At 64.1% G+C, this 113,485-nt stretch carries 105 protein-coding genes (2 of these 105 running past the window's edge); 47 read left to right on the plus strand and 58 right to left on the minus strand.

Annotated elements, in window-relative coordinates; genetic code table 11:
- Positions 1–493, plus strand: partial view of a hypothetical protein gene (locus C4K40_RS27125; RefSeq protein ID WP_053134661.1) — the 3' end only. Its footprint begins 1,340 nt before the window's first position; 493 of the gene's 1,833 nt are visible here — the last part of the coding sequence; its start codon lies beyond the left edge, outside the window; the stop codon is at positions 491–493.
- A gap of 21 nt (positions 494–514) precedes the next feature.
- On the opposite strand, the gene C4K40_RS27130 is transcribed toward C4K40_RS27125, so the two are convergent.
- Together C4K40_RS27130 and C4K40_RS27135 are read right to left on the minus strand one after the other, a co-directional pair.
- Entirely contained in the window at positions 515–856 is a 342-nt protein-coding gene (locus C4K40_RS27130; RefSeq protein WP_031320562.1) for a hypothetical protein, read from the minus strand.
- A gap of 214 nt (positions 857–1,070) precedes the next feature.
- A complete protein-coding gene (locus tag C4K40_RS27135; protein ID WP_053134664.1) occupies positions 1,071–3,509 on the minus strand; it encodes a Lon protease family protein in 2,439 nt (812 codons plus the stop codon).
- 278 nt (positions 3,510–3,787) lie between these two features.
- Between C4K40_RS27135 and C4K40_RS27140 the strand changes: the two genes are divergently transcribed.
- From C4K40_RS27140 to C4K40_RS27155, 4 genes are all read left to right on the plus strand, one after another.
- A complete protein-coding gene (locus tag C4K40_RS27140) occupies positions 3,788–4,276 on the plus strand; it encodes a DUF3015 domain-containing protein (RefSeq protein WP_022641102.1) in 489 nt (162 codons plus the stop codon).
- A gap of 92 nt (positions 4,277–4,368) precedes the next feature.
- A complete protein-coding gene (locus tag C4K40_RS27145; RefSeq protein WP_022641103.1) occupies positions 4,369–6,222 on the plus strand; it encodes a DUF4105 domain-containing protein in 1,854 nt (617 codons plus the stop codon).
- A gap of 132 nt (positions 6,223–6,354) precedes the next feature.
- Positions 6,355–6,711, plus strand: a complete 357-nt coding sequence (locus C4K40_RS27150; RefSeq protein WP_053134666.1) for a hypothetical protein — start codon at positions 6,355–6,357, stop codon at positions 6,709–6,711.
- 69 nt (positions 6,712–6,780) lie between these two features.
- A complete protein-coding gene (locus C4K40_RS27155; RefSeq protein ID WP_022641105.1) occupies positions 6,781–7,263 on the plus strand; it encodes a GreA/GreB family elongation factor in 483 nt (160 codons plus the stop codon).
- Positions 7,264–7,269: 6 nt separating this feature from the next.
- On the opposite strand, the gene gdhA is transcribed toward C4K40_RS27155, so the two are convergent.
- Both gdhA and ettA read right to left on the minus strand, forming a co-directional pair.
- Entirely contained in the window at positions 7,270–8,607 is a 1,338-nt protein-coding gene (gene gdhA / locus C4K40_RS27160) for an NADP-specific glutamate dehydrogenase (RefSeq protein WP_022641106.1), read from the minus strand.
- Between the two features lie 291 nt (positions 8,608–8,898).
- A complete protein-coding gene (ettA, locus tag C4K40_RS27165; protein ID WP_031320563.1) occupies positions 8,899–10,563 on the minus strand; it encodes an energy-dependent translational throttle protein EttA in 1,665 nt (554 codons plus the stop codon).
- A 350-nt stretch (positions 10,564–10,913) separates the two neighbouring features.
- On the opposite strand from ettA, the gene C4K40_RS27170 reads away from it, so the two are divergent.
- The 7 genes from C4K40_RS27170 (at position 10,914) to C4K40_RS27200 (ending at position 20,859) form a co-directional block, all read left to right on the plus strand.
- Positions 10,914–11,552 (plus strand): alanyl-tRNA editing protein, encoded by a 639-nt coding sequence (locus tag C4K40_RS27170; RefSeq protein ID WP_053134669.1) that lies wholly within the window; start codon positions 10,914–10,916, stop codon positions 11,550–11,552.
- 48 nt (positions 11,553–11,600) lie between these two features.
- A complete protein-coding gene (locus C4K40_RS27175) occupies positions 11,601–12,212 on the plus strand; it encodes a LysE family translocator (protein WP_053134672.1) in 612 nt (203 codons plus the stop codon).
- A gap of 112 nt (positions 12,213–12,324) precedes the next feature.
- A complete protein-coding gene (locus tag C4K40_RS27180) occupies positions 12,325–16,173 on the plus strand; it encodes a bifunctional diguanylate cyclase/phosphodiesterase (RefSeq protein WP_053134675.1) in 3,849 nt (1,282 codons plus the stop codon).
- A gap of 165 nt (positions 16,174–16,338) precedes the next feature.
- Positions 16,339–17,592: a serine hydroxymethyltransferase gene (glyA, locus tag C4K40_RS27185; protein ID WP_022641112.1), complete on the plus strand. Its 1,254-nt coding sequence runs from the start codon at positions 16,339–16,341 to the stop codon at positions 17,590–17,592.
- A gap of 354 nt (positions 17,593–17,946) precedes the next feature.
- Positions 17,947–19,257, plus strand: coding sequence for a C4-dicarboxylate transporter DctA (locus C4K40_RS27190; RefSeq protein ID WP_022641113.1), 1,311 nt, complete (start codon positions 17,947–17,949; stop codon positions 19,255–19,257).
- Between the two features lie 75 nt (positions 19,258–19,332).
- Positions 19,333–20,046, plus strand: coding sequence for a FadR/GntR family transcriptional regulator (locus tag C4K40_RS27195; RefSeq protein WP_031320565.1), 714 nt, complete (start codon positions 19,333–19,335; stop codon positions 20,044–20,046).
- 36 nt (positions 20,047–20,082) lie between these two features.
- Positions 20,083–20,859, plus strand: a complete 777-nt coding sequence (locus tag C4K40_RS27200) for a GntR family transcriptional regulator (RefSeq protein ID WP_053134678.1) — start codon at positions 20,083–20,085, stop codon at positions 20,857–20,859.
- Here the strand turns inward: C4K40_RS27200 and yjiA are convergent.
- The 3 genes from yjiA to C4K40_RS27215 form a co-directional block, all read right to left on the minus strand.
- The gene (gene yjiA / locus C4K40_RS27205; protein WP_162165131.1) at positions 20,795–21,781 is read right to left on the minus strand and encodes a GTPase; all 987 of its coding nucleotides are present in this window, start codon (positions 21,779–21,781) and stop codon (positions 20,795–20,797) included. The genes C4K40_RS27200 and yjiA overlap by 65 nt on opposite strands.
- Positions 21,782–21,882: 101 nt before the next feature.
- Positions 21,883–22,080, minus strand: coding sequence for a YbdD/YjiX family protein (locus C4K40_RS27210; protein WP_007937254.1), 198 nt, complete (start codon positions 22,078–22,080; stop codon positions 21,883–21,885).
- A gap of 16 nt (positions 22,081–22,096) precedes the next feature.
- Complete coding sequence (locus C4K40_RS27215) at positions 22,097–24,163, minus strand: carbon starvation CstA family protein (RefSeq protein WP_053134681.1); 2,067 nt, start codon at positions 24,161–24,163, stop codon at positions 22,097–22,099.
- A 252-nt stretch (positions 24,164–24,415) separates the two neighbouring features.
- Here C4K40_RS27215 and C4K40_RS27220 point away from each other — a divergent pair, with 252 nt between their 5' ends.
- Positions 24,416–24,784, plus strand: coding sequence for a PilZ domain-containing protein (locus tag C4K40_RS27220; RefSeq protein WP_022641118.1), 369 nt, complete (start codon positions 24,416–24,418; stop codon positions 24,782–24,784).
- A 14-nt stretch (positions 24,785–24,798) separates the two neighbouring features.
- Here the strand turns inward: C4K40_RS27220 and C4K40_RS27225 are convergent, their stop codons facing one another.
- The 4 genes from C4K40_RS27225 to katB all read right to left on the minus strand — a co-directional run bounded on the left by C4K40_RS27225 (position 24,799) and on the right by katB (position 29,243).
- Positions 24,799–25,527: a hypothetical protein gene (locus tag C4K40_RS27225; RefSeq protein ID WP_053134684.1), complete on the minus strand. Its 729-nt coding sequence runs from the start codon at positions 25,525–25,527 to the stop codon at positions 24,799–24,801.
- Between the two features lie 31 nt (positions 25,528–25,558).
- Entirely contained in the window at positions 25,559–26,926 is a 1,368-nt protein-coding gene (gene radA, locus C4K40_RS27230) for a DNA repair protein RadA (protein WP_022641120.1), read from the minus strand.
- Positions 26,927–26,971: 45 nt separating this feature from the next.
- Complete coding sequence (locus tag C4K40_RS27235; RefSeq protein WP_022641121.1) at positions 26,972–27,520, minus strand: ankyrin repeat domain-containing protein; 549 nt, start codon at positions 27,518–27,520, stop codon at positions 26,972–26,974.
- Positions 27,521–27,701: 181 nt separating this feature from the next.
- The gene (katB, locus tag C4K40_RS27240; RefSeq protein ID WP_053134687.1) at positions 27,702–29,243 is read right to left on the minus strand and encodes a catalase KatB; all 1,542 of its coding nucleotides are present in this window, start codon (positions 29,241–29,243) and stop codon (positions 27,702–27,704) included.
- Between the two features lie 288 nt (positions 29,244–29,531).
- Between katB and mscL the strand changes: the two genes are divergently transcribed.
- Positions 29,532–29,945, plus strand: a complete 414-nt coding sequence (mscL, locus tag C4K40_RS27245) for a large-conductance mechanosensitive channel protein MscL (protein WP_022641123.1) — start codon at positions 29,532–29,534, stop codon at positions 29,943–29,945.
- A gap of 54 nt (positions 29,946–29,999) precedes the next feature.
- Here the strand turns inward: mscL and C4K40_RS27250 are convergent, their stop codons facing one another.
- Positions 30,000–30,776, minus strand: a complete 777-nt coding sequence (locus C4K40_RS27250) for a ferredoxin--NADP reductase (RefSeq protein WP_053134690.1) — start codon at positions 30,774–30,776, stop codon at positions 30,000–30,002.
- Positions 30,777–30,995: 219 nt separating this feature from the next.
- Here C4K40_RS27250 and C4K40_RS27255 point away from each other — a divergent pair, with 219 nt between their 5' ends.
- Positions 30,996–32,120, plus strand: a complete 1,125-nt coding sequence (locus C4K40_RS27255; RefSeq protein ID WP_053134693.1) for a methyltransferase — start codon at positions 30,996–30,998, stop codon at positions 32,118–32,120.
- A 199-nt stretch (positions 32,121–32,319) separates the two neighbouring features.
- On the opposite strand, the gene C4K40_RS27260 is transcribed toward C4K40_RS27255, so the two are convergent.
- The 3 genes from C4K40_RS27260 to C4K40_RS27270 form a co-directional block, all read right to left on the minus strand.
- Entirely contained in the window at positions 32,320–32,487 is a 168-nt protein-coding gene (locus C4K40_RS27260; RefSeq protein WP_083456947.1) for a DUF2474 domain-containing protein, read from the minus strand.
- A gap of 91 nt (positions 32,488–32,578) precedes the next feature.
- Positions 32,579–33,586 (minus strand): cytochrome d ubiquinol oxidase subunit II, encoded by a 1,008-nt coding sequence (gene cydB / locus C4K40_RS27265; protein WP_022641127.1) that lies wholly within the window; start codon positions 33,584–33,586, stop codon positions 32,579–32,581.
- A 3-nt stretch (positions 33,587–33,589) separates the two neighbouring features.
- On the minus strand, positions 33,590–35,020 hold the full coding sequence (locus C4K40_RS27270) for a cytochrome ubiquinol oxidase subunit I (RefSeq protein WP_022641128.1): 1,431 nt from the start codon (positions 35,018–35,020) through the stop codon (positions 33,590–33,592).
- A 513-nt stretch (positions 35,021–35,533) separates the two neighbouring features.
- Here C4K40_RS27270 and C4K40_RS27275 point away from each other — a divergent pair.
- Positions 35,534–36,778 carry an MFS transporter gene (locus C4K40_RS27275; RefSeq protein WP_031320570.1) on the plus strand — a complete coding sequence of 415 codons (1,245 nt, stop codon included), beginning with the start codon at positions 35,534–35,536 and terminating at the stop codon, positions 36,776–36,778.
- 26 nt (positions 36,779–36,804) lie between these two features.
- Here C4K40_RS27275 and C4K40_RS27280 read toward each other — a convergent pair whose 3' ends face one another.
- Positions 36,805–37,254: a DUF4879 domain-containing protein gene (locus C4K40_RS27280; RefSeq protein ID WP_031320571.1), complete on the minus strand. Its 450-nt coding sequence runs from the start codon at positions 37,252–37,254 to the stop codon at positions 36,805–36,807.
- A 207-nt stretch (positions 37,255–37,461) separates the two neighbouring features.
- Here C4K40_RS27280 and C4K40_RS27285 point away from each other — a divergent pair, with 207 nt between their 5' ends.
- Positions 37,462–38,757, plus strand: coding sequence for an NCS2 family permease (locus tag C4K40_RS27285; protein ID WP_022641131.1), 1,296 nt, complete (start codon positions 37,462–37,464; stop codon positions 38,755–38,757).
- Positions 38,754–39,833 carry a tRNA (uridine(54)-C5)-methyltransferase TrmA gene (gene trmA / locus C4K40_RS27290; protein WP_053134696.1) on the plus strand — a complete coding sequence of 360 codons (1,080 nt, stop codon included), beginning with the start codon at positions 38,754–38,756 and terminating at the stop codon, positions 39,831–39,833. The genes C4K40_RS27285 and trmA overlap by 4 nt, the downstream gene beginning before the upstream one ends.
- 189 nt (positions 39,834–40,022) lie before the next feature.
- On the opposite strand, the gene C4K40_RS27295 is transcribed toward trmA, so the two are convergent.
- The 12 genes from C4K40_RS27295 to pcaQ all read right to left on the minus strand — a co-directional run bounded on the left by C4K40_RS27295 (position 40,023) and on the right by pcaQ (position 53,452).
- Entirely contained in the window at positions 40,023–41,357 is a 1,335-nt protein-coding gene (locus tag C4K40_RS27295) for a TolC family outer membrane protein (protein WP_053134699.1), read from the minus strand.
- Positions 41,354–42,694 carry an HlyD family type I secretion periplasmic adaptor subunit gene (locus C4K40_RS27300; protein WP_053134702.1) on the minus strand — a complete coding sequence of 447 codons (1,341 nt, stop codon included), beginning with the start codon at positions 42,692–42,694 and terminating at the stop codon, positions 41,354–41,356. The genes C4K40_RS27295 and C4K40_RS27300 overlap by 4 nt, the downstream gene beginning before the upstream one ends.
- Complete coding sequence (locus tag C4K40_RS27305) at positions 42,691–44,475, minus strand: type I secretion system permease/ATPase (RefSeq protein ID WP_053134707.1); 1,785 nt, start codon at positions 44,473–44,475, stop codon at positions 42,691–42,693. The genes C4K40_RS27300 and C4K40_RS27305 overlap by 4 nt, the downstream gene beginning before the upstream one ends.
- Positions 44,476–44,693: 218 nt before the next feature.
- Positions 44,694–45,308 (minus strand): heme acquisition protein HasA, encoded by a 615-nt coding sequence (locus C4K40_RS27310; RefSeq protein ID WP_053134710.1) that lies wholly within the window; start codon positions 45,306–45,308, stop codon positions 44,694–44,696.
- 82 nt (positions 45,309–45,390) lie between these two features.
- Positions 45,391–48,090, minus strand: a complete 2,700-nt coding sequence (locus C4K40_RS27315) for a TonB-dependent receptor (RefSeq protein ID WP_053134713.1) — start codon at positions 48,088–48,090, stop codon at positions 45,391–45,393.
- A 130-nt stretch (positions 48,091–48,220) separates the two neighbouring features.
- Positions 48,221–49,234: a FecR family protein gene (locus C4K40_RS27320; RefSeq protein ID WP_022641141.1), complete on the minus strand. Its 1,014-nt coding sequence runs from the start codon at positions 49,232–49,234 to the stop codon at positions 48,221–48,223.
- A gap of 63 nt (positions 49,235–49,297) precedes the next feature.
- The gene (locus C4K40_RS27325; protein WP_031320574.1) at positions 49,298–49,819 is read right to left on the minus strand and encodes an RNA polymerase sigma factor; all 522 of its coding nucleotides are present in this window, start codon (positions 49,817–49,819) and stop codon (positions 49,298–49,300) included.
- Between the two features lie 108 nt (positions 49,820–49,927).
- Positions 49,928–50,152: a hypothetical protein gene (locus C4K40_RS27330; RefSeq protein WP_053134717.1), complete on the minus strand. Its 225-nt coding sequence runs from the start codon at positions 50,150–50,152 to the stop codon at positions 49,928–49,930.
- A 96-nt stretch (positions 50,153–50,248) separates the two neighbouring features.
- A complete protein-coding gene (locus tag C4K40_RS27335) occupies positions 50,249–50,926 on the minus strand; it encodes a TetR/AcrR family transcriptional regulator (RefSeq protein WP_053134720.1) in 678 nt (225 codons plus the stop codon).
- Between the two features lie 157 nt (positions 50,927–51,083).
- On the minus strand, positions 51,084–51,689 hold the full coding sequence (gene pcaG, locus C4K40_RS27340; RefSeq protein ID WP_053134723.1) for a protocatechuate 3,4-dioxygenase subunit alpha: 606 nt from the start codon (positions 51,687–51,689) through the stop codon (positions 51,084–51,086).
- Between the two features lie 10 nt (positions 51,690–51,699).
- Positions 51,700–52,419 carry a protocatechuate 3,4-dioxygenase subunit beta gene (gene pcaH / locus C4K40_RS27345; protein ID WP_053134726.1) on the minus strand — a complete coding sequence of 240 codons (720 nt, stop codon included), beginning with the start codon at positions 52,417–52,419 and terminating at the stop codon, positions 51,700–51,702.
- Positions 52,420–52,522: 103 nt separating this feature from the next.
- Complete coding sequence (pcaQ, locus tag C4K40_RS27350; protein WP_022641147.1) at positions 52,523–53,452, minus strand: pca operon transcription factor PcaQ; 930 nt, start codon at positions 53,450–53,452, stop codon at positions 52,523–52,525.
- Positions 53,453–53,592: 140 nt separating this feature from the next.
- Between pcaQ and C4K40_RS27355 the strand changes: the two genes are divergently transcribed.
- Together C4K40_RS27355 and C4K40_RS27360 are read left to right on the plus strand one after the other, a co-directional pair.
- Positions 53,593–54,489, plus strand: coding sequence for a neutral zinc metallopeptidase (locus C4K40_RS27355; RefSeq protein WP_053134729.1), 897 nt, complete (start codon positions 53,593–53,595; stop codon positions 54,487–54,489).
- Positions 54,490–55,461 (plus strand): hypothetical protein, encoded by a 972-nt coding sequence (locus C4K40_RS27360; RefSeq protein WP_053134732.1) that lies wholly within the window; start codon positions 54,490–54,492, stop codon positions 55,459–55,461.
- A gap of 14 nt (positions 55,462–55,475) precedes the next feature.
- Here C4K40_RS27360 and C4K40_RS27365 read toward each other — a convergent pair whose 3' ends face one another.
- From C4K40_RS27365 to C4K40_RS27375, 3 genes are all read right to left on the minus strand, one after another.
- Complete coding sequence (locus tag C4K40_RS27365) at positions 55,476–56,069, minus strand: HAD family hydrolase (RefSeq protein ID WP_053134735.1); 594 nt, start codon at positions 56,067–56,069, stop codon at positions 55,476–55,478.
- The gene (gene tesB, locus C4K40_RS27370; RefSeq protein WP_022641150.1) at positions 56,066–56,935 is read right to left on the minus strand and encodes an acyl-CoA thioesterase II; all 870 of its coding nucleotides are present in this window, start codon (positions 56,933–56,935) and stop codon (positions 56,066–56,068) included. The genes C4K40_RS27365 and tesB overlap by 4 nt, the downstream gene beginning before the upstream one ends.
- 104 nt (positions 56,936–57,039) lie before the next feature.
- The gene (locus tag C4K40_RS27375; RefSeq protein WP_053134737.1) at positions 57,040–57,609 is read right to left on the minus strand and encodes a GNAT family N-acetyltransferase; all 570 of its coding nucleotides are present in this window, start codon (positions 57,607–57,609) and stop codon (positions 57,040–57,042) included.
- 75 nt (positions 57,610–57,684) lie between these two features.
- Between C4K40_RS27375 and C4K40_RS27380 the strand changes: the two genes are divergently transcribed.
- The gene (locus C4K40_RS27380) at positions 57,685–58,605 is read left to right on the plus strand and encodes a histone deacetylase (protein ID WP_053134740.1); all 921 of its coding nucleotides are present in this window, start codon (positions 57,685–57,687) and stop codon (positions 58,603–58,605) included.
- Between the two features lie 583 nt (positions 58,606–59,188).
- Complete coding sequence (locus tag C4K40_RS27385; RefSeq protein ID WP_053134947.1) at positions 59,189–60,445, plus strand: TIGR03862 family flavoprotein; 1,257 nt, start codon at positions 59,189–59,191, stop codon at positions 60,443–60,445.
- Between the two features lie 33 nt (positions 60,446–60,478).
- On the opposite strand, the gene C4K40_RS27390 is transcribed toward C4K40_RS27385, so the two are convergent.
- Positions 60,479–61,813, minus strand: coding sequence for a DEAD/DEAH box helicase (locus C4K40_RS27390; protein ID WP_053134741.1), 1,335 nt, complete (start codon positions 61,811–61,813; stop codon positions 60,479–60,481).
- Between the two features lie 195 nt (positions 61,814–62,008).
- On the opposite strand from C4K40_RS27390, the gene C4K40_RS27395 reads away from it, so the two are divergent.
- Together C4K40_RS27395 and C4K40_RS27400 are read left to right on the plus strand one after the other, a co-directional pair.
- The gene (locus tag C4K40_RS27395; protein ID WP_022641154.1) at positions 62,009–62,467 is read left to right on the plus strand and encodes a hypothetical protein; all 459 of its coding nucleotides are present in this window, start codon (positions 62,009–62,011) and stop codon (positions 62,465–62,467) included.
- Between the two features lie 59 nt (positions 62,468–62,526).
- Positions 62,527–63,588, plus strand: coding sequence for an alpha/beta fold hydrolase (locus C4K40_RS27400; RefSeq protein WP_053134745.1), 1,062 nt, complete (start codon positions 62,527–62,529; stop codon positions 63,586–63,588).
- Here C4K40_RS27400 and yedA read toward each other — a convergent pair whose 3' ends face one another.
- Positions 63,589–64,497, minus strand: coding sequence for a drug/metabolite exporter YedA (gene yedA / locus C4K40_RS27405; RefSeq protein WP_053134748.1), 909 nt, complete (start codon positions 64,495–64,497; stop codon positions 63,589–63,591). It lies immediately after the preceding gene.
- Positions 64,498–64,659: 162 nt separating this feature from the next.
- Here yedA and C4K40_RS27410 point away from each other — a divergent pair, with 162 nt between their 5' ends.
- Positions 64,660–65,121, plus strand: coding sequence for an Lrp/AsnC family transcriptional regulator (locus C4K40_RS27410; RefSeq protein ID WP_053134750.1), 462 nt, complete (start codon positions 64,660–64,662; stop codon positions 65,119–65,121).
- Positions 65,122–65,197: 76 nt separating this feature from the next.
- On the opposite strand, the gene C4K40_RS27415 is transcribed toward C4K40_RS27410, so the two are convergent.
- The 3 genes from C4K40_RS27415 to C4K40_RS27425 form a co-directional block, all read right to left on the minus strand.
- Positions 65,198–65,803 carry a PolC-type DNA polymerase III gene (locus tag C4K40_RS27415; RefSeq protein ID WP_053134753.1) on the minus strand — a complete coding sequence of 202 codons (606 nt, stop codon included), beginning with the start codon at positions 65,801–65,803 and terminating at the stop codon, positions 65,198–65,200.
- A gap of 28 nt (positions 65,804–65,831) precedes the next feature.
- Positions 65,832–66,311, minus strand: coding sequence for an NYN domain-containing protein (locus tag C4K40_RS27420; RefSeq protein ID WP_022641159.1), 480 nt, complete (start codon positions 66,309–66,311; stop codon positions 65,832–65,834).
- 137 nt (positions 66,312–66,448) lie between these two features.
- The gene (locus tag C4K40_RS27425; protein ID WP_053134756.1) at positions 66,449–67,225 is read right to left on the minus strand and encodes a DUF2076 domain-containing protein; all 777 of its coding nucleotides are present in this window, start codon (positions 67,223–67,225) and stop codon (positions 66,449–66,451) included.
- Positions 67,226–67,403: 178 nt separating this feature from the next.
- Here C4K40_RS27425 and C4K40_RS27430 point away from each other — a divergent pair, with 178 nt between their 5' ends.
- The gene (locus C4K40_RS27430) at positions 67,404–68,063 is read left to right on the plus strand and encodes a YciC family protein (RefSeq protein ID WP_022641161.1); all 660 of its coding nucleotides are present in this window, start codon (positions 67,404–67,406) and stop codon (positions 68,061–68,063) included.
- Positions 68,064–68,152: 89 nt separating this feature from the next.
- Positions 68,153–69,229, plus strand: a complete 1,077-nt coding sequence (locus C4K40_RS27435) for an endonuclease/exonuclease/phosphatase family protein (RefSeq protein WP_053134758.1) — start codon at positions 68,153–68,155, stop codon at positions 69,227–69,229.
- 123 nt (positions 69,230–69,352) lie between these two features.
- Here the strand turns inward: C4K40_RS27435 and hrpB are convergent, their stop codons facing one another.
- Positions 69,353–71,872, minus strand: a complete 2,520-nt coding sequence (gene hrpB / locus C4K40_RS27440; protein WP_053134761.1) for an ATP-dependent helicase HrpB — start codon at positions 71,870–71,872, stop codon at positions 69,353–69,355.
- 128 nt (positions 71,873–72,000) lie between these two features.
- Here hrpB and C4K40_RS27445 point away from each other — a divergent pair, with 128 nt between their 5' ends.
- Positions 72,001–72,420, plus strand: a complete 420-nt coding sequence (locus tag C4K40_RS27445; protein WP_053134764.1) for a hypothetical protein — start codon at positions 72,001–72,003, stop codon at positions 72,418–72,420.
- A 22-nt stretch (positions 72,421–72,442) separates the two neighbouring features.
- The gene (locus C4K40_RS27450) at positions 72,443–73,339 is read left to right on the plus strand and encodes a cation diffusion facilitator family transporter (RefSeq protein WP_022641173.1); all 897 of its coding nucleotides are present in this window, start codon (positions 72,443–72,445) and stop codon (positions 73,337–73,339) included.
- Here the strand turns inward: C4K40_RS27450 and C4K40_RS27455 are convergent.
- On the minus strand, positions 73,333–74,400 hold the full coding sequence (locus C4K40_RS27455; protein WP_053134767.1) for a DUF6515 family protein: 1,068 nt from the start codon (positions 74,398–74,400) through the stop codon (positions 73,333–73,335). The two genes, C4K40_RS27450 and C4K40_RS27455, sit on opposite strands and share 7 nt — an antisense overlap.
- A gap of 416 nt (positions 74,401–74,816) precedes the next feature.
- Between C4K40_RS27455 and C4K40_RS27460 the strand changes: the two genes are divergently transcribed.
- Both C4K40_RS27460 and C4K40_RS27465 read left to right on the plus strand, forming a co-directional pair.
- Positions 74,817–75,296: an Lrp/AsnC family transcriptional regulator gene (locus C4K40_RS27460; RefSeq protein ID WP_022641175.1), complete on the plus strand. Its 480-nt coding sequence runs from the start codon at positions 74,817–74,819 to the stop codon at positions 75,294–75,296.
- Between the two features lie 124 nt (positions 75,297–75,420).
- Entirely contained in the window at positions 75,421–75,630 is a 210-nt protein-coding gene (locus C4K40_RS27465) for a DUF2788 domain-containing protein (RefSeq protein WP_022641176.1), read from the plus strand.
- On the opposite strand, the gene C4K40_RS27470 is transcribed toward C4K40_RS27465, so the two are convergent.
- The 4 genes from C4K40_RS27470 to C4K40_RS27485 all read right to left on the minus strand — a co-directional run bounded on the left by C4K40_RS27470 (position 75,625) and on the right by C4K40_RS27485 (position 82,003).
- The gene (locus tag C4K40_RS27470) at positions 75,625–76,191 is read right to left on the minus strand and encodes a pseudouridine synthase (protein WP_164485066.1); all 567 of its coding nucleotides are present in this window, start codon (positions 76,189–76,191) and stop codon (positions 75,625–75,627) included. The two genes, C4K40_RS27465 and C4K40_RS27470, sit on opposite strands and share 6 nt — an antisense overlap.
- Positions 76,192–76,337: 146 nt before the next feature.
- Positions 76,338–77,801, minus strand: coding sequence for an AMP nucleosidase (amn, locus tag C4K40_RS27475; protein ID WP_031320582.1), 1,464 nt, complete (start codon positions 77,799–77,801; stop codon positions 76,338–76,340).
- 108 nt (positions 77,802–77,909) lie between these two features.
- On the minus strand, positions 77,910–79,562 hold the full coding sequence (locus tag C4K40_RS27480) for an acyl-CoA dehydrogenase family protein (RefSeq protein ID WP_053134773.1): 1,653 nt from the start codon (positions 79,560–79,562) through the stop codon (positions 77,910–77,912).
- Positions 79,563–79,636: 74 nt separating this feature from the next.
- The gene (locus C4K40_RS27485; RefSeq protein ID WP_053134776.1) at positions 79,637–82,003 is read right to left on the minus strand and encodes a 7TM diverse intracellular signaling domain-containing protein; all 2,367 of its coding nucleotides are present in this window, start codon (positions 82,001–82,003) and stop codon (positions 79,637–79,639) included.
- Between the two features lie 292 nt (positions 82,004–82,295).
- On the opposite strand from C4K40_RS27485, the gene C4K40_RS27490 reads away from it, so the two are divergent.
- The 4 genes from C4K40_RS27490 to C4K40_RS27505 all read left to right on the plus strand — a co-directional run bounded on the left by C4K40_RS27490 (position 82,296) and on the right by C4K40_RS27505 (position 85,816).
- Entirely contained in the window at positions 82,296–83,093 is a 798-nt protein-coding gene (locus C4K40_RS27490; protein ID WP_031320583.1) for a hydroxymethylpyrimidine/phosphomethylpyrimidine kinase, read from the plus strand.
- An 18-nt stretch (positions 83,094–83,111) separates the two neighbouring features.
- Positions 83,112–83,735, plus strand: coding sequence for a thiamine phosphate synthase (gene thiE, locus C4K40_RS27495; RefSeq protein WP_022641182.1), 624 nt, complete (start codon positions 83,112–83,114; stop codon positions 83,733–83,735).
- 21 nt (positions 83,736–83,756) lie between these two features.
- Entirely contained in the window at positions 83,757–85,040 is a 1,284-nt protein-coding gene (hemL, locus tag C4K40_RS27500; protein WP_022641183.1) for a glutamate-1-semialdehyde 2,1-aminomutase, read from the plus strand.
- 221 nt (positions 85,041–85,261) lie between these two features.
- Positions 85,262–85,816 carry a tetratricopeptide repeat protein gene (locus C4K40_RS27505; RefSeq protein WP_022641184.1) on the plus strand — a complete coding sequence of 185 codons (555 nt, stop codon included), beginning with the start codon at positions 85,262–85,264 and terminating at the stop codon, positions 85,814–85,816.
- Positions 85,817–85,888: 72 nt separating this feature from the next.
- On the opposite strand, the gene C4K40_RS27510 is transcribed toward C4K40_RS27505, so the two are convergent.
- Positions 85,889–86,215: a DUF1820 family protein gene (locus tag C4K40_RS27510; protein ID WP_022641185.1), complete on the minus strand. Its 327-nt coding sequence runs from the start codon at positions 86,213–86,215 to the stop codon at positions 85,889–85,891.
- Positions 86,216–86,349: 134 nt separating this feature from the next.
- On the opposite strand from C4K40_RS27510, the gene miaB reads away from it, so the two are divergent.
- The 5 genes from miaB (at position 86,350) to lnt (ending at position 91,898) form a co-directional block, all read left to right on the plus strand.
- Positions 86,350–87,678, plus strand: a complete 1,329-nt coding sequence (gene miaB, locus C4K40_RS27515) for a tRNA (N6-isopentenyl adenosine(37)-C2)-methylthiotransferase MiaB (protein ID WP_022641186.1) — start codon at positions 86,350–86,352, stop codon at positions 87,676–87,678.
- Between the two features lie 159 nt (positions 87,679–87,837).
- A complete protein-coding gene (locus C4K40_RS27520; protein WP_022641187.1) occupies positions 87,838–88,857 on the plus strand; it encodes a PhoH family protein in 1,020 nt (339 codons plus the stop codon).
- Positions 88,850–89,308, plus strand: coding sequence for an rRNA maturation RNase YbeY (ybeY, locus tag C4K40_RS27525; protein ID WP_022641188.1), 459 nt, complete (start codon positions 88,850–88,852; stop codon positions 89,306–89,308). The genes C4K40_RS27520 and ybeY overlap by 8 nt, the downstream gene beginning before the upstream one ends.
- A 41-nt stretch (positions 89,309–89,349) precedes the next feature.
- On the plus strand, positions 89,350–90,189 hold the full coding sequence (locus C4K40_RS27530; RefSeq protein ID WP_022641189.1) for an HlyC/CorC family transporter: 840 nt from the start codon (positions 89,350–89,352) through the stop codon (positions 90,187–90,189).
- 173 nt (positions 90,190–90,362) lie between these two features.
- Positions 90,363–91,898 carry an apolipoprotein N-acyltransferase gene (gene lnt / locus C4K40_RS27535; RefSeq protein WP_022641190.1) on the plus strand — a complete coding sequence of 512 codons (1,536 nt, stop codon included), beginning with the start codon at positions 90,363–90,365 and terminating at the stop codon, positions 91,896–91,898.
- 31 nt (positions 91,899–91,929) lie between these two features.
- Here the strand turns inward: lnt and C4K40_RS27540 are convergent, their stop codons facing one another.
- A complete protein-coding gene (locus C4K40_RS27540; RefSeq protein WP_053134778.1) occupies positions 91,930–92,691 on the minus strand; it encodes a YdcF family protein in 762 nt (253 codons plus the stop codon).
- Positions 92,692–92,817: 126 nt separating this feature from the next.
- Complete coding sequence (locus C4K40_RS27545) at positions 92,818–93,138, minus strand: hypothetical protein (RefSeq protein ID WP_053134781.1); 321 nt, start codon at positions 93,136–93,138, stop codon at positions 92,818–92,820.
- A gap of 260 nt (positions 93,139–93,398) precedes the next feature.
- On the opposite strand from C4K40_RS27545, the gene leuS reads away from it, so the two are divergent.
- The 5 genes from leuS (at position 93,399) to C4K40_RS27570 (ending at position 99,423) form a co-directional block, all read left to right on the plus strand.
- On the plus strand, positions 93,399–96,005 hold the full coding sequence (gene leuS, locus C4K40_RS27550; protein WP_053134784.1) for a leucine--tRNA ligase: 2,607 nt from the start codon (positions 93,399–93,401) through the stop codon (positions 96,003–96,005).
- Between the two features lie 88 nt (positions 96,006–96,093).
- Positions 96,094–96,699, plus strand: a complete 606-nt coding sequence (lptE, locus tag C4K40_RS27555; protein WP_022641194.1) for an LPS assembly lipoprotein LptE — start codon at positions 96,094–96,096, stop codon at positions 96,697–96,699.
- A 39-nt stretch (positions 96,700–96,738) separates the two neighbouring features.
- The gene (gene holA, locus C4K40_RS27560) at positions 96,739–97,776 is read left to right on the plus strand and encodes a DNA polymerase III subunit delta (RefSeq protein ID WP_053134787.1); all 1,038 of its coding nucleotides are present in this window, start codon (positions 96,739–96,741) and stop codon (positions 97,774–97,776) included.
- 99 nt (positions 97,777–97,875) lie between these two features.
- Positions 97,876–98,037 (plus strand): alternative ribosome rescue factor ArfA, encoded by a 162-nt coding sequence (gene arfA / locus C4K40_RS27565; protein ID WP_022641196.1) that lies wholly within the window; start codon positions 97,876–97,878, stop codon positions 98,035–98,037.
- A gap of 63 nt (positions 98,038–98,100) precedes the next feature.
- Complete coding sequence (locus C4K40_RS27570) at positions 98,101–99,423, plus strand: lytic murein transglycosylase (RefSeq protein WP_053134790.1); 1,323 nt, start codon at positions 98,101–98,103, stop codon at positions 99,421–99,423.
- 42 nt (positions 99,424–99,465) lie between these two features.
- On the opposite strand, the gene C4K40_RS27575 is transcribed toward C4K40_RS27570, so the two are convergent.
- The 13 genes from C4K40_RS27575 to C4K40_RS27635 all read right to left on the minus strand — a co-directional run bounded on the left by C4K40_RS27575 (position 99,466) and on the right by C4K40_RS27635 (position 111,885).
- A complete protein-coding gene (locus tag C4K40_RS27575; RefSeq protein WP_022641198.1) occupies positions 99,466–100,413 on the minus strand; it encodes an LD-carboxypeptidase in 948 nt (315 codons plus the stop codon).
- Between the two features lie 164 nt (positions 100,414–100,577).
- The gene (gene lipA / locus C4K40_RS27580) at positions 100,578–101,603 is read right to left on the minus strand and encodes a lipoyl synthase (protein WP_022641199.1); all 1,026 of its coding nucleotides are present in this window, start codon (positions 101,601–101,603) and stop codon (positions 100,578–100,580) included.
- 1 nt (position 101,604) lies between these two features.
- Complete coding sequence (gene lipB / locus C4K40_RS27585) at positions 101,605–102,252, minus strand: lipoyl(octanoyl) transferase LipB (protein ID WP_053134793.1); 648 nt, start codon at positions 102,250–102,252, stop codon at positions 101,605–101,607.
- Positions 102,252–102,527: a DUF493 domain-containing protein gene (locus C4K40_RS27590; RefSeq protein WP_025129297.1), complete on the minus strand. Its 276-nt coding sequence runs from the start codon at positions 102,525–102,527 to the stop codon at positions 102,252–102,254. The genes lipB and C4K40_RS27590 overlap by 1 nt, the downstream gene beginning before the upstream one ends.
- An 81-nt stretch (positions 102,528–102,608) precedes the next feature.
- On the minus strand, positions 102,609–103,766 hold the full coding sequence (locus C4K40_RS27595) for a D-alanyl-D-alanine carboxypeptidase family protein (RefSeq protein WP_022641202.1): 1,158 nt from the start codon (positions 103,764–103,766) through the stop codon (positions 102,609–102,611).
- A gap of 183 nt (positions 103,767–103,949) precedes the next feature.
- On the minus strand, positions 103,950–104,945 hold the full coding sequence (locus C4K40_RS27600) for a septal ring lytic transglycosylase RlpA family protein (RefSeq protein ID WP_022641203.1): 996 nt from the start codon (positions 104,943–104,945) through the stop codon (positions 103,950–103,952).
- On the minus strand, positions 104,945–105,955 hold the full coding sequence (gene mltB, locus C4K40_RS27605) for a lytic murein transglycosylase B (RefSeq protein ID WP_022641204.1): 1,011 nt from the start codon (positions 105,953–105,955) through the stop codon (positions 104,945–104,947). Before mltB ends, C4K40_RS27600 begins: the two co-directional genes overlap by 1 nt.
- 17 nt (positions 105,956–105,972) lie before the next feature.
- Positions 105,973–107,076: a rod shape-determining protein RodA gene (rodA, locus tag C4K40_RS27610; RefSeq protein WP_053134952.1), complete on the minus strand. Its 1,104-nt coding sequence runs from the start codon at positions 107,074–107,076 to the stop codon at positions 105,973–105,975.
- A 31-nt stretch (positions 107,077–107,107) separates the two neighbouring features.
- A complete protein-coding gene (mrdA, locus tag C4K40_RS27615) occupies positions 107,108–109,003 on the minus strand; it encodes a penicillin-binding protein 2 (protein ID WP_053134796.1) in 1,896 nt (631 codons plus the stop codon).
- 12 nt (positions 109,004–109,015) lie between these two features.
- The gene (gene rlmH / locus C4K40_RS27620; protein ID WP_053134799.1) at positions 109,016–109,483 is read right to left on the minus strand and encodes a 23S rRNA (pseudouridine(1915)-N(3))-methyltransferase RlmH; all 468 of its coding nucleotides are present in this window, start codon (positions 109,481–109,483) and stop codon (positions 109,016–109,018) included.
- A 9-nt stretch (positions 109,484–109,492) separates the two neighbouring features.
- Positions 109,493–109,915, minus strand: a complete 423-nt coding sequence (gene rsfS, locus C4K40_RS27625) for a ribosome silencing factor (RefSeq protein ID WP_031320587.1) — start codon at positions 109,913–109,915, stop codon at positions 109,493–109,495.
- 60 nt (positions 109,916–109,975) lie between these two features.
- Positions 109,976–110,620: a nicotinate-nucleotide adenylyltransferase gene (gene nadD, locus C4K40_RS27630; RefSeq protein WP_022641207.1), complete on the minus strand. Its 645-nt coding sequence runs from the start codon at positions 110,618–110,620 to the stop codon at positions 109,976–109,978.
- A complete protein-coding gene (locus C4K40_RS27635) occupies positions 110,620–111,885 on the minus strand; it encodes a glutamate-5-semialdehyde dehydrogenase (RefSeq protein WP_053134806.1) in 1,266 nt (421 codons plus the stop codon). Before C4K40_RS27635 ends, nadD begins: the two co-directional genes overlap by 1 nt.
- A gap of 165 nt (positions 111,886–112,050) precedes the next feature.
- Here C4K40_RS27635 and C4K40_RS27640 point away from each other — a divergent pair, with 165 nt between their 5' ends.
- Entirely contained in the window at positions 112,051–112,737 is a 687-nt protein-coding gene (locus tag C4K40_RS27640) for a DNA-3-methyladenine glycosylase (RefSeq protein WP_053134809.1), read from the plus strand.
- 39 nt (positions 112,738–112,776) lie between these two features.
- Positions 112,777–113,485, plus strand: partial view of a bifunctional DedA family/phosphatase PAP2 family protein gene (locus C4K40_RS27645; RefSeq protein WP_053134812.1) — the 5' portion only. It continues 608 nt past the right edge of the window; 709 of the gene's 1,317 nt are visible here — the first part of the coding sequence; its start codon is at positions 112,777–112,779; the stop codon falls past the right edge of the window.

Raw genomic sequence — 113,485 nt, forward strand, 5'->3', positions numbered from 1 at the left:
CACACCACTGACTTTCTTTACCCAGAACGACCAGGGTCAGCGTGGCGAGCCCATCGAGTTGCCGGACGAAGCATTCGAGATCGACGCCTTGCGCGGCTTGATTACCTATGACCTGAACCTGTTCCCGGAAACCCCCGCCTATGCGGTCGGCTCGATCCCATTGTTCCTGGCCAATATCGAGAAGCAGACCCTCGCTGCGCAACAGTTGCCCAAGGGCCTGGAGCTCAAGGGCAATGCATTGATCGTCGACCAGCAGCTCTTTGCCTCGGATGCCTGGCGCTTCTATGCCAAGGATGCGAGCGGCCAGTACCTCAAGGAGATCCTCGCCGTCTCCCACAGCGCGCCGCATGGCGGCCCGGCGTTGTATGACGTGCATTACTTCTACGGCCAACCGAGCCAGCTGGAAAGCTACAACCGCACGGAGCTGAACACCGTGGAATACGGCTTCGAGGTCAAGCTCGACAAGGTCGAATCCGCGCCTGCCGCGCCATAGCCGGGCATCGAGGCCCGGCTTTCAGTGCTCGGGGTGGAACTGGAAGTCGCCACTGTTGCGCCCCCGCTCCCCGTTGATCTGACGCAACTGGGCCTGCAGGTGCAGGCACCAGATCTGCGGATCGTCCGCCAACTGGTAGCCATGGGTGGTCAGGCTTTCAACGATGGAATCGAGGATGGACTCGGCCACCACCGGACCGCAGAACGGTCCCTGGGACTTGATTGCCGAAGGTTGTTCGCCGGCCATTCCGGCGGCGAAGAGCAGGGTCCACATACCGTTGTCTCCCGCCAGGGGGCGGACGCAGCATTCGATACGGGTGACGAGGCCAAGGCATTGGCGAGTGAGGCAAAGGTTGCGCGACATGGCGGCGACCCTCGGGTAGATCCACTATTCAGCCTTCGGTCGAAGGCTGTTTCGATCCAGCGACGGTTGTCGTTCTCCTTGCCCTGAGAATAGAAGAAAAGCCCGATAAACAAAGTTGACCGATCCAACAGGCGCCGAATGGTCTACTTTGAAAAATTGGCGTCAGCGCATCGACGCCGATGGCGAGAGCCAATGCCCTCGCCATCGTCCGTCATCAGGCCGGCTTGGCTTCTGCCAACGCCTCCTGCGCCGACTCCTTCTCCGCCTCCTTCAGGTCTTCCTCGCTGATCATTTCGGCGATCACCCGCAAGCGCTCAACCACCCGGGCATTCACGCTGCCCTCGGGAAACTGGCCATCGGCATCCGGTTCGCCGGCAGGTTCGCCCACCAGCAGGCTCAGGGCCTCGTCGGCCTGGCGCACTGCATACACATGGAACATCCCATCACGCACTGCCTGCAGGACCTTCTCGTCGAGCATCAGGGTGGCGACGTTGGCCTGGGGAATGATCGCGCCCTGCTCACCGGTCAGCCCACGGGCTTCGCACAGGCGGAAGAAGCCTTCGATCTTCTCGTTGACCCCGCCGACCGCCTGCACTTCCCCGAACTGGTTGATCGAACCGGTGATGGCGAAGCACTGCTTGAGCGGCGTCCTCGACAACGCCGAGATCAGCGTGCAGGCCTCGCCCAGCGAAGCACTATCGCCATCCACATAACCGTAGGACTGCTCCAGGGCGATGCTTGCCGAAATCGCCAGGGGGAATTCCTGGGCATAACGGCTGCCCAGGTAGCCGGTCAGGATCATCACCCCCTTGGAGTGGATCGGCTGCCCCAGGTTGACCTCGCGCTCGATATCGACGATGCCGCTGCCGCCGGGGTAGACCGTGGCGGAAATCCGCGCCGGCACGCCGAAAGCCGAATCACCCACCTCCAGTACGGTCAGGCCGTTGCACTTGCCCACGGCCGCGCCATCGGTGTCGATGAGGATGATGCCGGCCAGCATGTCGTCGAGAATCCGCGCCGAGACCCGGCCGGTACGGGTGGCCTTGGCCTTGAGCGCCCGTTCGATATGCCCCGCATCGGTCATTTCGTCCGAGGCCAGGTGGCGGATGAAATCGGCCTCGCTGACCAGCTGGAACAGGTCGCCGATCCGCGCCGACAAGCGCCCTTGGTGCTCAGCCAGGCGCGCGCTGTAGGTAGCCAGGCGCGCCACCGCATCCGCGGTCAGAGGCGCCATGCCCTCCTCCGAGGTACGGGTCTTGAGCAACTGGGCGAACTGCTCGAGGCTCTCGTCCACCATCGGGATGTCTTCGTCGAAGTCCACCAGCACGCGGAACATTTCCTGGAAGTCCGGATCCAGGTCCTGCAGTGTGTAGTACAGCTGGCGAGCACCGATGATGATCACCTTGACCTGCAGCGGGATCATCTGCGGCGTCAGGGTCACGGTGGCCAGGCGGCCCATTTCCCCCAGCGGCGACTCCATCTTCAGCTTGCGCGACTGCAAGGCGCGCTTGAGCGCGTCCCAGACGAAGGGCTCGCTGAGCATCTTCTCGGCTTCCAGGATCAGGAAGCCGCCATTGGCCCGGTGCAGGGCACCGGGGCGCAATTGCCGGTAGGTGGTGTAGAGCGCGCCCTGGTCGGTGCTGTACTCGATCCGCCCGAACAGGTTGTCGTAGGTCGGATGGGGCTCGAACACCACCGGGGCACCGCCGCTGGCGGGATGGCCGACCACCAGGCTCGGGCAGTACTGCTCCTCCAGCAGCTTGCGCGCCACGGCGTCGGTCTTGCTGTCATCCACCAGTTGCTCGACCACGGTTTTCAGCAGGTAGACCTGCATGGCCTGCAGGTAGCCACAGACCCCGGCGTTCTCCGCGTACTTCTCAGACAATGGCGCCAGCAACGGCTGCAGGGCCAGGGTGATGGTTTCCTCGTTGAGCTGGCGCAGCTGGTTGCTCGACTCGCGCTTCCACTGCGGCAGGCTCGCCAACTCTTCGTTGAGGCGCTCTTCAAGGGCAGAAATGTCCTCGTGGAAACGTTCGCGATCGGCCTCCGGCAACTGGGCGAACTCGGCCTCGTCCAACGCCTTGCCTTCGTACATCGGAGTGAAGGCGATATTGCTGCTATCGCGATACAGCGCCACGTCCTTCTCCAGGGCCAGGCGCTCGATCACATCCAGGGCACGGTCATAGCGCTGGTTGAAGGCGCGGTCGATGGCGCTCTTCCTCTGCTGGTAGGACGGGTGCTCGAAAACCGCTGGAAAGGTTGCCAGCAGGTTGTCGATCAAACCGTTGATATCGGCGATGAAGCTGCCCGCGGCCCCTGCTGCCAGTTCCAGCGCCCGCGGCTCGCGCGGCTCGTCGAAATTATTGACGTAGACCCAGTCCGATGGCGTCTGCAGGCGCTTGCCCTCGGCCTTCAGGTAACGTTTGACGAAGGAGAAGCGCCCGGTGCCCGGCTCGCCCATGACGAATACGTTGTAACCGGGGCGGGGCATGGCCACGCCGAATTGCAGGGCCTCGACCGCGCGCTCCTGGCCAAGCACACCGCGAAAGGGCTCCAGATCATTGGTGGTCGAGAAGCTGAACTGCTCAGCGGAGAACGGACGGGTCAAGGCCTCAGGCGCGAGACGCAGGCTGGCGGCAACAGGATCAGGCATCGGACTTCCTTACATCAGGCGGGGCGGATGGCGGCATTCTGGCGCTGGCCAGGCCCGGCTGGCAAGGCGCGCCTGATGGCCGAACAAGGACGAGCCGTAGCCTGTCCCCCCATGCCAGGGGCCACCCGGCATTTCCAGTATCGCGTTGCAAATACTTACGGAACCGATGGAATCTGCCTAAACTCCAAACTGCGCGACCGGATAAATAACCGGTCCCCTGGTGCCGGCACGGACCAACCTCCCTGTCCATTATTGGTATGCACAAAGAGAACAACGCTATGAAACGGATTCTTCTCGGTACTCTCTTCACCGCCGTCTCCCTGAACGCCATGGCCCAAGCGCCAGGTGGCCCGGACTGCGGTTGGGGCAACATGCTGTTCAAAGGCCAGCGCGGCACTCCTGCCCACTTCCTGGCTTCCACCACTAACGGTACCTCCGGCAACGCCACTTTCGGCATGACCTCCGGCACCAACGGCTGCTCCACCAACGCCGCCCTGACCTACGGCGGCAAATCCTGGTTCGCCATGAACGGCATGATGAACGAGCTGTCCGAAGACATGGCCAAGGGCCAGGGCGAAGCCCTGACCACCTACGCCGTGGTCCTGGGTGTAGCTCCAGAAGACCGTGCGCACTTCGCCGCGGTTACCCATGAACACTTCCAGCAGATCTTCAGCAAGGCCGACGTGACCGCCGAAGACGTGCATACCAATACCCTGGCCGTACTCAAAGGCGATGCTCGCCTGGCCAAGTACGCCACTCCAGCCTAAGCCGGCCCCCGCCCGCTCCTTTCGGGGAGCGGGTTTTTCTTTCTGATCCTGCCCCTTCGGGGCTTTTGTATTTCCGACTCAAGTTGCCCACCATGCTCAAACGCCTTGCCTACCTGGCGCTCTGTGCCTGCGCCCCGCTGTACGCCGCGCCCCACATTGACTCACAACGTTTGCAGCAACTGGCCAACGACCCCTTCTGGATCTCCATCGGCCACTACGAGACCGCCAAGCTCGGCGGCTGGCGCAGCTATGTCAGCGATCCACGCTTCTTCCTCGCCGCCGACGGCGCCCATCATCCCGATGCCGAGCTGAGTGCGACCCTCGATGCTCTCTATGCTCCAGCCAGCACCGGCGAACGCCATGCCCAGTGCGTCTACCCGGCCCGCACCCGCTGGCTCAAGGCGCAGCTGGGGCTCAACGACCTGCCTGCGGTCCAGTGCAACGAGTTCAGCCAATGGTTCAAGGACGTCGCCCCCCACAGCACGGTGATGATCTTCCCGGCGGCCTACCTCAACAGCCCTTCGTCGATGTTCGGCCACACCCTGCTGCGTATCGATCAGGCAGACGTGCAGAGCAACCACACGGCCCTGCTCAGCTATGCGATCAACTTCGGCGCCTATATCGAAGGTTCGGACAACAGCATCCTCTATGCCTGGAAAGGCCTGATGGGCGGCTATCCCGGGCTGTTCGCCCTGGTCCCCTACCAGGAGAAGCTGGCGGAATACCGCAGCCTGGAGAACCGCGACCTGTGGGAGTACCGGCTGAACCTGACCCAGGAAGAAACCGAGCGCATGGTGGAGCATGTCTGGGAACTGAAGCAGATCAAGTTCGACTACTTCTTCTTCGACGAGAACTGCTCCTACCGCTTGCTGGAACTGCTCCAGGTCGCCCGCCCGAGCCTGCGCCTGACCGGCCAGTTCCCGCTCACCGCGATCCCCACCGACACGGTCAAGGCTGTCAAGGACGCCGGGTTGGTGGAGCGCATCGACTACCGTCCGTCCCGCGAGCGCGAGCTGCTCAGCCGCGCCCAGCCCTTGAGCCATGAAGAACAGCAGTGGGTACTCAAGGTCAGCGCCGACCAGAAACAACTGCAAGACCCCGGGTTCAAGGCCATGCCCAGGGATCGCCAGGCCCTGATCGTCGACGCGGCCTACCGCCTGGAACGCTATCGGGCCAACGGCCAGGAGCGCGACGCCGAACGTTCGCAGCGCAGCTTCGAGTTGCTCAAGGCCATCAACCAGAACCCGGCGCCGGAGCTGCAGATCCAGCGTCCGGGCCTGCCTGAGGACGGCCACCAGTCCCGGACCTGGCAGCTCGGCGTCGGCACGCGGGACGACAAGGCCTTCGCCGAATACGGCCTGCGCATGGCTTATCACGATCTCAACGACAACGCCGAAGGTTTCCCCCTCGGAGCGCAGATCGAGATCCTGCAGATGAAACTGCGCCAGTACGAAGGCAATCACTGGCAGCTGCAACAGCTGGACCTGGCGACCATCCGCTCCCTGACCCCACGCAACGAGTTGCTGCAGCCATGGTCCTGGCAAGTCACCGGCGGCCTGGAACGGGTACCTGGCAAGCACGACGATGAAACCCTGGTCAGCCACGTCAACGGTGGTGCCGGTGGTACCTGGCAATTGGGTGAAGACACCCTGGGCTTTGTCCTGGGCACGGTACGGGTGGAACACAATGCCGACTTCGCCGGCTTCATCGCTCCGGCAGCCGGCTTCGATTCCGGCATCCTCTGGAAAAACCCCCTGGGTAACTTCAGCCTCGAAGCCAAGGGCGACTACTTCACCAACGGCGAAGTCCGCCGCAGCTTGAGCCTCAACCAGCAATGGGAATTGTCACGCAACCTGGGCCTGCGCCTGAGCGCCCAGCGCGAGTTCAGCCAGCTGGCCAGCCCGGTCAATGAAGTCATGCTCGAACTCAAGTGGTACCACTACTAGTCCTGTGATGAGCTGCAGCTTGCGCCCCGCAGGCTGCTGCAGCCACGGATAAACGAGATGCTCACCCGCCTTTCACCGCTCGGCGACAAATGCCCATCTAGACTTCTCCCATGAATATGCGAGGGGTTGGCGATGTGGCGTTATGCGTGGGTCGTGCTGTTGCCGGTGCTGCTCGGTGGTTGTGAGACGAATCACCAGTACTTGCTCAAGCAGGGTTATCCACCGGCCTTTGCCGATGGTTTCGACGACGGCTGTGTCAGCGGCCGACAGTCAGCCGGCTCCATCAGTGGAGAGTTTCGCAAGGACGTCCCCCGCTATCTCAAGGATGCGCAATACGCCGAGGGCTGGAGCGACGGCTTTCGCCAATGCCAGGCCATGCTGGAGAACCAGGACCGCGAACAGTATCGCCAGCGCCACTGGGATGAGCGTGAGCGGGCCTGGCAGCAGGAGAAGGATCGCGATGCCGCCCGGGCCTATCGTTCGCAATAGGTCGCTTTCAGGCAATGCTCCAGGCCTGGGACCTGCCACCATGGCCAACCCCAACCAGGGAAAACCGCCATGAGTCGTGCTTTCGTCAACGAAGACCAGGCCGCCGCCCAAGCCGCACAGCCGGTGGAGCGCCAGGTCAGCAGCCAGCCCAACTACGTTACGCCACAGGGGCTGGTGGAGCTCCAGGACAAGGTTGCGCAGCTACAGCACCAGCAGCGCGGGTTGCAAGATGCCGGCGATCCCCAGCGCCTGGCGGAGCTGGAGCGGGACCTGCGCTACTTCACCCAGCGCCTGCACAGCGCCCAGGTGGTACAGGCGAGCGCCACCGACCGGGTACAGATTGGCAGCCGGGTGACTTATGTGGATGAAACAGGCGACCAAAAGAGTGTGCAACTGGTCGGCGAGGACCAGGCCGATGTCGCCAGGGGCCTGGTGAACTGGGCCTCGCCCCTGGGTCGCGCCTTGCTGGGCGCGCGTCTCGGGGACGAGGTCTTGTGGCAGCGGCCGGCGGGCGACCGCTTGATCGAGGTCATCGGCATCGAACCGGCCTGAACCGATTCAGACCACGCCCTGGGCCAGCATGGCATCGGCCACCTTGACGAACCCGGCGATGTTGGCGCCCTTGACGTAGTTGATCCGGCCGTTTTCTTCACCGTAATGCACGCAGGCATGGTGGATCGACTGCATGATGGCGTGCAGCTTGCTGTCCACTTCGCCGGCGGTCCACAGCAGGCGCATGGCGTTCTGCGACATTTCCAGCCCGCTCACCGCCACCCCACCGGCGTTGGAGGCCTTGCCCGGGGCGAACAGGATGCCAGCGTCGATGAAGATATCCACAGCCTCCAGGGTAGTGGGCATGTTGGCGCCCTCGGCGACACAGATGCAGCCATTGCGCAGCAGCGTGCGGGCCGCCTCGGCGTCCAGCTCGTTCTGGGTGGCGCAAGGCAATGCGATATCGCAAGGCAGGTCCCATGGCGTCTTGCCGGCACGGAACTCCAGGCCGAAGCGGCTGGCCAGTTCGCTGATGCGCCCACGCTGGACGTTCTTGAGCTCCAGCACCGCTTGCCATTGTTCTTCGCTCAAGCCGGACTCGCAGTACAGGGTGCCTTCGGAGTCCGACAACGAGATCACCTTGCCGCCCAGGTCCATGACCTTGCGGGCAGCGTATTGCGCCACGTTGCCGGAGCCGGAGATCGCCACGCGCTTGCCTTCGACCCGGTCGTCACGCCGCTTGAGCATTTCCTCGGCGAAGTACACGCAGCCAAAGCCCGTGGCTTCCGGACGAATCAGGCTGCCGCCGTAACTCATGCCCTTGCCGGTGAGCACCGAGGTGAACTGGTTGCTCAGGCGCTTGTACTGGCCGAACAGGAAGCCGATTTCCCGGGCACCGACACCGATATCCCCGGCCGGCACGTCCACGTCCGCACCGATGTGCCGGTACAGCTCGCTCATGAAGGCCTGGCAGAAGCGCATGACTTCGGCATCGCTCTTGCCCTTGGGGTTGAAGTCCGAGCCGCCCTTGCCGCCGCCCATGGGCAGGGAAGTGAGGGAGTTCTTGAAGGTCTGCTCGAAAGCCAGGAACTTCAGCACGCCCATGTTCACCGACGGATGGAAGCGCAGGCCGCCCTTGTAGGGACCTATGGCGCTGTTCATCTGGATGCGGAAACCACGGTTGACCCGAACCTTGCCCTGGTCGTCGACCCAGGACACACGAAACACCACGGCACGTTCCGGCTCGCAAATCCGCTCCAGAATCCCGGACTCCAGGTAATGCGGGTTGGCTTCGAGAAACGGCCATAGGCTACGCAGTACCTCCTCCACCGCCTGGTGGAATTCTGGCTGGTCCGGATCGCGCTTTTTCAGGCGGGCGAGGAAGTCTTCGACGGATTCGATCATGGAAAGTCTCGGCGGATTTATTGTCGTTAAGGGGGAGATTTGCCAGGGACTTTAGCAATTCAATCTGCACTGGGACAGAGCAAAATGTCGCAGTTATGAATTTAAATGGTGCAAAAAATATAAATCGACCCGATCTGCGGGCTTTGTACGCACTGGATTGGTGACAAAACGCCGCAGCTTTGCACTCACTTTGAACGTGCTCCACAGCCGGGAAATTACCCCGCCGATACATTCTCCAGGCATAAAAAAACGGAGCCCAGTGGGCTCCGTTTTTCTCCAGCAGCGAGCCGATCAGGCCAGCTTCTTGTGCCGTACACGGTGCGGTTGCGCCGCGGCTTCGCCCAGGCGCTTCTTGCGGTCGGCTTCGTACTCGGTGTAGTTGCCTTCGAAGAATACTGCCTGGGAATCGTCCTCGTAGGCCAGGATGTGGGTGGCCACGCGGTCCAGGAACCAGCGATCGTGGGAAATCACGATGGCGGCGCCAGGGAAGTCCAGCAGGGCTTCCTCCAGGGAACGCAGGGTCTCGACGTCGAGGTCGTTGGACGGTTCGTCGAGCAGCAGGACGTTGCCGCCCTCCTTCAGGGTCAGGGCCAGGTGCAGGCGGCCACGTTCACCACCGGAAAGGTCCTTGACGAACTTCTGCTGGTCGCCGCCCTTGAAGTTGAAACGGCCGACATAGGTGCGCGACGGGATCTCGTAGTTGCCGATGCGGATCTGGTCGGAACCGTCGGAGATCTGCTGGAACACGGTCTTGCTGCCATCCAGGTCCTCGCGGCTCTGGTCCACGCAGGCCAGCTGCACGGTTTCGCCGATCTCGATGCTACCCGAGTCCGGAGTCTCCTTGCCCATCAGCATGCGGAACAGGGTCGACTTACCGGCGCCGTTGCCGCCGATCACGCCGACGATGGCGCCCTTGGGCATGGAGAACGACAGGTTGTCGATCAGCACGCGATCGCCATAACCCTTGGTGACATTCTTGAACTCGATGACCTTGTCGCCCAGGCGCGGACCGGCCGGGATGTAGATCTCGTTGGTCTCGCTGCGCTTCTGGAATTCCTGGGACTGCATTTCCTCGAAACGCTGCAGACGGGCCTTGGACTTGGACTGGCGGGCCTTGGCGCCTTTGCGCACCCACTCCAGCTCTTCCTTCATGGCCTTCTCATGGGCCGACTGCTGCTTGGATTCCTGGGCCAGGCGCGCCGACTTGGCCTCCAGCCAGCCGGAGTAGTTGCCTTCGTACGGGATGCCCGCGCCACGGTCCAGTTCCAGGATCCAGCCGGCGACGTTGTCGAGGAAGTAACGGTCGTGGGTAATGGCTACCACGGTGCCCGGGAAGTCGTGCAGGAAGTGCTCCAGCCAGGCCACCGAGTCGGCATCCAGGTGGTTGGTCGGTTCGTCGAGCAGCAGCATGTCGGGGGCCGACAGCAGCAGGCGGCACAGGGCCACACGGCGTTTTTCACCACCGGACAGGTGCTCGACGCGGGCGTCCCAGGCTGGCAGGCGCAGGGCATCGGCGGCGACTTCCAGCTGGCGCTCCAGGTTGTGGCCGTCGCTGGCCTGCAGGATGGCTTCCAGCTTGGCCTGTTCGGCGGCCAGCTTGTCGAAGTCGGCATCAGGGTCGGCGTAGGCAGCGTAGACCTCATCCAGGCGGGCCTGGGCGTCCTTGATCACGCTGACCGCTTCCTCGACCACTTCACGCACGGTCTTAGACGGGTCCAGCTGTGGCTCCTGGGGCAGGTAGCCGATGTTCAGCTCCGGCATCGGCCGTGCTTCACCTTCGAATTCGGTATCGACGCCAGCCATGATCTTCAGCAGCGTGGACTTACCCGAACCGTTGAGGCCCAGTACGCCGATCTTGGCTCCGGGGAAGAAGGACAGGGAGATGTTTTTCAGGATTTCCCGCTTCGGCGGAACGACCTTGCCCAGCCGATGCATGGTGAAAACGTATTGAGCCAAAATATGGACCTCGTGAAAAAGGTGAAAACAGGCCTGCTAAGCCTCGTGGTGCGATACACAGCACTCCCAACCTTCAAGGTTAACCTAACTGAGCGACGGCGGGCAGACCGCCGGGAGCTTCAGCCGCGCTTTTTCTTGCTGCAGCCCCTGTGACACAAGGCCCCCGCCAATAGCCCCAGAGCCTGTAGAAGCAAGGCCTTGGCCACTCACAAACAAGGCCACGGGCAAGCTCGGGCATGAGCCTGCCATCGGGCCACTACCCTGCAGGTGGTCAGTTTTCCTCGAAAGCGCTCTCCAATGCCTCTACGCTACCTTTCGCCCCTCTCCATGGAACAAGACAGACAAGCCATATGGAACGTGCCTTCTGGAGTACTCCCTACCTCACCTCCCTGGATGCTCGCGTGCTGAGTGTCGAAGGATCCGACGTCATGATCAGCCCGACGATCTTCTTCGCCGAGTCCGGCGGCCAGGAGTCGGACCAGGGCACCATCGATCGCATCCAGGTCACCCAGGCCACGGTCGTCGGCGAACACATCGTCTATCGGCTGGCCTCGGCGCCGGACTTCGCCGTGGGCGACCTGGTCAATGTGCAAATCGACTGGCCACGGCGCTACGCCCTAATGCGGCTGCACTTCGCCGCCGAAATCGTCCTGGAGCTGTTCTACAAGAAATTCCCCGGGCTGGATAAGATCGGCGCCCATATAGGCCAGACCAAGGCACGTATCGACTTCACCATGGACGGCAGCATCAGCCAGTACTTTCCCGAGATCCTCGCCGAGGTCGAACGGCTGGTGGCGGCCGACCTGCCGATCGAAAGTCGCTTTACCGATACCGAGCATCTGCGCCGTTGCTGGCTCATCGAGGGCTTTTCCCAGGTGCCCTGCGGTGGTACGCACCTGCGCAGGACTGGCGAAGTCGGGCGGATTCGCCTCAAGCGCAACAACATCGGGGCACACAAGGAGCGCGTCGAGATCTACCTGGTGGATTAGCCGCCGCCAGTCGTTCGTGGCCCGGTGGACTCAGAGGAAACCGTTTGCATGCTGAACATCATGTCCGCACTCGGACTGTTGCTGCTGATGCCGGGCCCGACCAACACCCTGTTGTTGCGCTCGGGGGCACTCAACGGCTTCAGGCGCGCCTGGCCCTTGAGCCTGCTGGAATGCCTGGCCTACCTGTTGCAGATCTCCTTCTGGGGTTACCTGCTGGGTCATATCGGCGATGGCGCCCCCTGGTGCCTGAAGTTGATGCAGCTGGTTTCGATCGGCTACCTGGCCAGGACCTCGTACCTGCTCTGGCGCAGGCCCGACGGCGGCCTGCCGGGTTCACCGGAGAGCCTGGTGTCCCGAAGGCATTTTTTCCTGCTGACCCTGATCAATCCCAAGGGCTTGCTGGTGGTGTCGTTCATTGTCCCGCTGCAGACCTTCGCCGATTTCGAGCTGTACCTGCATTTCGTCGCACAGTTCACCGCAGTGGTGATCCCGGTGGGTTGCGCCTGGGTGCTGTTCGGCGCCCGGATCAAGCGCAGCGGCCACGCCTGGTTGACGCCCCACGCCATCAACCGCACGGCCTCGGTGGTGATCTGCTGCTTCGCGCTAGCCATTCTCTGGCGGCTGGCGGATTTGCAGCTCGATAGCAGGCTGGCTCTCTAGTCGGCCAGGCGGGTCTGGCACTTTGCCACAACTCAAGGCATGCTAGCCGCCCTTCGGGCGTCCGGCTTATAGTGCACGTCGCGCCAGCCCAGCCAAACCGCAGGATCACAGCTTGTCCAACGTTACTTCGCCACAGCCAGCGCGCGCTAAAGCCCCTGTGTCGGCCCCTCCTTTGCGCGGCACCCTCAAAGGCGCACTGGCGACCCTGGTGCTGCTGCTCCTGGCCCTGCTGTTCTGGCAGTTGCTCGACCAACTGCAACAGGCTCGCCACGACCAACGCCAGCATGCCATCGACTACAGCGCCGACCTCGCCGACCACCTGAGCCTGAACCTGGCGCTCAATGCGCAGATCGCCCTCAACCTGCTGCCGATCGTCGAAGCCCCCCAGAACAACCAGCAACAACAGCAACTGCTGGAGAAGCTCCAGCGTTCCCTGCCGGATGTGCGCAGCTTCGCGCTGCTCGATGCCCAGGGCGAAATCATCAGCGACACCGCCGAGGGCAGCCAGGATGCCGTGTGGCTCGCCGAACTGGTGCAGCGCAGCCGCTCGCAGCGCTTCTATTACAGCAACCCCGCCGACGGCTCGGTGGTGCACGTACTACTGCACCAGGCCAGTGGCTCGACCCGTGGCTACTGGATCCTGCGCATGGCGCCAAGCTTCCTGCAGAGCCTGGTGCGCCAGAGCGAAGACGGCTTCAAGCCGAGCTGGGTGATCGAGAACCGCCTGAGCCGCCAGGTGATCAAGCGTGACGAGCGCAGCACCCCGACCCCGGGCATGCTCGACCCCGACGAAATGGCCAGTAGCGTGCTGCTGTTGCCCCTGGGCAACAGCGACTGGCAATTGCGCGGTTTGTTCGACCAGCGTGCGGTACTCGAGGAACTGCTGCCGGCCTTCATCGGCAAGTGCCTGCTGGGGCTGGCATTCTCCTTGCTGCCGGTGATCGCCCTGCTCAACATCCGTCGGCGCCAGCGCCAACTGCACGAGGGCCGGCGCCGCTACCAGGACATTTTCGAGGGCACCGGAGTGGCCCTCTGCGTGCTGGACATCTCCGGCCTGCCAGGCCTGCTGGAGAAACACCACCTGCATTCGCTCAACCAGCTCAAGCGCTGGCAGGACGGTCATGCGGAGCAATACCGCCAATTGCTCCAGGAACTGCGCATCACCGAAGTCAACCAGGTCGCCCTGAGCCTGCTCAACGTCCACTCCGGCGACGAAGCCTGGCAATTGCTGATCGAAGGCAGCCCGAATCCCGGCAGCGCCATCGGCGGCCAGTTGCTCGAGGCCCTGGTCAACCAGCACAAGCAGCTGGAACTGGAGATCAAGCTCAGCGACGCCCAAGGCAACGATCAGCACCTGTGGCTGGTGATGCGCCTGCCGGAACAGCCCGACGACTTCAGGGCGGTGATCCTCAGCATCAGCGACATCACCAGCCGCAAGCTGATCGAACTGTCGTTGCTGGAGCGCGAGGGCTTCTGGTCGGACGTGGTGCGGACCGTGCCCGATCACCTGTACGTGCAGGACGTGATCAGCCAGCGGATGATCTTCAGCAACCACCATCTGGGACAGACCCTGGGCTACAACAGGACCGAACTGCAACAGATGGGCGAGTACTTCTGGGAGATCCTGCTCAACCCCGAGGATGCCGACCTCTATCACCAACTGCGCCAGGACCAGCGACATTCCGGTTATGCCCAGCTCCTGCAGTGCCAGTTGCGTTTCCGCCATCGCAGCGGCCAATGGCGGCGCTTCGAGATCCGCGAACAGGCCCTGGCCCGGGACCGTTATGACCAGGTGACACGCATCATCGGCGTGGCCAAGGACATCACCGACCAGATCGAGGCCAGCGAATCCCTGCGCGACAGCGAACAACGCTACCGCATGCTCGCCGAGAGCATCAGCGACGTGATCTTCTCCACCGACAACAAGCTCTCGCTGAACTACGTCAGCCCATCGGTGCAGTCGGTGCTCGGCTACGACGTGGAGTGGGTGTTCCAGAACGGGTGGCAGTCGACCATCGCCAACCCGCAGCAGCTGACCGGTATCTACGTGCTGATGGACCGGGTCAGCAAGGCCCTGGACAAACCCGAGCAACTGGCACAACTGCGCAGCCAGGTGCAGACCCAGCTGTTCCTGTTCGACTGCCTGCGGGCCGATGGCCGCAAGATCCCCATCGAACTGCGCCTGGTGCTGGTCTGGGACGAACACGGCGCCTTCGAAGGCGTGCTCGGGGTCGGCCGCGATATCAGCCAGCAACGCCGGGCGGAAAAAGACCTGCGCATGGCGGCCACGGTATTCGAGCACTCGACCTCGGCGATTCTCATCACCGACCCGGCGGGCTACATCGTCCAGGCCAACGAGGCCTTCAGCCGGGTCAGCGGCTACGCCGTATCCCAGGTGCTGGACCAACTGCCGAACATGCTCACCGTGGATGAACAGCAGGAAGCCCACCTGCGCTACGTGATAAAGCAGTTGAACCAGCACAGCACCTGGGAAGGCGAAGTCTGGCTCAAGCGCCGTGATGGCGAGCACTATCCGGCCTGGGTCGGGATCACCGCCGTGCTCGACGACGAAGGCGACCTGGCCAGCTACGTGTGCTTCTTCAGCGACATCAGCGAGCGCAAGGCCAGCGAACAGCGGATCCACCGCCTGGCCTACTACGACGCCCTGACCCACCTGCCCAACCGCACGCTGTTCCAGGACCGCCTGCATACCGCGCTGCAATCGGCGGAGCGGCAGAAGTCCTGGGTGGTGCTGATGTTCCTCGACCTCGATCGCTTCAAGCCGATCAACGACTCCCTGGGCCACGCCGCCGGCGACCGCATGCTCAAGGAGATGGCCGTCCGCCTGCTGGGTTGCGTCGACGATGACGACACCGTGGCGCGCATGGGCGGCGACGAGTTCACCCTGCTGCTGCAGCCGCGCGCCAGCCGGGAAATCGCCCTGAACCGGGCGATCCACGTCGCCGAGCAGATCCTCGCCAGCCTGGTCAAACCCTTCGTCCTCGAAGGCCGGGAGTTCTTCGTCACCGCCAGCATCGGCATCGCCCTGAGCCCCCAGGACGGTAACGAACTGAGCCAGCTGATGAAGAACGCCGACACCGCGATGTACCACGCCAAGGAACGCGGCAAGAACAACTTCCAGTTCTACCAGGCGGACATGAACGCCAGCGCCCTGGAACGCCTGGAACTGGAAAGCGACCTGCGCCATGCCCTGGAGCAGCAGGAGTTCGTGCTCTACTACCAACCGCAGTTCAGCGGCGATGGCAAGCGCCTGACCGGTGCCGAGGCCCTGCTGCGCTGGCGCCATCCACGCCGTGGCCTGGTGCCACCGGGCGACTTCATTCCGGTGCTGGAGGAGCTGGGGCTGGTGGTGGACGTCGGCGACTGGGTGATCAGCGAAGCCTGTCGCCAGCTCAAGGCCTGGCATGTGGCCAAGGTACGGGTACCGAAGGTTTCGGTGAACATTTCGGCCCGGCAATTCTCCGACGGCCAGTTGGGTATGCGCATTGCCACCATTCTCCGGGACACCGGCCTGCCGCCGGCGTGCCTGGAGCTGGAACTGACCGAGAGCATCCTGATGCGCGAGGTCAGCGAGGCGATGCAGATCCTCGACGGCCTGAAGAACCTGGGCCTGAGTATCGCGGTAGACGACTTCGGCACAGGCTATTCATCGCTGAACTACCTCAAGCAGTTCCCCATCGACGTACTGAAGATCGACCGCACCTTCGTCGACGGCCTGCCGTCCGGCGAGCAGGACGCGCAGATCGCCCGCGCCATCATCGCCATGGCCCACAGCCTGAACCTGGCGGTGATCGCCGAAGGGGTAGAGACCCACGAACAGCTGGACTTCCTGCGCGAGCACGGCTGCGACGAAGTCCAGGGCTACCTGTTCGGACGGCCGATGCCGGCCAACCGCTTCGAAGCGCAATTCAGCAACGACGCCTTGTTCATGTTCGACTAGCGGCAGCGGCAAGCAGCCAATCGCAAGGGAAAGCGATCCGCTTGCAGCTTGCAGCTCGTCACTTGAATGCGGCTTCTGTGCGACATGATGTCCTTTCATATGCCATCCAAAACCCATTGGGTTAGAATGCCTGCCTTTTCTGCCCCCCGATCCTTGAGGACCGCCATGTTCAGCCGTGATTTGACTATTGCCAAGTACGACGCAGATCTCTTTGCCGCCATGGAGCAAGAAGCTCAGCGCCAGGAAGAGCACATTGAGCTGATCGCTTCGGAAAACTACACCAGCCCAGCGGTGATGGAAGCTCAAGGCTCGGTACTGACCAACAAATACGCCGAAGGCTACCCAGGCAAGCGCTACTACGGTGGTTGCGAGTACGTCGACGTGGTCGAGCAGCTTGCGATCGACAGAGCCAAGGAGCTGTTCGGCGCCGACTACGCCAACGTCCAGCCACACGCCGGTTCCCAGGCCAACGCCGCGGTCTACCTGGCCCTGCTGCAAGGCGGCGACACCATCCTGGGCATGAGCCTGGCCCACGGCGGCCACCTGACCCACGGTGCTGCGGTTTCTTCCTCCGGCAAGCTGTACAACGCCGTGCAGTACGGCATCGACGCCAACGGCCTGATCGACTACGACGAAGTCGAGCGCCTGGCGGTCGAGCACAAGCCGAAGATGATCGTCGCCGGCTTCTCCGCCTACTCGCAGATCCTGGACTTCCCACGCTTTCGCGAAATCGCCGACAAGGTCGGTGCCTACCTGTTCGTCGACATGGCCCACGTGGCCGGCCTGGTAGCCGCTGGCGTGTACCCGAACCCAGTACCGTTCGCCGACGTGGTGACCACCACTACCCACAAGACCCTGCGCGGTCCACGTGGCGGCCTGATCCTGGCTCGCGCCAACGCCGACATCGAGAAGAAGCTGAACTCCGCCGTATTCCCTGGCGCCCAAGGTGGCCCGCTGGAGCACGTGATCGCCGCCAAGGCCATCTGCTTCAAGGAAGCCCTGCAGCCTGAGTTCAAGACCTACCAGCAGCAAGTGGTGAAGAACGCCCAGGCCATGGCCAGCGTGTTCATCGAGCGCGGTTTCGACGTGGTTTCCGGCGGTACTGAAAACCACCTGTTCCTGCTGTCGCTGATCAAGCAGGACATCTCCGGTAAAGATGCCGACGCCGCCCTGGGCAAGGCCTTCATCACCGTGAACAAGAACTCCGTGCCAAACGACCCACGCTCGCCGTTCGTCACCTCCGGCCTGCGCTTCGGTACTCCAGCCGTGACCACCCGTGGCTTCAAGGAAGCCGAGTGCCGCGAACTGGCCGGCTGGATCTGCGACATCCTGGCTGACCTGAACAACGAAGCGGTGATCGACGCCGTACGTGAGAAGGTCAAGGCCATCTGCAAGAAACTGCCGGTGTACGGCGCTTAATCAGCACCGCACCGCAACAGAAAAGCCCGGCCTGGCGCCGGGCTTTTTCATGCCCGCAGAAAACTCCCTCTAGCGGCTAATGCAGGCGGCGACGCGCCCCGCAAAAAACCTCCAAGGCTCTGCAATGGGCCTTGCACGGCCCCTGAAAGCCACCAGGCCGAAAGCCCGGGTAGACGGCGCAAGGCCACTGGTCAGACCGGTAAAGCCAATTTTCCCGATCCCTCTTGTAAACCCAAAAAAACCGAGCGTAGACTGCGCCTGCACTGGACAAACCGGTAAGACCACAATAATTAAGTCCGCCACCCGCTGCGTCTCGAATGCACGGCAGGCCGGACACCGACCAGGACTCCTCCCATGCTCAAATGGTGCTCGCGTTCGATCTTCCTCCAAGTGGTGCTCGGGCTGTTGCTCGGCATCGTGTGCGGCCTCACCCTCCCCGAATACTCCTCGCAACTCAAACCCCTGGGCGATGCCTTCATCAAGCTGATCAAGATGCTCATCGGCCTCATCGTGTTCTGCGTGGTGGTCAGCGGTATCTCCGGCGCCGGCGACCTGAAGAAGGTCGGCCGCATCGGCCTGAAATCAGTGATCTACTTCGAAATACTCACCACCCTGGCCCTGGTGATAGGCCTGGTCATGGCCTTCAGCACCGGCATCGGCAGCGGCGCCAACATCCACCTGGAGCAGCTGTCTCCCGCCGACATGGGCGATATCGCCCAGCGCAGCGAGCATATGCACACCACCACCCAGTTCCTCATGGACCTGATCCCCTCCTCGGTGCTCGGTGCCTTCGCCGAGAACAACATCCTCCAGGTGCTGCTGTTCTCGGTGCTGTTCGGCAGCGCGCTGAACCTGGTGGGCGAAGCCGCCTCGGGGATCTCGCGCCTGATCAACGAACTGAGCCACGTGATCTTCCGCATCATGGGCATGATCGTCCGCCTGGCACCCATCGGCGTGTTCGGCGCCATTGCCTTCACCACCAGCAAGTACGGCCTGGACTCGCTACAGCACCTGGGCAGCCTGGTGGGCTTGTTCTACCTGACCTGCAGCGCTTTCGTCGCGCTGATCCTGGGCCTGGTGATGCGCTTGTCGGGCCTGCGCATGCTGCCTTTCCTCAAGTACCTGCGCGAGGAGCTGCTGATCGTCCTTGGCACTGCGTCATCGGACGCGGTACTGCCACAGATCATGCGTAAGCTGGAACACTTGGGGATCGGCAGTTCCACCGTGGGCCTGGTGATTCCTACCGGTTACTCGTTCAACCTCGACGGTTTCTCCATCTACCTGACCCTGGCCATCGTCTTCATCGCCAACGCCACCGGCACGCCGCTGTCCATGGCGGACCTGCTGACCATCCTGCTGGTATCGCTGATCACATCCAAGGGCGCCCATGGCATTCCCGGCTCGGCCCTGGTGATCCTGGCGGCGACCCTGACCGCGATCCCGGCGATCCCGGTGGTGGGCCTGGTACTGGTGCTGGCGGTGGACTGGTTCATGGGCATCGGCCGGGCCCTGACCAACCTGATCGGCAATTGCGTGGCCACGGTCGCCATCGCCCGCTGGGAACAGGACATCGATCTCCAGCGAGCCGACAAGGTGCTCAGCGGCCAGCAAGGCTATGGTTTCCAGGCCCGCAAGGCTGCGAGCGGGAGCCAGCAAGAATTCTGATCCATCCTTGTGCCGGCCCGCGCCAGGCACAGCAATCAGCGCGCGACAACACGCGCCCCTTACATGGAGTCGACAGTGATCAGCTCGTCAACGGTTGTGAACTCAGTGGTAGAAAAACTGCGGGCCGCCCTGGCCCGCGGCCAGTGGCGCTCCGGCGATATGCTGCCCGGACAGCGTGAACTGGCCGAACAGCTGGGGATCAGCCGGCCCAGCCTGCGTGAAGCGGTGATCGTCCTGGAAACCCTGGGCCTGGTGCGTTCCATGCCTGGCAAGGGCGTGCTGGTGCTCGATGCTCCCCTGGACGAGCTCCAGGGCCCGGAAGCCACGCTGGCCGGCGCCAGACTGGAGGATGTATTGCAGCTGCGCTATACCCTGGAGCCCTTCATCGTCGGCCTGGTGGCGCAATCCATCAGCAGCCGGGAGATCGGCCAGCTACGCCTGACCCTGATGGACATGCGCGAAGCCCTGGAAGCCAGCGACGCCGAAGCCGGGGCCAATGCCTACATCGCTTTCCATGAAGAACTGTTCACCCTGACCAGCAATCCGATCTTCCAGAACGTGGTGCAGCAGACCAGCAACGCCCTCAGGCAGAGCGCGCGGATCTTGCGCGAGTCTCCAGAGCACCTGGCCGAACGCCTGGAGGAAAATGAAGCGGTGGTCCGGGCGATCCGCAATCGCAACAGCGCCCAGGCCAGCGCCGAGATGCGCCGGCACATCCTCCAGGAGGGCCAGCGCATGGGCATCGAACTGAACATCCCGGACGACCACCTGGGCCCGGACGCCCGGTAACCCATCCCGTATCAGCAACTGGACCGGAGACCGGCCATGGTCAGCCACGCCTTGGAAAACCCTCGCTTCACCCCGGTGGCCAACCTGCGTCGACGTGGTGCGAAGAAGCTGTTGGTGGACGATGTCTACCCGCAGATCTTCGATGCCATCCTCGAGCAGCGCATCGCCCCCGGCAGCCGCTTCACCGAGGACAGCCTGGGCCAGGCCTTTGGCGTCAGCCGCAGTATCGTGCGTCAGGTACTGGCGCGCCTGTCCCACCAGCAGGTAGTGATCCTGCGACCCAACCACCGGCCCCAGGTGGCGGCACCGGACCTGGAGCAGACCCGGCAGATCCTCCACGCCCGGCGCCTGGCGGAAATCGCCCTGATGCGCCTGGCCTGCCAGCAGCCACGCAAGCGCTTGCAGCCCTTGCACCAACTGGTTTCCCGCGAGCGCGAGGCCATCGAACGCGGCTGGCATGGCCCGGCCATCCGCCTGTCAGGGGAGTTCCACCTGCAACTGGCGCAACTGGCCGGCAATGCGCCCCTGGCCAACTTCCTCGGCAGCCTGGTGCCCCTGACCTCCCTGGCCATCGCCCAGCTGGCGGGCCAGGCCTTGCAGCATTGCGCCTGGCAGGAACACGCCGCCATCGTCGAGGCGTTGCAGGAAGCCGACGCCACGGTGGCCGAGGCGTTGATGCAACAGCACCTGGAACACCTGCAACTGCGCTTGCTCAGGGGCCTGGAGGAGCAGGCTGCGCAGCGCCGTGTCAGCCGGCCAGCATCCGCGCGAAGCCCTGGCGAATCTTCTCTTCCGGCAGGTCATCGGCGATGAACACCATCACGCTCTCGCGAACTTCGTCTGCAGCCCACTCGCTGTCCCAGTCGAAGCCGTAGAGCTTGAGCACCCCCTGGAACACCATGCGCCGGGGTTCGTCGATGACGTTCAGCACGCCCTTGTAGCGCAGCAACTGCTGGCCGTGCTCTTCCAGCAGCTCATTCATGAATTCACTCAGGCGCTCCAGGTCCAGCGCCTGCTCGGTGCGCAACACCAGGCTGGCGATGCGATCCACCGATGGCGCCTTGCTCACCGGACGCAGGCTGATGCCCCCACCCAGGTCGGCATTGAGATTGAAGCCGCGCACATCCAGCAGTTGCGCCAGCTCGATATTGCCGTGATCCACCACATGGATCGGTGCCCGGCGGTTGATCCGCGTCAGGCGCTGGCAGAGGGCCTCGAAGCTGTCCTGGTCCACCAGGTCGCGCTTGCTCACCAGCAAGCGGTCGGCAAAGCCGATCTGCGCCTGGGCGATGGTCTGGCTCAGGTGGAACTCGGCGTGCTTGGCATCCACCAGGGTGATGATGCCATCGAGGATATAGCGCTCGCGCAGCTCTTCATCGATGAAGAAGGTCTGCGCCACCGGCGCCGGATCCGCCAGGCCAGTGCACTCGATCACCAGCCGGTCGAAGGCGATCTCGCCGCTGTCCAGGCGCTCCAACAGCAAGTACAGGGCCTTGCTCAGGTCGGTGTGGATGGTGCAGCAGACACAACCATTGGACAGGGTCATGACTTGAACCGGCTCGGTGCCCAGCAACTGGCTGTCGATACCGGCGTCGCTGAATTCGTTTTCGATCACGGCGATCTTCAAACCGTGCTCGGCCTTGAGCAGATGGCGCAACAAGGTAGTCTTGCCGGCGCCGAGAAAACCGCTGAGAACGGTGACGGGAACAGGATTGTGCAAAACAGGGTCTCCCATGCCTGAAAACGCAGGAGCCGGCGAACCTGGCGAGAGCGCTCCTTGGAACGCCATCGTCGGGCCCGCCGGCTCCTGCCGGGGTATTGCCTAAACGCAGTGCCTCAACAGCACTTCGGACCGCCCTTGCCGCCGTAGCGTGCCTCCTGGCGCTCCCGGAAGAACGCCTCGTAAGACATCACCGGCTTGTCCGGGTGCTTGGTTTGCATGTGTTCGACATAGTTGTCGTAGTCGGGCATGCCGACCATCAGGCGCGCGGCCTGACCGAGGTATTTACCGAGGCGACTCAGGTCATTGAACATCGTTGCAATCCTCGGGTCAGGCGTCCGGTACCGCTTGGTATGGCGATTCCTTGTCCGTGCGCTCCTTGCTGCCCCAGGCGGCGACGCCGACCTTGAGCGCGTAGAACAGGACACTGAATACCACCAGCAGGAACAGGCCGGTCAGGGCCGCGTTGGTATAGGCGTTGAAGATCACGTGCTGCATCTGCGTGATGTCCTTGGCCGGGGCGAGGATCTGGCCGTTGGCCAGGGCATCGCTGTACTTCTTGGCCAGGGACAGGAAGCCGATCGCCGGGTTGGCGTCGAACAGCTTGATGAAGCCCGCGGTGGTGGTGCAGATCAGCAGCCACACAGCCGGCAGCAGGGTGACCCAGATGTAGCGCTGGCGCTTCATCTTGATCAGGATCACGGTGCCGAGCATCAGGGCGATACCGGCCAGCATCTGGTTGGAGATGCCGAACAGCGGCCACAGGGTGTTGATGCCACCCAGCGGATCGATCACGCCCTGGTACAGCAGGTAGCCCCAGAGGGCCACGCAACCGGCGGTGGCGATCAGGTTGGCGCCCCAGGATTCGGTGCGCTTGAGCGCGGGAACGAAGGAGCCCAGCAGGTCCTGGAGCATGAAGCGCCCGGCCCGGGTACCGGCATCCACTGCGGTAAGGATGAACAGCGCTTCGAACAGGATCGCGAAGTGGTACCAGAACGCCATGGTGTTCTCGCCCGGCAGCACGTGATGGAGGATCTGCGCGATCCCCACCGCCAGGGTCGGCGCACCACCGGCACGGGCCAGGATGGTGTTCTCGCCGATGTCCTTGGCCACTGCCTGCAGTTGCTCGGGGCTGATGACGAAGCCCCAGCTGCTGACGGTCTGGGCGACCGCGACCACGTCACCACCGACGATGGCCGCCGGGCTGTTCATGGCGAAGTACACGCCAGGCTCGATCACCGAGGCCGCGACCATGGCCATGATCGCCACGAAGGACTCCATGAGCATGCCGCCGTAGCCGATGTAGCGAGCGTTGGTTTCGTTATCCAGCAGCTTGGGCGTGGTCCCCGAGGAGATCAGCGCATGGAAGCCGGATACCGCGCCACAGGCGATGGTGATGAACAGGAACGGGAACAGGCCGCCTTTCCACACCGGGCCGGTGCCGTCGGTGAACTGGGTCAGGGCCGGCATCTTCAGTTCGGGCATGGTGATCAGGATGCCGATCGCCAGGGCGATGATGGTGCCGATCTTGAGGAAGGTCGACAGGTAGTCCCGTGGCGCCAGGATCAGCCAGACCGGCAGCACCGCAGCGACGAAACCGTAGCCGATCAGCATCCAGGTGATCTGCACGCCGGTGAAGGTGAACATCTTGCTCCAGACTGGATCGGCCGCCACCTGGCCACCCAGCCAGATGGAAGCGAGCAGCAGGATCACGCCGATCAGCGAGATCTCGCCGATGCGGCCCGGGCGGATGTAGCGCATGTACACGCCCATGAACACCGCGATCGGGATGGTCGCCATCACCGTGAAGATGCCCCATGGGCTCTCGGCCAGGGCCTTGACCACGATCAGCGCCAGCACCGCGAGGATGATGATCATGATCAGGAAGCAGCCGAACAGGGCGATGGTCCCGGGAATGCGCCCCATCTCCTCGCGGACCATGTCGCCCAGGGAGCGGCCGTTACGCCGGGTGGACAGGAACAGCACCATGAAGTCCTGTACCGCGCCGGCCAGGACCACGCCGGCGATCAGCCACAGGGTACCGGGCAGGTAGCCCATCTGCGCCGCCAGGACCGGGCCCACCAGGGGACCTGCGCCAGCGATGGCCGCGAAGTGGTGGCCGAACAGGATGTGCTTGTTGGTCGGCACATAGTCCAGACCGTCATTGTTGAGTACGGCGGGGGTGGCGCGGGTCGAATCCAGCTGCATCACGTTGTTGGCGATGAACAGGCTGTAGTACCGGTACGCCACCAGGTAGATGGCCACTGCCGCGACCACGATCCACAAGGCGTTGATCGCCTCCCCTCGACGCAATGCAACTACGCCAAGGGCGCATGCTCCTACGATTGCCAGCACCAGCCAGGGCAGGTGGCGTAGCGGGCTATTATTGTTTTTCATTTTTATATTCCAGCCAGGTGGACAGAAAGATAGCGCTTGCGAGTGTAGCGCTACTCCACCCAAAGGCCAGCCCCCACGTTGGTCTAGAGCATTCTTTCCCGCACCGGGGCAGCTTCGCGGGCCTGCTTCGCACTGGCGGCGAATGTCTCCCGGGCAGCGCTTACGGCGACTGCTTCGCAAGGCGCGACATGGGTTGTAGCGGCGGGCCGGTGCCGGGGTCTATAGTCAGTGCACCACGCAGAGGGCCAGTCCATGAGCGAGCAACACGACGACCGCCGACGCTTCAAACGTATCGCCTTCGATGCCAAGACCGAACTCAGCCAGGGCACCCACCGCTGGCCGGTGCAACTGCTGGACCTGTCCCTCAAGGGCTTGCTGATCGAGCGCCCCGCCCCCTGGCTGGGAGATCCCAAACGCCCCTTCGAAGCCGATATCCACCTGGGCCAGGACGCCGACGTGCGCATGGATGTGCAATTGGCCCATGACAACAACGGCCAGCTGGGTTTCGTCTGCCTGCATATCGGCCTGGAGTCCATCGAGCACCTGCGGCGCCTGATCGAGCTGAACCTGGGCGACCCCGAGGAGCTGGAGCGGGAGCTGGGCGCGCTGATCGATATCTGACCTGCCGCAGCGAGTCAGGGAAACAGCGCGGGCTCGGGGAAATCGTGCTCCATGTCCCAGTAGCCCGGCTGTTGTCGGGAAACCGCCGTCCACTGTCCATCGACATAACGGAAGGTGCGATAGGTGGTGATGAACTCATCGTCCACCATGGTCGAGGCCGAAGACACCTGCTGGATGGTTTCGGTCCCGCCCCCGCTGGCGGGCACTATCTGCCAGGCCGCCTTGCCGGTATGGCTGAACATCAGCGGCCGTTTCTCGCCGCTCTCGTCCTGGCATGGCACCGGGTCCAGGCGGTTCTGCGCCGGCACCAGCACCTCGGTGAGCGGACCGCTGTAGCTGCCCAGGGGGGCGGTCTGGTCGATGGACAAAAAGAAGGTCGGCGATGGCAGGCCGCTGAGCGGGGCCTTCTTCACATTGGCCAGGGGATAACCCAGGGCCCGCTGCGCCAGCACCTGGCCACTGTCCGAGACCAGGCGCGCCTGGGCTTCCAACGGCTCCGCCGGCTGGCCGTCCGCGGCCTCTGGTAGATTGTCCGCGTCCATGCCGCTGCCCCAGTTTTCGTCATGGACCTCCCGGGTGATGCGTTGGTCTTCCAGCACCTGCAGCGTCGTGCCATCCCCCACCGGCAGTTGTTGCGCGATCCAGTAGCCCGGCGGCGCCTCGGCCTGCTGCGCCAGGGCCAGGCTGCAGCCACAGAGCAAGCCGATCCCCAGCAACCAGTCCTTCATGTTTGTCATGCCCATGTCGTGTGCGTCCCTTCAGTAACAGCCCGAGTTATTCGAAAAGTGCATCCAGTGCCTGCTCCAGGCGGGTCACGGCGATGATCTTCAGCCCTGCCGGCGGCTCCTTCGGCGCGTTGCCCTTGGGCACGATGGCCCGCTTGAAGCCATGCTTGGCCGCTTCCTTCAAGCGTTCCTGGCCACTGGGCACCGGGCGCACCTCGCCGGACAGGCCAACCTCGCCGAACACCAGCAGGTCATGGGGCAACGGCCGGTTGCGCAGGCTCGACATCACCGCCGCCATCAACGCCAGGTCGGAGGCGGTCTCCAGCACCTTGACCCCACCCACCACGTTGAGGAACACATCCTGGTCGTGGGTCGGGATGCCGCCGTGGCGGTGCAGGACCGCCAGCAGCATGGACAAGCGGTTCTGATCCAGGCCCAGGGTGACCCGGCGCGGGTTGGCCAGGTGGCTGTCATCCACCAGCGCCTGGACCTCCACCAGCATCGGCCGGGTGCCTTCCCAGGTGGCCATGACCACGCTGCCCGGCACTTCCTCCTGGGCCCGGGTGAGGAAGATCGCCGACGGGTTGGAGACCTCCTTCAGCCCACGGTCGGTCATGCCGAACACGCCAAGCTCGTTGACCGCGCCGAAGCGATTCTTCACCGCCCGTAGCAGGCGCAGGCGACCATCGGACTCCCCCTCGAAATACAGCACGGTGTCCACCATGTGCTCCAGTACCCGCGGGCCGGCCAGGGCGCCTTCCTTGGTCACGTGGCCGACCAGGAAGATCGCCGTGCCGCTCTGCTTGGCGTAGCGCACCAGCAAGGCGGCGCTCTCGCGAACCTGGGACACACCGCCTGGGGCCGATTGCAGTTGTTCGGTGAAGATGGTCTGGATGGAGTCGATCACCATGACCTTGGGCTTCTCTACCCGGGCCGTGGCGATGATGGTCTCGATACAGGTCTCGGTCATTACCCGCAGTTGGTCCTGGGGCAGGCCCAGGCGACGGGCGCGCATCGCTACCTGTTGCTGGGACTCCTCGCCGGTGACGTACAACGCCGGCATACGCGTGGCGATGTTGCACAAGGTCTGCAGCAGGATGGTCGACTTGCCGATCCCCGGATCACCGCCGATCAGCACCACCGAGCCGTCCACCAGGCCGCCGCCGAGCACCCGGTCGAGCTCGCCGGAAGCGGTGGAGAAACGCGGGATCTCCTCGACGCTGACCTCGGCCAGGGTCTTGATCTGCGCCTGCTGCCCGGCCCAGCCGGTACGCCCGGCGGGCGCCGCGGCACCGCCGCTTTCGATCATGGTCTCGACCAGGGTGTTCCAGGCGCCGCATTCACCGCATTGCCCGGCCCATTTGGGAAAGGTGGAGCCGCACTCGGTGCAGCCGTACATGCGCTTGGCCTTGGCCATCTGAACCCCCGGCAAAAACCGCGATGATAGCTCAGCTGGCGCCGATCAGCGCGGCGCGGCGGTGCGGATCTGCCCGCTGGCCAGGCGCGTGGCGCTATTGCCCAGCGGGTCCTCGGCCTCAAGATCGGCGCCCTTGGCCGCCAGGGCCTGGAGCAACTCGGTACGCTTGAACAGGCCGGCGTACATGGCCGCAGTCTGGCCAGCGGCATTGCGCTGGTCAGGGCTGCAATCGGCCGCCATCAGGCGCCGGGCTATCCGTACCTCGCCCTTGAAGATCGCCCCCATCAACGCGGTATTACCGCGCTCATCCTGGGCGCAAGCATTGGCGCCGGCGGCCAGCAGGTGCTCCACCGCCGCCCCGTGGCCGTGATAGGCGGCCAGGATCAGCGCGGTATAGCCCTTTTCGTCGCGGGTATCGAGGGCGTAGCCGGCCTCGATGAAGGTGTCGAGGATCTCGATATCGCCGCGGCGGGCGGCATCGAAATAGTAGTTGGCCAGCTGGGCCTTGACCGCAACCGGGTCGGCAACGCCCGCTTGCTCCGCATAAGCCCCCAGGGAGCAGACGGCCAGCAGCAGTGAAATGAACAGGCGCATGGTGCGACTCCCCTTGTTTCAAGAAACTCCGTAAGCGCGAGGCTTGCCACCGATGCCTCCAGCCCGGGAAACAGGGCTCCAGGCAGAATCGGTATTGGGGCCGCTGTGCGGCCCATCGCGGGCAAGCCTCGCTCCTACAAAGAAAGGTGCGTCACGCCCGAGAGCGTGACGCGGGTCGAGGTCAATCCGCCAGTTTGGCGGCCAGGGCCTTGACCCGGGCCAGGTCGCCCTTGGCCACCTTGGCCACGCCAGCGCCGTACTCGGGGTCGGCCTTGTAGAGGAACGACAGCATGATGTGCTTGCTCTGGTCGTCAGTGTCGGCCAGGGACTGGCCGAAGCTCTCGATCAGGTCCTGGCGCTCCTTCTTGCTGTAGGAGCGGTACAGGTCGCCGGCCTGCTTGAAGTTCTGCTCACGCTGGATCTTCGCCTGCTGGGTGCTGCCCGCCAGCACCAGCTGGCTGTAGCGCGCCGCCGCGGGCTCCTCGCGTGGCTCAAGCCGGCTCGGCTGGTAGTTGACCCCGCTCTGGGTGTGCCCCAGGTTCATAGCGCCGTCCTGGTTGCCATTGCTCACCGCAACTTTCGGCGCATTGATCGGCAGTTGCAGGGCGTTGGCCCCCAGGCGGTACATCTGGGTGTCGGCATAGGAGAACACCCGGCCTTGCAGCAGGCGGTCCTCGGAGGGCTCGATACCCGGCACAAGGTTGGCCGGAGCCATGGCCACCTGCTCGGTTTCCTGGAAGACATTGCCCGGATTGCGGTTCAACACCATCTGCCCGACCTTGCGCTCGGGAATGCCGGGCCAGATCTTGGTGGCATCCAGCGGGTCGAACTCGAACTTGGCCAGGTCTTCGGGCTTCAATACCTGGACATACAAGTCCCACTTGGGAAAGTCCCCTTTATTAATGTGGGATACCAAATCATGGGTCATATGGCTGTAATCGCGCCCCTGGACCTCGACCACTTGTTGCGGATCGAGATTCTTCACACCCTGCAAACTCTTCCAGTGGAACTTCACGTAGTGCACTTCGCCCTTGGCGTTGATCAACTTGTAGGCGTGCACGCCATTCCCGTCCATTTCCCGATAACTGGCCGGGGTCCCGGAGTTGGAATACAGCTCGGTCAAAGTGCGGGTGGCTTCGGGAACATGGGAGAAGAAATCGAAACGCCGCGAATCATCGTCCAGGTTGGTACGCGGGTCGGGCTTGAAGGCATGGACCATGTCCGGGAACTTGATGGCGTCACGGATGAAAAAGGTCGGGAAGTTGTTGCCCACCAGGTCCCAATTGCCGTCCGCGGTGTAGAACTTGGTCGCAAAACCCCGTGGATCGCGCAGGGTTTCCGGGGAATGGTTGCCATGCACCACCGCCGAGAAACGCACGAATACCGGGGTCACCTCGCCAGCGGCGAAAACCTTGGCCCGGGTCAGGTCGGTAAGGTTGTCGGTGACGGTGAAGGTGCCGTAGGCGCCGGTGCCGCGCGCATGCACCACCCGCTCTGGAATACGCTCGCGGTCGAAACGCTGGAGCTTCTGGATCAGTTGCACATCCTGCAGCAACACCGGTCCAGTGGCGCCTGCGGTCTGCGAGTTCTGGTTGTCGCCTACCGCCGCGCCGTTGTCGCGGGTCAGTGTGGCGGCCTGTACGGAAAGGGACAGCATACTGGCGGCAAGCACGCCCAGTACGCCGCGCGGGGAAAGACTCCCCAGGCCAATGGAAACAGTCATGTCGGATTCCTCTAGTTATATAAGGCGTATCTCGATACGCCTGCTAGAGGCTAGTGGCTAAACATTTGAAAGCTAAATAGAAAGCCCGCAAGCGCTTGATTGACAGAATGTTGTGGTTATAGCGGCAATGACGAGGTATATCGCGCGCGAAAAATGATGGCACTTTGATTAAACTCTTCGCCGATATATCGGTCATACGCCGCGAGCTGTAGAAAGTTGAGTCGGCAAAATGCTTTTTGCTGACTTACACTGCTTTAACCAACCTCATCTGCAACAAGGAAATAACCTATGGGCGTGTTAAGTGAGTTCAAGGCCTTCGCGGTCAAAGGTAATGTGGTCGACATGGCCGTCGGTATCATCATCGGCGCCGCATTCGGCAAGATCGTCTCGTCTTTCGTCGGTGACGTAGTCATGCCGCCAATCGGCATGCTGATCGGCGGCGTGGATTTCGCCGACCTGGCCATCACCCTCAAGGCGGCCGTGGGCGACACGCCAGCGGTGGTCCTGGCCTATGGCAAGTTCATCCAGAGCATCATCGACTTCATCATCATCGCCTTCGCCATCTTCATGGGCGTGAAGGTGATCAACCGTCTCAAGCGCGAAGAAGCCGTGGCACCAGCGGAGCCGCCGGTTCCGACCAAGGAAGAAGTGCTGCTGACCGAGATCCGTGACCTGCTCAAGGCCCAGAACGACAAGTCCTGAGGCACGCCGTAGCGACCCGTGGCCGCGCGAAGCAGCGGCCACGGGGCTTTTCCCCTACCAATAGGTTTCCACTGCAACCTGTCCCGGGCGTCGGCTCAGACTCAGGTTCAGGCCCCGCTGCTTGAGCAGGGCCCGGGTGTCGTCGATCATCTGTGGGTTGCCGCAGAGCATCACCCGGGAATGTTCAGGACTCAGTTCCAAACCCGCCGCACGCTCCAACTCACCGTTCTCGATCAGCTGGGTAATGCGCCCGTTGAGGCTGCCCGGATGCTGTTCGCGGGTAACGGTGCTGATGAACTGCAGCTTGTGGGCAACTTCGGCCAGGTATTCACGCTGGGGCAACTCGGCGAGCAATTGCTGGTAGGCCAGTTCCCTGGCCTCGCGCACGCTGTAGACCAGGATGATGCGCTCGAATCTCTCCCACACCTCGAAGTCCTGGAGGATCGACAGAAATGGCGCAATGCCGGTACCTGTGGATAACAACCAGAGGTCGCGCCCATCGACGAAACGGTCCAGGGTCAGGTAACCGAAGGCCTGGCGATCCACCAGCAGGCTGTCGCCTTCACGCAGGCGGCTCAACTCGCTGGTGAACTCGCCGTCGGGCACGACGATGGAAAAGAACTCGAGGAACTCGTCGAACGGCGAAGACACCATGGAATAGGCACGCCACACCGTACTGCCGTCGGCCCGGGTCACCCCGAGGCGGGCGAACTGGCCGGAACGGAAGCGAAAGCCCGGGTCCCGGGTGGTGCGCAGGGTGAACAGGCTGGGGGTCAGCGGCTGGACATCGAGCAGGGTCTGGCGGGTGTACTTTTCTTCACTGGCAGTCATGACGAACTCCACAAAACCGATGTTCCTAGTGTCCCGCAAAGCGTCGTGCACAAACACCGGTGGTTTGTAGTGGCATAGACGGCGGGCAATCCCCGGCGAAAAAACGTAAAATCGCCGCATTTGCACAAGCCCGCCCGCGCGTTGCAACAGCGCTGCCCCAAGGCTCCTGTCCGCCACGGTCCCGCGCCAACAGGCCCACCTATTACCTAGAGTCCGCCCATGCCCCTGCTTGCCAGCCCCTTCGCCCAGCTCGACCTGATCCGCCAGCCCGAACAGCAGAACGAGCCGCTGCAAGCCTTCGACGCCGCGGACGAGTACCTGCTCAGCCACCTGGCCGAACAGCAACCGGGCAGCGAGACCCGGGTCCTGGTGCTCAACGACAGCTTCGGGGCCCTGGCCGCGAGCCTGCAGGGCAAGGTCCGGGTCACCAGCAGCGGCGACTCCTACCTCGGCGCCCTGGCCCTGGAAAAGAACCTGGCACGCAATGGCCTGCCCTTCGATGCCGTGCAGGTGCTGCCGGCCAGCGAACCACTGGTGGGTCCCTTCGACCGGGTGCTGGTCCGTGTCCCCAAAACCCTGGCCCTGCTGGAGGAGCAACTGATCCGCCTGCAAGGCCAGCTGGCTCCCGGGGCCCAAGTGGTGGCCGCGGCCATGGTCAAGCATCTGCCCCGAGCCGCCGGCGACCTGCTGGAGCGCTACATCGGCCCGGTCCAGGCGTCGCTGGCGGTGAAGAAAGCCCGCCTGCTGATCGCCACCGCCGAGGCCAGGCCGCCGTTGGCCTCGCCCTACCCGACCCGCTATCGCCTGGACAAGCCTGCTGTCGAGCTGCTCAACCACGCCAACGTGTTCTGCCGCGAAGGCCTGGATATCGGTACCCGCGCCTTCCTCCCGCACCTGCCGCAGAACCTCGGCAATGCCCGGGTCGCGGACCTGGGCTGCGGCAACGGTATCCTGGCCATCGCCAGCGCCCTGGACAATCCACAGGCCTGCTACACCCTGGTGGACGAGTCGTTCATGGCGGTGCAGTCGGCCCGGGAAAACTGGCAGGCGCTGCTTGGCGAGCGCGAAGCCGTGATCCGCCCCGGCGACGGCCTGGCCGGCCAGGAGCCGCAATCCCTGGACGTGGTGCTGTGCAACCCACCGTTCCACCAGCAGCAGGTGGTGGGCGACTTCCTCGCCTGGCGCATGTTCCAGCAGGCCCGGGAAACCCTGGTGGTGGGCGGTGCGCTGTATATCGTCGGCAACCGCCACCTGGGTTATCACAGCAAGCTGGCCCGCCTGTTCCGCGGTGTTGAGCAGGTGGCGGCGACGCCCAAGTTCGTCATCCTCAAGGCCCGCAAGTAACCCCACCCTGCCCCGTAGGCGCAAGCTTGCTCGCGGTGAGTCCCCCGCGAAATGCCAAGTACCGCGTTGTCGCTCATCACAAGCCCAACGGCTGCACCTGCAAAGAAAAGACGTAGCAAGCCCAGGTCAAAAAAAACCCTCCAATGGAGGGTTGTAAACCGCGCCGCACGACACGGGATGGGATGAGCGGTGATGAAGATCAGTGCGTGGTCAGGCCCGCGGCGTTCATGAACATGCGCATCAGGCTGGCCACCAGGAACAGGGCCAGGACGCTACCGCCCCAGATCATGGCCAGCCAGCCCAGGCGCTGCCAGAGCGGCTTCTTTTCCGCCTGCTCGATTTCCTGCAATGAATGTTTACCAGCCATCATCGAATGCTCCTTTCGCAAGGGGGGGCGATGGCGCCTGCAAGGGCGCCGTCGCGAGCAGGCTGCGCTCCTCTCGAGGAGCGAGGCCTGACTAGTGGTAGCCGTCCTCATGGGTGACCTTGCCGCGGAACACGTAGTAGCTCCAGAAGGTGTATCCCAGGATGAACGGAATGATGAACAAGGTGCCCACCAGCATGAAGCCCTGGCTCTGCGGCGGTGCGGCGGCATCCCAGATGGAGATCGACGGCGGCACGATGTTCGGCCACAGGCTGATGCCCAGGCCGCTGTAGCCGAGAAAGATCAGTACCAGGGTCAAAAGGAACGGCGTGTAGTGAGCGTTGCGCGCCACGGCCCGGAGCAGTCCGTACAGGGTCACCAGCACCAGGATCGGCACTGGCAGGAACCAGAACAGGTTCGGCAGGGTGAACCAGCGCGCGGCGATCTCGGCATGGGCCAGGGGCGTCCAGATACTGACCACGCCGATCACCGCCAGCAGGACGAAGGCCAGGGGCCGCGCCAGGTCATGCATCTGCAACTGCAGCTTGCCTTCGGTCTTCATGATCAGCCAGGTGCAACCGAGCAAGGCATAGGCCACCACCAGTGCCAGGCCGCAGAACAGCGTGAAGGGCGTCAGCCAGTCCATCGAGCCGCCGGCGAACTGGCGGTTGACCACCGGCAGGCCATCGATGAAGGCCCCCAGGGCCACGCCCTGGAAGAAGGTGGCCGCAGCGGAACCGCCGATGAAGGCCTTGTCCCAGATATGGCGCTTGGCTTCCTTGGCCTTAAAGCGGAACTCGAAGGCCACGCCACGGAAGATCAGCCCCACCAGCATCAGGATCAGCGGCATGTACAGCGCCGAAAGCACCACCGAGTAGGCCAGCGGGAAGGCGCCGAACAGCGCCGCCCCGCCCAGTACCAGCCAGGTCTCGTTGCCGTCCCAGACCGGGGCGACGGTGTTCATCATTACGTCACGGTCGCGGCTGTCCTTGACGAACGGGAAGAGAATCCCGATCCCCAGGTCGAACCCGTCCATGACCACGTACATCATGATGCCGAAGATGATAATCACGGCCCAGAGCAGCGGAAGATCGATACCCATGACTCAATTCCCCTTGTTCAGGCTGGTGCTGTGGTCGTCATCGTCGGCCGCGGAAAGCGGACGGGCCGGCGTGCGTTTGCGGCCGGGGCCACCATGGCTGGTCTCGGCGCCTTCGTTGGTCACCGGTCCCTTGCGCACCAGGCGCATCATGTAGCCGATGCCCACGCCGAACAGCGCGAAGTACACCACCACGAACAACGCCAGGGTGATGCTCATCTGCACCAGGCTATGCCCGGAAGAAGCATCGGCGGTGCGCATCAGGCCGTAGACCACCCAGGGCTGGCGACCGATCTCGGTGGTGAACCAGCCCGCGAGGATCGCGATCAGCCCGGACGGCCCCATCCACAACGCCAGGTACAGGAACGGCCGCGAGGTGTAGAGGCTGTCCCGCTTGCGCAGCCAGAGGCTCCACAGGCCGGTGAAGATCATCAGCATGCCCAGGCCGACCATGATCCGGAACGACCAGAAGACGATGGTCGAGTTGGGCCGGTCCTCGGGCGGGAACTCCTTGAGCGCCGGCACCTGCTTGTCCAGGGAGTGGGTGAGGATCAGGCTACCCAGGTAGGGGATTTCCACGGCGAACTTGGTTTTCTCGGCCTTCATGTCCGGCCAGCCGAAGAGGATCAGCGGAGTCGGCTCGTTACCGACGTTCTCCCAGTGGCCTTCGATGGCGGCGATCTTCGCCGGCTGGTGCTTGAGGGTGTTGAGACCGTGGAAGTCACCGATCACTGCCTGTACCGGGGCCACGATCAGGGCCATCCACATGGCCATGGAAAGCATGCGCCGGATCGCCGGGTTGTCCCGCCCGCGCAGCAGGTGCCAGGCCGCCGACGAGCCGACGAAGAACGCCGTGGCCACGAACGCGGCTACCGCCATGTGCGCCAGGCGATAGGGGAAGGACGGGTTGAAGATCACTGCCAGCCAATCCACCGGGATCACCTGGCCGTTGACGATTTCATAGCCCTGAGGAGTCTGCATCCAGCTGTTGGACGAGAGGATCCAGAAGGTCGAGATCAGGGTACCGATGGCCACCATCACCGTGGAGAAGAAGTGCAGCTTGCGCCCGACCTTGTTCCAGCCGAACAGCATCACCCCGAGGAAACCGGCCTCGAGGAAGAATGCGGTGAGCACCTCGTAGGTCAGCAACGGGCCGGTGACCGAACCGGCGAAGTCGGAGAACCGGCTCCAGTTGGTGCCGAACTGATAGGCCATCACCAGGCCGGACACCACGCCCATGCCGAAGTTGACGGCGAAGATCTTCGACCAGAAGTGGTAGAGATCGCGGTAGGTATCGTCGTGGGTCTTGAGCCACAGGCCCTCGAGTACCGCCAGGTAGCTCGCCAGGCCGATGGTGATCGCCGGGAACAGGATGTGGAACGAGATGGTGAATGCGAACTGGATTCGGGCGAGATCAAGAGCCTCTAAACCGAACATAAGCTTTCCTCTGTCAGGTAATACCGGCTGCCGGCCAGAGGCCTGCACCCACTGCCCCCACGGATATGGAGTGCGGCGAATTCGGATTCGTTCTTTTAAACCATCGCTACGCAGGGATCCTGGCCTTGCGGCCACCACACCAATCCTCGAAATAGGCCTTGATCTGGATCAATCAACGTTAAAAGAGTAGTCCTAAATTTGCCGGGCAACTCTGTGGTTATTTGCCGCGTGACAGCTTGCCTCACCTTGTCAAAACCGGGGTTTCCCAGCGCTTCTCCAGCCCACATCGAACCTGTAGCCGCTGCTGAGCCCGCGAAGCTGCGACAAGGCCCCCAGGGCCTTCGGCGACCGACCGATCAGCCGGGGACCTGCGGTCGCGGCGACAGGGCCTCGCATCGAAAAAAGGAGCCAGAAACGAGATAGATGCGCGGCTAACGATTTTTCCTGGACCGCAACCATTGGTTACATCTTGGTGATAACCTCGTCCCCCTCCCCGCTCAGATCTACCTGCCGATGCCCAGCCCAGAACCCTTGCTGCTCCGCCACCACCGCCCGTTCATCGCCTTCTGGATAGCCCGGATCTTCACCGCCAGCGGTTTCCAGATGCTCACGGTGGCCATTGGCTGGAACCTCTATCAACTGACCGGCAACGTCCTGGACCTGGGCCTGGTGGGGCTGGTGGAGTTCGCCCCACGGGTGCTGTTCATGCTGCATACCGGACATGTGGCCGACCGCTACGACCGGCGCCGCGTGGCCGCCATCTGTCAGTCGCTGCAAGCCTTGATCGCCCTGTCCCTGGCCATAGGCAGCCTGACCGACAGCGTCAGCCGGGAGCTGATCTTCATCCTGGCGTTCCTGCTCGGGGCCGCGCGTTCCTTCGAGATGCCCACCACCCAGGCCCTGCTGCCGAGCATCGTGCCCGCCGCACTGTTTCCCCGGGCGGTGGCCGCGGCCCAGTCGGCCCAGCAATCGGCGACCATCGTCGCCCCGGCCCTGGGCGGCTTGCTCTACGCCTTCGGCAGTGTCTGGGTCTACGGTCCGACCGTGGTGCTGTACCTGATCGCCTGCCTGCTGATGCTCAACCTGCCAGCCCGCCAGGCCGCCCTGAACAAGGGCAAGGCCACCCTGGACTCGCTGCTGGCGGGCATCCGCTTCATCCGCAGCCGCCCGGACATCCTCGGCGCCATCTCCCTGGACCTGTTCGCCGTACTGCTCGGCGGCGCCACCGCGCTGTTGCCGGTATTCGCCAAGGACATCCTGCTCACCGGCCCCTGGGGCCTGGGCCTGCTGCGCTCGGCGCCAGCAGTGGGCGCCCTGCTGATGTCGCTGTGGCTGGCGCGCTTCAGCGTCGAGCGCAAGGTCGGGCGGGTGATGTTCACCGCCGTCGGGGTGTTCGGCGTGGCGACCATCGCCTTCGGCCTGTCCACCTCGTTCTGGTTCTCCCTGGCCGTGCTGGTGGTGCTGGGGGCGGCGGACATGATCAGCATGGTGATCCGCGCCTCCTTCGTGCAGCTGGAAACCCCGGATGAGATGCGCGGCCGGGTCAGCGCGGTGAACGGCCTGTTCATCGGCGCCTCGAATCAACTGGGGGAGTTCGAATCCGGGCTCACTGCCCACTGGTTCGGCACGGTGCCGGCGGTGGTGCTGGGCGGAGTCGGCACGCTGCTGGTGACCGGGACCTGGATCAAGCTGTTCCCGACCCTGGCCCAGCGTGACCGGATGCACGAACCACAAATGGAGCAAACCCGGGCTGGCTAGCTGGCCGAACCGGGACCGCCGGCGGCCTACTTGATGTAGATTTCTGCGCTCATGCTGTTGCCCGGCGCATTGATCGAAGTGTTGCTGAAGCGGAAGGTGCCTTCCTTCTTGTCGGCCAGGTCGAAGATATAGAGGTAGCCGGCGGTGATCCCGCCAGGGGCGCAGGGTTCGTAGCTGGAGCCGTCTTCGCATACCGGGGTCCGGGTGCCATCGACCTCGAAGCCGTCCAGGGTCACGTAGGGCTCGCGGCCGTAGCCGATCTCCAGCACATAAACCTTGATGCCCGGCCCGCTGTGGTCGCACTGGGTCCGCTCACGACCGTCGGAGACATCCTCCAGCCCGCAGGACGACGACAGCACCTTGAGGATTTCCACCTGGCTCAAGGGCGCGGCAGAACCGGCCGTGGCCGAGGCGGCGAACCAGCAGGCCGCGGTTCCCAGCAGCGCCAAGGCGGTCTTTTTCACTGTACTGCGCATAAATCCCCCCTCGAAATCAGGGCGCAGTATGCGCTACTTGCCCGCCCGGCAAAACATCGACGACGATCGCAGCCATTGACCCACGCTGCTGGTATGATGCGCGGCTTTTCCCGACCCAAGGCAAATCCACAGGCGCATCAGGCAGTCTGTGCTTTGCTGTTGGAGTCGATACATTCACGGCGCCCGGCGGCGCCACGGGGAGCAGACATGCTGGAAAGGCTGTTTCAACTCAAGGCACACAACACCAACGTGCGCACCGAGATACTTGCGGGCGTTACCACCTTCCTGGCCATGGCCTACATTCTTTTCGTCAACCCGAGCATCCTCGGCGAGACCGGCATGGACAAAGGCGCGGTGTTCGTCGCCACCTGCCTGGCGGCGGCCATCGGCTCCACCGTCATGGGCCTGATCGCCAACTACCCGATCGCCCTGGCACCAGGCATGGGCCTGAACGCCTTCTTCACCTATACCGTGGTCCTGCACATGGGCCATACCTGGCAAGTGGCGCTGGGTGCAGTGTTCATCTCGGCGGTGCTGTTCTTCCTGCTGTCGATCTTCAAGATCCGCGAATGGATCATCAACAGCATCCCCCTGCCCCTGCGCTCGGCCATCGCCGCCGGTATCGGCCTGTTCCTGGCGCTGATCGCCCTGCACAACGCCGGGATCGTGGTCAGCAACCAGGCCACCATGGTCGGCCTGGGCGACTTGAAGAAACCTGCACCGATCCTCGCCACCCTGGGCTTTGCCATGATCGTCGCCCTGGAGGCCCTGAAGGTCCGCGGTGCGGTGCTGATCGGCATCCTCTCGGTGACTGTCGTCTCCATCCTGCTGGGCGTCACTCCATTCGGCGGCGTGACCTCGATGCCACCGTCCCTGGCCCCGACCTTCCTGCAGCTGGACATCAAGGGCGCCCTGGACATCGGCCTGGTGAGCGTGATCTTCGCCTTCCTGTTCGTCGACCTGTTCGACAACTCCGGCACCCTGATCGGCGTGGCCAAGCGCGCCGGCCTGATGGGCAAGGACGGCCACATGCCGAAGATGGGCCGGGCCCTGATCGCCGACAGCACCGCGGCCATGGCCGGCTCCCTGCTGGGCACTTCCACCACCACCAGCTACATCGAATCCGCAGCGGGCGTGAGCGCCGGCGGGCGCACCGGCCTGACCGCCATCGTGGTGGCGATCATGTTCCTGCTGGCTCTGTTCTTCTCGCCGCTGGCAGCCAGCGTTCCAGCGTTTGCCACCGCACCGGCGCTGCTGTTCGTCGCCGTGCTGATGACCTCGGGCCTGGCGGAAATCGACTGGGACGACATCACCGTCGCCGCTCCGGTAGTGGTCACCGCCCTGGCCATGCCGTTCACCTACTCCATCGCCAACGGCATCGCCTTCGGCTTCATTGCCTGGACCGCGATCAAGCTGCTGACCGGCCGCGCCCGTGAGCTCAACGCCCCGCTGGTGATCCTGTCGATCCTGTTCGTGGCCAAGCTGGGTTGGTTCAGCGCATGACTTTCGACGCCGCAAGCTACAGCACCCAGTTGCAGGAAAAGGTCACGCGCCTGCGTGGCCTGCTGGCGCCCTTCGACGCGCCCGAGCCCCAGGTCTTCGATTCGCCGCTGCAGAACTTCCGCCTGCGCGCCGAGTTCCGCCTGTGGCGCGAAGCCGGCGAGCGCCACTACGCGATGTTCTCCCAGGAGGACAAGCGCACGCCGATCCTCATCGAGCAGTTCCCCATCGCCAGCCAGCGCATCAACCAGTTGATGCCGCAGCTCAAGACCGCCTGGCAAGCCAGCCACGCCCTGAGCCACAAGCTGTTCCAGGTGGAGTTCCTCACCACCCTGGCCGGCGATGCGATGATCACCCTGTGCTACCACCGCCCGCTGGACGAGCACTGGCACCAGGCCGCGAGCCAGTTGGCCGCCGAGCTGAAAGTCAGCGTGATCGGCCGCTCCAAGGGCAAGCGTGAAGTGATCGGCCAGGACTACGTGGTGGAACGCCTGGAAGTGGGCGGTCGCAGCTTCAGCTACCGCCAGCCTGAAGGCGCCTTCACCCAGCCCAACGGCACGGTGAACCAGAAGATGCTCGACTGGGCCTATGCCGCCCTTGGCGAACGCCAGGACGACCTGCTGGAGCTGTACTGCGGCAACGGCAACTTCACCCTGCCCCTGGCCACCCGGGTGCGCAAGGTGCTGGCCACCGAGATCAGCAAGACCTCGGTCAACGCCGCCCTGAGCAACCTCAGCGAAAACGCCGTGGACAACGTCACCCTGGTGCGCCTGTCCGCCGAGGAGTTGACCGAAGCGCTCAATGAAGTACGGCCGTTCCGTCGCCTGCAAGGCGTGGACCTGAAGAGCTACGAGTTCGGCAGCGTGTTCGTCGACCCGCCACGGGCCGGCATGGACCCGGACACCTGCGAACTGACCCGACGCTTCGACAACATCCTGTACATCTCCTGCAACCCGGAAACCCTGGCGGCCAACATCGCCCAGTTGCACGACACTCACCGCATCGAGCGCTGCGCCCTGTTCGACCAGTTCCCCTGGACCCACCACATGGAATCCGGGGTCCTGCTGACCCGGCGCTGATCCGCTGCCCCCTGCAACGGCCGTCCTCGTGACGGCCGTTTTCATTTCTGGCGGCCATTCATGGCCCCGTGCCTGCTCCGGGTAGCCGCTGCCGCAGGCTGCGTAGGGCACGCAACGGCCGCGGTGTGGGGCGGCGCGATTGTTGAAGGCCCTGCGGGCCTTGTCGCAGCCTCGCAAGCTCGACAGCGGCTACAGGGTCGGGTGGAAGTAGCCGGCCAGTTGCGCAAGGTCCTGCTCGTTGAGCAGTCCGGACTGGTACTTGAGCTGGATACGCGCCAGCAGATAGGCGTGCCGGGCATCGGCCAGGTCACGGCGGGCGCCGAACAGCTGCTGCTCGGCATCCAGCACATCGAGGTTGACCCGCTCGCCGCCATGCACGCTTTTCTGGGTCGCGGCCACCAGTGCCTGGGCCGAGTCCACCGCCATCTCGTAGGCCCGGACCCTGGCTGCGGCACTGGTATTGAGGTTGAACTGCTTGCGCAACTCGTTGAGGGTAGCGGCGGTCTGGGCGTCCAGTTCGTACTGCGCCTGGGACAACTGGCTGGCCGCCTGACGAGTCGAGGCCGACACCGAACCACCGGCGAACAGCGGCAGGCTGACCTGGATGCCGATGGTATTGGTGTCGTATTTCTGGTTGTAGGAGCTCTCCGAGTCGGAGCTGGTCTGGCGGCTGCTGGCGTACAGGCTGACCTTGGGCAGATGCCCGGCGCGCTTGCGCTCCACCTCGTATTCGGCGGCTCGCAGGGCCTGTTGCTGGGACGCCAGCAGCGGATTGTTGGCCATGGCCAGGTCCCGCCAGCTATCGAAGCGATTGGGTTGCAATGGCTGGATCGTGAACTGCCGGGTCAGCGGGTCCAGTTCGTCGATCTGCACCGGCTCCCCGACTATCGCCTGCAACTCACGCAGGGCGGCATCCTGCTGGTCCTGGGCCTCGATCTCTTCGGCCAGGGCCAGGCTCAGCCGGGCCTGGGTCTCCAGCACATCGGTGCGAGTGCCCTCGCCATCCTTGAGCAGCCGCTGGTTGAGTTGCAGGCGCTCGGCATAGGCCCGCTTCTGCGCCTGGCTCAGCTCGATGCGCTCCTGGGCCAGCAAGGCCTGGCTGTAGGCCTCCAACAGGCGCACCGCCAGTTCTTGGCTCTTGCTACGAAAACGCTCGTCGGCGAACAGCGCCTGGGCCGCGCCCTGGCGAAACCGTGCGTAGGCTTCGTAATCCAGCAAGGGTTGCTGCAAGGTCAGGGTCGAGGCGTAGCTGCGGTAATCGCGATTGCTGGTGAGATCGCCACGCAGGGTTTCCTGGGTCACCTGCGAGCGATTACGCGAATTGTTGTAGCTCCAGGACAGGTTCGGTAGCAGCCCGGCACGCCCGATGGCGCGGTTCTCCTCCCCGGCGTCACGCTCCTTGATCGCCGCCTGGAAGGTCGGGTCGTTACGCAAGGCCAGGTCGTAGGCTGCCAGCAGGCCCAAGGCCCGGGCACCGGGAGCGAACAGCAGGCACAGTAGCAACAGGTAGCGGCACCGGATCATTCTTCCACCAACGCCATGTGGGTCCGGTCCAGCAGCGGCTTGAACAGGTAGTTGAGCATCGAGCGCTCACCGGTGCGGACAAAGGCTTCCACCGGCATGCCCGGGCGAATCTGCAAGCCTTGCAACTGCTGCATGCCCTGGGGGCTGACCATCGCCCGCAGGCTGTAGTAGGGCTCATCGGTACGCTCATCGACCTGGCGATCGGCGGAGACCAAAGTCACCTCCCCTGCCACCCTCGGCGTAGTGCTCTGGTTGAATGCCGGGAACATCAACTCCACTGCCAGGCCCGGATGGACCTTGTCGACCAGTTGCACCGGCACCCGGGCTTCCACCAGCAAGGGCTCGTCCTGGGGCACGATATCCATCAGCGGCTGGCCGGGCTTGATCACCCCGCCCTCGGTGTACACCTCAAGGCCCACCACCACCCCGGCGGCCGGGGCCCGCACCTGGCTGTTGGCCAGTTCGAACTCGGCGGCAGCCAGGCGGTTGCGCAAATCCTCGGTACGGATACGGGTCTCGGCCAGCTGGCTGCGCAGGTCTTTCTGGAAATCCTCGGCTGACTGGCGGATGCGCAGGCGCAGTTCGAGAACCTGGCGCTGCAACTGGCCGATGCGACCGAAGTCCTCGGCGATCGAGCCCTCGACCTGGGCGTATAAACGCTCGCTGTCCAGCAGGCGGTTACGCGGGATATAGCCGTCCCGGGCCAACTCCCGCAGCCCCTGCAGTTGCTGGTTCAGCGCCTGGCGCTGCTGGATCTTGCTGGCCTGGGAATCCCGGGTCCCGCGCAACTGCGCCTCGGAGCCGGCGATGGTCTCGGCCATCCCCTGCTGCTCCATGGCCAAGGCCTGGCGCCGGCTCTCGAACAGCTGCCGTTGCAGCGCCAGGCTGGCTGCCACGTCCGGCTCTTGCGCCAGGGCCTGCAACTGCGGATCGAAGAGGATTTCGTGTGCGCCGTTGCGTTCGGCGTCGAGTCGCGCCTCGCTGGCCAAGGACCCGAGGTACTGGCTGCGCAGCGACTGTACCTGGGTGCGCAGCGGGGTTTCGTTGAGCCGCAGCAGCACCTGCCCGGCACTGACCCGTTGACCCTCCTTGACCTCGATCCGCTCGATGATCCCCCCGCCCTGGTGCTGCACCGTCTTGCGATGCCCCGAGACCATGACCTTGCCCGATACCGCCACGCCCTTGTCCAGCGGGGCCAAGGCGGCCCAGCCGAGAAAACCGGCGAACCCTGCCAGCACCAGGAACCACCCGAGCCGGGAATAGCGCCGGTCATCCAGGACCAGCACATTGCTGGCCGCGGTCCCTTCGGTGGCGCCTGTGGATAAAGATGCCTTCATGCCTTTTTACCTTCTGCTCCAGCCACGCCCAGGCGGTAATTCATGTTCAAGCTGGCCACCGGGTTGCTCGCCGGCGCCGCCGGCGGTGGCGCGGCCTTGACCTTGGTGCTGGCCTCCAGTACCCGCGCCGTCGACCCGAAGGCTTGCAACTGGCCCTCACGCAGGATCATCAGTTGGTCGGTCAGGCTCAGCACGTTGGGTTTGTGAGTGATCAGCACCAGCGTCCGCTGCAACTGCTTGAGCTGGGCAATGGCCTGCAGCAACGCCTGCTCGCCGGCCTCATCCAGGTTGGAGTTGGGTTCGTCGAGCACGATCAGCGCCGGCAAGCCATACAGGGCCCGGGCCAGGCCGATGCGCTGGCGCTGGCCGCCGGACAGCCCGGCCCCGCCCTCCCCGAGCCGGGTGTCGTAGCCCTGGGGCAATTGCAGGATCAACCCATGCACCCCGGCCAGTTGCGCGGCTTGCAGCACCTGTTCCGAATCCACCTGGCCGAAGCGCGCGATGTTCTCGGCGATGCTGCCGGCGAACAGTTGGATGTCCTGGGGCAGGTAGCCGATATGCGGACCCAACTGCTGCTTGTCCCACTGGGCGAGGTCCGCGCCATCGAGGCGCACCTTGCCCGCCAGCGGCGTCCAGGCCCCCACCAGCAGCCGCGCCAGGGTCGACTTGCCGCAACCGGACGGCCCGATCACCCCCAGGACCTGGCCAGCCGCCAGGCTGAAACCGAGGTTGGCCAGGGCCGGCCGGCGGCTTCCAGGAGCACAGGCACTCAGTTGCTCGACGCTCAGCTCGCCCTTGGGCGGGGGCAAGCTCATGCGCAGCGGCCGCGAAGGGTGGGCCTGCAACAGTTCCGACAAGCGCTCATAGGCCAGGCGCGCCGAGCTCCACTGCTTCCAGACTGCGATCAGTTGGTCGATGGGACTGAGCACCCGGCCCATCAGGATCGAACCGGCGATCATCATGCCCGGGGTGATCTGGCCCTCTACCGCCAGCCACGCCCCCAGGCCCAGCACCAGGGATTGCAAGGCCATGCGCACGCCCTTGGACCAGGCGCTGATGGCCGCGGTCTTTTCACTGGCCAGGTTCTGCTGGGCGAGAAAACCCTGGTGACCGACGAACCAGCGCGCACGCAAGGCTCCCAGCATGCCCATGGCCTCGATCGCATCGGCGTTGCGCAAGTTGGCGCTGGCCTGTTGGCTGGTGGCGATGGACAACTGGCTGGCTTGGGCCAGGGGGGCCTGGCAGATGTGCTGGTTGATCCAGGCCAGCACCACCAGCAGCACCGCACCGCCCAGGGCCAGCAACCCGAGCCAGGGATGAAAGAGGAAGATCACCAGCAGGTACACCGGGAACCACGGCGCATCGAAGAAGGCGAACAAGGCATTGCCGGTGGCGAACTGGCGCAGCGCCGTCAGGTCGCTCAACGCCTGGCCGGCCGCCTGCGGGCTGCCCTTGAGCTGGGCCTCGAACGCGGCGTCATAGACCCGCTGGTTCAGGCGCATGTCCATCTGCGTGCCGAGGTGGATCACCAGTTGGCTGCGCACCCACTCCAGGGCCCCCATCAAGCCGAACAGGCCGAGGATCATCAGGGTCAGCATCAGCAGGGTCATCTGGTTGCCCGAGGCCAGGACCCGGTCATAGACCTGCAGCATGTACAGGGCCGGGGCCAGCATCAGCAAGTTGATCACCGCCGAGAACAGGCCGATGTTGAAGAAACCGTTCTTGTAGGCCGCCAGGGCCGCCAGCGTCTCGGAAGCGGCAAGTGAGTTCGGCCTGCTCATCCAGATGTCCTGTGGAAAATTAACGGATAGGTAGCCCTCCACCCAGGCAGGATGGAGCGGTGGGAGGCGCGCCCGGCACGTTGACAGGCACCGCGGCGCTCCCCAGAATTTGCCACCGCCGCCGCCCTGGCCTTCGACAACTCGGGCGGCGGCGGTGAGTCAAGCCAGCGAATGGAGGAGCGATTCTGCATTCGCTTTTTTTTGCCTCAAGCCTGCACTCAGGCGACCAGCGCCCAGTCCTGGGCCACGTCTTGCACGCCCACCAGGCCCACATCGGCGGCGGCCGGTGCCGGATTGGCATGGGCGACGCCGGCGGCGGCCAGGTCGTCGAAGGTGGAGTTCACCGAGAGGCTCGGGTCGATCGCCTTGAGCAGTGCGTCGATCTCTCCTGCCAGCGCCGAGCTGTCGCCGCTCATCAGGCCGTACACCACCTTGTGCACTTCGCCCGCACGGCCTTCGTCCTTCAGGCTGTTCAGGCCCAGGTTGCTGAAGCTGACCTCCTGGCTGACCAGACTGTAATTGCTGCCCGAGCCACCGGTGAGGGTGTCACCCAGGGAGACGGTATCCAGCGAACCCCACAGGGTATGGCTCGGCTGGTTGAACAAGGTGTAGTGCAGGTTGCCATCGGCGACGAAGGCCGCGTCGCTGGCGGTGCTCTTGATGGCGTACTGGGTACCGTCGAACGGACCTGGATTGAAGCCACCGGTGTTGGTGCCGTCGACCACCTGGCCTGGACGATGGTTGACGTCGCCGAAGTAGGCCGACCAGTCGTTCAGGTACTGGGCGACAGTGTTAGCGCCGTAGGTAGCGCTGTAAGAGATCGAAATGCTCATGCAAAACTCCAATACATGGGTGGGTCATGTCCGCAGCACGCTGATGCCTGCTGCGGTTTTGCCCTTCACTGGGCAAAAGCGGTCAGAACTGGTATTCCACGGTGCCCTGCATGGTCCGGCCACGGCCAAGAGTGAAGGCCAGCACATCGCCCATGGGCACCAGGTAGGCGCGGTCGGTGACGTTCTCCATGGCCAGGCGCAAGGTCAGCTCATCGGTGACCCGGTAGCTGCCGTAGAGGTCGTAAACGGTGTAGGGCTTCCAGTCGGCGGGATAGACACCGGACTGGCTGACAGTCGCGCCACCTCCGACCGAGTACCCGGCGCTGTAGCGAGCACGGGCGCCGACATCCAGCTTGCGCTCGAAAAAGCGCGCGCCCAGGGTCAGGGTGCCGCGATCCATGGGCATGTGTTCGGCGGAGCCGAGGATCGCGGCCTTGCATTGAGTGGCGTTGTTGGCAGCATCGTCGGGGCGCATGCCGGTGACGATCGCCTTGCGCCCGGTACCGTTCTTCACCGGCTGGGTCACGCCGCCCATCCATGCGGTCTTCATGCAGTACTCGTTGTCGCCGATCATGTGGGTGTAGTTGAGCTGGCCGTAGGCGCGGCCGGTGTCATAGTCCAACTGGTATTCGACGCCCCTGAAGCGCGTGCCGCTCAGGTCGTTGACATAGGCGCTATTGCCGATACCGGCCATGCCATAACCCGGGGGCTGTACCCCCATGGCCATGTAGATGAAGTCTTCGACCCGGGTATCGAAATAGGCGACCTTGATCCCCAGGCGATCCTCATCGACCCAGAGGTTTTCCTTGAAGATGTTAAAGCCCGCCTCCCAACTGCTGGAGCGCTCGGGCTTGAGGAACGGGTTGGGATACATGCTCTCCGAACCGCCACCATGGGGACGACCGGTGATCATGGTTTCGGTCACCGCCGGCGGGCGCCAGCCCTTGCCGTAGCTGGCGAACAACTGCAGCCACTCCACCCCTGGCTTGACCGACAGGCCGAAGGTCGGGGAGAAGCGCCCTTCCATCCTGTCGATGTCGTAATCCACGGGTACGGTGACCTGCTGGGGCGTCTTGCCGATCACGAAGGTGCGGGTGTTGATCCCGGTTTCGCCGCGCAGCCGATAACGGTCGTAGCGCACGCCGGCATTGAGGTTCAGCCAGCCGTCATAGTCGTAGTCCAGGCGGGTGAACAGGCTGCCCAGTGCCCGGTCGCCCTCGGGGGTCATGCTCGCTGCGGGCGAAGCATTGACCGCCGAGCCCGTGGGCACCGGCTGGCTGGAGTCCGGGCGAACCTTGTCGTAGAAGAACTCCAGGCCGTAGTTGGCCTTGACCGTGGACAGCTCGCTCAGGGCGAAGGTCGAGGTGTTCTGCGCCTGAACGCCATAGGTATCGGTCTGGTAGGTGATCGAGTAACCGGGGCTGATCCCCCGCTTGAGGGTGCTCTGGTCGTTGCGGTTGTCGACGTAGTAGAGCTTGGCCTTGAAATCGATCAGCGGATTGTCCGGGGCGTAGCTGTAGTCGAGGGCGAAGTTCTGCGAACGCACATCGCTGCCGCCGAGCTTCTCCCAGAGCCGGTCCTTGTTCTGGGTATTCATCATGTTGGCGTCCTCGTAGGACACCTGGGTAGTCAGGTAGCTCAGTTGCAGGCGCTGGTCCTGCGGCAGGTTGAGCCCCAGCTTGGCAAGGCGCGAGCGCATCACCGAACCTGAGTAAGCCACCTTGGAATGCTTCACCCGATCATTGATCGTCGGATCCATCCAGCTCCCGGTGCGCAATTCCCCGATCCCGCCCTTGGTACCCGGATTGAAGTCGCCCAGGTGCCGTTCGCTGGCGGCCAGCAGCATGTCCCAAGCCTGGGTGCCGATGGCGAAGGCGGAACTGCCGATGAAGTGGGTACCGTTGCGCCTGCCGCCCAGGCCGGTGGTGGCGCGGATCCGCCCGCCGATTTCCTGCCCGGGCTTGATCAGGTCGCGGGCCTCCAGGGTGCGAAAGTTGGCAATGCCGCCAATCACCCCGGCACCGCCCATGGTAGAGGTGGCGCCCTTTTCCACCACCACCTCGGACAGCAGTTCCGGATCGATGTACAAGGTGCCGTTGCGCTGCTGGTGACCGCTTTGCTGGTAGTTCTGGCGCATGCCGTCCACCGCCATGTTGACCCGGCCGTAGTCCTGGATTCCCCGGATGTTCACCGACAGGCCCGGGTCCTGCTGGCTGACCGCCGAGTACACGCCGGAAGTTTCCTCCAGCATGTCGGCTGCATGGCGTGGCGGGTTGCGGTCGAGTTGTTCGCGAGTGACCTGGCTCACCGAGCGCGGCGCGGTATAGGTCCAGTCCCGCTCGCGGGCTTCGAGATTGCCGGAGATCGTGGTGGGGGCCAGGGCCAGCGCGCCGCCCTGCTCGGTATCCACCCGGCTCAGGGTCACCTGCCGTTCGCTGGTGAAGTGGTACTTCACCGGGGCAGTGCCGAGCAAGCGGGCCAGGCCCTCTTCGGCGCTGTAGCGCCCCTTGAGCGACGAACTCTGCAGGCCATGCAGGCGCTGGCTGTCGAACAGCACTTGCACTCCGGCCTGCTCGGCAAAGGCCAGCACGGCGCTACCCAGGGCCTGGGCGGGAATGTCGAAGTCCAGGCCATTGCGCCGTTCGGCTTGCTGCCCGGCGCCGTCCAGGGGTTGCGCCGCATACAGCGAGCCACTTCCCGCCAACAGCCCTGCTACACCCAGGTGGATGGCCAGGGCCAAACGACCTGCGATGTGAACTCCAGTGCGACTGCCCAACCTCATGTTCGTCATTCCTGCGTCGGCCATTTCTGTTTATGCGAATGCATCTCAGTTAGCTAGACGTGCCAGGCAGGAAAACTCAGTAAGGTTTTTTCCGATTATTTTTCAAGAAGCTGGAAAAAGGCCCGCAGCCCTAGTAAATCAGGCTGACTCCGGCCAGGTCGAAACGCCGGACCTGCAACTCCTGGGTCAGGCTGGCCAGGGCCGCGTCGAGCATGTCCAGCTGGAATACCCCGCTGACCTGGCGCTGGCCCAGGGCCTCGTTGGTCAACACCACTCGTCCAGGGCGATAGCGGTTCAAGCGCTCGATCACCGCGGCCAGTGGCTCGCGGTCGAACACCAGCACGCCCCGGCGCCAACTGGTAGCACGCTGCAGGTCCAGCCCATCCAGGGATACCACTCCCGAACCGGGGCTATAGCGTGCGCTCTGGCCTTCCTGCAGGACCTGCTCGGAAGCGCCCTGTCGCGCCGGAGCATCCAGGCTCACCGCGACACTGTGCTGCAACACTCCGACCCAAGCCTGCTGCGCGCCTTCCCGGCCGACCACGAAGCGAGTCCCCAAGGCCCGGGTCTGGCCACCGGCGCTGCTGACCACGAACGGCCGCTGTTCGTCGCCGGTCATGGGCGCCACGTCGAACACCGCTGAGCCGGCGAGCAAGCGAACCCGGCGCTGGCTGTTGGTGAAATCCAGGCCGATGGCGCTGGATGCGTCCAGCTCGACCGTACTGCCATCGGCCAGGTGCACGGTACGTAGCTCACCCTTGGCGGTCTGGTAGTCAGCCTCCAGGTACAGCCATGCCTTGGGCGCTTGCCACCCGCCCAGGGCCACCGCCAGGACCAGCACCGCGGCACTGGCAGCCCGAGGCAGCCAGCGCCGGCGACGAGGTCGGCGGGCCACGGCCGTGGTACTGCGCAGAGACCGGCGTGGGGTGTCGCCAGTACCTGGTTGCGGGTCCAGGCGCAGTTCGCCCAGGGCCTCCCAGGTCTGCTGGGCAAAAGCCAGGGCCTGGCGGTGGCGTGGATCGGCGGCCTGCCATTGGGCAAGTTCGGCCTGCTCGCCGGGCCCCAGCGGCCCGGCGTGCAGACGCACCGCCCAGTCGGCGGCGGCCTCGGTAATACTCTGCTCTTGCGAACCCTGGCTATTCACGTGTGAATCTCGATTTCTCGTTATGTATAAGCAGTGACGTCTGAGTTCGGCGTTTACCGTAATTCACGGGTCGCCCGGCCGACCATCGGTAGCCTGCAGGCGCTGCATCACATAAGCCAGGGCCTTGGACAGGTGCTTCTGCACCGAGCTGTCGGAGATGTCCAGGTGTCGCGCGACCTCGGCGTGGGTCATGCCTTCGATACGGTTCAAGCGGAAGATCTCCCGAGTTCGCTCAGGTAGCTCGGCCACTGCCTGTTTCAATGCCATGCGCTGTTGCAGAGCCATCGCCTGTGCCTCCAGCCCGGCTCCGTCATCCTCGATCTCGGCCAGCACTTCATGGGGCACGGCTTCGGTCTTGCGCCGGGCTTCCTGCCGGACATGATCGATCAAGAGATTGTTCGCCGTGCGATAGAGATAGCCCTGGGAATTGTCGATCGGCGCGCCACGGGTCTGCTCGGCCAGCCGCAGGAAGCTCTCCTGCACCAGGTCAGCAGCCAATTGCGGGTCCCGTACTCGGCGTGCCAGGTACCCACGCAAGGCAGCGGCATGCTTGAGAAACAGTCCCTTGAGATCCACGTCCGACAAACCGACTCCCTGGCGCATATAGGAAATTGCCGGGCATCTTACGGCTAGTCGAGAATGATTTTCAATTGCCATAACCATCAGCCACAGGTCACGCCTGGGGCCGATGGCTCATTCGGACTTGAGCTGCAAACGCGAGAGCAGGCCGAGCAACAGCACGTTGAAGAGGATCAGCAACATGCTGCTGAGAATGCCGAGCAGGTTGATCAGCTGGGTCGGCAGCCAGTCGAGCAGGCTGACACCCGCCATGGACAGCAAGCGCTCGCCGAACCAGAAACCGTCGACGACGATCATCAGGATCAGGATGATTTTCAGGGTGGGGACGGGGTTGCCCATGGAGCCTTCCTTGTCGAGGGAAATGTCATGGAGCCGGCTGGCTCGCGCATGCGATTTTAATGGGCGGCCATGGCCCATGCCAATGCCGGCGGCCACTCAGGCTTGCAGGTAGCGCAGCACCGATTCGCAGATCATTTCCCGATGCCGGCGCTTGACCGTCTCATCCGGCAGGTCGAGCTGGAAGATCTCGCCGAAGGTATGGCGATTGGAAACCCGGAAGAAGCAGAACGAACTGATCAGCAAATGCACATCCAGGGCATTCAACCCACTGCGAAACAGGCCCTCTTTGACTCCGCGCGCGAGGATTTCGTCCAGGGCATGCAGGACGCTGTTGTTCATCGCCTTGATCACGTGCGACTGCTTCACGTACTCGGCGTTGTGGATGTTCTCGATGCTGACGATCCGCACGAAATCCGCGTTGTGATCATGGTGGTCGAAAGTGAACTCCACCAGGCGGCGAATGGCTTGCGGTGGCGTCAGCTCCGTCAGCTGCAGGCGGCTTTCGGTGCTGCGGATATCGCCATAGAGCTTCTCCAGCACTTCGACGTACAGCTGCTCCTTGCTGCCGAAGTAGTAATAGATCATGCGCTTGGAGGTGTGGATACGCTCGGCGATGGCGTCCACCCGAGCCCCGGAAAGCCCCTGCTGCACGAACTCGATAACCGCCTCCTGGAGGATGTTCTCGCGGGTCTTTTCCGGGTTGTTCTTGCGGCTCTTGCGCGGCGCGAGAGCAGCTTTGTCAGGCACAACGGAGCGTTCACTGGTCATTGTCATTCTGGGCTCACAGCCATCACTCACAAGCCGGCGATTATGGGCTGCGTCAGGTCGCGAAAGAAAGCGCCGAGGGGGGCCGCCAGCCCCCTCGGTTACAGATCTTCTACAACTTGGAACCCACGCTGAACCGCCAGCCGGAGCGCACCAGGGCAACGACCTAGAAATCGAAGAACACCGTCTCGCCCTCGCCCTGAAGCCGGATGTCGAAACGATAGGCACGCAGGCCATCGACCTCGCAAGGCCACGCCAGCAAGGTTTCCCGGCGCTGCGGCTGCTCGATCAGGTTCAGCACCGGGCACTGCTGGTTGGCTTGCGGCTCATCGGCGAAGTACAACCGGGTGTGCAGGTGGATGTTGATCCCCCGGGCGAACAGCATCACGTTGATGTGCGGCGCCATGGGCAGGCCGGCGGTATTGTTTACAATTCCAGGCTTGACTGTATGCACAATCCACTCTCCAGCATCGAAAGTGGTGGCGGCCCGGCCGAAGCAGTTGAAGGGTTTTTCCGTATCGAAGATCGGGTCATGAATGCCTTCATGATTGGCCTGCCAGAACTCCAGGAACGAGTCGCGTACCAGGTGGCCATTGCCATCGTAGACGTGGCCCAACAGCAGGATGTGCTCGCCCGGAGCATCCTCCCTGGCCAGCCGATTGCAGATTTCCTCGGGCCGGGAGGGATTTCCCGCGGCGGCCAGGGCCAGGCCGATATGCACGTAGGGCCCGGCGGTTTGCGAGGGGGTTTCCGGCAACAGTCGAACGGGCATGGCGGGTTCCTCAGCAGTTCTCGAAATGGATCCGGCGCTGGCCACGCAGCACGATGTCGAAGCGATAGGCCAGGCAATCCATGGGGTTGGCGTTACTCATGTCCAGCCGGGCGATCAGGCTCTGCACCGCCTCCGGGCTGGCGATCGACTTGACGATCGGGCACAGCGGGATCAGCGGATCGCCTTCGAAGTACAGCTGGGTGACCAGCCGCGTGGCGATCGCCGGACCGCTGATGGAGAAATGAATGTGCGCCGGGCGCCAGTCGTTGGGAGCGTTGCGCCATGGATAGGGGCCAGGCTTGATGGTGCGGAAGCTGTAGTAGCCGTCGCGATCGGTGAGGGTCCGCCCGACCCCGCCGAAATTCGGGTCCAGGGGCGCCAGGTAGCGGTCGTTCTTGTGCCGATAGCGGCCGCCGGCATTGGCCTGCCACATTTCCACCAGGGTATGGGGCACCGGCTTGCCGTATTGGTCGCATACCCGCCCGGCGACGATGATCCGCTCTCCCACCGGCAAGCCGCCGTTGTCGAAATTGCGCAGCAGGTCGTTGTCCAGGCGTCCGAGGCGCAGCTTGGAAAAGTCCGGACCGCCGGTTTCACTGGGCGATTGGACAATGCTCACCAGCGCCTGGCGCGGGGAACGGGTGATGGAACTCTTGTAGTCGGGCGTCAGGGCCTTGGGGTGCCAGTCACGGTCGCGAATCACGAAGCGACTGCCGTCTGCATCGGACATGTCGGTCTCCTGTTGTTTGAGTTCTGGAGCGCAGCTTGTAGAGCTTCAAACAAACCAGGCCGGCGGAATATTGAAAAACCGGCGCTCATCCATAACCGGAAGGTTAAGGATATCGCCCCTCGCGATAGGCCAGCCCGACCTCCCGCAACACCTGCACCGCCCATTGCGCCGCCAGCGGCAACGGCAGGCTGGCATTGCTGGAGATCCCCACCGAGCCACCGGGCTCGCGCAACCCCAGGTCCAGCTCCAGCAGTTCGCCACTGGCCAGGTCCAGGCGCACCGCATCCAGCGGCGCGATCCACAACGCATCGCTGGACAAGGTGTAGCGCCGGCCCAGGGCCAGCGACAGGGTTTCCAGGCGTTGTGGCGACTGGGCAATGCCACACTGCACGAACAGGCTGTCGGCATGCTTGCGGATACTGGTGCCAGCCAGCGGCAGCACCAGCGGATAACGGCCGACGGCCTCACGGTCGAGCAGTCCGCTGGCCAACGGATGCCCGGGGCGCGCCACCAGGGTCATGGACTCGTTGTACAGATGCTCGAAGCTCAGGCCCTGGATCTCCGGGCTCTCGGTCATGCGCCCCACCACCAGGTCCAGGTCGCCGACCCGCAATTGCGAGAGCAGGTAGGCGCTGGGGCCGGTGACCACGCTGAGCGTCAGCGCCCCATGCCGCTGGTGCAAACGCCGCAGCACCTCCGGCAGCAACAGGCTCTCCACCGTAGAAAGCACGCCGATACGCACCGCCTGCGCGGCATGCTCACCACCGCGCAAGCTGCTGACTCCTTCCCGCAGGGCCTGCACCGAAGGGCCGGCATAACGCAGGAAGGCCCGCCCGGCCTCGGTCAGGCTGAGCCCGGCCTTGCTGCGCTCGAACAACCGGGTGTCCAGCAAGGTCTCCAGTTCCTTGAGGGTCTTGGACATCGCCGGCTGGCTCACCGCCAGCACATCGGCGGCCCGGGCCAGGCTGCCCTGGCGGGCCATTTCAAGAAAACCCACCAGGTGACGGAATTTGATGCGGGTATCGATGTTCAATAGGGAGCCCCAAAATGCGCTTGCAACCGGCCGACCCGGTGCCGGGCCATGGTAGCGTGGGCAAAAATCCCTGACGACCGGACTGGCGCCGGTTCCAGCCAGCAGCAACACTGACCAGCAGAAGAAACGAGGACTCCCCCATGCTTTGGAAAAAAGGCCGGCGCAGCGACAACGTCGTGGATGTGCGAGATGACAGCAGCGGCGGTGGTGGCGGCGGCTTGCGCTTCGGCGGCGGCAAGGGGTTGAGCCTGACGGCGATCGTGCTGATCGTCGGCATCGGCTGGGCCACCGGCCAGGACCCGCTGCAGATCCTCGGGCAACTGCTCGGCCAGGGCGGCGGCCAGGTCTCGGCCCCGGCCACCACCCAGGAACGCAAGGCGCCACCGGCCAACGATGAACAGGCGGAATTCGTCCGCGCGATCCTCGGCGATACCGAGGATACCTGGGGCCAGATCTTCCAGCAGGCCGGCCGCCAGTACCAGGCGCCCAAGCTGATTCTGTTCCGTGGCCGGGTCACGTCCGCCTGCGGCGCCGCCACTTCGGCCAGCGGCCCCTTCTATTGCCCAGCCGATCGCCAGGTGTACCTGGACATGGATTTCTTCCGGGAAATGGCCCAGCGCTTTTCCGCCGCTGGCGACTTCGCCCAGGCCTACGTGATCGCCCATGAGGTGGGCCACCACGTGCAGACCTTGCTCGGGGTCTCGGCCAAGATGCAGGCGGCCCGCCAGCAGGGTCGGCAGATGGAAGGCGACGGTGGCCTGCTGGTACGCCAGGAGTTGCAGGCCGACTGCCTGGCCGGCGTCTGGGCCTACCACGCGCAAAAACGCTTGAACTGGCTGGAACCCGGGGATGTGGAAGAAGCCCTGAACGCCGCCAATGCCATCGGCGACGACCGCCTGCAGCAGCAGGGCCAGGGCCGGGTGGTACCGGATTCCTTCACCCACGGCACCTCGGCCCAGCGGGTGCGCTGGTTCAAGACCGGTTTCAGTCAGGGCCAGGTCGGCCAGTGCGACACCTTCGCCGCCAAGAGCCTGTAGATGCGCCGCCTGCTCGCGGCGCTGCTGTGCCTGGGCAGCCTGGGCGCCCAGGCTGCGGGGCATGGGGTCAAGATCATCAGCCCCGGACGACTGGAACTGCCAGCCGGTGAACTGGCCCTGGGCCTGAGCCAGGACTGGCGCCAGCCATTGCCGGACATACAGCGGGCCCTGGTGATCGTCCATGGCCGCCTGCGCAACGCCCAGACCTACCTGCACAGCGGCGAAAGCGCCGCCAGGCTGGCCGGGCAAGACGCCACGACCCTGGTGATCGCCCCGCAGTTTCTCAATCAGCACGACATTGCCCGCCATCACCTGCCCAGCAGCCTGTTGCGCTGGCAGGGCAACGCCTGGATGGGCGGCGAGCCAGCCACCGCCCCCCAGGCGCTGAGCTCCTACGCGGCACTGGACGCCATCCTGCTGCGCCTGGGCGATCGCCAGCGCTTTCCCAACCTGCAGGAAGTGGTGGTCGCCGGCCACTCGGGCGGTGCCCAGGTGGTGCAACGCTACGCCCTGGCCAGCGGCGACCATGCCGAACTGCAGCGGGCCGGAATCGGCCTGCGCTTCGTGGTCGCCAATCCTTCGTCCTACGCCTACTTCGACGCCTGGCGCCCGGTAGCCGTCGAGCCAGCCGCCTGCCGCGGATTCAACCAGTGGAAATACGGCCTGGAGCGACGCCCGGCCTATGTCGCCCGGCTAATGCCGGAACAGCTGGAGCAGCGTTATGCGGGGCGGGATATTACCTACCTGCTGGGACAACAGGACATCGACCCTCGGCACCCGGCCCTGGACAAGAGCTGCGCCGCCGAGGCCCAGGGCGCCTATCGCCTGGCGCGCGGGCACAACTATTTCGACTACCTGCTAAGGCGTCATCCCCAGGGCCTGGCCCAACGCCTGGTAGAGGTGCCGGGGGTCGGTCATGACGGGGACAAGATGTTCACCTCGGCCCAGGGCCAGGCGGCGCTGTTCAAGTAGAACCGCGCCCGGCCTCAAGCCCGCAACAGGCGGTGCAACTGCGCGCAATCCTGTGCATGCCAGTCGGTCAGTTCCGGCCAGGGGTTGTCCGGCAGGTTGACCAGCACCGTGCGGGTACCGGCGGCGCGGCCGCAGTCCAGGTCGAAGCGGTAATCGCCGACCATCACCATGCGCTGCGGAGCCACATCCCAGGCCTGGGCCAGCTTCAGCAGGCCACCGGGATGAGGTTTGGGCGGGGCCTCGTCGCGGCCCAGCACATGGGCCTGGGCGAAGCAGTCGGCCAGGCCGATGGCTTGCAAGGTCACGTGGGCCAGCTCGCGGGCATTGCGAGTGAGGATGCCCAGGCGATATCCGCGCCCAGCCAGGTCCCGCACCAGTTCCACCGCGCCCGGCGCCGGGCGCGAACCCAGGGCCAGGTCACGCTCGTGCTCCAGCAGCCAGGCATGCTTGGCCGCGGACTCATCCGCCGGCAAGGCCGCCAGGTGCGTGAGGATGTCTTCATCCGCCGGGATCGCCAACGCCTGGCGGATCGCTTCGAAGTCATGCACGGCGATGGTCAGGGTGCCGTCCATGTCGAACACCCAATGCTCGATATCCGAAAGGCTCATGCCCAATCCTTGCGATGGCGGATCAACCCTTCCTGGGTCACCGAAGCGACCAACTGGCCGGCACGGTTGAACACGCTGCCCCGGGAGAAGCCCCGGGAGTTGCCGGCCCATGGGCTGTCCATGGCATACAGCAGCCAGTCATCGGCACGCAGGTCGGCGTGGAACCACAGGGCGTGGTCGAGGCTGGCCACTTGCATATCCTTCTGCCAGACCGACTTGCCATGGGGCAGCAGCGAGGTGACCAGCAGGCCGAAGTCCGAGGCATAGGCCAGCAGGTACTTGTGCAGCGCCGGGTTGTCGGCCAGGGTGCCGTCGGCGCGGAACCAGACGTACTTCACCGGATCCATCGGCTGCGGGTTGTACGGGTCTCTCTCGGTCACCGGGCGCACTTCGATGGGCTTGGGGCACAGCAGCTTTTCCCGCATGTGCTCGGGAATCAGGTGCGCGCGCTGGGTGGCGATCTCCAGCTCCGAGGGCAGGTTCTCCGGGCCGACCACCTGGGGCATGCCGCTCTGGTGCTCGAAACCCTGCTCGTCGTACTGGAACGAAGCGCTGCAGGTGAAGATCGGATTGCCCTTCTGGATCGCCGTCACGCGCCGGGTGCTGAAGCTGCCGCCATCGCGGACCCGGTCCACCTGGTAGACCACCGGCAAGGCAGCGTCCCCGGGGCGCAGGAAGTAACCGTGCATGGAATGCACATGGCGCGCCTCCTCCACCGTCTGGCTGGCGGCGGACAGCGATTGGCCGAGTACCTGGCCCCCGAACAGCTGGCGGAAACCCAGGTCCTGGCTGCGCCCACGAAACAGGTTTTCCTCGATGGGTTCCAAGGTCAAAAGATCGACCAGATCATCCAGCACATGACTCATTCAGACTCTCCTCACACAGAGCAAAACCGCGCAATCTCGGCTGCGGCGGTCAAATCGATTCGGGGCAAGCAACCTCATCGGCACATTCTAAACATGCGCGATTGCTATCCATGCAAGGTTTCCAACCACTGTTCACGGGTGATGCGGTACAGCACATGCTCGCGCAATGGGTGATCGCCGGCGAGCTTGGGATGTTCGAAATCCCCCTGGACGGCATGCTGCATGCCAATGGCCTGCATCACTTTCTGCGACGCCAGGTTGGTCCGGGTGGTGAAGGCTACCACTTCGTCCAGGGCCAGGTGCTCGAACGCGCAACGCAACGCCGTCCAGGCCGCCTCGCTGGCATAACCCAGGCCCCAGTGCTCGCGGGCCAGGCGCCAGCCGATCTCCACCGCCGGGGTGAAAGGCGCTTCGAAACCCACCACGCCCAGGCCGGTAAAACCGATGAAGGCGCCGTTGTCCTTGCGCTCCAGGGCCCAGGTGCCAAAACCATGCTCGGCGAAATGCCCGCGTATGCGGCCGATCAAGGCGGCGCTCTCCAGACGGCTCAAGGGTGCCGGAAAGTAGCGCATGACCTGCGGATCGGCACACATCGCCGCAAAAGCCTGCAAGTCGTCGTCACGCCATTGGCGCAGCACCAGGCGCGCGCTTTCCAGTTGCAGTATCGGCTCCATCGGTGCCCTCCGTTTTCATGGGTGCAAGTCTACATCGCTGGTAGGATCCTTCACGGGTCCTTCTAAGAAAATGCCATGACATTGCCGCTGATCTACCACGACGACTACAGCCCGGAATTCCCCCCGGAGCACCGCTTCCCCATGGACAAGTTTCGCCTGTTGCGCGACCACCTGGTGGACAGCGGCCTCACCCGGGATACCGACCTGCTGCGCCCGCAGCTGTGCCCGGCCGAAGTCCTGGCGCTGGCCCACGACCCTGGGTATATCGAGCGCTACATGAATGGCGAGTTGTCCCGGGAAGACCAAAGGCGCCTGGGCCTGCCCTGGAGCGAAGCCCTGGCCCGGCGCACCGTGCGCGCGGTCGGCGGTTCGCTGCTGGCCACCGAGCAGGCGCTGGAACACGGCCTGGCCTGCCACCTGGCCGGCGGTACCCACCACGCCCACTACGACTATCCAGCCGGCTTCTGCATCTTCAACGACCTGGCGGTGATCAGCCATTACCTGCTGGAAAGCGGGCGCGTTGGACGGGTACTGATCTTCGATTGCGACGTGCACCAGGGCGACGGTACCGCGCGGATCTTGCAGCACACCGCCGATGCGGTGACCGTCTCGCTGCACTGCGAAAAGAACTTCCCGGTGCGCAAGGCCCAGAGCGACTGGGACATCCCCCTGGCCATGGGCATGGGCGATGCCGAGTACCTGGAGGTGGTGGACGATGCCCTCAACTACCTGCTGCCGCTGTACCAGCCGGACCTGGTGCTGTACGACGCCGGGGTCGACGTCCACCAGGACGACGCCCTGGGCTACCTCAAGCTCACCGACGCCGGGGTGGCCGAGCGCGACGAACGAGTCATGCGTCAATGCCTGGGCCGGGATATCCCGGTGGTGGGAGTGATAGGCGGCGGCTACAGCAAGGACCGCCAGGCCCTGGCCCGACGCCACGGCATCCTGCACCACAGCGCCCAGAGAGTCTGGGAGTCGCTAGGCTGTCGCTGACCCGACGCCCTTACCCACACCAGCTGTGGAACCGCTTGTGGATAACCTGAGTGAAAGCCTCCACAGCCCTTGTTCCACAAGGGCTAGGTTCAATCGCTCGTTTTTTGATCGAAAACCATGAACCGTCACATTCTTGTGAATCGCTTACCCCCAATCCCTGTGGAGCCGGCTGTGGATAACCTGCGGGAAACCAGCTACAGCCCAGGATCTGCAAGACCTACAGGCTGACGCTCAGTTTTTGACCAGGGGTCGATCCATTCATCGCGGCCATCCATGCTTACCCCCACTCTCTGTGGAGGCGCCTGTGGACAACCTGCGTAAAACTCATCCAACCCCTTGTAGAACGTGGCCTTCAGACGATCGACTATTTTTTGACCAGAGTCATCAAGCGGTCACCCAGCCATGCTCGCTTACCCCCAATCCCTGTGGAATCGCTTGTGGATAACCTGCGAGCAAGCCGCTGTAGCCCTTGACCCACAAGGCCTGCAGCCTATCGACTAGATTTTGAGCAGTTTCACCGGCACAGCAGCCTGGCCATGGCTCGGGTAGAATGCGCGGCTCATTCCACCAGCACCGCCCCGCCATGACTCGATCCCCTTCCTCCCTGTCCCACCACGTTGCCATCATCGGTGGCGGCCCGGCCGGCCTGATGGCTGCCGAGGTCCTGAGCCAGGCGGGAGTCCGGGTCGACCTGTATGACGGCATGCCCTCGGTCGGACGCAAGTTCCTCCTGGCGGGCGTGGGCGGCATGAACATCACCCATTCCGAAGCCTATCCGGCCTTTCTCTCGCGCTATGCCGAACGAGCGCCGCAAATCGCCCCCTGGCTGCGCGACTTCGATGCCCAGGCCCTGTGCCAGTGGATTCACGAGCTGGGGATCGAGACCTTCGTCGGCAGCTCCGGCCGGGTGTTTCCTAGCGACATGAAGGCCGCGCCCTTGCTGCGCGCCTGGCTCAAGCGCCTGCGCGAGGCCGGGGTGGTTATCCACACCCGGCATCGCTGGCTCGGCTGGAATGCCGACGGCAGCCTGCGTATCCAGCATCCCGAGGGTGAAAGCGCGGTACGCCCCGACGCGGTGCTACTGGCGCTGGGCGGCGGCAGTTGGGCACGCCTGGGCTCCGATGGCGCCTGGATGGCGTTGCTTGCGCAACGCGGGGTCGAGGTAGCGCCGCTGCAGCCGAGCAACTGCGGTTTCGAGGTCAGTACCTGGAGCGAGTTGCTGCAGAGCAAGTTCGCCGGGGCGCCATTGAAGAATGTCGCTATCGGCTTGAACGACGACACGCCACGGCTGGGGGAATGCGTGATCACCGCCAAGGGTATCGAGGGCAGCCTGATCTATGCCCTTTCGGCCTCGATCCGTGAAGCGATCAACCTGCACGGCCAAGGCACCATTCATATCGACCTGCTGCCGGGCAAGCCCCGGGACAAGGTCCAGGCGGCCCTGGCCAAGCCTCGTGGTTCGCGTTCGATGGCCAAGCACTTGCATAGCCAGTTGGGGATCGATGGCGTCAAGGCCGCCTTGCTGCGGGAGCTGACACCGGCCGCGACCTTCAATGATCCGGCCAGCCTCGCGGCGGCGATCAAGGCCCTCCCGCTGGCGCTGGTGAAGCCCCGCCCCCTGGACGAAGCCATCAGCAGTGCCGGCGGCGTACGTTTCGAAGCACTGGATGAACGCTTGATGATCCGGCAGGAGCCTGGGCTGTTCTGCGCCGGAGAAATGCTCGACTGGGAGGCCCCCACCGGCGGCTACCTGTTGACCGCCTGCTTCGCCAGCGGACGCCGGGCCGGGCACGGCATCCTCCAATGGCTAGCCGAGCCCCGCAGGCCCCTGGCCAAATAGCTGGGACCTGCCGCCGGCAACTGACCGCGGTGCCTACGGCTTGCGCTTGCGCGGGCCGGTGTTGAAGGCCGGCACCTTGCGCACCGGCTTCACCGCAGGCTCGGCGGCTACTTCGCCGCTATCGACCCAACGCCCCAGGTTGCGTTTGCCGGCACCACCGGCAGCCTTGGGCTTCTTCGGCTTTTTAGGCTTCTTCACCACCTGACCACTGGCGTCGGTCTCGGGCACCCGGTGCTCGGGCTCGAAATCCTGCTCCTCATGGCGCTTGAGGGTCTGGCGGGTAAGCATTTCGATCGCCGACAGCAGGTTCACTTCATCGGCGCAAACCAGGGAAATCGCTTCACCGGTGGAACCGGCACGCCCGGTGCGGCCGATGCGGTGGACGTAGTCCTCGGCGACGATCGGCAGGTCGAAGTTGACCACCAACGGCAGATCCTCGATGTCCAGGCCGCGGGCCGCCACATCGGTCGCCACCAGGATCTGGATCTCGCCCAGCTTGAACCGGTCCAGAGCACGCTGGCGCGTGGCTTGGGGCTTGTCGCCGTGGATGCCGTCGGCATTCACGCCCTGGCCCTGGAGTTTCTCCACCAGGGCATCCACGCCGTTACGGGTCTTGGCGAACACCAGCACCTGCTTCCAGCGGTTCTTGCGCAGCAGGTGGCTGAACAGTTCCGGCTTGCGCTTCTTGTCCACCGGTACCACCCATTGCTTGACCGTGCTGGCGGCGACGTTGCGCGGGCTGACCTCGATGCTCAGCGGGTCATTGAGCATCTGCCCGGCCAACAGGCGGATGGCATCGGAGAACGTCGCGGAGAACAGCAAGGTCTGGCGCTTTTTCGGCAGGGCTGCGTAGATGCTCTTGAGCTCTTCGGAAAACCCCAGGTCGAGCATGCGGTCGGCCTCATCCAGCACCAGGGTCTGCAACTGACCGAACTTCACCGCGTTCTGCCGGAACAGGTCCAGCAGGCGGCCAGGTGTCGCCACCAGCAGGTCGACACCCTTGCGCAGCTTCATCATCTGCGGGTTGATGCTGACTCCGCCATACACCGCGTAGGTGCGCAGTGGCAGGTGTTCGGCGTACTGGCGCACGCTGTCGTGAACCTGCTCGGCCAGCTCGCGGGTTGGCACCAGGATCAGCGCCCGCACCGAATTGCTGTCGACCTTCGGACCTTCCAGGGTCAGCAATTGCAACAGCGGCAGGGCGAAACCGGCGGTCTTGCCGGTGCCGGTCTGGGCTGCGGCCATGAGGTCGCGACCGGCCAGCACCGCCGGAACCGCCTGGGCCTGCACCGGGGTCGGGGTCTGGTAGCCAAGGGGTTCAAGGGCGCGCAGCAAGGGTTCGATCAGGCCGAGAGTGGCGAATGTCATGGGGATACCGTAGGAAAGAGTCAGCACAGGAATGCAATGGGCGGCAGTTTACCCTAATTCACGGCCCCACTTACGGACCATGCCCGTCGGCCCGGGAGCGTGTATGCTCGCCCCCCAGCCGGCCCCAAAGAATGCCCCGCGCCCTGCGCACCGGACATCTTCTCGGCCCTCCCCCCTCAAGGAGTCTCACCTCGCATGGACCAAGAAAATCCGTTCCAGGCCCCCGCCGCCGAACTGCGGATCGCCCCGACCGTCGATCAGAACCTGCGCCTCTACAGTGTCGCAGCCATCGGCCTGAGCACCTTCCTCGGCACCGCCATCGCGGGAGCCTATTTCATCAGCCGGAACCTCAAGGCACTGGGGCGCGAGGCTGAGGTGAGGAAAGCCTGGACCATGGGCATCGGTGTCTTCCTGGCCATGACCCTGGCAGGCTTTTTCCTTCCGGATAACGTTCCCGCCGTGGTCTTCATCCTGCCGCAGATCTACGGGATGAACGCCTACGCGCGCCAACTGTTCGGCCCCCAGGTGGTGGACCACAAGGCCAACGGCGGCAACTTCGTCTCGTTATGGCCAGTGGCGGGAATCAGCCTGTTGTTTTGCCTGGCCCTGGCGGCGGTGGTCTTCGCGATAGCGCTGCTTATCGGCCTCGAGTGATTCCTTCGCGCTGAAACCACAACGCCGGGTACCCGGCGTCCTTTGTACATGGAGTCCCAATGCGCAATATCGCCCTGTCCGCACGGATGCTCGCGGGCCTGTCTCTGGCCCTGTGCCTCCCCCTTGCCGGAGCTGCCGAACTCATCGGCTTCCGTGAAATCACCGTGGCGGATGCCAGCGGCCAGCGCCCACTGCATGTCGCCCTCTGGTATCCCACCGAAACACCCGCGCCGCTGCTGACATCCGCAGAGACCCCGGTCTTCCAGGGCCTACCCGCCATCAAGGATGCCTCGCCTGACCCGGCGGCCCACCCATTGGTGGTCCTGTCCCACGGCTATCGCGGCAGCTGGCGCAACCTCAGCTGGCTGGTACCGAGCCTGGTCAACCAGGGCTATGTGGTCGCAGCTCCAGACCACCCTGGCACCACGACCTTCGACCGACGCCCGGCAGAAGCGGCGAAGCTCTGGGAGCGCCCCCACGATATGAGCCAGGTGATCGACACGCTCACTGCCGACAGCAGCCTGGCCGGCGCCGTCGATCCGCAGCGTATCGCCGCCATCGGCCATTCCCTGGGCGGCTGGACGGTCACCGCGCTGGCTGGCGCCCGCTACAGCCCGCAACGCTTCCTCGAGGAATGCCGACTGCATCCCAACCCGCGCCTGTGCGGGTTGGCTGCGGAACTGGGTATCGCTGCAGGCAACCAGGGCCAGCTGAGTGCCGACCTGCGCGACCCGCGAATCAAGGCAGTGGTTTCCCTGGACCCGGGACTGGTCCGCGGATTTACCCCACAGAGCCTGGCCGCGGTACAGACGCCGACCTTGATCCTGGGCGCCGGGGTGAACATTGCCGGCATGCCGGTGGAACAGGAGTCGGGGTACCTGCAAGCCCACCTGCCGCCGGCCACCTCAAGCCTGCTGGTGGTCGCCGATGCCAGCCATTTCAGCTTCATGCAGCTGTGCAAGCCGGGAGCCACGGCCCTGCTCAGGGCAGATGACCCCGAGGATGAAATCATCTGCCGGGACGGCGACAAGCGCGGCCGCGAAGCGATTCACCAGCAAGCGGTCCAGGTCATCGGCGGTTTTCTCGAACGCCACCTGGCCAGCCAGCCGACGCCGCCATAATCAGGCGGCCTCTTCCCGGGCCACGGCCTTGGGCTTGCGCCATTGCGGCAGGCCGATCAACACCACAGCGCTGATGATCACCAGCATCGCCAGCGCCTCTTCGAAGCCGATGCTCTCGCCGACGAAGACGATGCCCAGCAACACCGCCACCGCGGGGTTGACGTAGGCATAGCTGGTGGCCGCCGCCGGGCGTACGTGCTTGAGCAGGTACATGTAGGCATTGAAGGCGATGATCGAACCGAAGCCTGCCAGGTAGGCCAGCGCCAGCCAGCCCTCCAGGGCGGGCATGGCTTCCAGGCGCTCGCCGCGCAGCAGGCTGCCCAGCAACAGCACTACACCACCGACGAGCATTTCCGCGGCGCTGGCCATGGCCCCCTGGGGCAGAGGCAAATGCTTGCTCCAGACCGAGCCGAAGGCCCAGGCCGCTGCGGCGAACAGCAACAGGGCCGCGCCCAAGGGGCTCGATTGCAGGTTGGAACCCAGGTTCAGCATGCCGATGCCGATCATCCCGAGGATGATGCCGGCCCACTCCAGGCGGGTATTGCGCGTGCCCCAGAAATAACCGCAGAGCAAGGTGAACAACGGCACCGTGGCCACCGCCAGGGCCGCCACTCCGGAAGCCACGCCCAGGTGCTCGGCGACCGTCACCGCACCGTTGCCGAAACTCAGCAGCAGGATGCCGATGATCCCGGCGGCCTTCCATTGCGCCCAGGTGGGCGCCGGGACTCCACGCCAGCGCAGGAACGCATACATCAGGCTGCCGGCGAGTACGAAGCGGATACCGGCAAGCATCAAGGGTGGCCAGTATTGGACACCGATGCGGATCACCAGGTAGGTCGACCCCCAGATCACGTAGAGGGCAAAGAATGCAGCGATCAACGGCAAGGGAAAGCGGCTTTGGCCAGGCATGGGATACGGCTCGGGAGGCAGGCAGGGAGGGCCCATTGTAGAAAGCCGAACGGGGCAAGCTTAAGTTACAAAACTTGTTTTTAAGAGCAGTACACTTTCCAAAACATGGAGTTCGGGGCTATATACCTTGCTTTCGAAAGCCAGGGTGTTTTGGAGCCTTCCATGGACAAGTATGACCGCATGCTCTTGGCCCAACTGCTGGAAAACGGCCGGGCGACTTATGCCGAGCTGGCGCGCAAGGTCAACCTCTCGGCACCTGCCGTGGCCGAGCGGGTCGCCAAGCTCGAAGCCAGCGGCGTGATCACCGGCTACCAGGCCAAGGTCGACATGAACAAGCTGGGGTTGCCGATCCAGTGCGTCATCGAACTGCGCCTGGCCCAGCACGGCAACCAGAAAAGCTATGACGAACTGATCAAGATCCCACAACTCACCGAATGCCACCGGGTCACGGGCGATCCCTGCGTGATCATGCAGGCCGCCGTGGGTTCGATGCCGGAGCTGGAAGAGCTGATCAACCGCGTCGCCCAGTTCGGCTTCAGCAAGACTTCCATCGTGCTCTCCAGCGCCATTGAACGGCGCCTGCCCCTGGGGCACCTGGACAGCAACGGCAAACCTTCCACCTGATCCACCATTGGCCTGTAGCCGCTGTCGAGCCACGGCCAAGCTGCGGGCCGCAGATTCCGATGGGGCTTGCGGCGCGTCAGCGATGGCGCCGCAAGTGCTCGGGCACCTTGGCCGCCGGAACCTTCTGCAACTTGCACAAGAAATCGTGGGACAACTGGTGCAGGCCGTGGGTATCGCGCAGTTCGCCCGCCAGGTGCACCAGCAAGTTGGCCGCCATCTCAGCGTCGGCCATGGCCCGGTGGGCCTGGCCGGTATGCGGCAGGCTGGCGTAGGCGGTCAGGGTGCCCAGCTTGTGGTTCGGCGCCGCCGGCATCAGGCGCCGGGCCAGCAGCAGGGAACAGGCGAAGTTCTGCAACCGGGTGCGCCGGATCCGCCCCAGCTCGAAATCCCAGAACTTCTGGTCGAAGGCGGCGTTATGCGCCACCAACGGCGTGGTGCCGACGACCTCGTTGACTTCGTTCATCACCTGCTCCGCCGAGGGAGCCCCGCGCAGCATGGCGTTGCTGATGCCGGTCAATTGCTCGATGAACGCCGGTACCCGCACGCCGGCATTCATCAGGCTCTGGTAACGCTCGACGATGCGCCCCTGTTCGAGGATCACCACGGCGATCTCGGTGGCCCGGCAACTGCTGCTCGGGGAAAGCCCGGTGGTTTCGAAGTCGATGACGGCAATGCGTTCCAAACCTGTTTTGCTCCGTATGAATCTGTTTTCAGCTTTTCAACAACAAGGCGCCTTCGATCGGCACATAGCGGCTGGCGGCGCGAATCAGCGAATTGGCGGTCAGCCCCGGCACTCCGTAGGCCACCGCGCTGACGCCATGCTTGTGGATGATGCGCTCCAGCAAGAGGTCGAAATCGCCGTCGCCGGAGGCCAGCACCACTTCATCCACCTGGCTGGCGGCGTCCATGATGTCGATGGTGATACCCACGTCCCAGTCGCCCTTGGCCGAGCCATCGCTGCGCTGGATGTAGGGTTTGAGTTTTACCGTGAAGCCCAGGTTGCGCAGGATCTGCTGGAACTGCTGCTGCTTGCTGTCACCGCGGTCGATGGCATAGGCATAGGCCTGGACGATCTGCCCGTGCTTGCTGATATCGGCCCACAGCGCCGCGTAGTTGAAGTGACAGCCATAAGCCTGGCGCACGGTGTAGTAGAGGTTTTGGACATCGGCGAACAGGGCGATTTTTTTCACCGCTAATCCTCATGGCGCTGCAGCACGGCAACTGGATCGACCCTTGGGGTCGGAAAAGTCGTCCAGTATGCCAGCGCCAGGGATTGTTCCGCGAATTATCGGCCCGGGGCATGTTGTGGCCCCGGACCGATGGTAGGTCAGACGAAGGAATCGTCGTCGGAGAAGAACGAACTGTCGTCGTTGTCGTAGCCCGCGTCGTTGAGGCCGCCCTGGTCGTTGCCGCCCCAGGAGTCGTTGTTGGCATAACGCTGTTCGTCATTGCCCCAGCCGCTGTTGTCGCTGGCCGGCGCCGGCTCTTCCTTGATGACTTCGACCACTTCCTGGGGCTGCTGGTTGCTGTGGAACAGGCTGCTGATGCCCTGGGCCAGCATCACGCCGCCTGCGACACCGGCGGCGGTTTTCAGCGCGCCACCCAGGAAACTGCTGCCAGCCGCTGGCGCCTGCTGCGGCGCATAGTTCTGTTGCGGCGCAGCGCCGAACCCCTGCTGGGGCGCACCGAAATTCTGCTGTGGCGCGCCAAAGCCCGGGCGTGGCGGCTCACGCCAGCCACCGCCGGAAGATGGCGCCGGGCTCGCGGCCGGGGCCGGTTGCGCTTCGCGGGAGCCACCGAAGATGCTCGACAAGAACCCGCCACTCGAGGCCGGGGCCGGAGCCGCCTGGGACTTGGCCTGTTGCAGTTGGGCCTGCAGTTGCTGGACTTGCTGGGTCAGTTGCTTGTTCTGTTCGTCGAGGCTCTTGAGGGCAGCCTCCTGCACCAGGATCGCCTGGGTCATGAAATACCCGGCCGCAGGCTGGCGGGTCAGATGCTCCTTGATCCGCGCCTCGGCCTGGGCATCACGCGGGGCTGAATCCGTTTCGGCTTGCTGCAACCGTGAAAACAGTCCATCGATCAGGGTTTGCTCTTCGCTATTCATGGCGACCTCTTTAGATTGCCGGTAAAAATCCGCTCTACGGTCCGAAGGGACCGCGATACGCAACAGTTATGGGGTTGGTGCGTCGACTTTCAATGGTCTTTACCCAAGGTTTACGTTTGCTTCCCCGGGGCCTGCATCGGTTAAAGTGTCCAACCGCTTCGCCACTGCGACCCCTTCGATGAATCCGTTAGACGTTCTGCGCGACTCCCTGTATTTCTTTCGACGCAACCTCGGGCGCATCGCCCAGCTGTGCCTGCCACTGGTGATTCTCGAGGCGCTGCTGCAACAGGCTGCCGGCAAGGCCCTGGGCCCGAATGCTTTTTCCGGGTACAGCGTGATCGTCGGCCTGCTGGTGTATCCGCTGTACACCGGCGCACTGATCCTGCTCCTCGATGCCCGTACCCGTGGCGAATCGCCCCGAACCCGCGATCTCTTGGCCATGAGCCTGAGCCTGTGGCCGCGCTTCGCCCTGCTGACGGCGGTCAGTACCCTGCTGATCTTGCTGGGGCTGTCGCTGTATTTCCTGCCGGGCCTATGGCTGATGGTGGTCCTGGCCTTCGCCGAGTACCTGCTGGTACTCAAGGGGGCATCGCCGCTGAATGCCATCACCGAGAGCTTCCGCCTGAGCCGCGGGCATTTCCTACGGATCCTGGCGTGCATCCTGTGCGTGATGACCCCGCTCTGGCTGCTCAAGGGCATGAGCGAAGCCGCCTATCCAGACCCGACGCCGCTGGTGGCACTGACCATCGACAGCGCCTACAGCTTCCTCCAGCTGTTCACCAGCGTGGTGCTGTTCCGCCTGTTCATGCTGATCAGCCAGCAGCCGGACAAGCACTGAAACCCCGGCGCGACCGCTCTACCCCTTGGGGGACGGCTGCGCACTCGGTTATGCTCGGACCCCATCCCGCAACGCCATAAGCCGAGCCGATGATCCGTCTACTTCGCGTGACCCTGTTGAGCCTGCTGCTGATCGGCCTGGTATTAGCCGGTCTGATCTACAGCCTGACCTGGCGTCCCCAGGCCAAGGAAACCCTGGCGGTTTCCTGTAGCGCCGAAGCCGCGCCGCTGGTACCGGGCCAAGCGTTGAAGGTGATGACCTGGAACCTGCAGTACCTGGCCGGCAAGCGCTATGTGTTCTGGAACGACCAGGCCCATGGCCAGGACGAACGCCCCACCCTGGAGGACATGGCCTTCAGCCTCGACGAAGTGGCCCGGGTCATCCGCGACGAACAGCCGGACCTGGTGCTGCTTCAGGAAGTGGACGACAACGCCAAGGCCAGCGCCTACCAGGACCAGCTCAAGCTTCTCCAGGAACGCCTGGCCGATCTCTATCCCTGCAGCACCCGGGCCTACGACTGGAAGGCCGACTTCGTTCCCTCTGTGCATATCCTCGGCAGCGTCGGCCGGCAACTGGCGACCCTCAGCCGCTATCGCATCGAACACGCCGAGCGCCTGCAACTGCCGGTGGCGGCCCACAACTTCATCAGCCGGCAATTCCTGCCGCGAGACGCCCTGTTGCTCAGCTACCTGCCCCTGAACGACGGCGGACAACTGGCGGTACTCAATACCCACCTGGAGCGTGCGCAGCAGGCCGGCGAGACCCAGGCCCGGCAAGTCGCGGCCATCGCCAGGACCCTGGACAAACTGGAAGGCCGTGGCACTCCCTGGCTGATCGGCGGCGACTTCAACCTGCTGCCCCTGGGCCAGTACCGGCGCCTGGATGAGAACCAACGCACGCCCTACAGTGCCGACAGCCCCCTGCACCTGCTGTGGGACAAGTACCCGATGATCCCCAGCAATACCCAAGCCAGCGGTGCCGACCGCGCGCACTGGCTGACCCACTATCCCAACGACCCCGGTCTCGATGGGCCGGACCGGACCGTCGACTACCTGTTCTACAGCCCGCGCCTGAAGCGCGTGGAGTCACGGGTCCGCCAGGACGACACCCTGCGCATCTCCGACCATCTGCCGGTGCTCGCGCGCTTCCTGCTGCCGGCCCAGTAAACGGCCAGGGCGATGCCGCGCGGTAGCGGCGCTTTGATCCCTCGGTGAAACCTGGAGCGAAAAAACCACGCGATGCCGTCCTCCAGGTCCAGCACAAGCAAGTGCGCTGGGCCTGGAAGGCTCTTACTTGCGCGGCTTGGCCCGGGCGGTGGCCTCGGCGATCAGCGGATCATCCGGCCAGTAGTGCTTGGGATAACGGCCCTTGAGGTCCTTCTTGACCTCGGCGTAGGTGCTGCGCCAGAAGTTCGCCAGGTCCTGGGTCACCTGTACCGGGCGGCGGGCGGGGGACAGCAGGTGCAACTTGACCGCCTGGTGGCCACCGGCGATGCGTGGGGTTTCGGCCAGGCCGAACAGCTCTTGCAGGCGCACCGCGAGAATCGGCGGCTGTTCGCTGTAGTCCAGGCGAATCGAAGAGCCGGATGGCACCTTCAGGTGCTGCGGGGCCAGCTCGTCCAGGCGCTGGGGCAAGGGCCAGGGCAGCAAGCCGAGCAGGATGCCGGCCAGGTCCAGGTTGGCGAAGTGGGCCAGGCGCGAGACCTTGCCCAGGTACGGCGCCAACCAGTGTTCCAGTCCCTCAAGCAAGGCCGCATCGCTGACATCCGGCCACTGGCTTTCAGCCTTGGCGGCCAGTTCCAGCTGGCGCAACAGGGCCACCCGGGCCTGCCACTGGCGCAGCTCAGCGGTCCAGGGCAACAGTTCCAGGCCCTTGCGCCGCACCAACTGGACCAGGGCCAGGCTACGGGCGCTTTCGTCCAGGCCCGGCAGCGGCTCACGGCTCAGCACCAGCTCGCCCACCTTGCGTTGTCTTTCTGCCCGCAACAGGCCTTCACGCTCGTCCCAGTCCAACTGGTCGACGTTGCGCACCTGCTCGGCCAGCACCGTTTCGAACAGCGCTGGATCGAAATCCGCAGCCAGGTAGATCCGCTCCTCACGCTGACCCTGGCGACTACCCAGGTCGGCGATCACCAGCCAGGGCTGCTTCATCAGGTTGTCGGGCTCGCTGAACAGGGCCGCACGGCCATTGGCCAGGCGGTACTCGGCGCCACCCGGGCGCCGTTGCTGGGCCACCCGGTCGGGATAGGCCAGGGCCAGCAAGGCACCGAGCCAGCGTGGATGCTCGGGATCGGCCACCGCCGCATTAGCTTGGCCCCGCAGGTAGCCGCGGTATTGGCGCGCCAGTTGCCGAGCCCGCTGCACGCCACCCTGGGCGCCACGGGCAGCTCGCGCCTCACCCGAGAGCAGCACCAGGCGGCTGTGCAGGTCGGCGTCGCCCCCCCGCAAGATGTCCCGCTCGCCAAGCAAGGCCGCGACATCGCAAGCCATCGCTGCCAACCCCAGGGACTGGCCACGCAGCAACAGATGGGCGATGCGTGGGTGGGCCGGCAACTCGGCCATGGCCTGGCCGTGGCGGGTCAGGTTGCCTGCCCCGTCGAGCGCGCCCAGGCGCATCAACAGGTCCTGGGCCTGGGCATAGGCCGCAGCGGGCGGCGCATCCAGCCAGGCCAACTGGCCCGGCGTCACGCCCCAGCGCGCCAGTTGCAACGCCAGGCCGGCCAGATCGGCCTGGAGTATCTCCGGGCTGGCATGGGCGGCCAGTTGTTCTTGCTGGTCCGCCGACCACAGCCGGTAGCACACCCCCGGTTCCAGGCGCCCGGCGCGACCGGCACGCTGGGTGGCGCTGGCCCGGGAGATGCGTTGGGTATCGAGGCGGGTCATGCCGCTGCCGGGATCGAAGCGCGGCACCCGCGCCAGCCCGGCATCCACCACCACCCGCACGCCGTCGATGGTCAGGCTGGTCTCGGCGATGTTGGTGGCCAGCACCACCTTGCGCTTGCCCGGCGGCGCCGGATCGATGGCGGCGCGCTGGGCAGCAAGCTCCAGTTCGCCGTGCAACGGGCACAGCAGGATCTCGTCACGCTCGCCCAAGGCCTCGCTCAATTGCTGGTGCACCCGGCGAATCTCCGCCTGGCCCGGGAGGAACACCAGCAGGCTGCCGCTCTCGTCATGGACCGCCTCCAGGACCGCCTGCACCACCCGCGGCTCGATGAACTCACCAGGCTGGAACGGCCGGCCCCAGCGCTGGGCCACCGGGAACATGCGCCCCTCGCTGCGCAGGATCGGCGCATCGTCCAGCAACGCCGACAGGCGCTCGCCCTCCAGAGTCGCCGACATCAGCAGGATCTTCAGCGGTTGCTCGTCACGGAACAGTTCGCGGCCATTGAGGCTCAAGGCCAGGGCCAGGTCGGCATCCAGGCTGCGCTCGTGGAACTCGTCGAAGATCAGCAGGCCGACCCCCTCCAGGGCCGGATCGTCCTGCAGGCGCCGGGTGAGAATGCCTTCGGTGACCACTTCGATACGGGTACGCGGGCCGACCTTGCTGTCCAGGCGGATGCGATAGCCCACGGTTTCCCCGACTTTTTCTCCCAGCTCGCTGGCCAGGCGCTCGGCGGCGGCACGGGCGGCCAGGCGCCGGGGTTCGAGCATCAAGATGGTTTGCCCGGCCAGCCAATCCTGGTCCAGCAACGCCAGGGGCACGCGGGTGGTCTTGCCGGCGCCGGGCGGGGCTTCGAGCACCGCTTCGTGGCGTGTCGCCAGGGCGTCACGCAGTGCAGGCAAAACTTCATCGATCGGCAAGGATTTCATGCTGGCTCCAAAACAGAGGCGCGAGTATAACGGCGAACTGCCCGGGGCTGATCATGGTCTGAGTGCTGATCGACGAGACTTGCCCCCGCACCATTTGTCCGGGCCTTCATGCCTGTTAGGAGATATCCATGCGTATTCCCCACCGTGTCATCGGCGGCATCCTGGTGACCACCCTGCTGACCCAGCTCACCGCCTGCGGCTCGATCTTCTTTCCTGATCGGCGCGGCCAGATCGACGGCAAGATCGACCCGGTGATCGTGGCGCTGGATGCCGTGGGCCTGCTGTTCTACGTGATCCCGGGGCTGATCGCCTTCGGCATCGACTTCGCCACTGGCGCCATCTACCTGGAGCCGGGCAAGACTGCGCAGGTCGCCCCGGAAAAACTCCAGCAGGCCATCGGCGCCGACGGTACAGTCGACAAGCGCAAGTTGCAGGCCATCCTCGAGCAGGAGCTGGGGGGCCACTTCCCGCTGGACGACCCACGCCTGATCCAGCACAAGGGCAGCGTGCAACAACTGGCCCTGTACGGACTACAGCCAGCCGCTTGAACCCGCCACACAAGGAAATCCCATGATCGGCAGCCCGGAACACGCCCGCCTCCTGCGCCTCGCCACCCGCGCCTCGGTGACCGTGGCCGGCATCCTGATCCTGACCAAGGCCGTGGCCTGGTGGCTCAGCGGCTCGGTGAGCATGCTCGCGGGCCTGACCGACTCGGTGCTCGACGGCTTCACCTCGCTGCTCAACCTGCTGGCGGTGCACTATGCCCTGCGTCCGGCGGACGACGACCATCGCTACGGCCACGGCAAGGCCGAGTCCCTGGCCGGCATGGCCCAGGCGCTGTTCATCGCGGGCAGCGCGGTACTGATCGCCTTCCAGGCGGTCGAGCGCCTGCACCACCCGGAACCGGTCGGGGCACCGTGGCTGAGCATCGGGGTGATCGTATTGTCGCTAGTGCTGACCAGCGCCTTGCTGGTGCTGCAGCATCGGGTGATCCGGGCCACCGGCTCCAACGCGGTGCGCGCCGACTCGCTGCACTATCGCTCCGACCTGATGCTCAACGGCAGCATCCTCCTGGCCCTGGCCCTGGCGGCCTTCGGCTGGCAGCAGGTGGATGCCTGGTTCGGCCTGGGGATCGCCGTGTACATCCTCTGGAGCGCGATCCAGATCGCCCGGGAAAGCTTCTCGGTCCTGATGGACGAGGAACTGCCGACCGAGGTCAGCCAGCACATGCTGGAACTGGCCTGCGCGGTCCCCGGAGTATTGGGCGCCCATGACCTGCGGACACGGATTTCCGGCAGCCGCTGGTTCGTCCAGCTGCATCTGGAGCTACCCGGCGACCTAACCCTGAGGGTGGCCCACGGCATCAGCGACCAGGCCGCCGATGCGATCCACGCGGCCTATCCGCGGGCCGAAGTGCTGGTGCACGCCGACCCGCAGGAAGTGGTCAGGGCCGCCAGGGCTCAGTAGGTCACCTGGTAGCCCCGTGAGCTCAGGCAGCTGCCCTGGGCCTGGCGATAGGCCTGGACCACTTCGGGCGCCGGCTGGTACGTCACGCTGGCCGGATCGAAACCACTCTGCTGCACTGCCCAGCGATAACAGTCGTAGCGGTCCTGATCGACCTGCTGCGGCGGCTGGCCGTTGACCGGATAGGCCAGCACGTCATAGCCGTTGCCAACCGGTTGCGGCGCAGGCGGCGCAACGCCTGTCGGCGGCTCCACCACCACGTACTCCTGGGTGTTGGCTTCATAGGTGTAGTAGGCACCGGCGGCAAGGAAGAACAGCGCGCTGCCGATCCACACTTCCCGCGCGTAATCGGGCAGGTAGCCCACGCGGATGCCATAGGGTGGAGTCACCACCACATAGCGGCTGCCCTGGGGTCGATACCAGTAGCCACCCGAGAAGAAGTAGTCGTGACCACGGTAGGGCACGCGAAAGTTGCGCTCGGGGAAACGGTCGATCACATAACCCGGGCGGTATTGCGGACCCGGGCCCCAACCGTTGCCACGACCGTCAGGACGACCCGGCCAGCGATGATCGTTGGGGTGGCGATTGTCTGGGCGCCAACCCGGATTGCCGGCCTGCCAATGCGGGTTGTAATCGTTGCGCCGGGGGATGTCCTGGTAATAACCGCGTTGTGGCTCCTGGGTCTGGCGCACAGTATCCGGACGCGGCTGGATCGGCAGGTTCGGGGCCGGTTGTGGCGCTGGCCGCCCCTGCTGCTCGGCCTCATGGCGGGGGCGTTCCTGCCACTGCCCTTCCTGATGTTGAGGGCTGCGCTCGAACTGGCGGCTGTTGTCGCCACGGATGATTTCGTTCTGCACCCGCGGTTGCTGCGGGGCCGGCTGCTGGTACGCCGGATGGCCCTGGTTGTTCTCCCTGCGGCCTTCAGGAGCATGTTCGCGCTGTCCCCCGGCCTGCTCCCCCTGCTGGGGAGGGCGCCTCTCGTCTCGCTCATCGGCGAACACTTGCGCGCTAACGCTCACGCACAACACACCAACACCTGCCATACGCCAGATGCGCGACTTCATGCTATTCCTCACTGCGAATTGGGGGACCTGAACATAAGACTGGCAAAAGCCCAGGGCGGTTCTGCTAGAGATTATCAGTCACGAAACTTATTTCGCAGGCAATAAAAAAGGGCGGCCCGTCGGCCACCCCTTGAGATTTTGTCCGTGCTCGGCGCTTGTGGCACCGGCTCACCTCACTCCGTCTTCTGGACAGGGTGCAGCCCGGGGGCCTGCCCAACCCTGTGGGGTTGGCGGCCGCGGCAGGCCTGATTCGGCGGGCCGCAGTGGACTCTATGTCCGGGCAGTGATTCTGGTGATAAGAATAGGCCTCGCCTCGCGACAAAGGATTGCGAAGATTGCTTTGCGAAACAGCTCTTGCGCAATTTTTAACCCGAGATAGATAATTCGACGCAATAGTTAAGACAAAGGCCTGAACGATGAGCAAACTGGACCGCTATGACCTGAGCATTTTGGCGGAATTGCAACGCGACGCCCGCATCTCCAACCAGGAATTGGCCGAACGCATCGGCCTGTCGCCCTCGCCTTGCTCGCGCCGGGTCAAGCAGCTGGAAGACGACGGCTACATCTCGCGCCAGGTCGCGCTGCTGGATCGCAAGATGCTCGGCCTGAGCCTGACCGCCTATGTGTTGATCGGCATGGATCGCCACACTCCGGAGCGCTTCGAGAACTTCGAGGCGGCGATCCGCAACCTGCCCCAGGTACTGGAGTGCAGCCTGGTGACCGGGATGGATGCCGACTACCAACTCAAGGTGGTAGTACCGGACATGGACCATTACCAGAAGCTGCTGCTGGGCCACCTGACTCGGATCGAAGGCGTGACCAGCGTCCGCTCCAGCTTCGTGCTCAACCAGGTACTCAACAGCACCGAACTGCCGCTGACCCACCTGCGCAACTGATCCGGCAAGCCGCCATGCGGTCCCGGGCTGTGGCGACGTAACGCACGCAGATCAATGCCCGGGCCGGAACGCTTGGCGTATACTCGCCCGGCTTTTTTTGTCCTGCGCGCACTGGAGATGTTCGATGGATCCGGCAGTATTCGAAGAGTGGATGATGACCGGCCTGGTCAGCATCCTGATCATTTTCATGGGTTTCATCGTCTGGGACCTGGCCAAGAAATCCAAGGCCGGGCGCTTCGGCTCGTTCATCCTGTTCTTCGTCCTGGGCCTGGGCGTGGCCGCCTTTATCATCAAGAGCGTGGTGATCGGCCTGATCGAGACCGGCGCCCTATAGCCGCGCCGGCACTTCCTTCCACTGGCCTTGGTCCAGCCCATCCAGGGTCCAGTCACCGATCCGCACCCGTACCAGGCGCAAGGTCGGCAAACCCACGGCGGCCGTCATGCGCCGCACCTGGCGATTGCGCCCTTCACGGATCACCAGCTCCAGCCAACTGGTCGGCACGCTCTTGCGAAAGCGCACCGGTGGATTGCGCGGCCACAATTGCGGTTCTTCGAGTTGGCGAGCCTGGGCCGGCAAGGTCATGCCGTCGTTAAGCTCCACGCCGTCGCACAAGCGCTGCAACTGCTCGGCGCTGGGTTCGCCTTCCACCTGCACCCAATAGGTCTTGGCCAGCTTGTGCTTGGGATCGGCGATGCGCGCCTGCAACTGGCCGTCGTTGGTCAGCAGCAACAGGCCCTCGCTGTCGCGGTCCAGGCGCCCGGCGGGATAGACCCCGGGGATGGCGATGAAATCCTTGAGCGTCGCCCGGCCTTCGCCATCGCTGAACTGGGTCAGCACATCGAACGGCTTGTTGAACAGGATCAACCGTGGCTCGGCGGGCGGCGCCTTGGCCACGCGCTTGGCGGGGGATGCGGAAAACGGCTTCGCGCCAGGGCGACGGGAAGCGGGACGGGACGGACGGGACATGAGCTAGGGAACATCTGGCGATCAGGACCGACAATGCTAGTGGCCTGATCGCCAAATGACCATGGGGCGAGGTGTCAGCGGAACGGCGGCTCGTCGAAGCTGCGCAGTTTGCGCGAGTGCAGGGAGTTGAGTTCGCTGCGCAGCAGGTCCACGGCCTCGATACCGATCTTCAGGTGCTGGCTGACCGCCCGCTCGTAGAAAGCGTTGGCCGAACCCGGCAGCTTGATCTCGCTATGCAGGGGCTTGTCCGAAACGCACAGCAAGGTGCCGTAGGGCACCCGCAGGCGATAACCCTGGGCAGCGATGGTGCCGCTTTCCATGTCCACCGCCACGGCCCGGGACAGGTTGATCAGCGGCCGCTCCTCGGCCCAGCGCAACTCCCAATTGCGGTCATCGTAGGTCAGCACGGTGCCGGTGCGCAGGCGCTTCTTCAGTTGCTCGCCCTTCTCCCCGGTGACGTTGGCCGCCGCTTCTTGCAGCGCCAGCTGGACCTCGGCCAGGGCCGGGATCGGGATGTTCGGCGGCACCACGCGGTCGAGGATGCCGTCGCGGCGCATGTAAGCGTGGGCCAGTACATAGTCACCGATGGTCTGGGACTGCCGCAGGCCGCCACAGTGGCCGATCATCAGCCAGCAGTGCGGACGCAGCACGGCCAGGTGGTCGGTGATGTTCTTGGCATTGGACGGGCCGACGCCGATGTTCACCAGGGTCACGCCGTGGCCATCGCTGGCCTGCAGGTGATAGGCCGGCATCTGGTAGCGATGCCAGACCACGCCGGCGGCAATGGCCGAGGCCTCGCCGTGGTCCATGCCCTTCTCGATGATCACGTTGCCCGGCAGCACCATGCGCACGAAGCGCGGATCGCTGCGCAGTTGCTCAAGGCCATGGACGATGAACTGGTCGACGTAGCGATGGTAGTTGGTCAGCAGGATCCACGGCTGCACATGGCGCCAGTCGCTGCCGGTGTAGTGCACCAGGCGGCGCAGGGAGAAATCCACCCGCGCGGCGTCGAACAGCGCCAGCGGCAGCGGATTGGCGTTTTCCCAGTTGTACAGGCCGTCGGCGATGCCATCGGTGGCGGCCGACAGGTCGGTGCTCGGGAAAACCCGGGCCAGGGCCGCGGCGGTCACGCCGGAGCCGGCCAGTTCATCGCCCTGCTCGACGACATAGGGATAAGGAATGTTCTGCTCGCTGACACCCACTTCCACCGTCACGGTGAAATCGTGCATCAGTGGCTCCAACTGCTCGAGCAGGTAATTGCGGAAGGCCGCGGGATGGGTGACGGTAACGCTGTAGGTGCCTGGCAGCTGGACCTTGGCGTAGGCCCGGGTGGTCTGTGGCACTTCGCCCTGGCAGTGATAGGTCAGGCGCAGCTCGGGATAACGGAACAACGCTCGCTGCTCGGCATCCGGTTCGATGCGGTCCTTGAGGTAACGCTTGAGCGCCTGGCTCAGCGCGGTGGTGGCCCGCTCGTGCAGAGCAGCCAGCCGATCCACGGCTTGTTCGGCGGATTGAACGACAATAAAAGCTTCGGTCACGATGAGCACCCTGTGTTCTGATCTTGCAGGCGTCCATCTTGCCTGCAACCTCGCCCCACGGAAACAGTGGCATCGCAGCCAGGGCCGGCAAGCCGGCCCTGGAGCCCCTCAGAAGCCTTGTGGCGTCGAGCGAGCGACGATGGCGGCCACATCCAGCCCCCGCGGCAGGGTGCCGTAGGCCCGACCGGACTGGCCCCCCAGGCGACTGGCGATGAAGGCGTCGGCAACTACTTGGTTGCCGGCCTCCAGCAGCAGCTTGGCCTGCAACCCCAGGGCAATGTCCTCGGTCAGCTGGCGAGCACGGTACTGGATGTCATCGGTGTCCTTGAAGCTCTCCTTCAATCCAGCGATATGGCCGGCCAGGCGCCGATCGCCATGGCCATCGCCCAGCTCGGCGAACAGCGCATCGAGCACGCCCGGCTCTTTCGACAGGGCCCGCAGCACATCCAGGCACTGGACGTTGCCGGAGCCCTCCCAGGTGGAGTTCACCGGCGCCTCGCGGTACAGCCGCGGCAGGATGCTGTCCTCGACATAACCGGCACCGCCCATGCATTCGGCGGCTTCGTTGATCATGGCCGGGGCCCGCTTGCAGATCCAATACTTGCCCACCGCCGTCACCAGGCGCGAGAACTTCGCTTCCTGGGCATCGTCCTGGTGATCCAGGGCCCGGCCCATGCGCATGCTCAGGGCCAGGGCCGCCTCGCTCTCCAGGGCCAGGTCGGCCAGCACGTTCTGCATCAGCGGCTGCTCGCCGAGCACCCGGCCACCGACGCTGCGATGGGCACAATGGTGGCTGGCCTGGGTCAGCGCCTGGCGCATCAGCGAGCTGGAACCCACCATGCAGTCGAAGCGCGTCATGGCCACCATCTCGATGATGGTCGGCACGCCCCGCCCTTCCTCGCCGACCATCCAGGCCAGGGCGCCACGGAACTCCACTTCGCTGGAGGCGTTGGATTGGTTGCCCAGCTTGTTCTTCAAGCGCTGGATATAGAACTGGTTACGGCTGTCGTCGGGACGATGCCGGGGCAGCAGGAAGCAGGTCAGGCCCTTGTCGGTCTGGGCCAGGGTGAGGAAGGCATCGCACATCGGCGCCGAACAGAACCACTTGTGCCCCACCAGCTCATAGGCCTGCCCCGGCCCCGTGGCCCCCACCGGATAGGCCCGGGTGGTGTTGGCGCGCACATCGGTGCCGCCCTGCTTCTCGGTCATGGCCATGCCGATGGTCAACCCGGCCTTGTGCTGCATGCCGACGTTGCGCGGGTCGTACTCGGTGGCGAGGATCTTGGGCAGCCACTGCTCGGCGATATCCGGCTGCAACTTCAAGGCCGGTACGCAGGCGAAGGTCATGGTCAGCGGGCAACCGCTGCCGGCCTCGGCCTGGCTGTGCAGGTAGGTCATGGCGGCCCGCGCCACATGGGCGCCAGGCTGGGGATGGGTCCAGGGCAAGGACGTAAGGCCGCCTTCGATCGCCGCCTGCATCAACCGGTGGTAGGCCGGGTGGAACTCCACCAGGTCGATCCGGTGGCCGAAGCGGTCATGGCTGTTGAACACCGGCTTGTTCTGATTGGCCAGGAATCCCGCTTCCATCAACGGCCCGCCGGCCAGGGCACCATAGGCATCGACCCGGGACTCGGCCCAGCCGGCATCGAACCGACGCATCCATTGCTGCAATGGCAGGTCGATCCGATAGAGGTTGGTGCCATCCAGGGATGGTGGCTGGTTGGTGACTTCGTGGGTTTCAGCGAACTGGTGGAGGTTCATCACGGGGCTCCTTCAGGGTGTGCCAAGAACCCAGTTAAGCACCCGCCTCCCTCCGTTCAAAGTGGCATATCCGCCTAAATATCGGCGTTTTCGCCTTGTTCTTCCCGCAGTACCCACCTGGCCAGCACGGCTTGCAGTTCTTCGAATTTCACCGGTTTTCCCAGGTAATCGGCCCCGGAACCGCCGATGCAGCCCTCTGTACCGGGAACGCAGGCCAGCAGGATCGGCAAACGGGCATACCCCGGCAAAGCCTGGGCCTGGAGGCGGAACGCTCCGACCTGGGCGGTATTGATATCACCGTCCAGCAGCACCGCGCTGATGGCCTCACGCCCCAACGCCTGCAAGGCATCGGTGGGACTGGCGACAGTGCGTACCCGGTACCCCAGCTTGAGCAGCATGCCCCGCAGCACCAGCTGGTTGACGTCGTTGTCGTCCACTAGCAGCACGCTGCAATCCTCGGGCAGGCGCCGCGAACCAACGACCGACGAACGGGCCACCGGTTCCTGGGAGTCGAGCGCCACATGCAGGCGGAAGCAGCTGCCCTGGCCCGGTGTGGATTCATGGGTAAGCTGCCCGCCGAGCAGTTCCACCAGCTGCCGGCAGATCGCCAGGCCGATACCCAGGCCACCGTATTCGCGGGTCATGGAGCCATCGAGCTGGAAGAAACGCTGGTACAGGGTGGCTTCGTCCAGGTTGACGAAGCCGATGCCGCTGTCGATCACCTCGAAGATCAGATTCACCCGCCCAGCCGGGGCGGCCCTGCTGACCACACGCAATATCACGCCGCCGCCAGAGGTGAACTTGACCGCGTTCTCCAGCAGGCACTCCAGGCAATGGCTGAGCTTGCAGCGATCCCCCAGCAAGCGATCGGGGATACCGACGCCCAGGTCGACCCGGAACGACAACGACTTGTTCGCTGCGCTAGCGCCGAACTGGGCCTGCAAGGCGCTCAGCAACGAACGCAGGCTGAACGGCTGGCTTTGCGCCGTGAGCTTGCCGGCCTGCAATTCGGTGAGAGTGAGGATGCCGTTGACCATGCGCATCATGTCCCGGGCGGAGCCGGCGGCGGTCTGCTGGTACTGCTCCAGCTCCGGATCCAGCTCCAGGGTCTGCATCAGTTCCAGGGAGCCGATGACGCCATTCATCGGGGTGCGCAGTTCGTGGGTCAGGGTGGCCAGGAATTCATCCTTGAGCCGATTGCTATGGGCCAGTTGCTGGTTCAGCACCTCCAGCTTCTGCCCGGCGTCCTGCAGGGTCCGGGCCTGCTGTTCGCGCATCGAGTTGATACGGTCGGCCAGGGCCAGGGACAGCAGTGCCACCTCGATCGCCGAGCCGATCTGGCTGGCGTACATGGTCAGGAACACGTTGGGCAGGTAGCCGAGCACCATCAGGGTGTTGATCACTCCGCCGAACAGGAAGGCCGACCAGGCGATGATGAAATAGCGCGCCACTCGCAGGCCACGGCACCAGGCGACGATCCCCGCGACATAGATGACCACGGTGAAGACCAGGGCCAGGGTGGTGGCCAGGCGCAGCGCCAGGGCGTAGCTGGTCATCAGCGAGAGGGTCATGACCACGGCCCCGAAGGCCATCAGCGCCAACAGGACACGGTCGACCCAGGGACTGTGGCGGGCGGTCTGCAGGAAGCTGCGGGCGAACTGGCTGCCGAACAGGCCGGCCGAGCCGATGAAGAAGGGGGTCGCTGCGTTAGCCCACCAGGGGTTGTCGGGCCAGAAGTACTCTACCGCGGCGCCATTGACCGAAAGCTGGTACAGGCCGAACGAAGCGATATAGACGATGTAGTAGAGGTAGCTGGTGTCGCGGACGCTGAGGTAGATGAACAGGTTGTACACCAGCATGCCCAGCAACACCCCGTAGATCAGCCCCAGTACATACAACCGGGCGGGCTGGGCCTCCAGGTAGGCGGTGTCGGACCAGAGGCTCACCGGTGCCTGGATCGAACCTTCGCTGGAAAGGCGCAGGTAGACGGTCTTGTGCTCGTGGGGCGAGAAATTCAGGCTGAACAGGTAGTTGTTCTGGTGGATCTGCCGGCTGCTGAAGGGCAAGGCGTCACCGGTACGCCCGGCTAACCGATAACCGCCGCTTTCATCGGGGACGTACAGGTCCAGGCGATCCAGGGGCGGGTAGGCCAACTCCAGCAGCCAGCTGCGTTGTGCGGCGGGGTTGGCGGGGCGGTAGTCCAGGTCGATCCGCAGCCAGAATGCCGAGCGCGAATAGCCTGCATTGAGCGTGTCCTGGTCGTGGGCCTTGAAGGCTCCGGCCAGGGCTTCGGAACTGACATCGGCGATCGTCGCCTGGCCACTTGTGTCCTCGAGGACTTGCATCACCCGCCCCAAGGGCAGGCGTTGGGTGAACTCGTCGAACTCGACGGCACCAGCCAGCATCGGCAGGCTCAACAGCAACATCAGCAAATAGCGCATTAAAGCCCCGGCGTGGCTTGTCCGGTTGCGTCAGGAAGCCCCCCCATTTCCCTTTGAGAAGACGTCAACCAGCATGACCTGTTATTGGTTTGAAACCACTCTAGCATAGCCTCTGATGGCCATTGAACACTATCGAGAATTTTAGTCTAAAGGCTCTAGAACGGGCCTTTCAGCGCAATCCCGCGAGCTAGAGCTGTTGCTTCGGTCAGGATTGTCGGCAGGAAAACAGCTCCGTGGATCATTCCGCGCCAGGCGCCGCGCAAAAAAGCGTTTGGTGGTAAGCTCGCCGCCCATGAATACCTACAGCTCCCGCCCCGTTGTCCTCTGTCTCTCCGGCCACGACCCCAGTGGCGGCGCCGGCTTGCAGGCAGATATCGAAGCCCTGCTGGCCCAGGGTTGTCACGCAGCTCCGGCTGTAACCGCCCTGACCGTGCAAGATACGGTCAACGTCAGCGATTTCCGCGTCCTGGATCGCGAGTGGGTACTGGCCCAGGCCAATGCCGTGCTCAACGATTCCACGGTGGCCGCGGTCAAGCTGGGCATGCTCGGCTCCCTGGAAATGGTCGACACCGTGGTCGAGCTGCTCCAGGCGCATCCGCACCTGCCCCTGGTCTGCGACCCGGTGCTGCGCGCCGGCGGTGGCGGCCGGCTGGGCAAGGATGAAGTGGGCTACGCCATGCGCGAACGCTTGCTGCCCCTGGCGACCATCGCCACCCCCAACCTCCCCGAAGCCCGAATCCTGGCGGAACTGCCCGAAGGCACCGCCGACCAATGCGCCGAAAAACTTTTGCCCTACATCAAGCACCTGCTGATCACCGGCGGCCATGGCGACGAGCACGAAGTGCACAACCGCCTGTACAGCCGCGACGGCCTGCGTGAAACCTATACCTGCCAGCGCCTGCCCGGCAGCTACCACGGTTCCGGTTGCACCCTGGCCAGCGCCCTCGCCGGCCGCCTGGCCCAGGGCGAGCACCTGGCCAGCGCCGTGAAAACGGCCTTGGACTACACCTGGCGGACCCTGCGCGACGCCGAACAACTGGGGCGCGGGCAGTTCGTCCCACGCCGCTTGCCGCTGGATTTCTGCTCGTAATGCCATGAGGCTCGCCCTATGAAACTACGTGGTCTGTATGCCATCACCGATAGCCAGCTGTTGGCTGGCAAGTTCCTGGAATACGTGGAAGCAGCGCTCGATGGTGGCGTCACCCTGTTGCAGTACCGCGACAAGAGCGACGACCAGGCCCGTCGCCTGCGGGAGGCCGAAGCCCTGCTCGGCCTGTGCGAGCGCTACAAGACCCAGCTGATCATCAACGACGACGCCGAGCTGGCGGCGCGCATCGGCGCAGGCGTGCACCTGGGCCAGACCGACGGCCCGCTGACCCCGGCCCGGGCCCTGCTGGGGCGCCAGGCGATCATCGGCTCCACCTGCCACAGCCAGCTGGCACTGGCCGAGCAAGCCGCGCGCGAGGGCGCCAGCTACGTTGCCTTCGGCCGCTTCTTCAACTCCAGCACCAAGCCCGGCGCGCCCACCGCCAACCTCGAGTTGCTGGACCAAGCCCGGGCCAGCCTGCAACTGCCGATCTGCGTGATCGGCGGTATCACCCTGGATAACGCAGCACCGCTGGTCAGCCATGGCGCCGACCTGCTGGCCGTGGTCCACGGGCTGTTCGGTGCCGATAGCGCCGAACAGGTGACCCGTCGTGCCCGCGCCTTCAACGCCCTGTTCGATCTTTGATATTTTTTTGAGAGCCCTGCCATGTCTCGTTCCGAAACATTGTTCGCCAACGCCCAGAAACACATCCCCGGTGGCGTGAACTCGCCGGTCCGCGCTTTCCGCAGCGTGGGCGGCACTCCGTTGTTCTTCAAGCATGCCGAAGGCGCCTACGTCACCGACGAAGATGACAAGCGCTATGTCGACTATGTCGGCTCCTGGGGCCCGATGATCCTCGGCCACAGCCACCCGCAAGTGCTGGACGCCGTACGCAAGCAGCTGGAACACGGCCTGTCCTACGGCGCGCCGACCGCCATGGAGACCGAGATGGCCGACCTGGTGTGCTCCATCGTGCCGTCCATGGAGATGGTGCGCATGGTCAGCTCCGGCACCGAAGCCACCATGAGCGCCATCCGCCTGGCACGTGGTTATACCGGCCGTGACGCCATCATCAAGTTCGAAGGCTGCTACCACGGCCACTCCGACAGCCTGCTGGTCAAGGCCGGCTCCGGCTTGCTGACCCAGGGCGTACCAAGCTCGGCCGGGGTCCCGGCCGACTTCGCCAAGCACACCCTGACCCTGCCGTTCAACGACATCGCCGCCGTCGAGAAGACCCTGGCCGAAGTCGGCCAGACCGTGGCCTGCATCATCGTCGAACCGGTGGCCGGCAACATGAACTGCGTACCGCCGGCGCCGGGCTTCCTCGAAGGCCTGCGCGAGCAGTGCGACAAACACGGCGTGGTGCTGATCTTCGACGAAGTGATGACCGGCTTCCGGGTCGCCCTCGGCGGCGCCCAGGCCCACTATGGCGTGACCCCGGACCTGTCGACCTTCGGCAAGATCGTCGGCGGCGGCATGCCGGTGGGCTGCTTCGGTGGCAAGCGCGAGATCATGGGCTGCATCGCCCCGCTGGGCCCGGTGTACCAGGCGGGCACCCTGTCCGGTAACCCTCTGGCCATGGCGGCCGGCCTGACCACCCTGCGCTTGATCAGCCGCCCAGGCTTCCACGCCGAGCTGAGCGACTACACCAGCCGCCTGCTCGAAGGCCTGCAGCAACGCGCCGATGCCGCCGGCATCCCGTTCGTCACTACCCAGGCGGGCGGCATGTTCGGCCTGTACTTCAGCGGCGCCGACGACATCGTCACCTTCGACGACGTGATGGCCAGCGACGCCAACCTGTTCAAGCGCTTCTTCCACCTGATGCTCGAAGGCGGCGTCTACCTGGCGCCAAGCGCCTTCGAAGCCGGCTTCACCTCGATCGCCCACGGCGACACCGAGCTGAAGCTGACCCTGGATGCCGCGGAACGTGCCTTCGCTGCCTTGAAGTGATGCCTCGGCCGGCGGACGCTGCGACCCACAGCGTCCGTCACGCCCTTTATGCGGACTTTGCTCCCGCCGACCGGGAAAATACTGGCGAAAGCGGCGGATATCGCGCCCATGCGGCAGAAAAACGAGTAAAGACTTTGTAAGGTGGGCCCTGCTTATTTCATAATGCGCGCTTATTGGGCCCCACGCTGGGCCGCGCGCCCCTCAGAGGTAAGTCGATTCCCATGAACCGCACCGGCCGCGCCCTGACACTGGGCTGCCTGTTGCTCCTTCAACCCCTGCTCGCGCACGCACAAGCAGGCGGCAACTCGTTGTTGATCCCAGCGCTGGGTCGCTGCACCCTCGATCCCCAGGCACAGGAACAGGCCGAGGCTCTTACCGCGTGCCAGAAGGCCGCCGACGAAGGGGATGCCCAGGCGCAATACGAGTTGGGTGAGTTCTACTACGAGGGCAAGGGCGTACCACGCGACCTCAACCTGGCCCTGAGCTACTTCGAGAAAGCCTCCCTGCAAGGCCACGCCCAGGCGCAGTTCAAGCTCGGCACCATGTTCTTCCACGGCGAAGGCGTACCGGCCAACAACGTCCAGGCCTATATCGTGCTGAAGATGGCTGCGGTCAATGGCGCCGAAGACGCCCTGGATACCGCCGATGAAGTCGCCGAGCACATGCAGCGCGACGAGCTGGAAGTCGCCACCCAGGTGCTGGGACAGATCTTCCGTAAATACCTGCTGGAACTGCAGAGCGCCGACGGCCGCTCGCCCTTCTCGCCCCTGCCTTGACCGCCTCGGCCAGCCATTGGCCAGCAAGACGGCCGCCGCTCACCGGGAACGGCTAGCAATCATCGAACGACGTTACTTCTCGGGCATCGGCATCGGGAACGGCATGACATTGCCCACGCCACGGGCTTCGCTGATCTTCGGCGTTCCCAGGCGCTCCACCTCGTCGATGCGCACGATCGAATGCATGGGCACAAAGCTGCGTACCACGCCTTCGAACTGGGCCTTGAGCTTCTCTTCACTAGGATCGACCACCACTTGCGTGCGCTCGCCAAAGACGAACTCTTCGACCTCCAGGAATCCCCACAGATCGCTCTGATAGATCTGCTTGGCGTACATCTCGAACACCTGGCCCTGGTTGAGGAAAATCACCTTGTAGATTGGAGCTTCACGTTTGGTCATGGCGGACGGACAACAGGTCGGGGGAGAAAAATGGGGCGCGAACTATAGCATAGCTACCCGACGCGCAATGCTAGGAACCTGGGGGCATGGACCCTATAATGCGCGGTTCTTTGAATCACCTGAGACCTAGGTCCATGGCCAAAAAGCTTTACATCGAAACCCACGGTTGCCAGATGAACGAGTACGACAGCTCGCGCATGGTGGATCTGCTGGGTGAAAACCAGGCCCTGGAAGTCACGGCGCGCGCCGAAGACGCGGACGTCATCCTGCTCAACACCTGCTCGATCCGCGAACGGGCCCAGGACCGGGTCTACTCCCAACTGGGGCGCTGGCGCGAGCTGAAGCTGGCCAACCCGGAAATGGTGATCGCCGTGGGCGGCTGCGTGGCCAGCCAGGAAGGCGCGGCCATCCGCGACCGGGCTCCCTATGTCGACGTGGTCTTCGGCCCGCAGACCCTGCACCGCTTGCCGGAAATGATCGACATCGCCCGAACCACCAAGCTGCCGCAGGTGGATGTCTCGTTCCCCGAGATCGAGAAGTTCGACCACCTGCCCGAGCCGCGCATCGACGGCCCCAGCGCCTATGTCTCGGTGATGGAAGGCTGCAGCAAGTACTGCACCTTCTGCGTCGTCCCCTACACCCGTGGCGAAGAAGTCAGCCGGCCGTTCGATGATGTGATCGCCGAGATCATCCACCTGGCGGAAAACGGCGTCCGCGAGGTCACCCTGCTGGGCCAGAACGTCAACGGCTACCGTGGCCAGACCCACGAAGGGCGTACTGCGGACCTGGCCGAGCTGATCCGCGTGGTCGCGGCCGTCGATGGCATCGAGCGGATCCGCTACACCACCTCGCACCCGCTGGAGTTCTCCGACAGCCTGATCCAGGCCCACGCCGAAGTCCCCGAACTGGTGAAGCACCTGCACCTGCCGGTCCAGTCGGGCTCGGACCGCATCCTGGCCGCGATGAAACGCAACCACACCGCCCTGGAGTACAAATCCAAGTTGCGCAAGCTGCGCGCGGCGGTACCGGGGATCTGCATCAGCTCGGACTTCATCGTCGGTTTCCCCGGGGAAACGGAGAAAGACTTCCAGCAGACCATGAAGCTGATCGAGGACGTGGGGTTCGACTTCTCCTACTCCTTCGTCTACAGCCAGCGCCCCGGCACCCCAGCCGCGGACCTTGCGGACGACACCCCGGAAGCGCTGAAGAAAGAACGCCTGAACGCCCTGCAGCACCGGTTGAACCAGCAAGGTTTCGAAATTAGCCGACAGATGGTCGGCTCGACCCAGCGCATCCTGGTGACCGACTACTCCAAGAAAGACCCTGGAGAGCTGCAAGGACGGACCGAGAACAACCGGATCGTCAACTTCCGCTGCGACGATCCGACCCTGATCGGCCAGTTCGCCGACGTGCACATCGACTCCGCGCAGCCCCACTCGCTGCGTGGCTCGTTGCTGGCGTAGGGGCGAGGAAACCGGCCTGGGCGCAAGCCAGCCTGCCGACCGGGCCAGAGGCCTGGAGAAACACCGGCAGTCATCGCTCCTCATAAGAGCTTTCGCACCCAGGCTGCTGGCGTTATCCTTGAATTCATCTTAATTGCCGTTGGGCGGCTAAAAACGACCTTGAACGCACCCATAGAACCTCATCGTTTCATCCTCGAGCCCTTCGAGGCTCGCCGCTTCGCCAATCTGTGCGGGCAGTTCGACGAGCATTTGCGCTTGATCGAGCAGCGCCTGGCGATCGAGATCCGCAATCGCGGCAATCAGTTCGAACTGATCGGCGAACCCAAGCACACCACCTCCGCGGAAAACCTCCTGCGCCGTCTCTACCGGGAAACCAAGGGTACCGAGCTGTCGCCGGACCTGGTGCACCTGTTCCTCCAGGAATCCGCCGTGGAACAGCTCGACAATCCTTCGGTGGCCGACGCCGCTGTCGCCCTGCGCACCCGCAAGGGCATGATCCGGCCGCGCGGCCTGAACCAGCAGCGCTACGTCAAGGAAATCCTCGCCAACGACATCAACTTCGGCATCGGCCCGGCCGGTACCGGCAAGACCTACCTGGCGGTAGCCTGCGCGGTGGACGCCCTGGAGCGCGAACAAGTACGGCGCATCCTGTTGGTGCGCCCGGCGGTGGAAGCCGGTGAAAAACTGGGTTTCCTGCCTGGCGACCTGGCACAGAAAATCGACCCGTACCTGCGTCCGCTGTACGACGCGCTGTATGAAATGCTCGGCTTCGAGCATGTGGCCAAGCTGATCGAGCGCCAGGTCATCGAGATCGCGCCCTTGGCCTACATGCGTGGCCGGACCTTGAACAACAGCTTCATCATCCTCGACGAAAGCCAGAACACCACCGTGGAACAGATGAAGATGTTCCTTACCCGGATCGGCTTCGGCTCCACGGCGGTGATCACCGGCGACATCACCCAGGTCGACCTGCCCAAGGGCACCAAGTCCGGCCTGGCCCACGTGATCAAGGTGCTGGGCGATGTCCCGGGCATCAGCTTCACGCACTTCATGCCCAAGGACGTGGTGCGCCACCCTCTGGTGCAGCGCATCGTCGAAGCCTACGAGCGCTTCGAGCAGCACAGTGCCGACGAAGCCGCCAAGGCCGCCGCCGACAGGGGCAGCCGCCACGATGCTTGAGCTCGATCTGCAGCGCGCCAGCCAACAGCCGGCCCCCAGCGACCAACAGTTCCGCCAATGGTGCGAGCTGGCCCTGCGCCAGCGCACCGCCGACTCCGAACTGACCATCCGCCTGGTCGACGAAGCCGAAGGCCGCGAGCTGAACCACACCTGGCGTCATAAAGATTACGCCACCAATGTGCTGTCATTTCCTGCGGAAGTGCCGGATGAGTTGCTGGATATCCCGCTGCTGGGAGACCTGGTGATCTGCATCCCGGTGGTCGAACGGGAAGCGGCCGAGCAAGGCAAGGCGCTCGAGGCCCACTGGGCCCACCTGGTGATTCACGGCTGCTTGCATCTGTTGGGCTACGACCATATAGATGACGACGAAGCCGAGGAAATGGAAGCCCTGGAACGTACATTGCTTGCAGAACTGGGTCATCCCGACCCTTATGCAGACGACGAAAGCTGAACAACCCACTTGTAACAACCTAAGGATTCAGAGCAATCGCTATGAGCGAAGATCGATCGAGCAACGGGCAAAAGTCATGGCTGGGCAAACTGACCCAGGCTTTTGCCCATGAGCCGAAAAACCGCCAGGAGCTGCTGGAGCTGCTGCGCGAAGCCCATCAGAACAAATTGCTGGACAGCGAAGCGCTGGCCATCGTCGAAGGCGCCATCCAGGTCGCTGACCTGCAAGTCCGGGACATCATGGTCCCGCGCTCGCAGATGATCAGCATCAAGGCGACCCAGACCCCCCGGGAATTCCTGCCCGCGGTCATCGATTCCGCACACTCGCGTTATCCGGTGATCGGTGAAAGCCATGACGACGTGATGGGCGTCCTCCTGGCCAAGGACCTGTTGCCCCTGATCCTCAAGGAGAACGGCGACAGCTTCAATATCAAGGACCTGCTGCGCCCGGCCACCTTCGTGCCGGAGTCCAAGCGCCTGAACGTGCTGTTGCGCGAGTTCCGCGCCAACCATAACCACATGGCCATCGTCATCGACGAATACGGCGGCGTAGCGGGCCTGGTGACCATCGAGGACGTGCTGGAACAGATCGTCGGCGATATCGAGGACGAGCACGACGTCGAGGAAGACAGCTACATCAAGCCGCTGCCCAGTGGTGACTTCCTGATCAAGGCGCTGACGCCGATCGAGAACTTCAACCAGTTCTTCGACAGCGACTTCTCCGACGACGAGTTCGATACTGTCGGCGGGCTGGTGATGAGTGCGTTTGGCCACTTGCCAAAACGCAACGAAATCACTGAAATCGGTGCCTATCGCTTCCGCGTGCTCAATGCCGACAGCCGGCGGATCCACCTGCTGCGCCTGACCCCCGTCTCTCGCTGAGAACTGGACGTCTCGCCCCTCCCACTGGAACCTCGCCTGGCCGCCGACCGATCGGCAGCCGGCAGGGGGCCTGCGCAGGGGCCAGCGGCAAAGCGCTGCGTGATTCGACGCTCAGCTGAATCAACCCGAACAATCTCCTCGCGCCCTGCCCGGTGCGATACAGGAAAGAGCTGATGAAACGCCTCTTGCAGCGCTCGCTTCAACCCGGCTGGCCCGGCAACCTGCTGGCCGTCGCGGCTGGCGCCATCACCACCCTGGCCCTGGCCCCCTACGACATCTGGCCACTGGCGTTGCTGGCCGTCGGCCTGTTCTACGCCGGCCTGCGGCAACTGACGCCACGCCAGGCCCTGGGCCGGGGCTGGTGCTTCGGTTTCGGCCTGTTCGGCGCTGGCACCAGCTGGATCTACGTCAGCATCCACACCTACGGCGGCGCCTCGGTTCTGCTTGCAGGCTTGCTGATGCTGGCCTTCATCGCCGCCATCGCCTGGTTCTTCGCCCTGCCCGCGTGGCTCTGGGCCCGCTGGCTACGACGCAACGAAGCGCCACTGGCCGATGCCCTGGCGTTCGCCGCCCTGTGGTTGGGCCAGGAAGCCTTCCGAGGCTGGTTCCTCACCGGCTTCCCGTGGCTCTATTCCGGCTACAGCCAGCTGGACGGTCCCTTGGCCGGGCTCGCACCGCTAGGCGGCATCTGGCTTATTTCCTTCGCCCTGGCCTTGACCGCTGCCCTGCTCTACAACCTGCCACGCCTGATCGGCAACGGTCGCAAGGGTTTCATCGCAGCAGGGCTGGTACTGCTGGCGGCCCCTTGGGTAGCCGGCCTGGCACTCAAGGGCCATGCCTGGACCAGCCCAGCGGGGGAGCCGCTGTCGGTTGCGGCCATCCAGGGCAATATCGAACAGAGCATGAAATGGGACCCCGCCCAACTCAATGCGCAACTGGGCCTGTACCGCGACATGAGCCTGGCCAGCAAGCGCGTGGACCTGCTGGTATGGCCGGAAACCGCGGTTCCAGTGCTCAAGGAGTCGGCCGAAGGCTATCTGTCGATGATGGGCAACTTCGCCGCCGATCGTCATTCCGCGCTGATCACCGGAGTACCGGTGCGCCAGCTGGTGCACCACGAGAAGCGCTACTTCAACGGCATCACCGTAACCGGCGAGGGCGACGGCACCTACCTGAAGCAGAAGCTGGTGCCCTTTGGCGAATATGTACCGCTACAGGACCTGCTGCGGGGCCTGATCGACTTCTTCGACCTGCCCATGTCCGACTTCGCCCGCGGCCCGGCCGACCAACCCTTGCTGCAAGCCAAGGGCTACCAGGTCGCGCCCTTCATTTGCTATGAGGTGGTCTACCCCGAGTTCGCCGCCAGTCTCTCGGCCCGCAGCGACCTGCTGCTGACCATCAGCAACGACACCTGGTTCGGCACGTCCATCGGCCCCCTGCAGCACCTGCAGATGGCCCAGATGCGCGCCCTGGAGGCCGGCCGCTGGATGATCCGCGCCACCAACAACGGCGTCACCGGACTGATCGACCCGTTCGGCAAGATCACCGTGCAGATCCCCCAGTTCGAGCGCGGCATCCTGTATGGCGAAGTAGTGCCCATGCACAACCTGACGCCCTACCTGCAATGGCGCTCCTGGCCTCTGGTAATACTCTGCACCCTGCTGCTGGGCTGGGCGCTGCTCGCCAGCCGGATCGCCAAGACCGTCTGAACCCCGCGCCGGCTCCCCCGGGAGCCGGCACTCAGCGATAGAACAGGCGATACCCCACCTGGCCCACCGCCTCATTGAGCAATTGCCCGCTCTGCCAGATGGACTTGAACTCCGGCATCCAGCCACCTAGTGGCCGGGCGTTGTCCACCCCCAGGAACCCCACCGGCGCCGGCACCACCACGAACCCTGCATGCTCGAAGCTCCAGGCCGAACGCGGCATGTGCCAGGCCTGGGTCACCACTACCACACGCTTGACGCCCTTGGGCAACAGGACCTCGGCACTGAACTGCGCATTCTCCCAGGTGGTGCGGCTGCGATCTTCCTGCCAGCGCACCGTCACTCCGAAGTCGTCGCGCAGTGAGTCAGCCATCAACGCGGCCTCGCTTGGCGGCGTGCCGTAATGCAGGCCACCACTGGTCAGCACGGGCAGGCCGGAAGCCTTGGCCAGCCGGGCGGCATAGCGCTCGCGCTCCAGGCCCACGCCAGTGGGCTGGTCAGTGCCCCAAGCCGGATCGCCACGCTCGCGCCCCGACCCCAGGACCACAATGGCATCGGCCTGCTCGGCCAACCTGGCCCACTGTTCCTGTGGCAGGGGTGGCAATTGCTCGAGTCCACGGGCGCCCCACTCCACCATCACCGGCAAGCTCATCAGCCAGAAACCACCCAGGCCGAGGAAGAAACAGCAACGGGCGAGACGCGGTCTGGAACGACGCAACATCCAGGCGAATAGCAGCAACAGCAGGAGAACGCCGGGCGGCAGCAATAACTGTTTGATGAAATAGCGAAAAGGCATCGGACATCTCCAAAAAGATGTCCGAAGCCTAAAGGGATGGTTATCCGGCAACAACCGACGCCGGTGATTTTCGCTTTCGAGGTCCTCGGCAACGACCTCATTCGCCCCGCTCCGGGGCCCTGGAACCTACTTGAATTGCCGGGACCGGACCTTCACCGGACCCCGGACGGGGGCCTTGTCCTTCAGCCAGATGATCTTGGCCGAACGAGGCGCCTCCTGGTGTTGCAGATTGCTCGATACATCGACCGGCATCTCACGCCGGTTATGGGCCAGGTAGGCCCGGATCAATTCCAGTTCGGCAGGGCTCAACCCCCGCAGCTCCAATTCGACGGAGCGTTCATCGCGCAGCCGATCCGCGGTTCTCGCTGCATCCAGGGCCAGAGCCAGTCGATTCAGCAGCCGCTCGTACACCTCCGGTCCTGTTGCCTTGCGCTGCAATTCAAGCATCCGTTCACCTCATAGAAGAATAAGACTCACTCCCCTTTTTGAGCTTAGCCGGGCAGCCGCAGGCCACGCGCCGCCGCGACCAACGGCCCGCGCGCGCAATCAGGGTTTCCCTAGGCAGAGCGCGGTCATGTATGCTACGGCGCTTCCTGTAACTCCACTTCCAGCTCCACCGGGAACTGCAAACGCCATGTTTGGCGCCGTCACTACCCGAGTTGCGTTGAAGAGGATTAGGCCACCCTTATCCAGTACATAAAGTAGCCATGCACGAACAATACCTGCCCCGTGATATAGAAGCCGCCGCCCAGTCCTTCTGGGATGAGCAAAAGTCGTTTGAAGTCAGCGAACAGCCAGGCAAGGACACTTACTACTGCCTATCGATGTTCCCGTACCCGAGCGGCAAGCTACACATGGGGCACGTGCGCAACTACACCATCGGCGACGTCATCTCCCGCTACCAGCGCATGCAAGGCAAGAACGTCCTGCAACCCATGGGTTGGGACGCCTTCGGCATGCCGGCGGAAAACGCCGCGATGAAGAACAACGTCGCACCGGCCAAGTGGACCTACGAAAACATCGCCTACATGAAGAGCCAGCTGCGTAGCCTGGGCCTGGCGGTGGACTGGTCGCGCGAGGTCACTACCTGCAAGCCGGACTACTACCGCTGGGAACAGTGGCTGTTCACTCGCCTGTTCGAGAAGGGCGTGATCTACCGCAAGAACGGCACCGTGAACTGGGACCCGGCGGACCAGACCGTACTGGCCAACGAACAGGTCATCGACGGCCGTGGCTGGCGCTCGGGCGCGCTGATCGAGAAGCGCGAAATCCCGATGTACTACTTCCGCATCACCGACTACGCCGACGAGCTGCTGGAAAGCCTCGACGAGCTGCCGGGCTGGCCCGAGCAGGTCAAGACCATGCAGCGCAACTGGATCGGCAAGTCCCGCGGCATGGAAGTGCAGTTCCCCTATGACCAGGCCAGCATCGGCCAGGCCGGCGCGCTGAAAGTCTTCACCACCCGTCCCGACACCCTGATGGGCGCCACCTACGTGGCCGTCGCCGCCGAACATCCGCTGGCGACCCAGGCCGCCCAGGGCGATGCAGCACTGCAGGCGTTCATCGACGAATGCAAGAGCGGCAGCGTCGCCGAGGCCGACATGGCCACTCAGGAGAAGAAGGGCATGCCCACTTCCCTGTTCGTCGAACACCCGCTGACCGGCGAGAAGCTGCCGGTGTGGGTCGCCAACTACGTGCTGATGCACTACGGCGATGGCGCGGTGATGGCCGTGCCGGCCCACGACGAGCGCGACTTCGAGTTCGCCCACAAGTACAACCTGCCGATGAAAGCCGTGGTGCGCACCAGCGCCGGCGATGAAGTCGGTGGCGAATGGCAGGCCGCCTATGGCGAGCACGGCCAACTGATCAACTCCGGCGAGTTCGACGGCCTGGACTTCGCTGGCGCCTTCGACGCCATCGAAGCTGCGCTGATCCGCAAGGAACTGGGCAAGTCGCGCACCCAGTTCCGCCTGCGCGACTGGGGCATCAGCCGCCAGCGCTACTGGGGCTGCCCGATCCCGATCATCCATTGCCCATCCTGTGGCGATGTACCGGTGCCGGAAGACCAACTGCCGGTCAAGCTGCCCGAAGACGTGGTGCCCGACGGCGCCGGCTCGCCACTGGCGCGCATGCCGGAATTCTACGAGTGCACTTGCCCGAAATGCGGCACTGCGGCCAAGCGCGAAACCGACACCATGGACACCTTCGTCGAGTCGTCCTGGTACTTCGCCCGCTACGCCTCGCCGAACTACGAAGGTGGCATGGTCGATCCGAAAGCCGCCAACCACTGGCTGCCGGTGGACCAGTACATCGGCGGTATCGAACACGCGATCCTGCACCTGCTGTACGCACGCTTCTTCCACAAGCTGATGCGCGATGAAGGCCTGGTCACCTCCAACGAGCCGTTCAAGAACCTGCTGACCCAGGGCATGGTGGTCGCCGAGACCTACTACCGTGTCGCCAGCAACGGCGGCAAGGACTGGTTCAACCCGGCTGACGTCGAAGTCGAGCGCGATGCCAAGGCCAAGATCATTGGCGCGCGCCTGAAGACCGATGGCCTGCCGGTGGAGATCGGCGGCACCGAGAAGATGTCGAAGTCGAAGAACAACGGCGTCGATCCACAATCGATGATCGAGCAGTACGGCGCCGATACCTGCCGCCTGTTCATGATGTTCGCCTCGCCGCCCGACATGAGCCTGGAATGGTCCGACTCCGGTGTCGAAGGTGCCAGCCGTTTCCTGCGTCGCGTCTGGCGCCTGGCCCAGGCTCACGTAGCCCAGGGCCTGCCGGGCAAGCTGGATGTCACCACCCTGAGCGACGAGCAGAAGGTGATCCGCCGCGCCATCCACTCAGCCATCAAGCAGGCCAGCACCGACGTGGGTCAGTTCCACAAGTTCAACACCGCCATCGCCCAAGTGATGACCGTGATGAACGTGCTGGAAAAAGCGCCACAAACCAGTGAACAGGACCGCGCCCTGTTGCAGGAGGGCCTGGAGGCCGTCACCTTGCTGCTGGCTCCGATCACTCCACATATCAGCCATGAACTGTGGAACCAGCTGGGCCATGACGGTGCAGTCATCGATGCCACCTGGCCGATCGTGGACGAAAGCGCCCTGGTGCAGGACAGCCTGCAACTGGTAGTGCAGGTCAACGGCAAGCTGCGTGGCCAGATCGAGATGCCAGCCAGCGCCAGCCGCGAGGAAGTCGAAGCCGCCGCCCGCAGCAACGAAAACGTACTGCGCTTCACCGAGGGGCTGACCATCCGCAAGGTCATCGTGGTACCGGGCAAACTGGTCAACATCGTCGCCAGCTAATTGGATCAGGCGTCCGGTGGGAACCGGGCGCCGAACAAGACCTTCAGGGCCACAGGGTTGGCCCATATGGTTTCAAGGGGAGCAATACATGATCAAACGTAACCTGCTGGTGATGGGCCTGGCTCTGGTATTGAGCGCCTGCGGCTTTCAACTGCGCGGTACTGGCACCCAGGAATTGAGCATCAAGGAACTCGACCTCAGCGCCCGGGACGCCTACGGCGCGACGGTGAAACTGCTGCAGCAACAACTGGAAAGCAGCGGTGTCCGCGTTCATGCCGGCGCGCCCTACAAGCTGGTCTTGCAGCGCGAGTCGAACTCCCAGCGCACCCTCAGCTACACCGGCGGCGGCAACTCTGCCGAGTATGAAATCAGCACTAAGCTGGAATATGAAATCCTGACCCATGACAACCTGCACCTGCTGAACGACAAACTGGAAGTGCAGAAAGTCTTCGTTCATGACGGCAACAACATCACCGGCTCCGGTCAGGAATCGGCTCAGACCTATCAGGAAATGCGCCGCGACCTGGTCCAGCGCATGATAATCCGCCTGCAACTGCTGAGCCCGGAACAGCTGGCACAATTGCAGGCTACCGCCGAAGCCAAGGCCAAGGCCGATGCCGACGCCCTGGAAGCAGCACGCAAGGCCGAAGCCGAAACTCCGCAACAGTCCCCTATGGAACTGCCGAACCAGTAAGCCTTGTGGGGCGCTCCGGCGCCCCACCGACCCGCATCTATGAAACTCGCCCCCGCCCAACTCGGTAAACACCTGCAAGGCTCCCTCGCCCCGGTCTACGTGATCAGCGGCGACGATCCCCTGCTCTGCCAGGAAGCCGCCGATGCCATACGCATCACGGCACGCCAGCAGGGCTATGACGAACGCCAGGTGTTCAGCGCCGATGCCAATTTCGACTGGGGCAGCCTGTTGCTGGCTGGCGCCAGCATGTCGCTCTTCGCGCAGAAGCGCCTGCTGGAACTGCGCCTGCCTTCGGGCAAGCCCGGGGACAAAGGTGCTGCTGCCCTGATCGAATACTGCTCGCGCCCGGCCGAAGACACCGTGCTGTTGATCAGCCTGCCCAAGCTCGACGGTAGCACGCAGAAAACCAAATGGGGCAAGGCCCTGGTGGAAGGCGCCCAGACCCAGTTCGTGCAGATCTGGCCAGTGGACGCCAACCAGTTGCCACAGTGGATTCGCCAGCGCCTGTCCCAGGCTGGGATGTCCGCCAACCAGGACGCCGTGGAGCTGATCGCGGCTCGGGTCGAGGGCAATCTGCTGGCTGCCGCCCAGGAAATCGAAAAGCTCAAGTTGATGGCCGAGGGAGGGCAGGTCACTGTCGAAACGGTACAGGCGGCCGTGGCCGACAGTGCTCGCTTCGACGTATTTGGCCTGGTCGACGCCATCCTCAACGGGGAAGCGGCGCATGCCTTGCGCATGCTCGAAGGGCTCAAGGGCGAAGGGGTCGAGCCTCCGGTGATCCTCTGGGCCCTGTCCCGGGAGCTACGGCTACTGGCCAACCTGGCCCAGCAATTCGGCCAGGGAATCCCCTTGGACAAGGTTTTCAGCCAAGCCCGCCCGCCTGTCTGGGACAAGCGCAAGCCACTGATGAGCAAGGCCCTGCAACGCTATTCCGCCCAGCGCTGGAGCCAACTGCTGTTGGATGCCCAGCGTATCGACGCACAGATCAAGGGCCAGGCCAGCGGTTCCGCCTGGAGCAGCCTGAGTCGCCTGTCACTGCTGATGGCCGGCCAACGCCTGCCCCTGCCTGCCGAGTAAGTCCGCAATACGGGAAAAGATCATGGGTACTGGACAGCAGTGCCCAGCTGGCCGATGATGCGCGCCGTTGTACCTCTCCCCATAAAGCGAGTATCGAGCATGAGCAAGCCATCCAAGCATGGCCCCAACAAGGCCAAATCCATCATTGCCCAGCCACTGTTCCGTTGCCGCCAGGAGCGCCCGGCCAAGGGCAAAGGCAGCTACCGCCGCGAAGCCTTCCAGTCCAAAAACTGGGAGGCTTCTTACTTTCTGGCCGCCTGAAGCCCTGGACCCCACAGGCATGATAAGGTCTGCACCTGATTGTCATTCTCTCTGGACCTGTGCATGCCCTTTTGTATTTCCCGTCGTTGGCACCTGCGCCAACTGATCGCTGCCTCCAGCCTGATTCTGCTCGTCGCCTGCGCGGAAAAACCCACCGCCGCCGATGCCCAACCGTTGCCCGCACTCCAGTCGCCCCCCATTGCCGCACCAGCGACCGTCGTCCCCCTGGTGGTCGATAACCTGGACATCCAACCGACCCAGAGCTTCGAACAGTGGCTGAGTGCCTTTCGCTCTGAAGCGCTGAATGCCGGTATCCGTGCCGATGTGTTCGACCGCGCCTTCGCCGGCATCACTCCGGACATGAGCGTGATCAAGGCCGATCGCAGCCAGCCAGAGTTCACCCGCCCGGTATGGGAATACCTGGACGGCGCGCTATCACCCGTACGCGTGCGCAAGGGCCAGGCCCTGCTGAACCAGTATGGCGACATCCTGCAACGCATCGAACAGCGCTACGGCGTGGATCGCCAGGCGCTGGTGGCCGTCTGGGGCATGGAAAGCAACTTCGGCGATTTCCAGGGCAACAAGTCGGTGATCCGCTCGCTGGCGACCCTGGCCTATGAGGGCCGACGCCCGGCCTTCGCCAACAGCCAGCTGATCGCCGCATTGCAGATCATCCAGCATGGCGATATCCAGCCCGAGAAGATGCTCGGTTCCTGGGCCGGGGCCATGGGCCAGACCCAGTTCATCCCGACCACCTACAACACCCATGCCGTGGATTTCGACGGTGACGGCCGCCGGGATATCTGGAACAGCCCGGCCGATGCCCTGGCCTCGACGGCGCACTACCTGCAAAGCTCGGGCTGGCAGAAAGGCCAGCCCTGGGGTCTGGAAGTCCAGCTCAACAGTGGTTTCGACTACGCCCTGGCCGATGCCAGCACGCGCAAGAGCGTGGCCGAGTGGATGCGCCTGGGGATGAAGCCAGCCAACGGCAAGGCGTTGCCCTACGGCTCCGAGCAACTGTCCGCGTCCCTGCTGCTGCCAGCGGGTTATCGGGGACCGGCGTTCCTGATCCTGGATAACTTCCGGGCCGTGCTCAAGTACAACAATTCCTCATCCTATGCGTTGGCGGTGAACCTGTTGTCCGAGCGCTTCAGCGGTGCCGGACTGATCAGCGGCGACTGGCCCAAGGACGAACTGCCCTTGAGTCGCAGCGAACGTATCGACCTGCAGACCCAGCTCAACGCCAACAACTACGATGCCGGCAACCCCGACGGCATCATCGGCGCCAACACCCGCAAGGCCATCCGCAGCGCCCAGCAGACCCTGGGGTGGCCGGCGGACGGCTACCCGACCCGCAAGCTGCTGGACAGCCTGCGCAGTCGTTGAGCCGCAATTCGCAACAGGAAAGTTCGCTGTTCCGTCAGCCGGTTATTTGAAGACCACATCCTGGGCCAGGGTCAGCTCCCTGGCTCCGGCATCCAGCCTGACCAGCGCCCCCATGGGCAAGGTCAGGTTAGGGTCGCAATGACCGCTGCGCCAGCCGGCCAGTACCGGTATCCGCAACGGCTCGAAGGTGCGCTTGAGCAAGTCACATAGCGCAGTGAAATCCACTCCGGCCACATCCCCCACCAAAACACCCCGCAACTTGTCGAGCTTGCCCGCCAGCCGCAGGTGATTGAGCAGGCGATCGATGCGATACAGCGGTTCGTTGACGTCCTCGATGAACAGGATGATGCCGTCGGCGACGATGTCATAGGGCGTACCCAGGGTGCTGGCGATGATCGACAGGTTCCCCCCCAGCAGCGCGCCCTGTGCGATACCTGGCTCGACGGTGGTCAAGGGAAATGCCACGGGATGGGGCAACGGGCTGCCGGCCCTGACCTGCCCGCGCAACAGATTGAAGAACGACGCCTCAGTGGGAGCCTGCTTGGCTGCCAGCAGGTCGGCGTTGAGCAAAGGTCCGTGAAAACTCACGAACCCGGCATAACGATTGATCGCCAGGTGCAAAGCGGTGATGTCGCTGTAGCCGACGAAGGGCTTGGGATTGCGCCGCAACAGGTCGAAGTCGATCTTGTCCAGCAACCGCGGGCTGCCATAGCCCCCGCGCAAACACAGGATGGCGTCCACCTCGGAGTCGGCGAAAGCATCATGCAGGTCTTGCAGGCGCACCTCATCACTGCCGGCCAGATAGCCGTCCTGCTGCCCCACTCCGGGGAAGATCCGCAAGTCGTATCCCCTGGAGCGCATCCACTGGAAAGCCTTGGCGGTATCCAGCGCGGCCGGACCGGCCGGAGCGATAAGACCGATGACGCCTTCGGCCGCCAGCGCCGGCACGGGCAGGTGGGCATGGAGGGCGGCGGTCGGTTGGATGGGCATACGGATTCTCCCTGTGCGAATTCACTGGAGCACAGTAGCCATGAATGCCGCGAAACAGAAGGGGGAAATAGCCCGCGAGGAGCAGAAAGCCCAAGGGCAGGCGATGGGACTCGAGGGAGTCGGCGGAAACGCCCGCAGGAGCCAGCTCCCGCGGGCTTGGCGAATCAGGAAACCAGACCTTCCTTGGCCAGCTTCGCTTGTTCGTCGGCGTGGTACGAGGAACGCACCAGCGGACCGGAGGCCACGTTCTTGAAGCCCATCCGGTAGCCTTCCTCGGCGAACCAGGCGAAGGTGTCCGGATGCACGAAACGCTGCACCGGCAGGTGGTTACGCGACGGCTGCAGGTACTGGCCAAGGGTCAGCATGTCGATGTCATGCTCGCGCATGCGCTTCATCACTTCGATGACTTCGTCGTCGGTCTCACCCAGGCCCAGCATCAAGCCGGATTTGGTCGGCACATGGGGCACCAGCTGCTTGAACTTCTGCAGCAGGGTCAGCGACCACTGGTAGTCGGAACCCGGGCGGGCGGCCTTGTACAGGCGTGGCACGGTTTCCAGGTTGTGGTTGAACACGTCCGGTGGAGTCGCCGCGGTGATTTCCAGGGCAATGTCCATGCGGCCACGGTAGTCGGGAACCAGGGTTTCCAACTGTACGTTCGGCGAGAGCTTGCGGATTTCACGGATGCAATCGGCAAAGTGCTGGGCGCCACCGTCGCGCAGGTCGTCGCGGTCCACCGAGGTGATCACCACGTACTTCAGGCGCAGGTCGGCGATGGCCACCGCCAGGTTCATCGGCTCATCCACGTCCAGGGGCTTGGGACGACCATGGCCCACGTCGCAGAACGGGCAACGGCGGGTGCAGATGTCACCCATGATCATGAAGGTCGCGGTGCCGCCGGAGAAGCACTCGCCCAGGTTCGGGCAGGAAGCCTCTTCGCAGACGCTATGCAGCTTGTGCTTGCGCAGCAGTTGCTTGATCCGGTCGACTTCCGGGGATACCGGGATACGTACGCGGATCCAGTCGGGCTTCTTCGGCAGCTCGGTGGTCGGGATGATCTTCACCGGGATACGCGCGACCTTTTCCGCACCGCGCAACTTGACGCCGGTTTCAACTTTCGCGCGGGCTGGCCGCTCGGAAACATCCAGCGTCGGGATCAGGGTTTGAACAGCGTCTTGTTGCGCAGTAGTCATATCAGTCGATTCCGCCCGTTAGGGTCGTCTGCTCAGCGTAGTCGAGGTGTTTGACGAGCTGCGCACGCAGCCGGGCACTTACCTCGGCAAATTCAATCGGCCCTGCATGGTCGCTCAGCTGGGTCATCGCCAGACCGGCATAACCACAGGGGTTAATCCGTCGAAACGGCTGCAAATCCATATCCACGTTCAAGGCCAGACCGTGAAAGGAGCATCCATGACGGATACGCAGGCCCAGGGAGGCGATTTTCGCCCCATCGACGTAAACACCCGGTGCATCGGGCTTGGCCGCCGCCGGCACGCCGTAGCTGGCCAGCAACTCCACCAGGCATTGCTCCATGCGGCTGACCAGTTCACGCACGCCGAAACCCAGCCTGCGCACGTCCAGCAGCAAATAGGCTACCAGCTGGCCCGGACCATGATAGGTCACCTGGCCACCACGATCAGCCTGCACCACCGGAATATCCCCCGGCACCAGCAGATGCTCGGCCTTGCCGGCCTGCCCCTGAGTGAAGACCGGAGGATGCTGCACCAGCCAGACCTCGTCCGGTGCATCGGTCCCGCGTTCGTTGGTAAAGCGCTGCATGGCCTGCCAGACCGGCTCGTAGGCCCTCAGGCCAAGCTCACGAAAGCCCAGCGTCCGTGGCATCACAGCACCATGTGGACGACACCGGTAGCGCGCAGGGCACTATTGATATCACGCAGTTGGTCTTCACCAGTGGCGGTGATGTGCAGTTGCACCGTGGTGTACTTGCCATTGCTGCTCTGGCGCTCGGCCAGGGACTTGATGTCCAGGGTGGCGTACTTGGCAAGGATCTCGATCACGGTGTCCTTGAAGCCGACGACCGTGTCACCGATCACCTTGATCGGATAGTCATCGACGGGAAACTCAATCTTGTGCGACTTAACGTCAGTGTCTGTCATGGCAATAACGGCCTCGTAAGCCGTGGCGACGGACATGGCCCCCGCTCCGCTTGGGAGCGAGGGCCACGTGGGTCGACAATATCAGTTGAACAAGCCGTAGAAGAATAGACGGATGCTATCCCACATGCGACGGAAGATACCACCTTCGTCGACTGCTTCCAGGGCGATCAGGTCGGCGCTGTGCACCACCTTGTCGTCCAGTTTCACTTCGACTTTACCGATCACGTCGCCCTTGGCGATCGGCGCGACCAGTTGCGGGTTCATGGTCATGCTGGCTGCCAGCTTCTTCAGCTGGCCCTTGGGCATGGTCATGGTCAGGTCCTGGGCCAGGCCAGCCTTGACCTGATGCGTGGTGCCCTTCCATACCGGCGCCTGGGCCAGTTCGGTGCCCTTCTGGTAGAAGGTCTGGGTTTCGAAGAAACGGAAGCCATAGGTCAGCAGTTTCTGGGTCTCGGCAGCCCGGGCCTGCTCGCTGTTGGTGCCGAACACCACGGCAATCAGGCGCATGCCATCACGTACCGCCGAGGACACCATGCAGTAGCCCGCTTCGTCGGTATGCCCGGTCTTCAGGCCATCGACGGTCTTGTCACGCCACAGCAACAGGTTGCGGTTAGGCTGCTTGATGCCGTTCCAGAAGAACTCCTTCTGCGAGTAGATCGCATAGTGGGCCGGATCTTCATGAATGATCGCGCGTGCCAACAGCGCCATGTCATGGGCCGACGAGTAATGCTCGGGGTTCGGCAGGCCGGTGGGGTTCATGAAGTGGCTGTTGCTCATGCCCAGGTCGCCGGCGGTCTTGTTCATCATGTCGGCGAAGGCGTCTTCGCTACCGGCGATGTGCTCGGAAATCGCCACGCTGGCATCGTTGCCCGACTGGATGATGATGCCGTGCAGCAGGTCGCTGACGGACACCTGCGACCCTACCTTGATGAACATCCGCGAACCGCCAGTGCGCCAGGCGTTTTCGCTGACGGTCACCGGGTCGTTCTCGCCGATCTGGCCACGGCGGATTTCCAGGGTGGCGATGTAGGCGGTCATCAGCTTGGTGAGGCTGGCCGGCGGCAGGCGCTGGTCACCATTGTTCTCCACCAGCACGTTTCCGCTGCTGGCATCCATGAGCACGTAGGACTTGGCGGCCAGCTGCGGTGGTGACGGCATCACCTCGACCGCCCAGGCGGCGGGTGTGATGATCAGCGGTAGAAGCAGGCACAGGCGTTTGGCAAAGGTGGTGATGTTCATCCGTCTCTCGAAGTTGCTAATGGAAACTTGCCCCTGGGGGCAAAACTATTTCAGACAACCTTCTGAAGGGTTGTCGCGTGTGCGTTGTTCACTCACGACCCTTGCCGGGCTTTTGTTGTTCGGCGAGCCAACAACCCGGATCCGCCCCCCGATGTCGCAAGCGGACCCTCAATCTCGATGTCGCTATTCCGCAGTGACCACGCTGGCCTGGCCCAGGTTGGCCAGACGCACGCTGTTCTGCGCTTGCTGGGTTTCGTCCGGCGAACCGAACGGCCCAAGGCGTACCCGATGCAGCGTCTGCTGATTGCGTACGATGGAACTGATGAACACCGGAGCGCTCACCATCGAGCTCAGTTTCGACCTCAACAGTTCGGCAGCGTCCGGGTTGGCGAAGGCGCCCACCTGCAGGTACTGGCCGGAGGCTGCGGTGTTCTTGACCTGCACCGGGACCACGGCGGCCGCATGCTGCTGCGGCGGAGGCGTCCACTGCTCGACGGTACCGGCCGAGCTGGTGACCACCGGCGCGCTATTCTGCGCCACTTGCGGCTCATTGAGCATCAAAGGCGCCGGACGGCCACGCTGGGCCCACCATTGCTGAGGATCGATGCCCTCGACCTTGACCCGGGCGGTACCGGTTTCGGCATAACCGAGCTTCTTCGCCGCGGCATAGGACAGGTCGATGATCCGGTCGGAGTAGAACGGACCACGATCGTTGACCCGCAGGATCACGCTGCGGTTGTTGTCCAGGTTGGTCACCCGCACATAGCTGGGCAACGGCAGGGTCTTGTGTGCGGCACTCATGCCGTACAGATCATAGACCTCGCCATTGGCGGTGTTCTGGCCATGGAACTTGGTGCCGTACCAGGAAGCCGTGCCCGAAGCCACGTAGTTCCTGGATTCCTGGATGGGAAAGTAGGTCTTGCCCAGCACCGTATAAGGGTTGGCCTTGTACGGACCGGTATGCAGGGTCGGCGTCGCATCGGGAATGCGCGATACGTCGACATCCCACCAGGGCGCGCCATCCTTGTGGGCGCGGTTGACATCCAGGCCCGGCATCGAACGCACGGCATTGGAGGACTTTGGCTGCGGCGAGCGGCTCGTCGAGCAACTGGCCAGCGACAGCGCCAACGCGGCAAAAGCCAGCAGCTTCAAGGGGTTGCGGATTGGCATTGCCAGCATTACTTGACGCCCCGTGCTTGGACCAGCTGTTCAGACAGCTGATGTACGGCCATGGCATACATCACGCTGCGGTTATAACGAGTGATCGCGTAGAAGTTCTTCAGCCCCATCCAGTATTCCGGACCGTTATCACCTTCCAGGCGGAAAGCGGTAACCGGCATATCGTCGCGCAGCGCATCATGACTCGACCAGCCCAGGGCTCGCAACTCCCCGACGGTCTTGGTCGGCTCGATACCGCTGGTCAGCCCCTCGTCCACCCGGTCCCCGCGCACATCGGCACGGCTGACCACCGGCTCGCCAGCTACCCAGCCATGGCGTTTGAAGTAACTGGCGACGCTGCCGATGGCATCGTCCGGATTGGTCCAGATATTGATGTGCCCATCGCCGTCGAAGTCCACGGCGTAGGCGCGGAAGCTGCTGGGCATGAACTGCGGCAGCCCCATAGCTCCGGCATAGGAGCCCTTGAGGCTCAGGGGATCGAGCTGCTCTTCACGGGCCAGCAACAGGAACTCGCGCAGCTCCTTGCGGAAGAATTCGGCACGCGGCGGATAATCGAAGCCCAAGGTGGAAAGCGCGTCGATCACCCGGTAATTGCCGGTATTGCGGCCAAAAAAGGTCTCCACGCCGATGATCGACACGATGACCTGGGCCGGGACCCCATATTCCTGCTCGGCACGGGCCAGGACCGCCTCGTGCTGGCGCCAGAAGTCCACACCACGAGCGATACGCGCATCGGTGATGAACATCGGGCGATATTCCTTCCATTGCTTGACCCGCTCGGCAGGCCGCGAAATGGCATCGAGGATCGCCTGCTTGCGCTCGGCTTCGCGGAACACGCCCATCAGCTGTTCTCCGGCGAAACCGTAGTCCCGGGTCATTTCCCCGACAAATTCGGCGACCTGGGGCGAGCCTTCGTAGGCACCAGCCGAAGCAGGCTCCACGGCCCCCAGGATGCTCGCCAGACCGACCCATGGAGCGTACCGAGCGGCCCAGCCACGCATTACTTGCATTGAGTTGTTCACCTTATTCAAACCTGCGCGATCCACTTGCGATGGGTATGGATCGACATCAAAACCCCAAACGCTGACAGTAGCGTCACCAGCGAAGTTCCTCCGTAGCTAATGAAGGGCAACGGCACACCCACCACCGGCAACAAGCCACTGACCATACCGATGTTGACGAAAACGTAAACAAAAAACGTCATGGTCAGGCTGCCTGCCAGCAACTTGCCGAACAGCGTCTGGGCCTGGGCCGTGATCACCAGCCCGCGCCCGATCAACAAGAGGTAGATCAGCAGCAGCGCGCAGATGCCCACCAGGCCGAACTCCTCGCCCATGACCGCGATGATGAAGTCGGTGTGACTTTCCGGCAAAAAGTCCAGGTGCGATTGGGTACCCAGCAGCCAGCCCTTGCCGAACACCCCGCCGGAGCCGATGGCGGCCTTGGACTGGATGATGTTCCAGCCGGTCCCCAAGGGGTCGCTTTCCGGATCGAGGAACGTCAGGATCCGCTGCTTCTGGTAGTCATGCATGATGAACATCCACATGGCCACCGCCACCGGCACAGCCGCCGCCAGCACACTGATGATCCAGCGCCAGCGCAACCCGCCCATGAACAGCACGAAGGTGCCGCCGGCCAGGATCAGCAGGGCAGTGCCCAGGTCCGGCTGGCGCACGATCAGCATGAATGGAATACCGATCAGTACCAGGCTGATACCCACATGCTTGAGGTGCGGCGGCAAGGTGCGCTTGGACAAGTACCAGGCGATGGTCGCCGGCATGATGATCTTCATGAACTCCGAGGGCTGGAAGCGGATCACCCCGGGGACGTTGATCCAGCGGGTCGCGCCCATGGCGTTGTGGCCCATCACGTCCACTACCACCAGCAAAACCACGCCGAACACATAACCAAGCGGCACCCAGCGGGCCATGAAGCGCGGCTCGAGCTGGGCAATGACGATCATCGACACCAGGCCGATGCCGAACGAAGTGGCCTGCTTGGCCAATAGGTCCCAGCTCTTGCCACTGGCCGAATACAGGACGAACAGGCTGCCGGCCGCCAGGGTCAGCAGCAGGATCAGCAGGGGACCATCGATATGCAGGCGCTGCAATAGCGTCGCCCGACGCCGCATCACGTCCTCGCTGGAGAGAATGCGGTCGAAATTACTCTTCACGGGCCGTAGCCTCCGTAATGGTAGGGCTGGCGAACTCTGGCTTGAGCTGGCCATCCGGGCCCAGGAGCCAGGCATCCATGACCTGGCGCACTACAGGGGCGGCAACGCCGGAGCCCGACTCACCGTTCTCCACCATCACCGACACCACTATCTTGGGGTTCTCGGCCGGGGCAAAACCAACGAACAAGGCATGGTCGCGATGGCGCTCCTGTACCTTGGAGCGGTCGTATTTTTCACCCTGCTTGATCGCCACCACCTGGGCGGTGCCACTTTTGCCGGCAATCCGGTAGGGCGAGCCGACCGCCGCCTTGCGCGCAGTACCCCGGGGGCCGTGCATCACCTGCTGCATACCGTGGTTGACCCGCATCCAGTCCGCCGGATCACGCAGCACGATGTCCGGCATCGGGTTGTGGTCCACCGGCCGTGCGCCTTCGATGCTCTTGGCCAGGTGCGGCCGGTTCCAGCGCCCCTTGCTGGCCACCAGGGCCGTGGCCTGGGCCAGTTGCAGGGGCGTCGATTGCATATAGCCCTGGCCGATCCCGAGGATCAGGGTTTCCCCCGGGAACCAAGCCTGGCGCCGGGTCGCACGCTTCCACTCACGGGTCGGCATCAGCCCTGGCGACTCCTCGAACATATCCAGGGAAACCTTCTGGCCGATGCCGAACTTGCCCATGTAGGCCGAGAGCCGGTCGATCCCCAGCTTGTGGGCCAGATCATAGAAATAGGTATCGTTGGACCGCATGATCGCCGTGTCCAGATCGACGTAACCGTCGCCGGTGCGGTTCCAGTTGCGGTACTTGTGGTCATAGTTGGGCAACTGGTAGTAGCCCGGGTCGTAGACCCGGCTCGTGGCCGTCACCACTCCCGCGTCGAGCCCGGCAATGGCTACCGCCGGCTTGATGGTCGAACCCGGTGGATACAACCCGCGCAACACTCGGTTGAACAGTGGCCGGTCGATGGAATCACGCAGCTCGGCGTAAGCCTTGAAACTGATCCCGGTGACGAACAGGTTGGGATCGAAACTCGGCTGGCTGACCATTGCCAACACTTCGCCGGTGTTGGGGTCCAGGGCCACCACCGCGCCGCGCCGACCGCCCAGGGCCGCCTCCGCAGCCTCCTGCAGCTTGATATCCAGGCTCAGGATGATGTCCTTGCCGGGAATCGGGTCGGTGCGCTTGAGCACCCGCAGCACACGGCCACGGGCATTGGTCTCGACTTCCTCGTAGCCCACCTGGCCATGCAGGTCGTCCTCGTAGAAGCGTTCGATGCCAGTCTTGCCGATGTGGTGGGTGCCGCTGTAGTTCACCCGATCCAGGGACTTCTGTTCTTTTTCGTTGATCCGTCCCACATAACCTACGGAGTGGGCGAAATGCGCACCCTGGGGATAATGCCGGACCAACTGGGCCACCACCTCCACGCCAGGCAGGCGGAACTGGTTCACCGCGATACGAGCGATCTGCTCTTCCGTCAACTCGAACAGGATCGGCACCGGCTCGAACGCCCGCCGCCCCTGCTTGACCCGCTTCTCGAACAGCACCCGGTCTTCCGGCGTCAGTTCCAGCACCTCGACTATCACGTCGAGAACCTGCCGCCAGTCGCCGGAGCGCTCGCGGGTCATGCTCAGGCTGAAGCTGGGCCGGTTGTCGGCCACCACCACGCCATTACGGTCGTAGATCAAGCCCCGGCTCGGAGGGATGGACTGGACGTGAACCCGGTTGCTCTCCGAAAGCGTGGAGTGAATCTCGTACTGGATCACCTGCAGGTAATACAGCCGGGCGATCAGCACGCCGATCAGGCTGACCACCAGGATGGCGCCGAACACCACCCGGTTACGCACCAGGCGGGCGTCTTTTTCATGGTCCTTGATACGGATCGGCTGGGACATGGGGGGCGCAGGCTACTTGTGGTAAGGGTGGCCGGACAGCACGGTCCAGGCGCGATACAGCTGTTCGCCGATGAGGATCCGCACCAACGGGTGCGGCAAGGTCAGGGGCGACAGAGACCAGCGTTGGTCCGCCCGCGCGCAGACTTCCGGCGCCAACCCTTCCGGGCCGCCGACCATGAAGTTCACGGTACGCGAGTCCAGGCGCCAGCGGTCCAGCTCCACCGCCAACTGCTCGGTGCTCCAGGGCTTGCCGTGGACCTCGAGGGTCACGATGCGTTCGTTATGCCCGACCTTGGCCAGCATGACCTCGCCCTCCTGACGGATGAAGCGGGCCACGTCGGCATTCTTGCCCCGGGTGTTGAGCGGTATTTCCACCAGTTCCAGCGCCAGCTCGGATGGCAGACGCTTGGCATACTCATGCCAACCCTCTTCCACCCACTTGGGCATGCGTGAACCGACAGCGATCAGACGCAGGCGCACAGCCGTCCCTTATTGCTGGTCTTTGTTGAGCTTGGCGAAATGCTCGTGGGTGTTTTCCGGGCTGTGGTGCTTGCCATCGGCCGCGCGGCTCTGCTCGGCGCCCTGCCACAGGCGCTCCAGGTCGTAGAACTGGCGGGCCGAGGCGGTCATCATGTGGACGATCACTTCGTCCAGGTCCAGCAGCACCCAGTCGCTGTCGCCCTTGCCTTCTTCACCCAGCGGACGCACGCCCTGGGCCTTGACCATCTCGCGGACCTTTTCCAGCATCGCGCCGATCTGGCGGTTGGAGGTACCGGTGGCGATCACCATGTAGTCGGTGATGCTCTGCTTGTCGCGCACATCGATCACCAGGATGTCCTGGGCCTTGACGTCTTCCAGCGCGGCGACAGCCACCTTGACCAGATCTTCGCCTTTCATTACTTGGTTAGTCATATAAAACTCGTTCAGCTCGTATGTATGGAACGCCGCACGGCATGGGCCGGCAGCCTTCCTTCAGTTCGGCACACGGTACAGTCCGTGAGCATCGATATAGGCCAGGACCGCGTCAGGCACCAGGAAACGTACCGACTTACCGCTGGCCAGCAGTTGACGGATCTGGGTGGCAGACACCGCGAGCGGTGTCTGCCAGACGAATGCAATGTGTCCCCCCGGCCCTTGCAGGGCCAGCGGATCGCTCACCGAGCGGGCCGCCAGCAGGTTGCGCAGGGCATCCGGTGGCTCACTGTCGGCATCCGGGCGTTGCAGCACCAGGATGTGGCAGTGCTGGAGCAGTTCTTCCCAGCGATGCCAGGTGGGCAGGCCGCAAAAAGCGTCCCAGCCCAACAGCAGGAACAACTGGTCGTCCGCGGCCAGTTCGGCGCGCATCTGCTCCAGGGTGTCTATGGTGTAGGACGGTTTGTCCCGTTTCAGCTCACGGTCGTCCACCACCAGGGGTGAAACGCCCGCCACCGCACGCTCGACCATCGCCAGACGATCGAGCGCCGACACCTGCGGTGTATCCCGATGAGGCGGCCTGGCACTGGGTGTCAGGCGCAGCTCGTCGAGTCGCATGGATTCGGCCACTTCCAGTGCGCCACGCAGGTGGCCGATATGCACTGGATCGAAGGTGCCGCCCAGCAGGCCGATACGTTTGCCCATCAAGTACGCACGTGACCGTCGCCGAAGACCACGTACTTCTCGCTGGTCAGGCCTTCCAGGCCTACCGGCCCACGGGCGTGCAGCTTGTCGGTGGAGATGCCGATCTCCGCGCCCAGGCCGTATTCGAAACCGTCGGCGAAGCGCGTCGAGGCATTGACCATGACCGAGCTGGAATCCACTTCGTTGAGGAAGCGCCGGGCGTCACTGAAGTTCTCGGTGACGATGGAGTCGGTATGGTGCGAGCCGTAGGCATTGATGTGTTCGATGGCCTGCTCCAGGCCGTCAACCACGCGGATCGAGAGGATCGGCGCGGTGTACTCGGTACGCCAGTCTTCTTCGCTGGCCTCCAGCACATCGGTCCCGAGGATCGCCCGGGTCTGCTCGCAACCCCGCAACTCGACACCCTTGTCGCGATAGATCGCGGCCAGCGGCGGCAGTACGCGCCCGGCGATACCGGCATGGACCAGCAGGGTCTCCATGGTGTTGCACGGGGCATAGCGCTGGGTCTTGGCGTTGTCGGCGATGCGGATGGCCTTGTCCAGGTCCGCGGCGACATCGATGAATACGTGGCAGACGCCATCCAGGTGCTTGATCACCGGCACCCGGGCATCACGGCTGACCCGCTCGATCAGGCTCTTGCCGCCACGGGGCACGATCACGTCGACGAACTCGGGCATGGTGATCAACGCGCCCACCGCGGCGCGGTCGGTGGTCTCCACCACTTGCACCACGTGGGCCGGCAGGTCGGCCGCCGCCAACCCTTGCTGGATGCAAGCGGCGATGGCGCGGTTGGAATGAATGGCCTCGGAACCGCCACGCAGGATGGTGGCGTTGCCGGACTTGAGGCACAGGGCCGCGGCGTCGATGGTCACGTTGGGACGCGACTCGTAGATGATGCCGATCACGCCCAGGGGCACCCGCATCTTGCCCACCTGGATGCCCGAGGGCAGGTAGCGCATATCGCGGATTTCACCGATGGGGTCAGGCAGCTTGGCCACCTGACGCAGGCCTTCGATCATCTCGTCGATACGGGCGGGGGTCAGTGCCAGGCGATCCAGCAGGGCCGGTTCCAGACCATTGGCCCGGCCGCTGGCCAGGTCCTGCTCGTTGGCCGCGGTCAGTTCCGGTCGCGCAGCGTCCAGCGCATCGGCAGCCGCCAGCAGCGCGCGGTTCTTCTGCACGGTGGTGGCGCGGGCGATCACCCGGGAAGCTTGGCGGGCAGCGCGACCCAAACGGGTCATGTAGTCAAGAACGGACTCAGTCATGGTCTGGTGTGGTCTTGGCAAAGAGGAAAGCGGCTGATTATAGCTGTCGCGCCGGCCCACGGACAGCGGTCACGGGCGGATGGTCGAAATACTGCTGGTTCAGCCTGAATTAAGCCTGAAGTTGTTATCATTCCGGCACTTTCCTGGCCATTACCCTTCACCATCATGTCCATCCTGACCTCTGCGAAACTGCACAAAGCCCTGCCTGACAGCTTTTTCGACCGTGATGCTCAGCTCCTGGCCCGTGAACTGCTGGGCAAGGTGATCCGCCACAAAGTCGGGGACCTGTGGCTGTCAGCGCGCATTATCGAGACTGAAGCCTATTACTGCGAGGAAAAAGGCAGCCATGCCTCCCTCGGCTTCACGGAAAAACGTAAGGCGTTGTTTCTGGATGGTGGCCACATCTATATGTATTACGCCCGGGGCGGTGACTCGCTGAACTTCAGCGCCCAGGGCCCCGGCAACGCGGTGCTGATCAAGTCCGCCTATCCCTGGGTCGACGAGGTTTCAGGCCCTGCCAGCCTGCAACAGATGCAACTGAACAACCCGGATGCCAGCGGCCAGCCTCGCCCCGCGCAAAAGCTCTGCGCCGGCCAGACCTTGCTATGCAAGGCCCTGGGCCTGAAAGTCCCGGTCTGGGACGCGAAACGCTTCGATCACGAAATCCTTTTTGTCGAAGACGCCGGCAACGCCGTGCCCAAGATCATCCAGACCACCCGCCTGGGCATTCCTCACGGGCGCGACGAACACCTGATGTATCGCTTCGTCGATGCCGCCTACGCCCCCTGCTGCACTCGGAACCCACTGCGCCGAGGCCAGGTCGAAGGCCGCGACTACCTCATCCTCGGCTGATCCACCGGCCCTGCCTGACACTGAAATGGAGTTGAACCTATGGGCCCATGGCTCGACAGCGTGACCGCCTGGCTGAGCACCAATCCGCAGTGGCTGGCCGCCGCGGTATTCATCGTCGCCTTCGTGGAATGCCTGGCCATCGCCGGCCTGATCGTCCCCGGTACGGTGCTGCTGTTCGCCATTGCCGTACTAGCCGGCAACGGTGCCCTGTCGCTGGGCGAGACCTTAGTGCTGGGCTTTACCGCCGGGATCCTCGGCGATGTGATCTCCTACCTTTTGGGCCGGCGCTTCCACCAGAGCATCCGGCGCCTGCCGGGCTTGCGCCAGCATCCTGAATGGATCAATGGCGCCGAGGCCTACTTCCAGCGCTATGGCATCGCCAGCCTGTTGGTAGGACGCTTCATCGGCCCCCTGCGCCCGATGCTGCCGATGGTGGCGGGCATGTTCGACATGCCGTTCCCGCGTTTCTTCGCCGTCAGCCTGCTGGCCGCGGCGGGTTGGTCGGTGGCCTACCTGTTGCCGGGCTGGGCCACTGGCGCGGCCATTCGCCTGCCGCTGCCCGAGGGTTTCTGGCCCCAGGCCGGGGTAGTCATCGGCAGCCTCGCAGTGTTGATCGGGCTGAGCGTCAACAGCAGCCTGCGCCGCCACCGCCGGGCAACCCTGCTGATGTCCGGCCTGGGCCTGGCCTTGCTGATCGGGCTGTTCATCGGCTATCCCCACCTGGCCCAGTTCGACCAGGGACTGATCG

Source organism: Pseudomonas sp. CMR5c (genome assembly GCF_003850545.1).
Classification (GTDB): Bacteria; Pseudomonadota; Gammaproteobacteria; order Pseudomonadales; family Pseudomonadaceae; genus Aquipseudomonas; species Aquipseudomonas piscis.

Bases quoted from the DNA above. Each gene is read 5' to 3' on its own strand.
- C4K40_RS27130 (WP_031320562.1), bottom strand. From the start codon at position 856: ATGTCGCGCAACCTTTGCCTCACTCGCCAATGCCTTGGCCTCGTCACC.
- C4K40_RS27135 (WP_053134664.1), bottom strand. From the start codon at position 3,509: ATGCCTGATCCTGTTGCCGCCAGCCTGCGTCTCGCGCCTGAGGCCTTG.
- C4K40_RS27140 (WP_022641102.1), top strand. From the start codon at position 3,788: ATGAAACGGATTCTTCTCGGTACTCTCTTCACCGCCGTCTCCCTGAAC.
- C4K40_RS27145 (WP_022641103.1), top strand. From the start codon at position 4,369: ATGCTCAAACGCCTTGCCTACCTGGCGCTCTGTGCCTGCGCCCCGCTG.
- C4K40_RS27150 (WP_053134666.1), top strand. From the start codon at position 6,355: ATGTGGCGTTATGCGTGGGTCGTGCTGTTGCCGGTGCTGCTCGGTGGT.
- C4K40_RS27155 (WP_022641105.1), top strand. From the start codon at position 6,781: ATGAGTCGTGCTTTCGTCAACGAAGACCAGGCCGCCGCCCAAGCCGCA.
- gdhA (WP_022641106.1), bottom strand. From the start codon at position 8,607: ATGATCGAATCCGTCGAAGACTTCCTCGCCCGCCTGAAAAAGCGCGAT.
- C4K40_RS27170 (WP_053134669.1), top strand. From the start codon at position 10,914: ATGGAACGTGCCTTCTGGAGTACTCCCTACCTCACCTCCCTGGATGCT.
- C4K40_RS27175 (WP_053134672.1), top strand. From the start codon at position 11,601: ATGCTGAACATCATGTCCGCACTCGGACTGTTGCTGCTGATGCCGGGC.
- glyA (WP_022641112.1), top strand. From the start codon at position 16,339: ATGTTCAGCCGTGATTTGACTATTGCCAAGTACGACGCAGATCTCTTT.
- C4K40_RS27190 (WP_022641113.1), top strand. From the start codon at position 17,947: ATGCTCAAATGGTGCTCGCGTTCGATCTTCCTCCAAGTGGTGCTCGGG.
- C4K40_RS27200 (WP_053134678.1), top strand. From the start codon at position 20,083: ATGGTCAGCCACGCCTTGGAAAACCCTCGCTTCACCCCGGTGGCCAAC.
- yjiA (WP_162165131.1), bottom strand. From the start codon at position 21,781: ATGGGAGACCCTGTTTTGCACAATCCTGTTCCCGTCACCGTTCTCAGC.
- C4K40_RS27210 (WP_007937254.1), bottom strand. From the start codon at position 22,080: ATGTTCAATGACCTGAGTCGCCTCGGTAAATACCTCGGTCAGGCCGCG.
- C4K40_RS27215 (WP_053134681.1), bottom strand. From the start codon at position 24,163: ATGAAAAACAATAATAGCCCGCTACGCCACCTGCCCTGGCTGGTGCTG.
- C4K40_RS27220 (WP_022641118.1), top strand. From the start codon at position 24,416: ATGAGCGAGCAACACGACGACCGCCGACGCTTCAAACGTATCGCCTTC.
- C4K40_RS27225 (WP_053134684.1), bottom strand. From the start codon at position 25,527: ATGGGCATGACAAACATGAAGGACTGGTTGCTGGGGATCGGCTTGCTC.
- radA (WP_022641120.1), bottom strand. From the start codon at position 26,926: ATGGCCAAGGCCAAGCGCATGTACGGCTGCACCGAGTGCGGCTCCACC.
- C4K40_RS27235 (WP_022641121.1), bottom strand. From the start codon at position 27,520: ATGCGCCTGTTCATTTCACTGCTGCTGGCCGTCTGCTCCCTGGGGGCT.
- katB (WP_053134687.1), bottom strand. From the start codon at position 29,243: ATGACTGTTTCCATTGGCCTGGGGAGTCTTTCCCCGCGCGGCGTACTG.
- mscL (WP_022641123.1), top strand. From the start codon at position 29,532: ATGGGCGTGTTAAGTGAGTTCAAGGCCTTCGCGGTCAAAGGTAATGTG.
- C4K40_RS27250 (WP_053134690.1), bottom strand. From the start codon at position 30,776: ATGACTGCCAGTGAAGAAAAGTACACCCGCCAGACCCTGCTCGATGTC.
- C4K40_RS27255 (WP_053134693.1), top strand. From the start codon at position 30,996: ATGCCCCTGCTTGCCAGCCCCTTCGCCCAGCTCGACCTGATCCGCCAG.
- C4K40_RS27260 (WP_083456947.1), bottom strand. From the start codon at position 32,487: ATGGCTGGTAAACATTCATTGCAGGAAATCGAGCAGGCGGAAAAGAAG.
- cydB (WP_022641127.1), bottom strand. From the start codon at position 33,586: ATGGGTATCGATCTTCCGCTGCTCTGGGCCGTGATTATCATCTTCGGC.
- C4K40_RS27270 (WP_022641128.1), bottom strand. From the start codon at position 35,020: ATGTTCGGTTTAGAGGCTCTTGATCTCGCCCGAATCCAGTTCGCATTC.
- C4K40_RS27275 (WP_031320570.1), top strand. From the start codon at position 35,534: ATGCCCAGCCCAGAACCCTTGCTGCTCCGCCACCACCGCCCGTTCATC.
- C4K40_RS27280 (WP_031320571.1), bottom strand. From the start codon at position 37,254: ATGCGCAGTACAGTGAAAAAGACCGCCTTGGCGCTGCTGGGAACCGCG.
- C4K40_RS27285 (WP_022641131.1), top strand. From the start codon at position 37,462: ATGCTGGAAAGGCTGTTTCAACTCAAGGCACACAACACCAACGTGCGC.
- trmA (WP_053134696.1), top strand. From the start codon at position 38,754: ATGACTTTCGACGCCGCAAGCTACAGCACCCAGTTGCAGGAAAAGGTC.
- C4K40_RS27295 (WP_053134699.1), bottom strand. From the start codon at position 41,357: ATGATCCGGTGCCGCTACCTGTTGCTACTGTGCCTGCTGTTCGCTCCC.
- C4K40_RS27300 (WP_053134702.1), bottom strand. From the start codon at position 42,694: ATGAAGGCATCTTTATCCACAGGCGCCACCGAAGGGACCGCGGCCAGC.
- C4K40_RS27305 (WP_053134707.1), bottom strand. From the start codon at position 44,475: ATGAGCAGGCCGAACTCACTTGCCGCTTCCGAGACGCTGGCGGCCCTG.
- C4K40_RS27310 (WP_053134710.1), bottom strand. From the start codon at position 45,308: ATGAGCATTTCGATCTCTTACAGCGCTACCTACGGCGCTAACACTGTC.
- C4K40_RS27315 (WP_053134713.1), bottom strand. From the start codon at position 48,090: ATGAGGTTGGGCAGTCGCACTGGAGTTCACATCGCAGGTCGTTTGGCC.
- C4K40_RS27330 (WP_053134717.1), bottom strand. From the start codon at position 50,152: ATGGGCAACCCCGTCCCCACCCTGAAAATCATCCTGATCCTGATGATC.
- C4K40_RS27335 (WP_053134720.1), bottom strand. From the start codon at position 50,926: ATGACAATGACCAGTGAACGCTCCGTTGTGCCTGACAAAGCTGCTCTC.
- pcaG (WP_053134723.1), bottom strand. From the start codon at position 51,689: ATGCCCGTTCGACTGTTGCCGGAAACCCCCTCGCAAACCGCCGGGCCC.
- pcaH (WP_053134726.1), bottom strand. From the start codon at position 52,419: ATGTCCGATGCAGACGGCAGTCGCTTCGTGATTCGCGACCGTGACTGG.
- C4K40_RS27355 (WP_053134729.1), top strand. From the start codon at position 53,593: ATGCTTTGGAAAAAAGGCCGGCGCAGCGACAACGTCGTGGATGTGCGA.
- C4K40_RS27360 (WP_053134732.1), top strand. From the start codon at position 54,490: ATGCGCCGCCTGCTCGCGGCGCTGCTGTGCCTGGGCAGCCTGGGCGCC.
- C4K40_RS27365 (WP_053134735.1), bottom strand. From the start codon at position 56,069: ATGAGCCTTTCGGATATCGAGCATTGGGTGTTCGACATGGACGGCACC.
- tesB (WP_022641150.1), bottom strand. From the start codon at position 56,935: ATGAGTCATGTGCTGGATGATCTGGTCGATCTTTTGACCTTGGAACCC.
- C4K40_RS27375 (WP_053134737.1), bottom strand. From the start codon at position 57,609: ATGGAGCCGATACTGCAACTGGAAAGCGCGCGCCTGGTGCTGCGCCAA.
- C4K40_RS27380 (WP_053134740.1), top strand. From the start codon at position 57,685: ATGACATTGCCGCTGATCTACCACGACGACTACAGCCCGGAATTCCCC.
- C4K40_RS27385 (WP_053134947.1), top strand. From the start codon at position 59,189: ATGACTCGATCCCCTTCCTCCCTGTCCCACCACGTTGCCATCATCGGT.
- C4K40_RS27390 (WP_053134741.1), bottom strand. From the start codon at position 61,813: ATGACATTCGCCACTCTCGGCCTGATCGAACCCTTGCTGCGCGCCCTT.
- C4K40_RS27395 (WP_022641154.1), top strand. From the start codon at position 62,009: ATGGACCAAGAAAATCCGTTCCAGGCCCCCGCCGCCGAACTGCGGATC.
- C4K40_RS27400 (WP_053134745.1), top strand. From the start codon at position 62,527: ATGCGCAATATCGCCCTGTCCGCACGGATGCTCGCGGGCCTGTCTCTG.
- yedA (WP_053134748.1), bottom strand. From the start codon at position 64,497: ATGCCTGGCCAAAGCCGCTTTCCCTTGCCGTTGATCGCTGCATTCTTT.
- C4K40_RS27410 (WP_053134750.1), top strand. From the start codon at position 64,660: ATGGACAAGTATGACCGCATGCTCTTGGCCCAACTGCTGGAAAACGGC.
- C4K40_RS27425 (WP_053134756.1), bottom strand. From the start codon at position 67,225: ATGAATAGCGAAGAGCAAACCCTGATCGATGGACTGTTTTCACGGTTG.
- C4K40_RS27430 (WP_022641161.1), top strand. From the start codon at position 67,404: ATGAATCCGTTAGACGTTCTGCGCGACTCCCTGTATTTCTTTCGACGC.
- C4K40_RS27435 (WP_053134758.1), top strand. From the start codon at position 68,153: ATGATCCGTCTACTTCGCGTGACCCTGTTGAGCCTGCTGCTGATCGGC.
- hrpB (WP_053134761.1), bottom strand. From the start codon at position 71,872: ATGAAATCCTTGCCGATCGATGAAGTTTTGCCTGCACTGCGTGACGCC.
- C4K40_RS27445 (WP_053134764.1), top strand. From the start codon at position 72,001: ATGCGTATTCCCCACCGTGTCATCGGCGGCATCCTGGTGACCACCCTG.
- C4K40_RS27450 (WP_022641173.1), top strand. From the start codon at position 72,443: ATGATCGGCAGCCCGGAACACGCCCGCCTCCTGCGCCTCGCCACCCGC.
- C4K40_RS27455 (WP_053134767.1), bottom strand. From the start codon at position 74,400: ATGAAGTCGCGCATCTGGCGTATGGCAGGTGTTGGTGTGTTGTGCGTG.
- C4K40_RS27460 (WP_022641175.1), top strand. From the start codon at position 74,817: ATGAGCAAACTGGACCGCTATGACCTGAGCATTTTGGCGGAATTGCAA.
- C4K40_RS27465 (WP_022641176.1), top strand. From the start codon at position 75,421: ATGGATCCGGCAGTATTCGAAGAGTGGATGATGACCGGCCTGGTCAGC.
- C4K40_RS27480 (WP_053134773.1), bottom strand. From the start codon at position 79,562: ATGAACCTCCACCAGTTCGCTGAAACCCACGAAGTCACCAACCAGCCA.
- C4K40_RS27485 (WP_053134776.1), bottom strand. From the start codon at position 82,003: ATGCGCTATTTGCTGATGTTGCTGTTGAGCCTGCCGATGCTGGCTGGT.
- C4K40_RS27490 (WP_031320583.1), top strand. From the start codon at position 82,296: ATGAATACCTACAGCTCCCGCCCCGTTGTCCTCTGTCTCTCCGGCCAC.
- thiE (WP_022641182.1), top strand. From the start codon at position 83,112: ATGAAACTACGTGGTCTGTATGCCATCACCGATAGCCAGCTGTTGGCT.
- hemL (WP_022641183.1), top strand. From the start codon at position 83,757: ATGTCTCGTTCCGAAACATTGTTCGCCAACGCCCAGAAACACATCCCC.
- C4K40_RS27505 (WP_022641184.1), top strand. From the start codon at position 85,262: ATGAACCGCACCGGCCGCGCCCTGACACTGGGCTGCCTGTTGCTCCTT.
- C4K40_RS27510 (WP_022641185.1), bottom strand. From the start codon at position 86,215: ATGACCAAACGTGAAGCTCCAATCTACAAGGTGATTTTCCTCAACCAG.
- miaB (WP_022641186.1), top strand. From the start codon at position 86,350: ATGGCCAAAAAGCTTTACATCGAAACCCACGGTTGCCAGATGAACGAG.
- ybeY (WP_022641188.1), top strand. From the start codon at position 88,850: ATGCTTGAGCTCGATCTGCAGCGCGCCAGCCAACAGCCGGCCCCCAGC.
- C4K40_RS27530 (WP_022641189.1), top strand. From the start codon at position 89,350: ATGAGCGAAGATCGATCGAGCAACGGGCAAAAGTCATGGCTGGGCAAA.
- lnt (WP_022641190.1), top strand. From the start codon at position 90,363: ATGAAACGCCTCTTGCAGCGCTCGCTTCAACCCGGCTGGCCCGGCAAC.
- C4K40_RS27540 (WP_053134778.1), bottom strand. From the start codon at position 92,691: ATGCCTTTTCGCTATTTCATCAAACAGTTATTGCTGCCGCCCGGCGTT.
- C4K40_RS27545 (WP_053134781.1), bottom strand. From the start codon at position 93,138: ATGCTTGAATTGCAGCGCAAGGCAACAGGACCGGAGGTGTACGAGCGG.
- leuS (WP_053134784.1), top strand. From the start codon at position 93,399: ATGCACGAACAATACCTGCCCCGTGATATAGAAGCCGCCGCCCAGTCC.
- lptE (WP_022641194.1), top strand. From the start codon at position 96,094: ATGATCAAACGTAACCTGCTGGTGATGGGCCTGGCTCTGGTATTGAGC.
- holA (WP_053134787.1), top strand. From the start codon at position 96,739: ATGAAACTCGCCCCCGCCCAACTCGGTAAACACCTGCAAGGCTCCCTC.
- arfA (WP_022641196.1), top strand. From the start codon at position 97,876: ATGAGCAAGCCATCCAAGCATGGCCCCAACAAGGCCAAATCCATCATT.
- C4K40_RS27570 (WP_053134790.1), top strand. From the start codon at position 98,101: ATGCCCTTTTGTATTTCCCGTCGTTGGCACCTGCGCCAACTGATCGCT.
- C4K40_RS27575 (WP_022641198.1), bottom strand. From the start codon at position 100,413: ATGCCCATCCAACCGACCGCCGCCCTCCATGCCCACCTGCCCGTGCCG.
- lipA (WP_022641199.1), bottom strand. From the start codon at position 101,603: ATGACTACTGCGCAACAAGACGCTGTTCAAACCCTGATCCCGACGCTG.
- lipB (WP_053134793.1), bottom strand. From the start codon at position 102,252: ATGCCACGGACGCTGGGCTTTCGTGAGCTTGGCCTGAGGGCCTACGAG.
- C4K40_RS27590 (WP_025129297.1), bottom strand. From the start codon at position 102,527: ATGACAGACACTGACGTTAAGTCGCACAAGATTGAGTTTCCCGTCGAT.
- C4K40_RS27595 (WP_022641202.1), bottom strand. From the start codon at position 103,766: ATGAACATCACCACCTTTGCCAAACGCCTGTGCCTGCTTCTACCGCTG.
- C4K40_RS27600 (WP_022641203.1), bottom strand. From the start codon at position 104,945: ATGCTGGCAATGCCAATCCGCAACCCCTTGAAGCTGCTGGCTTTTGCC.
- mltB (WP_022641204.1), bottom strand. From the start codon at position 105,955: ATGCAAGTAATGCGTGGCTGGGCCGCTCGGTACGCTCCATGGGTCGGT.
- rodA (WP_053134952.1), bottom strand. From the start codon at position 107,076: ATGCGGCGTCGGGCGACGCTATTGCAGCGCCTGCATATCGATGGTCCC.
- mrdA (WP_053134796.1), bottom strand. From the start codon at position 109,003: ATGTCCCAGCCGATCCGTATCAAGGACCATGAAAAAGACGCCCGCCTG.
- rsfS (WP_031320587.1), bottom strand. From the start codon at position 109,915: ATGACTAACCAAGTAATGAAAGGCGAAGATCTGGTCAAGGTGGCTGTC.
- nadD (WP_022641207.1), bottom strand. From the start codon at position 110,620: ATGGGCAAACGTATCGGCCTGCTGGGCGGCACCTTCGATCCAGTGCAT.
- C4K40_RS27635 (WP_053134806.1), bottom strand. From the start codon at position 111,885: ATGACTGAGTCCGTTCTTGACTACATGACCCGTTTGGGTCGCGCTGCC.
- C4K40_RS27640 (WP_053134809.1), top strand. From the start codon at position 112,051: ATGTCCATCCTGACCTCTGCGAAACTGCACAAAGCCCTGCCTGACAGC.